Source organism: Microbacterium sp. Ag1, assembly GCF_001005635.1.
Classification (GTDB): domain Bacteria; phylum Actinomycetota; class Actinomycetes; order Actinomycetales; family Microbacteriaceae; genus Microbacterium; species Microbacterium oxydans.
The window spans coordinates 1-113,419 of record NZ_LBCR01000025.1 but is presented as its reverse complement, the minus strand read 5'-3'; the positions used below and the strand labels follow the sequence as shown (position 1 = coordinate 113,419).

Genomic DNA, 113,419 nt, shown 5'->3' with positions numbered 1-113,419 from the left:
GAACGACGGACGCGGGAAGGATCGTCCCGTTCTGGTGATCGGCCGGGAATCCGTCGATCGCGTGTACGCGGTCCGGATGACCAGCAAACCCCACGACGGCGAGCGGGACTACCTCTCGATCGGCACGGGTACGTGGGACTCTCAGGGTCGAGAGTCCTGGGTCGACGTCGAGCAGCTGTACAGCGTGCACGAGAGAGGACTGCGGCGGGAGGCCGCCGTCCTCGATCGAGGCCGTTACGACCGGGTCGTGGCTGCTCTCACGCGGCGTTACGGCTGGTCCGTCGCGGGCTGAGCGTCGGGAACGACTGCAGCACCATCTCGACGAGCTCGCTCAGCGGCCGGGTCAGCGGATCCGTGGCGGGGAGTCCGGTGTCGAGTTCGATCTCGTCGATGACTGTGGCGAGCTGCTGTGCCGTGAGGTTCTCGTGGTTCACGGTGACGCCGATGACCTTCGTGTCTGCGAAAGCCTCGATCAGCGTGATCTCACTCGTGACCGTCGGCATCGCGACCATCGGGAAGTCACCCAGGACCGCACGACCCGGGGCATGCTGCACGATGACGCCTGCGGGTTGGCTTCCGCGGAGGATGTGAGCGGAGGTGATGTACGCGGGGTGGCTGAGCGCACCCTGACCCTCCACGATGATCACGTCGGGGTCTTCGCCCTCGAACGCCGCGACCACCTGGTTCTCGACCTCCCCCGAGCAGAACTGCGGCACGAGGGCGTCGAGCGCGACTCCGTATCTCCCGCCCTGGATGATCGTGGTCTGACCGGTGCCGACCAATACGGCATGGATGCCCTGCTCGTTGAGCGCACGGACGAGGATCGTCGCTGTCGTGCGCTTGCCGATCGCTCCATCCGTACCGAGGATCGCGATACGCGGGCAGGTCACGTCGAAGATGCGTCCGGAGAACAGGTGGAGATCCTTCTTGTCCTTCGGGCGGCGGATGTCGGTGATCGTGACCTGGGCGAGCAGCGCGGCCGCGACGAACTCGGCATCGTCTGTGAGGAACTCGTGCAGGCCGTTGATGATGTGCATCCCGCGGGCGATGCCGTCCAGGAGCACTGTCCGCTGGTCGGCGGAGAGCAGTCCGTCGGCGGGGGCGACGCCGCAGATCAGGTAGTCCGGGACATGGCCGGCGTGCGCGATAGCCGTGGGAAGACCCTCGAGGATCGGGATGTCGTTCGCGCGCCCGTCCAGGAGCATTCCGGCATCCGCGCCAGCGTGAGTGCTGTCGATGACGCTGAGGACCTCGTACTTCTCGGAGTGGCGGACCAGGCCGTTCGCGGTCTTGCCGTCCTGCTCGCCGAACTGGCCTTCGCAGTAGACGATCGCCGTCGTCCCCGCGGGGAGGGCGATGGGCGCGGCCCACGCGTGCGCGGGGTCGATGAAGGACGGGATTGACGGGGTGGGCATGACGCTCCTCGGGCTCACACAGAGGAGGCGACGGAGAACGAAATGACCGATGAGGCCCGTTGGTCGACGAGAAGTCTTCCCTGATGCCGACAAGATGCCGACATCTCCACCGTAGCAGTGCTGTCTGGGACCGGGCCGCGAGGAAGTGCAGGGCCGGTCTGGTGCCGGACCGGCCGGAACACCCGATGTCCGGTCGACGCATGAAGGAGGGCAATCCGATCCGACGTGGGCTTCGAACCATCGGTGAGTCGCGAAAAGCGGCGCCACCCAAGGAGGAATCATGCGTTTCATCCCGACCAAGGTCCACGGAGTCCTCGACTACATCGTCGGCCTCGCGCTCATCGCCGCCCCCTGGCTGTTCGGCTTCGCGAGCGTCGGCGGAGCAGCGGTCATCATCCCGATCGTGCTCGGCGTCGGTCTGATCGTCTACAGCCTCTTCACGAAGTACGAGTGGGGCCCCTTCGGCTTCATACCGATGCCCGTCCACCTCGTGTTCGACATCGTCGCCAGCCTCTTCCTGGCGCTCTCGCCGTGGATCTTCGGATTCGCCGGTGAGGCGCTCAACGTCTGGCTCCCGCACGTCGTCGTCGGAGTCGCCGTGATCGTCGTGGTGCTGTTCTCCCAGCCGCAGCCCGCGACCGCCCGGGGACGCGCCGCAACGGCCTGACCCCACCCCCCCCGGACGCGGTGCCGGGCGACTGGACTTCCCGAAGCAGTCGCCCGGCACCGTCATGTCTGGGCTAGTACTGCGCAATCTCCACCCCGCGGAGCGCCTCGCTCAACCAGCGGCCGTAGAGCCCCCAGGGCTCGCCCTCCCGCTGGAGCGCGGCGACGTGGGTGCGGAGCTCATCGGTGAAGGTGAACCATTCGCCACCTTCACGGATGCCGGCGAAGTCCCTGTGGCGCTGCTGCTCTACAGCTCGGCCTCCGCGCTCGAAGGCGAGAAGCTCTTCATGCCGGATGCTCGCCAATCTCTGCCGCGGACGGCGGCTCGTGCCGATCTTCACGCGGCGGTCGAACCGGATGTAGTAGACGACATCGACCCGGGGGAGAGGCAGGTCGGTATCGGGAGCGTCACCGTATCGCCAGCCGCAGGAGATGCAGCACAGGGCGCCGTCTCGGCGGACACCTCGCGCGTTCCCGCAGAGGGCGCACGGACCCGGCAGCGTGAGTTCGGACGACACCGTGGCAGGCTACGCGCCCCCTCGGACACACGCGCTCTTCTCCCTGGGGCGCGTCGTGCGTAGGGTCGAGTCCGTCGGAGGAGGCAACGACGATGGTGGCGGCGCTGCGGATGATGAAGGCGTCGCTCGCGCTATGGCTTGGCGCGATCGCACTCGTCGCGTGCGCGCCGCGCGCCACCACGACGACGACCCCCGCGCCACCGGTTCCGACGCGCCCTGCGGAGTCCGGAGACATCTCACCGGGAGAGGTCACGACGGTCGCGGAGGGCCTGGCGGCTCCCTGGTCCATCGCCTTCTCCGGAGACGTTGCGTTGATCAGTGAACGCGACACCGCCCGCATCGTCGAGGTCTCGGACGAGGGGGCGCTGCATGAGCTCGGAGTGGTTCCCGGAGTCGAGCCGCGCGGCGAGGGCGGGCTCCTCGATCGTTCCCGTAGGCCGCCGCGGTGTCGATGAGTCGGTATCCGACCTCCAGAGCGGAAGCGACGGCGTCCGCCGTCTCGGCGGGGGAGTCTGGAAGACGCCGAAACCCAGTGCGGGCATCGCGACCCCGTTGTTCAGGGTGAGGTGGGTGGTCATGACTCGACGCCATGCCTGCTCGTCCGAGGGTAGGAGGTACGGTCAGTACCCGGTAGACCCCGCACAGACGGTTCGTCTATGCCTGCGCGGGGTCTTCGGTCGTCAGATGATGTCGCGTCCTTCGCGCTTGGCCTCCCTGGCGTCCTTCACGAAAGCGCGGATCACGACGGCGAGCACGCCGACGACGATGATCGGCCACACCAGCACGTAAGCGGTCAACAGCAGGGTCTCCATCAGGCGTCCTTCCCGGCGAGCGCGTTGTCGCCCTTCACATCGGCTGTTCGAGCGACCTCCGCGGTGTCGAAGCGGCCGGTGCGTTCCTTGATCAGATCGAAGTCGAATCTCCTCGTCCTGTTCATCAGCGTGAGGCCGACGCAGACGAGCGTGCTCACCGCGTAGGCCACCAGCGAGCCCGACAGCACCGGATACTCGTGGAGGAAGCCGATCGCGAACGGAGCCGATATGACGGTGGCGAGCCCACCGACGATCAGTGCCACCCGCAGGCCGAAGAAGCCGAACGACATCAGAGCGAGGACCACCCCGATCCCGATGACCGACAGGATGTCACTCACGAGCCCCCAGCCGCCGGACAGGGAGATCCACTCGAAACGCACCGGCAGGAATGCGGCGAGGGCGGCGATCACGGAGATGCTGAATGCGGAGTTCGTGACGCGATCCCAGTAGAAGCCCGCGATGACGGGGAAGACGAGTGCTCCCCACATCGCGCCGACGAAGACCAGCAGGTCGAGGATGTTGAACTGCATCGACGCGAAGCCGAGCGCTGCGGCCGTCGCGCCGATCATCGTGAGTCTGCCGACGAGCAGCATCGTCTTCGGGTTCGCGTTCTTCTTCCCCGCGATGTTCTGGCCGTAGACGTCGGCCATCATGATCGACGAAAGCGCTGTCATGTCGGCATCCGCGGTGGAGGACAGCGATCCGATGATCATGACGAAGAACACGCAGATCAGGATCGGCGGCAGATAGGTCGACGCCATCTGCGGGATCAGGTTGTTCACGTCGCCGTCCATGGGCTGGACTCCCGCGTACAGGGCGAGCACGCCCAGCATGCCGATACCGATGATCGATGCGCCGTAGCCGAAGGTCGCAGTGACGAAGGTCTTCTTGATCAGGTCCTCGCGGACCGCGAAGAGTCGCTGCGCAATGGTCTGGTTCCCGATGGCATAGGCCAGCACGGCCGCGATGTAGGGCGCTCCCTGGTTGAAGAACGCATCCGAGGAGAAGAAGTCCCGCTGCTGCGGAGTGAGGTTCGACGCGCCCGTGACGAACAATTCAGGTCCCCCCGCGGCGAAGAAGATCACCGGGACGATGATCGCGACCGCTCCCAGCATGGCGATGACCTGCGCGAAGTCGGTCAGCACGGAAGCCCGGAACCCTGACCACAGCGTGTAGGCCAGAACACCGATCGCGATGGCGACGATGCCCTGCGTGAACGTGAACGGCGACAGCATCGCGACCAGTGCTCCGCCGGCGATCAGGTTGGACGTGAGGCTGATGAGGCTTCCGAGCACGTTGGAGCCGGCGAGCATGAGCTGACTCGAGCGTCCGTGGCGAGCGAACATCACTTCGGCGATGGTGTGCGCGTGGGGCGCGACCTTGCGGATGCGTCGGCCGAAGGGGTAGATGAGCAGGATCATCAGCGCGCCCCACAGGCCGTAGTGGATCGGGCCGGAGATGCCGTAGGTGTATCCGGATGTCGCAGAGGCGTACATTGAGGATGCCCAGATCCAGGTGGCCGTCATCGACGCGGCTGATATGCCGAAGCCGATCTTCCCGCCGCCGGTCATGTATCCGTCGGCGTTTTCCCTTCTCCGGGAGATGCGGATGGACATGTAGAGGCTGCCGCCGAAGAACAGCAGCATGAGCAGGACCACGATCGGGCCTGACAGTGTGGTGAATTCTTCCACCGGGTACTCGCTTTCTCGTCGTGATGCGGCGTCGCCGCGTGTCGATGGAGAACGAGTCCCGCTAGGTGGGGGAGTACTGCGTCGTCTGATGTTGGGGGTTGCGGGGGCTGCGGTGAGCGGTCGACATGGCGAGAACGAACCTGGACCACTGAGGCGCATCGCAGCACACAGACGAGTGGCCCGGGGTGCGGCTCCTTTCGGGACGGCCGTTTCCGGGCGCACCGAACAGCAGTGCATCCTCGAACGGGATTCGTGGATCGCGTCGGTGAGCGTTCGGGCATCTGACGCGTGAGATCACGGTGGACCGGTGATCGTCGCTCGGGGGATGAGCGTCTCTCGACCATAGCAAGTTCTCAGGAAACTCGCGGGGCACGTGATGAGAGAACAAAAAAGCCCCCGGACAGACCGGGGGCTGGATGGTGGGCGATACCGGACTCGAACCGATGACCTCTTCCGTGTGAAGGAAGCGCGCTACCAACTGCGCCAATCGCCCATACCTGTGGGGTACGTCAACCGATACTACCGGACGCTTCGGGGCGGTGAAGACCACTCAGCGAGACACGCGCGAGATTCGCTGCCGGTTTGGCGGAGTGCGGATCTTCGGCTAATGTTTCATGAGTGCCCGGGACAACCGGGAACGAAATGCGGATGTAGCGCAGTTGGTAGCGCACAACCTTGCCAAGGTTGGGGTCGCGAGTTCGAGTCTCGTCATCCGCTCGAGTGCAGCAGGTCTTCTCAGGAAGGCGTGCAGCACGTGGGGTCAATCCACACGGTGGCGTGGCCGAGCGGCTAGGCACCGGCCTGCAAAGCCGTTTACACGGGTTCGAATCCCGTCGCCACCTCACGGGAAAACTGAATAGCCCCAACGGGCGCGATTGGCGCAGCGGTAGCGCGCTTCCCTGACACGGAAGAGGTCACTGGTTCGATCCCAGTATCGCGCACAGATAAAAACCCCGGTTCAGCCGGGGTTTTTGCATTTCCGGGTTGAGTGGGAGCCCTGTCCGTGCAACCTACGTGCGACATGCGTGAGCTTCCAATCGCCTAACTGGGGTTTGGACGCCGCTAGGCTCCAGGCGTGGAACCATTCAGACCGTGGGATGCGACTGACGACGAATACGCCGATCTACTCGTGATTCGTGAACCGATCCCGGACACGTTGGAAGACACGATCAGAGAGTGGCTGTACGAGTTCTTCCACGCTCGTTCCTCCTACGGAGAAGTCGACCGCAGTGTCATCAACGTCATCCAGGCGGCGCTTCGTACGACGTTGCAGGTGCGGCCCAACTGCAGTCCAGCTGACCTCACAGACGCGATCCGAAGTGAGGGCGACAAGTACACCCTGAGAGTCATTGACTTTCTCTTGTCGCAGACGCGTAGAACCGATCCGATGCGTGATCCAGATGACGTCGCTTACCTTCGGTCGCAGATGGCGTTGAGCGCGTCGGCTGTCGATATTGTGCGGGAGGGCGCGACCTATCGGATAGCACGCCGCATGCCTGAGGGTATAGAAGAGTCTGCCCAACGGGCCATCGGTGACGCGAATGCCACCGCGGGACGGCACCTCGCGAGCGCGTGGCGCGAGATGCAGTCGATTACTCCGAAGGCGAGCATGGTTCTTCGCGAGGCGATCCAGGCTGTCGAGGCGGCCGGAGGGGCAGTCGTAATTCCCAAGGAGAAGAAGCCGCAACTCTCCAAGATCGTCGGCGCGATTCGTGATCAGAAGGGGTGGGGGCTGGTGCTCGCTCAGCGAGACGACGGGCATCCCGACCACAAAACCGTTCTGATCGGCATGCTGGAGACGCTTGCGTTCGCGGAGCAACATAGGCATTCCGGGCACGGCTACTCGGATACTGAGGCGGTCGGGCACGTGCAACTCGCCGCGACGCTGGTGGGCTGGTTTTCGGCTGGCGTAGTGGTGCGCGCCGACCAGTGACATTCGGACGGCGGTCGCCGCGGCTACTCGCTCTTGATCCAGCCGCTGTCGAGTATCCGCCCGTTGGCGAGTTCGACAGTCACCCAGTACCCAGGCTTGCCATAGGCAGGATGATCCGGCTCGAACTCCTCGTAGAACTCCAGGCTTGCTTGGGGCTCCAGCCGAAACGGAAGAAGCTCTTTCCCGTCGTCTTCGCCAAGCAGGATCTGCGATGCAGTGGCTGACGTTGGTGTCCCCTCTTCGTAGAGCAGGACTTCTGTGATGGTGACCGCGGTGCGGCCTTTATTGCGGATCACCACGTTGACCCATTGCATCCACTCACTGCCGACAGCCGAGGTTTCCAGCGTGACGCGCGCGCCACTCTGCCTCCACGTCCACACGTTCCAGCCAAGCGCCGCGAGGGCGGCGACGGCGGCGATGATCGAGATGATGAACGCGGGGAGAGCGAACGGGTCGGAGGCGTGAGAGGCGGCGAGGAGCACATGCCGAGACTAACGGCAGGGCGCGCGATGAAGAGGAACTGCGGGCGGAGAGAGATGCCCCTATCGGCCCCGGAGACGCACGCCGCCGAACGTCCCGGCGAGGCCGGATGCGCGTCCGTAGTTGCCGCATGCTTCGCGGACGGCGAGCGGGCAGGCCGCGCACGTGCTCGAGCGGACGGTCGCGGGGTCGAGGCCCTCACACGGGACACGCTCGCCGCGTTCGGTGGCGCGGAGGAGGGCGACGCCGAGCGTCCGCGCTTCGTCGTTTCCGCGATACGTCGAGAGGCGCGGCTCGCTCGGGTCGCCCACGGGCTCAGTAGTTCGCGCGTTCGAGGAGAGAGCGCAGGCCGTCGAGGTCGAGATGCGCCCACGGTTCCGTGTTCGGGTGTTCTCGGCCTGAGACAGCCCAGCCGTGCACGCCATCGAGGTCAGGCTCGTACGGGACGCGGCGACGCATCGCCCGGTCGGCGTCGATGAGGTCGAGCACCGCGGAGGCCATTGAGTCGCCGAACTCGCGGGCGCGTTCGCATGTCGGGCAGAGGTGCGCGTGGATCGGGCGTCCGACGCCGCCGAGGCTCGCCGGGTACAGGTCGTGCGGCGTCCACGGCTTCGCGGTGCGCTTTGCCAGGACAGTGCCGAGGCCGCACCACGCACAGCCGCCCGTCGGGCAGGCTACGGGGCGAGGCGGCATGCGGTCGGCGAGGTGGTCACCATACTCGTGGCGCATGTCCGCGAAGAGGTCCGGGCTCACATGCAGCCATGGCTCGGCGGCGGCTGTCCGGCGGCGTGCGTCCTCCTCCCGAACGGGCGCGAACCGCCGGTGCCAGGATGCCGCGGCTCCGCGCGAGGAGAGCCGGTCGAGGAGCGACAGGAGGCCGTCGGCGCTGTACGTCGCGGCGGGCTTCACGCCGATCACGGCGAGTGCTCGGAAAGCCGAGGCGATGCGGTGCTGTCCGATGCTCGGTGAGCCGATCATGCGGCGAATGCTCGGGTGCGCGTCCAGAGTGCGGGCGGCGCGCGCGTCGAGGTCGGCACACACGGGGCACTGTCCGAACGTCACTTCGGACAGTCCCTCGATCAGCCGCCCGTGGTGGTCCATCCGCCCGGTGACGGTGAACGTCGTTCGGGGCGCGTCGGGGCCGCACGGGGTCCCGCAGTCCTTGCACGCGATGTGTTCGGCGTCGGGCAGGTGGCGGATGCCGAGGGGGAGGGCGTCGGGCTTGGTGGTCGTGGTCATGGTGTGGGCTCTCTCAGAATCGGCGGAGTTCGTCGGGGGTTAGGTCTTGCCAGCCGAGGGCGCGGGGCGCTTTTGCCTCGGGCCGCGTCTCGGCGCGTTTCGGTGCGGGGGGCGGCGTAGGTGCGGCGGCGCGTCGGCGGGCGGCGCGGGCTCGCTTGGCTTCGGCTTCACGCGCCGCGCGCTCTTGCTCGGCGCGGCGCTCCGCGGAGGCGGCGAGTTCGGCGCGGAGGAGCGCATGCGACCAGGATTCGCCGCGGTATCGACGCTCAGGCATGGCGGGGCCGTCGGTCGAGGCGGTCGCCGCACACGGCGTGCGCGCCGCGGAAGCAGTACGCGCCAGGGGCGGCAGCGTGCTCGGCGCACGAGATGGTGAGGGCGGCGGGCATGACCGCGCTTCGGCCGAGTTCGCTCGCGAGCCTCGCCACAGCGGCGGCGTCCGGCGTGCGGTCGTGTCCGAGGTCGAGGGCCGCGAGGCTTCGGCTCTTACCCTGGTATCGGCCTGACACGATTTCGCGGTACGCCGTTTCGGTCTTGTCGCGGAGGTCGTCGGAGATGTGGCCGGGGTGCCGGGCGAGGTGGATGCGCTCGCGGTCGTTGTCGGCGGTGCGGTGGCTCATGGTTGGCTCCAGTCGTAGGCGGTGTGGTTCTCGGGGATCGTGGCGAGGGCGTCGGCATGCGCTTCGGCGGCGAGGAGTTCGGCGGCGGCGGTGAGGCCGGGCACGGTGCGCTCGCCGGTCGCGCGAGCGTCGAGCGTCGGCGTTGTCGGTGGTCGGGTGTACACGTCCGTGCCGGTGATCGGTCGGGCGGCACGGCGGGCCTCGGCGAGTGCCAGGCGTTCGCGAACGTCGGCGACGTGAGCCGCACGGGCGGCGGCACGGTCGGCGGCGACGCGCTCCGCGGTCACGGCACGCGCCCGTGCCTCGCGCTCGGCGAGGGTCGGCGGTGTGCGATGGGTCATCGCCATGACAGTCCCCATGACGACACGGGCCGGTGAGCGCGCACGAGTTCTTCGAGCGCGGCCTGAGCGAGGGCGCGGCGTTCCTCGGGCGTGGCATCGGGTGGGTACGGCGATGGCCTGTCGATGCCCAGCCTCGCGCGCTTTGCTTTCAGGGCGGCGAGCGCGGTTAGGGCTTCTTCGACGCTCCCGTGAGGGCGCGTCGGGATGCCGAGGGCGGCGCGGATGCGTTCGGGGTCCATGCTGGGTCGGATCATCAGACGCCCAGCCGTTCGCGCTCGGGTGTGCTCAGTAGGCCGATGCCGCCCGCCCTAACCGCGGTAATGATCGCCGCCGCCGAACGGGGTGTGAGGCCGAGGCCGTCACGGAGCCGTTCTGCGGTGCGCTCCGCGGCAGTATGCGCCGCGAGCAGGGACGCGCGCGGCTGTCCACGGTCTGTGAACGGCGACGCGGCGTCGATTCGTTCGCGGATGAGTTGTGCCACGGCCTCGGCGGTTGCCCAGGATGTCAGCGCCACGGCGAACCGGTCTAGCGCGAGTTCGGGAGCGGCGTCGACGGCACGCTGTGCGAGGTCGCGGGCGAGCGTGGCGACGGCACCAGATTGCACCGGGGATCGTTCGGGGCTGACTCGGGTTCGGGCTTCGGGCGCGAGCGACGCGCCGCCGAGTCACACTCGCGGCATCCGTGCCGCCCGCGCTTCGTGACGTACACGGCATCGTCGGGGTGACCGCACGGCGTAGCGCTCATCGGGCACCGCCTCGCGCGGGCGTGTGTACGCGAGCGTGCGCGCGCATGATGCGCGCAGGCGTGCGAGCGGGCACGGCGAGGACGCCGAGAGGGGGCGGCACGGGGTGGGGCGTGTGGGTCATGGCATCTCCCAGTGGGTCGGGTCGGTCGGGTCGAGGGTGAATAGGGCGGGCGGCTCGGGCACGGGTGCCGTCAGCGGGGGAGCGGGTGCGCGGCGGCGCTTCGGGATCGGGGAGAGTGTGAGATGTGCGACGGCTCGGCGGGCTTCGGCGTGCTCGCGGTCATCGAGTGCGGCGCATCGGCTACAGGCGGGCCGGTAAGCGTCGGGGTCGAGTGAGTACCACGCGGGAGCGCCGGAGCCGGAGACGCCGCGGATGCGGTCGCCGGGCGGAGCGATGCATGACCACACGCGAGCCCGCCGGCCACAGCGCCAGCAGGCGCGTGCAGAGGCCGGCCCGCGCTGGCGGCGGATGCGGGCGTGCAGGGCGAGGTATCCGGGCTGAGCGAGGCTGTAGCGCGTCGCGAGGGTGACCACGCCGAGGAATGCCGCCGGATTAAGGCGCGGCGGGGCCGTCTGCGAGCGAACGGAGCCGGGGTGCGGTAGTTGGCCGTCTGAGGAGTTCAAGCCGTCAGAGAGTCGTACAGCGCTTCGAGGCTCGGCGGGCGCGAGGGCTCGCGACGCTCGCACTGTTGCACGGGCGTTGCATGCATCGGCCTCGGCGAGCGCCACGCTGCCGACGGATGCGGAATCACGCGGCAGAATCGGCCCGCCGTCGCTGGTATCAAGCCAGTAGCGCGCGCTCATTATGCCGCCTCGGAGGTGAGCGCGGCGCGGGCCTCGGCGCAGACTTCGCCGCACACGTCCACGATGAGCCGGTAGGCGTCCTCTTGCACGTCGTCGGAGCGCCGCCACGGGTTCGGCACGGGGCGCGGCATCACGAGTGCATCCGTGCCCTTGAACACGAGGCGCACGATGCCCGCCGCGAACGGGTCGAGCGGCACGACGCAATCGGCGTTGCGGTCGTCCATCGTCAGGCGGCGGGCGAAGTGCGCGGAGCCGTCGAGGCCGTGCCGCTCCGCTGTGGCGAGCGTGCCGGGGTCCATCGGGTCGCCGTGCATCGCTGAGACGCCCACGGAAGCCGCTTCGACGTTCAGGCCGTGCTCAGCCGCCATGTCGCGCAACACGAGTTCGGCCAGCGGCGAGCGGCAGATGTTCCCGACGCACACGAACAGCACTCGCCAGGGACGCCCGACGACCGGCGGCGTGTGCAGGCGCTCCGCGCCCTCGGGCACATCCACGATGTACTCACCGCCGGGCGAGAACGGCCCAGCAGGGACGCGCCCGAGCATCCATCCCGGCTCGGCGTCGACCACGTAGAGGCGCGCCCGGTCCCGGTCGTACCGCGCGCCAAAGAATCGGGCGTCGTTCGGCGCGGTCGTCCAACTCAGCCCGCGGCTGTACTCGGGCACCGCGCCGCGGTAGAGCGTCAGCGTCTCGGTCGGGATCGCCTCGGGGGAACATGCGCCGCCGTAGAGGTATCCGACTTCGCGGAACAGCCGCACCCATTCGTCGCGGGGGAGTTCGCGCAGGGGCCAGCCGTCCGGCCCGGCGCCCTTCGCCCACGACACGCTGAGGATGGCGGCGAGCACGTCGAGCGAGATGCCAGTGCGGTGCCGGTCGGCGAACAGGCCGGGCAGGTCGGCGGGCGGGTGCGGGTTTCGCCCTTCCTCCCGCATGAGCATCATCCAGTCGTACGGATTCATCGTCGGCTCCAGAGTCCAGCGGCGTGCGCGGCGAGCCCTCGGCGCTCCAGCGAGCGGAGCACGCCCGCCGCGGTGCCGGGGTTCCATCCGGCGAGGTCCGCGACTTCCTCGCGCGTTCGCGGTCGAGCGCTGAGCACCACGAGCGCGGCGCGCTGAGGGCCGCTGAGGCCGGGCAGGGGCTCGGCGAGGGGTTCGGGCGCGTCACAGTCGGCGCATCCGGTCGTCGTCGCGCTGTAGCCGTCGATCAGGTGGAGCACGTCATACGCGCCGGACCCGCCGTAGGCGTCAATGTAGGCCATGACGGCGGTAGCCATCTCCGCCCAATCGGCGTAGCGGTTCATCGTTCCCACCTCGCGAGTTCGTCGGCGAGGTCATCGCGGCCCGCGAGCATGCGGAGCCCAAGGGCCAGGTTCTCGGGCATCTCTCGCTCGGCGGCGGCGCGGATCGCCTCGGCGCTGTAGCGTCCGCCGAATCGGTCGGCCACGGCTTGCACCGCGGCGGGGTCGAGCATCCGCCGCTCAGCGGCCCGTCGAGCACGTGCGGCGTCAGCTTCGGCGGCATCGAAAGCCTCGGCGGCGCGCCGAGCGTCGCCGCAAGTGCGGCAGGGCTCGGAGGCGTTGCCGTCGGGATGCTTCGGGCAGATCAGGGGGAGGGGCGCGCTCGCGCGCGCCTCGTTCCCCTGACTCTTGTTCTCTTGGTTCTCGTTCCGTGTCGCTTTCTGAGACGGGGGTGAGGCGCTTTCTGAGATGGGGGTGAGTCGCTTTGTGCGACTCACTGGAGCATCCGCGGGCAACTTATCCACAGGTGCGGCCAGCCCCTCGGGCGGCGTCGCCGTGTCCATCGCCACGGTGTATCGGTTGCTCGCTTGCCCGGCGGCATCGTGTCGCTTCGTGCGCGTGACGACGCCCAGCGCTTCGAGAGCGTCGAGAGCGCGGGCGACGGTCGCGCGGCTCACGCTCGCACGCTCAGCGATGGCCGCGAGGGACGGCCAGCATTCGCCGGTCTGGAGGTCGGCGAACGTCAGCAGGGCGACGTACACGGCGAGCATCGGCGGTGTCACGCTCGGGTGCAGAATCCACGTCGGCACGGTCGCGAACGGCAGACGGCGGGCGTAGGTCGTGATGTCCGCCACGGTGAACGCGCGGCGGCGAGCGGCGTGGGCGACGAATGCCTGTTCGCCGGTCACGGCTCAGCCCGCGCTCTCGGTGCTCTCAGCGCCGTTGCGCACGGGCCGTGCCCAGCGGTCGAGGTCCACGACACGCACGCGCAGGTCGCCGCGTGCGCCGAGACGCACGGCGGGGAGTTCGCCGCGGTCGATGGCGCGGCGGATCGTCTTGCGGTCAACGTCAAATCGGACGGCGGCGGATGTCAGCGACAGGTACACGGGTGCCGGAGGTGAAACGGGCATGAGCGACGCTCCGAGGTAGGCGGTATCGGGGTCGCGTTCACGGGACTAGAGCCCGCTCCGTTGCGTCCGGTGTAGCCGGGTCACGCGCTACGCGGGGCCGTCGCGCCCGCTCGGGCTCGATGCCCGCCTACAGGTCAAGTTACACCACATCGGGACAGATAGAAAGTCCAGTTCAGAGCGCTTTAACTATAGGGATCAGTCCTAGTTTCTAGCGGTGCAAGCGAAAGCGGCTCGCTAGTGTGACGGGCATGGACTGGTCGCCGTGGTTCCCACTCATTACCGCCCTGATCGGTGCCGCTGTCAGCCTTGGCACCGTCTTGCTGACGCAGGGCCTCGCAGAGCGGCGCGAGTCTCGCCGCGAGAAGCAGAAGCGCGAAGACGATGCGGTCGCTGATCTGCGTACAGAGGCGCGGCGCGTGGCAGACCTGTTCCTTGCCGAAACTATCGAATACGAACGCATCGCAACGGCGACAGCTGAAAACGACGAGTTCGACGCCCGATACGGGGAACATCTCTACGCCGAAAGCCTGTATCGACTAGGCCAAGCCATCAACATGCTCCCCAACGCCGAGGCGCGGGCGCAACTGCGGATGATCGTCGGCAATCTTCCGGATCGCCAGTCCTTTCCGTCCATCTTGATTGGCACGCCAAGTTGGATTCTGACCGTCCCGCTTCTGCTGAACGCCGCGCTCGACATCGCCAGCGCATACGCGCGCGGTGAGTCACCGGACCTAGACGAGGGGAAATGGTTTCGACGTATCGAGGCGGCATCATCGCAACTCAGCGATGAAATCGCCAGGGCAAAGGCGATGCACCCGGCGTACATCATGCAGGCCGTGAAGGCTCAGGAAGAAGCCGCCCGCGGCGACGGGTGAGGATCGAGGGAAGCGCGGGGGCGCCGGGTCCAACGCGTTGCGGTTACGCCGTGAGGGCGGCGGCGTCGAGAGCTTCGACTAGAGCCGCCTCGCGGCCTGTGCCGTGCGTGTACCGGAGTGCAATGCCCTCCGATGCTTGCCCGAGCCGGTCGGCCACCTCACGCGACGTAGCGCCCGCGGCGCTGTAGTGGCTCGCGGCGTAGTGGCGGAGCCCGTGCAACGGCAGATCGGGCCGCTTCGCCGCCTCGCGGGCGTTCTTCCAGTGCCGGGCGAACGTCGATTGCCGTAGGTGCGCAACGCCGTCAGCCGCAGGCCACAGCAGGGCGTCGGGGTTCAGCGGCACGCGCTCGGCCATGTGCGACAGCAGGGGCCGGTAGGCGACGGCGGGGAGCGGGACGACGCGCACGCCCGCGCCCGTCTTGGGCGCGCCGACGATGGCACCGCCGCCGGTCGTGTGCGTCACGCCTCGGGAGACGCGGAGAGCGACGCTGACGACCGCGCCCGCCTCGCGCGTCACGACGACATCGCCGCGCCGGAGTTCCCGCATCTCGCCGGAGCGCAGGCCGGACCACGCCGCGACGATGACGAACGACCGCAGGCGCTCGGGCATCGCGTCGATGATCGCGGCCAGTTGCTCGGGAGTCGGCGGCTTGACCGGCTTTCCGGTCGTCGCGGATGCCGCGCCGCGGATCGGCTCGGGGGCCTCGGCTAGCAGGCCGCGCGACACGGCGGAGCGGAGCACGGATGACAGTAGGGCGTAGGCGCGGGCCGTCTGCGTGACTTTGCCCGTCGCGAGCGCGGCGGCGTGCCAGTCCTCAACGGCGGCGCGGTCGATGGCCGACACCGGCGTGTCAGCCAGGGGAGCGAGTGGGTCATCGAGTAGACGACGGTACTCGGCTCGCGTCGTCTCGCGGATCGGCTTTCCGCTCGCGCTGTAGCGCTTGCTCAGCCAGTCGGTTGCGAACGCGGAGAACGGCAGGGTGCGGCGTTCGGCGTCACGTTCGGCGGCGGCACGTTCGGCGGCGGCGGCTTGACGGGCGGCGGCGGCGTCCTCCTTGCTCAGCCAGGTACCCGCGGCTATCTCGGCCTGAGTGCGCGAGAGATAGGCGCGGGCGGCACCCTTCGTCTCAAACGTCGTGGGGCCGGTGTGCCGCACGCCGTCAACGATGAACGATGCTTGCCAGCGCTTCGACGGCAGGCGGCGGAGAGCGCCCCACGCCTCACGGCTCATCGGTCGGCCTTTCGGGCGTCGGTAATGTCGTGCATGGGTCGATCCTTCCTATCGGCCTCTGACGGCCTCGCGGTGGCATCCGCGGGGCCGTCGCTCTGTTCCCGCCGTGCAATAACGTGCAACAGCGGTAGTCCCCGTTTGGGTTCGTTAGGGACAGTGTAGCGTGCCAGTAACGCCCAGAATGGGCGGATTAACGCGGGTTCGGTCCCCTCTATTACGCGCGCGCGCACGAGTGCGCGCTACTGGTTCGATCCCAGTATCGCGCACAGACAGAAACCCCCGGTTCTCCCGGGGGTTTTTTTGTGTTCCACGCTGCCCCTCAGGCCGGAGTGCGAGGATGTCGGACCGATGAACGGATGTCGGGCCCGAACCAGGCTTCAGGCTCTGCATCCGTTCGTCGACCCGACATCCGCCGCCGGCTCACGCGAGAAGCGTCTCCCCGATGTACCCGCCCTCCGTACATCCGGGCGGGATGGCGAACACCGCGGACCCGATCGGGACCGTCCATTCGTTGAGCAGGTCGAGCTCGTCCAGTCGACGCTGCATGGGGATGAACTGCCGCTCGATGTCGGCCTGGAATGAGATGAAGATCAGCCCGGACTCGGAGACTTCGGAGCCGACCGGACGTTCGTCGTAGTTGTACGCGCGGCGGAAGATCCTCTCGCTGCCATCGCCGCGCGCGCGCCGGATGTGCGCGAACTGCGGGATCACGGGGAACCCGATCGATGTCTTGGCCTCGAAGTCCGGTTCGTCGAACTCCTCCGTCCCGGTCAGTGGTGCCCCGTTGGCGAGGGTCCTCCCCACGGAGGCATCCCGACCGCCGCGGTCCAGCCGGTCCCACTTGTCAAGGTCCATCCGGATGCGGCGGAGCACAATGCCCGTGCCGCCCGCCAGCCACCCGTCCGCGCTCCACACGACCCCGTCGAAGTCCGCCGTTCCCGGTTCGGGGTTGGTGGTGCCGTCGACCTGCCCGAAGAGGTTGCGCATCGTCGTCCCTGGGCGCTCTGTACCGTAGGCGCGACGGAAGCCCTGCTGGGTCCATCGGATGCTCGCGAACCCACGGGCATCCTTCAACAACATCCTCGTCGCGTGCGCGACCGTCAGCGGGTCGTCACCGGCGATCTGGATCAGAAGGTCGCCGTCCGAGAACTCCGGCCGCAGCTGATCCACACCGAACGCCGGCAGAGGCGCGAGCCACGTCGGGCTCGTTCTGCCTGTGCGGGCGACCAGGCCGGGGCCGAAGCCGAAGGTGATGGTCAGCCGTGCCGGGGCGAGGGCCAGCTCCGGCTCGGAATCGGCGAGGGCGGGGACCCCCTGTGTGAGCCGGGCCGCATCGTCCGTCAGGATCCGCATCAGGCGGACGAGCCCTTCGCGGTCCACGTCATCATGGAGGTCGAGGCCCACGAAAACACCGTGAGCTTGTGCCGCGGTGTCGACACCGGCCTGGTGCGTGCCGAAGAAGGGCACCGTCTGGTCGCCGTTCATCGGAGCGGCGACCGGCTTCGCGTCGTCCTTCTGGTCGTTCAGGGCGAGATCCACTCCGACCGCCGCGACCGCGCCGACGCCGGCGACAGCTCCTCCGAGGAGGAACTGTCGCCGGGTCGACCCGGTGCGACGGGAGCGGGCGCCCTCAGCGGGCGCCGACATCACTGCCCCGAGCCGTCTTGCATGTCGCCGCCCTCGTAGTTCTCGTTTGCACCGGAGTAATCCTTGACAGGTGCGGTGAACTCGAATGTCGAGTCATCGGAGAAGGTCAGGGTGAAGGTGACGTCACTGCCTGCGGTGAGGGGACCCGTCAGATCCATCATCATGATGTGGTTGGCGCCGGGTTCCAGAGGGAGGCTCCCACCGGCGGGAATAATGAAGCCGCCGTCCTTCTCGCGCATCACCATCTCTCCGGCCTCGTTCTCGACAGTCTCGTGCAGCTCGAGCATGTTCGACGCCTCGGACGCGACGGAGACGACGGTCACATCGTCGTCTCCGCTGTTGACGAGTGTGCCGAATCCTGCCGACATGCCCTCGTCGGCCGACTTGACCCAGGCATCCTCGATGGTGACGGTCTCGCCGGCCGGGCGGGGCGCCGATTCGGTCGGAGTGCTCTCCGGAGTGCACCCCGTGAGTGCGAGGAGGGAGACAGCGATCACAGCTGCCAGACGGGGAAGGTTCTTCGTGGTGTTCATGATGGTGTCTTTCACAGGTCATCTGCCGCGGAACCGCCGGCTTCCGGCGGTGCGGCTGCCGTCCGAGGACGGCGAAGGAATCGAATGGCGACGAAGACGAGGACGGCGATCGTCGCCCCGCCTGCGCCGATGAGCAGCACCCTGGGGATGCCGCCGGAATCTGCTGCGGTCTGATCCGACTGTCCTGCGGATGCCGGAGGGTTCTCTGTCGAGCCGCCGGCCGTCGGGGCCCGCATCGGCTCGGCATCGCCGACCGTGAAGGGGATGACGCCCGCGATCGGGTGGCCGTCCTCCGACACGACCTGCCAGCGCACCTGGTAGCCCGCGACAGGCATCTCGGGAGCGAGCGGGGCCGTGACGGTGCGCCCGGCGACGGTGACGTCGCCGGCGACCCAGTCCTTTCCCGAGGCGTCGACGACCAGGACGACGGCCCCGGTCAGCGATTCGTCGAGGATCAGGAGCTCGCCGGAGAACGTCATCGTGATGCTTCCGGGGGCGGATGCCAACTGCTCATCGGCGGCCGGAGTGCTGGATACCAGCTGGTCGTGGGCAGACGCGGGTGTGGCGATCGCGAGGGTCGCGACCGTCGCCAACGCCAGCCCGGCCGCAATCCTGCGGACAGGGGACATGGGAATGGCCTCTCATCAGACGTCGCGTGCGCGACGTTCATGCATGCGTTCAGAACCCGCGCGCATCGAGCGCGCGGCGGTGACGCACCACGGGGCCGGTGGGCCCAGGGCGCGGATCAGATCGCAGCGGCGAGAGGGGGTGCACGACCTCTGAGAGTCGCGAGAAGTATGAGGCTGGTGGCCTCATCGACGTCGAACCGCCCGGGAAACGCATCGACGACGTCGATACCGGGGAGCACGAGGACGTGATCGACACGCCGACGCACCCACCGGATGAGCTGAGCGGCGAGATCCCGCACGGCGATGAGCAGGCGCTCACCGCGGTACAGCGCCGCGATCGTCAGCACGGCGGCGAGAGCGTGTCCGACCCACATGGACGCGTCAGCGCTCACCTCCGCCGGAATGCCCGTCGTCGGGGGAATCACCAGAGGGCCGCCGTGCACGTGTGGTGTCGAGACGCCGGACGGCGTGACCGTGCCGAGTATGAAGAGCGTGTGGAAGAGGAACTGGCTCATCGCCACGGACAGCCCGAGGCGGATCAGCGAGAGCGACCGCCCGGCGAGGAGCACGCAGATCATGAATGAGAACACCCACGGCACGAGGATGCCGAGCGGCCCCGGCATCTGCCCTCCGCCGGTGACGTGACCGGCGAGGGCGACGAAGATCGCCAGGGAGGAAGCAGCGAAGCCGCGGATGACGGCTGGCTTCCTGGACTCGGTCACGGCACCAGTCTGGCATGGACGGCGCGGACACCTCATCGCATGCCGCAGCGCCGCGTCCGCTCTCAGCTCATTCGCGCGGTGACTTCGGCGCTCTCTTCACGACGTCGTATGCGGAGAGCGCAGCCTTCCGCGTCTCGCCGAGGTCGACGATCGGCTCTGTGGGAGCGTCGGCTGCCCAACGGGAGATGTAGAGGTTCTGGGGGTCGAACTTCTTCGCCTGGAGCTCGGGGTTGAACACGCGGAAGTACGGCGCCGCATCGGCGCCCGAGCCTGCGACCCACTGCCAGTTGAACGGGTTGTTCGCCTCGTCGGCGTCGACCAGCGTGTCCCAGAACCACTCCTCTCCGCGGCGCCAGTCGATGAGCAGGTTCTTCACCAGGAAAGAGGCGACGACCATCCGCACCCGGTTGTGCATGTAGCCGGTGTGCCAGAGTTCGCGCATCCCGGCATCCACGAGCGGTACACCTGTCTCGCCGTGCTGCCAGGCGTCCAGGTGCGCGGGGTCCAGCGGCGGCCAGGGGAAGGCGTCGAACTCCGGACGGAGGTTCTCGGTGGCGAGATCGGGGGAGTGGTACAGCGTGTGCCAGGCGAACTCGCGCCACCCCAGCTCGGAGAGGAACCCGCCCGCCCCCTCGACGCCGACAGCCTCTTGCCATACCGTGAAGGGACTGATCTCCCCCCAGCGGAGGTGCGGAGACAGCAGCGACGTGGCTCCGGCGGCAGGTTCGTCCCGCGCCCGGTCGTAGTCCCGGAGGTCCTCGTCGAGGAACCGACGCAGACGTCGTCGCGCCGCGGGCTCGCCGGGTTCCCAGGCCTCGCGAAGTCCGCCTGCCCAGTCGGGCCGGGTGGGCAGCAGACCCCAGTCGTCGAGGTCATCGGATGCGGGTGCATCGCCCACGCCCGGAATCGAGCGGGGCTCCGGAAAGGGAGCGCGGGGGGCGGGAAGAGAGAGGCACGCGCGCCAGAACGGCGTGTAGACGGAGTAGTGCGTTCCGCTGCCCGTCGTCACAGTCCACGGCTCGTGCAGCAGGGAGCCCGCGAACGAGACGGTCTCGATCCCATCCGCCCGCAGGGCGGTCTTCAGAGACGAATCGATCTCGCGCTCGGCGCCGCCGTACCGTCGGTTCCAGAACACGGCTTTCGCGTCGATCTCCGAAACCAGCTCGCGCACGACACGCTCGGCGGCGCCGCGGCGCAGCACGAGATCACCGCCACGCTCGCGCAGGCGCTCCCCGAGCGACGCGAGCGAATGGTGGAGCCACCAGCGGGCCGCACCGCCGAGAGGTCGGACACCGGGGGATTCCTCGTCGAGCACGTAGAGCGCGAGCACCGGTTCCCCTCGGTCGATGGCAGCCCGAAGCGCCGGGTTGTCTGCGAGCCGGAGATCATCTCGGAACCATACGAGCGAGGGGGACGTCATGATGTCATTCTCCTGGAGTGCGCGATCTCGGGTCACGCGCGACGCCGGCGGCTGCGTCGGCCGCGTGGGGTCGAGTCGCTTGTGGACCACAGCGCCCACAGGACCAGGAGCGGCTGCAGGAAGAGCCTGCCGAGACGTCGTGCATCCGTGTCGAGTCCCGGCGTCGACCGCTTGGTCCGCCACTGGTGGACGTTGCCCGGCATCACTGCGACGAAGAACGCGGCGGTCGCCCAGCCGATGCGGCGGCGTCCCTTCGGGAGCACGAGCAGTCCTGCGGCGAGCGCGATCTCGGCGGCGCCCGAGGCGATCACGATCGTGTCCTTGTCGAGTCGAGTCAGGCGGGTGGCCCAATCGGGCACGACCACACGGAATCCGCGGGTGCTGAGGAAGTGGCCGACCCCGATCGCGCCGAGCGCGACCGCCAGGATCCATCGTGCGACTGCTCTGTCCATCCGTTCACGTTACGTGATGCTCCCCGGTGCGCGGATGACGTCCGCTGTGAGTTCCGCCTCACTCCACGAGGGACGGCCTCTCGCGCTCCCAGGAGCGGAACGCATCGACGATCTGCGGAGTGTGGGTGTGATGGAGGTAGTGCCCGCCGTCGAGCGGCACGACGGTGCCATCCGCGACGGTTGCGGCCTGCTCCTCGTGCACCTGCAGCCACGTGGGCACGGTCGGATTGTCGGAGACGACGAACAGCAGCAGGGGAAGGTCTTCGGGGAACGTCGTTCCGAGTGCGTCTCGGAAGTTCACGGGGAGCAGTGACATCGCGTTCAGGTAGGTCGGGCTCAGCGTGTTCCGATCGGTGAGCAGGGCGATCTGCGCGCGTGCTTCTTCGGAGTAGACGGCCTCGTCGTACCCCGTGCCGCGAATCGAGGCGACGAGACGAGCGAGTCCGAGGTTCTTCGCAGCGCCGAACAGCCCGACCGGCAGCTCCGTGTCGGAGCCCGGCTGGCCGGGGACGCTGCTATCGATCCCCACGAACGCCCGCACCTCGTCGGGATAGCGATTCGCGAACTGGATGCCGTAGAGGCCCGCGATGGAATGCCCCATCAGCACGTACTCGTCGACCCCGAGCTGCTGCAGGGCGGAGTGGGTCTCGCTCACGATGTTCTCGGTGGTGCGCGGCTGATCCGTACCGTCGCTCAGCCCATAGCCGAAGGGCTCCACCACGATCACGCGATGGTCCTGCGCGAGCTCGGCGACGAGCGGCTCGAAGTCGAGGACGGGCGATGCGGTGCCGAAGCCGGGAAGAAGCACCACGTCCTCCGCGCCCTCGCCGACGATCAGCACGTTCATCTCCCGACCGTCCACAGCGACCTTCTGCCCGTAGGGTTCGATGCGATCCTGTTCGACCGCGGTCGCGACCACGTTTCCCACGGTGGTCGTCGCAAGGCCCAGCGCGACCACCCCGATGACGGAGGCGACCGCGATGAGCGTTCTCTTGACGTGCTTGTTCATGCAGACCTCTCCGAGTGCACTCCGTGTGCAGCCTCCCTTCCAGCTTTCCGATGCGCGTGCGCTACCGCATCGTCGTGCCGTGGGCATTCGTGTACCGCGATCGCGGTATCCCGTCTCATCCCGCCGGGGGATCCCCGGCGCGACGGTGCGCGGAATACTGGTGTGATGTCGGCAGCTCGTCCTCCACGAATCGCGTCGCTGTTCGGCAACGTGCTCGCCGTGCTCGTCGTGACGCTGTTCGCCGTGTCGCCGTTCCCCGACGACGGCTTCCGCGCGGACGGATGGCTGATGGTGGTCGCGCTCCTGCCGGCGGCCGCGATGCTGCTCCGTCGCCGTTTCCCGCTCTTCACGCTCGGCGTCAGCCTGGCATGCGCCGTGTTCCTGGCGTTCGCCGGAGTGGTGTCACCGAGTGCGCTCATCGCTGTGGCGATCAGTGCATTCGCCACCGTGGATCGGCGCGGGCGTCTCGTGGGGGTCACTGCCGTCGGCGCGGCGACGGCGATCGTGTTCTTCGTCAGTGCGATCCCGCTCGGCGGCGATCTCTGGGACGCCCGCGCGCTGCAGTTCGTGTTCATCGTCGCTCTCGCCGGCGCGCTGGGCGACGCCACCCGGTCTCGCAGGGAATTCGTCATCGCGATGACCGAACGCACGGAACGTGCGGAGCAGGGACGCGAGGAGGAAGCGCGACGTCGGGTCGCCGAGGAGCGGGTGCGCATCGCTCGCGACCTGCATGACGTGGTGGCGCACCAGATCTCGGTCATCAGTCTGAACGCCGGCGTCGCCTCATCCGCGTTGGACCTCCGGCCGGAGCGGGCGCGGGAGGCGCTGAGCACGATCCGTCGTTCCTCGCGCACGGTTCTCGCCGACATCGGGGGACTGATGGCACTTCTTCGGTCCGACGATTCTGAGGACGTCCGTGATCTGCGCCCGCAGCGGGGACTCGCCGACCTCGACGCTCTGGTCGCGCAGTTCCGCGAGGCGGGGCTCCGTATCGAGCTGCAGGACGACCCGGATCGACCGCAGCTGTCGCCGGCAAGCGACCACGTCGCGTTCCTCGTGATCCTCGAAGGTCTGACGAACGCCCACAAGCACGGGGCAGGTGACGCGGCGCTCGTCCGGATCCGCACTGAGCAGGACTCGCTCCGACTCACCATCGTCAATCCCGCGGTAGATGAGGCGGGGGCTCCTGCCGCGTCAGGGGGTCACGGGCTACGAGGGCTTCGCGAGCGCGTCGTCGCCGTTCGCGGCGACGTGCATACCGGCAGGGTCGGCGAGGAGTTCCGACTGGATGTGCGGATTCCGCTGGAAGGAGGTCAGCGATGATCCGTGTGCTCGTGGTCGATGACCAGCCGCTGGTTCGCCAGGCCGTTCGCGACATCCTGATCGACGGCGGCGTCGAGGTGATCGGCGAAGCGGCGAACGGGCGAGACGCCGTCGCGCAGGTGCGCCGGTCGAGCCCCGATGTCGTCGTGATGGACATCAGGATGCCTGAGCTCGATGGGATCGCGGCCACCGCCCAGATCACGGGTTCGTCCCCGTCCTCGGCGACCCGCGTGCTCATCCTGACGACTTTCGAGGAGGACGACTATGTCGTGGCAGCCCTTCGAGCCGGCGCCAGCGGCTTCGTGGGCAAGGGAGCGGAGCCGGAGGAGATCGTCGACGCCGTGCGGGTCGTGCACCGGGGGGATGCGCTCCTCTCCTCGGCGGCGACTCGTTCGCTGATCGAGCGTTCGGTGCTGCCGCAGCTCCCGCGTGCTGAAGCATGGCACGATGAGCCGTTGCGACAGCTCACCGACCGCGAGCGTGAGGTGCTGCTCCTCGTGGCGCGGGGCGATTCGAACCAGGACATCGCCGAAGCACTCGTGATCTCACCCCACACCGCGAAGACCCATGTGAATCGCATCATGTCCAAGCTGCAGGCGCGCGATCGGGCCCAACTGGTGATCCGTGCCTACGAGTCGGGAGTCGTGATCCCCGGGGCGTGAACGGCCTCCCGTGAGACGACGGGGCCGGACATGCTCGTGGCGGTCAGGACGACGGGATCATGCGAGTAACCTGGGTATCGACCCAGATGGAGAGAGTTTCTGTGCCTGAAAACGCCCGGCCGAATGACGGCTTCGCCCTGTTCACTGACCGAAACGTCGTCGCGATGCGCGTCAACGGCGAGCTCAAGGACCTCGCCACGACCGTGACCGAGACCGACGAGGTCGAGGCGGTCACGATCGACAGCACGGACGGATTGAACATCCTCCGTCACTCGGCTGCCCACGTGCTGGCGCAGGCGGTGCAGCGCATCAACCCGCAGGCGAACCTCGGGATCGGCCCGCCCATCACCGACGGCTTCTACTACGACTTCGGCGTGGAGACCCCGTTCACGCCGGAGGACATAAAGGCCATCACCAAGGAGATGCAGCGCATCGTCCGCGAGGGCCAGCGGTTCGTCCGCCGTGTCGTGACCGACGAGGAGGCCCGCGCCGAGCTCGCGAACGAGCCGTTCAAGCTCGAGCTCATCGGGCTCAAGGGCCCGGGCAAGGAGGTCGCCGAAGGCGCCTCTGTCGAGGTCGGCGAGGGCGAGCTGACGATCTACGACAACACCACCCGTGACGGCGAGGTCGTCTGGAAGGACCTCTGCCGCGGACCGCACCTGCCCAATACGCGCATGATCGGCAACGGATGGGACCTCACCCGCATCGCTGCCGCGTATTGGCGCGGCAGTGAGAAGAACCCGCAGCTGCAGCGCATCTACGGCACCGCGTGGCCGACCAAGGACGAGCTCCGCGCGTATCAGCACCGACTCGAGGAAGCAGCCAAGCGCGATCACCGCCGCCTCGGCAAGGAACTCGATCTGTTCTCGTTCCCCGAGGAGATCGGGTCGGGCCTGTCCGTGTGGCACCCGCGCGGCGGCGTGATCCGCGGTGAGATGGAGCAGCACGCGCGCAAGCGCCACATCGAGGGCGGATACACCTACGTGTACACCCCGCACATCTCGAAGGAAGACCTCTTCCTCACCTCGAACCACCTCGTCACGTACAAGGAGGGCATGTTCCCGCCGATCGTGATGGACGAGGAGCGCGACGACGAGGGCAACATCACCAAGCAGGGCCAGGACTACTACCTGAAGCCCATGAACTGCCCGATGCACATCCTCATCTACAAGGAGCGCGCCCGGAGCTACCGCGACCTCCCGCTGCGCTTCGCGGAGAACGGCACGGTCTACCGCAACGAGCTCTCCGGCGCACTGCACGGTCTCACGCGCGTGCGAGGCTTCACCCAGGACGACTCGCACCTGTTCGTCACGCCCGACCAGCTCGAGGCCGAGGTCGCCAAGGTCCTCGACTTCATCCTCTCGATGCTCCGCGATTTCGGTCTGACCGACTTCGAACTCGAGCTGTCGATGAAGGACGACGAGAAGTCCAAGTGGATCGGCTCGGACGAGTTCTGGGAGTCGTCGACCGACGCGCTGCGCCGTGTCGCGGTGGCGTCAGGGCTCAAGCTCACAGAGGTCCCCGGTGAGGCCGCGTTCTACGGCCCGAAGATCGACCTCAAGACGCGTGATGCGATCGGTCGCACCTGGCAGCTCTCGACTGTGCAGGTCGACCCGAACCTGCCGGAGCGCTTCGACCTCGAGTTCATGGACAAGGACGGGCAGAAGAAGCGCCCGATCATGATCCACCGCGCGCTGTTCGGCTCGATCGAGCGGTTCTTCGCGATCCTGCTCGAGCACTACGCGGGTGACTTCCCGGTGTGGCTGTCTCCCGTGCAGGTCGTGGGCATCCCGGTGGCGGACGACTTCGCCGACTACTTGGGCGACGTGATCGACACACTGCGCTCTCAGGGCGTGCGTGCCGAGCTCGACACGTCCGACGATCGCATGCAGAAGAAGATCCGGACGCACACGACCGGCAAGGTGCCGCTGCTGCTGATCGCGGGGGAGAAGGACCGCGACGCTGGCACCGTCTCTTTCCGCTACCGCGACGGGGCGCAGGAGAACGGTGTACCGATCGCGGACGCCGTAGCGCGCATCCGCGCGGCCATCGACTCCCACGCCCTCGTGCAGACAGCAGGGGACCTGGCGTGACCGACGGGGAGCAGCCGCTGGAGGATGCCGGACGCCTCGCCGGGGTGCCGGACGAGTTCCAGCGACTGTGGACCCCGCACCGGATGGCGTACATCCAGGCGGGACCGGAGCCTCTGCGCGAAGAGTGCCCGTTCTGCGAGGCACCGAAGTTCCCGGATGCCGAGCGGCTGGTCGTCGCACGCGGCGAGACGGCGTACGTGTTGCTGAACCTCTTCCCGTACAACTCCGGCCATCTCCTGGTCTGCCCCTACCGTCACATCGCCACCTACGACCAGGCGACGCCGGAGGAGGTCGCCGAGATCGGCGCGCTCACCCAGACGGCGATGCGCGTGCTGCGCGAGGTCTCGCGCTGCGACGGCTTCAACCTGGGCATGAATCAAGGCGCCGTGGCGGGGGCCGGCGTCGACGCCCACCTGCACCAGCACGTGGTGCCGCGGTGGACGTCGGACGCGAACTTCTTCCCGATCATCGCGAAGACCAAGGCGCTCCCGCAGCTGCTGGGCGAGGTGCGCGAAGCCGTGGCTGACGCCTGGCCTCGCCCGAACGCGTGACTCGCGGTGTGCTGAACCCGATGGCTCTCCGGCATCGCATCGCCGCAGCAGCGATCGTCCTCGGCGTCGCCTCATCCATGGCCGCCTGTGCACCGCAGCCCGATCCCCAGCGGACGGCGACACCGACGGCGGCACCGACGGCGGCACCGACGAGCGTAGAGGACGAGGGGCGCGCCTTCTACCTCGCCCAGGGGTTCGCGGAGAACGAGGGACGCCTCTCTCCGAAGACCCCGGCACAGCAGGCGCTGGTCGACGACGTGATCGAGAGCGGAGTCTGGGCAGGCATACCCGATGAGGACGTCGCCTGGATGAGCCTCGAGCTCACGATCGACGTCTGCCTCGTCGCGATCGAGTCCGAGCACAGGGTCGATGCGGGCAAGGTCGGTGACCACATCGATTCCTCCGAGATCATCGGCTCCTGGTCGAATGCGTTCGAAGAGAGCGACCCCGGTCTGCCTTTCATGCTCGGAGGCCTGGCGATCTCAGGCATGAAGTATCTCTGCCCCGATGACCACCCCGGTTGGCTCGCCGCGTATCGCGAGCTGCCCATCCCCACCGGATGACGGACGCCCGGCTCAGCGCACCTGTCGCGCCGTGAACTGCAGCCGCGGGTTCGCGTAGAACTCCTGGGCCTCGACGAGCTGCAGCTCGCGCTCTCCGGACTCGAGCGTCGCCTTGAGCAGGTCGTACACGCTGGACGCCGTGCGCTCGAGCGCGACCTTGGCGCTGCCGGTCTCGACGTAGTGCGCAGTGAAGAGCGCGGCGGTCACGTCCCCGGAACCATTCGCCTTCATGGGCAGGTGCGGGGTCTGCACGAGCCAGGCACCCTTCTCATCGGCGGCGAGCATCTCGATCGTCCCCTCTTCGCGATCGGGGCGCTCGACACTGGTGACGAGCACGGTGCGCGGACCCATCGCGTGCGCGAGATCGACCGACGCGAGAGTGGACTCCAGCGTGTCAGGCTCCGTGTCGGTGAGGAAGCCGAGCTCGAACTGGTTCGGGGTGATGATGTCGGCGACGGGAACCACGCGCTCACGCAGCAGCACCGGGATCGCGGGGGCGACGAAACATCCCGAATTCGCGTTGCCCATGACCGGGTCGCAGGCGTACACCGCGTTCGGGTTCGACGCCTTCACTCGTGCGACGGCGTCGATGATCACGTCCCCGATGCCCTCTCCACCCTGGTAGCCGCTGAGAACGGCGTCGATCTGGCCGAAGACACCGCGTTCCTCGATGCCGGTGATGACCTCGCGGACGTCACCCGGGGCGATCAGGGGACCGCGCCAGGCGCCGTAGCCGGTGTGGTTGGAGAAGTTCACGGTGTAGACGGGCAGCACCTCGACGCCGATGCGCTGCAGCGGGAACACGGCGGCCGAGTTCCCCACATGCCCGTAGGCAACGGCTGACTGGATGGAGAGGATCTTCATTCTCCGACTCTTTCGTTCAGGGCGGGCCGGTGCCCGCGAGGTGTGGTCATCGCCCGGCGGCGACGAGGTCTGCGACCAGCGACTCTGCTTCATCGCCGGACAGGTCATGCACGGTGAGACGCAGATGATGAGAGGGCTCCGCCTTCTCATCGAGCGCGAAGTCGTCGCCGGTGCGGGCGAGCCATCCGCGGCGCATGAGGCGGTCGGCGATGGTCCGAGCCGGCTGGGAGAACTCGACCCACAGGCTCATGCCGTCGGACACCGTGGCCTCGATACCGCTCGCTCGGAGTCGTTCGGCGAAGGCGGCGTTGCGCTGCGCGTAGTGCTCCGCAGCCGCTGCCACCTCCGACATCGCCGTCTCGTCGGTCAGCTGTGTAAGGGCGAGACGCTGCAGCAGGTGGCTCACCCATGTCGTTCCGGGGCTCAGCCGCATCGCGAGGCGCTCGGCGGTCTCCGCGTCCGTCGCTGCGATCGCGAGGCACATGTCCGGACCAAGGAACTTCGAGACAGAGCGTACGAGGGCGAACCGGCGATGCTCGGGTCCGATGAGCGACTCGTACGGTCGCTGCGAGAGCATCGAGAAGTGGTCGTCCTCGATGATCAGCACATACGGGTGGTCGGCGAGCACGGCACGGAGTTCGGCGGCCCGGGAAGCGGTGAGGCTCGCGCCGGTCGGATTCTGCGCCCGCGGCGTGCAGATGATGGCACGGACGCCCGCCTCCAGCGCGGTTCGCAGACCGTCGACGGTCATGCCCTCGGCGTCGACGGGGACGGGAACCGCGCGATAGCCGCCCAGCCGCACCGTGTGGATGCTCGCGAGGAAACAGGGATCCTCCAGGGCGACGGCGTCATCGCGCATCAGCGCCTGGGCGAGCAGCCGCTCGACGGCGTCGACCGCTCCACTGGTCACGGTGATACGGAAGTCGACGCCGTCGAGGTCGCGCGAGATCCAGCGCGTCGACCACTCCTCGAGTCCGCGATCGATCACGGGCTCGCCGTAGAGCACAGGGCGGGAGGCGATGGTCATCAGGGCCGGTGCAGGATCGGGGATCAGGCGGGGGTCGGGGTTCCCTGTGCCGATGTCGCGGAGGACGGTGTCGGGGGCATAGCCTTCCTGCGCCACTGCCTCCAAGCCGGCGACGATGGTCCCTGCTCGTCCGCGAGACAGCACGAGCCCCGCCTGGGCGAGCTGACGATACGCGGCGACGGCGGTGTTCCGGTTGACGCCGAGCGTGGCGGCGAGCTCCCGCACCGGGGGGAGGACGCTGCCGGGGCGGAGGATTCCGCGGTCGCGCAGGGAGCGCACGCTGTCGGCGATGTCCGCTGCGGTGGTGCCTGTGATCTGGTCGCTCATGGTCCTCCTCAGCGATTCTAGGTCGAATCGGACAGTGCTATGTTTGATCTAGATCAAACCCGACTTCGGTGCATCCGACAGGAGTTCCCATGGCAGACCAGACAACCACCGGATCGCCGCGCGTCAAGCGCGGTCTCGCCGAGATGCTGAAGGGCGGCGTCATCATGGACGTCGTCACGGCGGATCAGGCGAAGATCGCCGAAGACGCCGGAGCCGTCGCCGTCATGGCGCTCGAGCGCGTCCCGGCCGACATCCGCGCGCAGGGTGGTGTCTCCCGCATGAGCGACCCCGACATGATCGACAGCATCATCGATGCGGTGTCCATCCCCGTGATGGCCAAGGCGCGCATCGGTCACTTCGTCGAGGCGCAGGTGCTGCAGGAACTCGGCGTGGACTACATCGACGAGTCGGAGGTCCTCTCGCCTGCCGATTACGTGAACCACATCGACAAGTACGGCTTCACGGTTCCGTTCGTCTGCGGCGCGACCAATCTCGGTGAGGCGCTCCGCCGCATCAACGAGGGCGCAGCCATGATCCGGTCCAAGGGTGAGGCGGGAACCGGCGACGTTTCCGAGGCGATGAAGCACATCCGCAAGATCCGCGGCGAGATCGCGGCTCTCACGTCCCTGCCCAAGGACGAGCTGTTCGTGGCGGCCAAGGAACTGCAGGCACCGTACGAGCTGGTCGCCGAGATCGCCGAGACCGGCAAGCTTCCCGTCGTGCTGTTCGTGGCCGGTGGTGTCGCGACGCCTGCGGACGCAGCCATGATGATGCAGCTCGGCGCCGACGGCGTGTTCGTCGGATCGGGGATCTTCAAGTCGGGCAACCCTGCGGAGCGGGCGAAGGCGATCGTCAAGGCGACGACCTTCTTCGATGACCCGAAGGTCATCGCCGAGGTCTCGCGTGGATTGGGTGAGGCCATGGTGGGCATCAACGTCAGCGACCTTCCCGCGCCGCACCGTCTCGCCGAGCGTGGCTGGTAACACCAGGGTCGGTGTGCTCGCGCTGCAGGGCGACGTGCGCGAGCACGCCGCCCTGCTCTCGAGTCTCGGTGCCGACGTGGCGTTGGTGCGACGCCCCGACGACCTCGCATCGGTCGACGGGCTCGTCATCCCGGGCGGCGAGTCGAGCGTGATCGACAAGCTGTCGCGCGTCTTCGGGATGCAGCAGCCCATCCGCGAGGCCATCGCGGCAGGCATGCCGGTCCTCGGCACGTGCGCGGGACTGATCATGCTCGCCGACGAGATCGTCGACGCCATCGAGGGACAGGAGTCGTTCGGAGGGCTGGATGTCGTCGTGCGCCGGAACGCCTTCGGCCGTCAGGTCGAATCCTTCGAAGCGCGACTCGACGTTCCCGCACTCGGCGCGGATCCGGTGTCCGCAGCGTTCATCCGCGGACCGGTTGTCGAGTCGGTCGGTCCGAGGGCCGACGTGCTGGCGTCCCTGCCCGATGGACGCGTGGTCGCCGTGGAGCAGGGCGACCTGCTCGGTCTGAGCTTCCACCCGGAGATCACGGGAGAGACGAGGTTCCACGAGCGCTTTCTCGCTCGCGCAGACGCACGTCGCCGCGCTGCGGCGCGGTAGATCGTCGGCTCAGATCAGGCCCGAGAGCCACCGCAGAGCCGGCATCGCCTGCGCGCGCTGGAACTCCCGCAGGCCGGGGAGCTGCGGGATATCGGGTTGCGCCTGCTGGAACCAGAGGAACGATGCGAAGGCGGAGATCACGGCGAGCAGCTCAGCTTGAGGTGGTGCGCCGTGCTCTTCGAACACAGCCCACGCCTCCTCGCAGGCGGGGCCTCCGGATGCCTCGATGCTGGGGAGCAGACAGGGGAGGTCGATCCACGCGGCGCCCCTGCGCGCGTGCGGCCAGTCCAGCAGGTGTGCCCGTCCAGCGCTGATCAGGATGTTGTCTGCGCGCACATCGTCGTGCACGATGACGTCGCCGTGTACCGCGCTGCGGAAGCTCTCCTCGAGGCGCAGCAACGCCGGCATCCGCGCGGGGAGGCCATGGGGGAGCGCCTCGCGCATTCCCCGATCCGCAGCGATCTCCGTCCACCTGGTGAAACCGGGGATCATGACAGCCTCTGCTCGAGGCATATGCGAAGGCGCAGGGGTGGTCGACAGCACGCGCAGGGCCTTGGCTACGGCGTGCAGGTCCGCCGTCGTCCACGGCTGGCCGGGGTGGCGGCCGTCGATCGCCTCGATCACGAGCGCCGTACCCGTCGGGTCGTCGATGGCTCCGAGGAGTCGTGGGGCAATGGCGGTCGGCAGATGCGAGAGCGTGCGCATCTCCTCGCTGAGGAAGTGCAGCGAGTCCGCGTGCCAATCCGCACCGCAGGCCTTGACGAATGCGCGCCCCGTCGTGGTCGTGACGACGCCGGCGTAGGAGGCGCTGAAGCCGCCATGGGCTGGGGCCTCCTGCATGAGATCACCCCCGATCGCGGAGATGATCCGAGATCGAAGTGGCTTCGGGAGCGTATGCCAGTCGGGCCGGAGCCGATCTGCTCCCGTCGTCATCGTGCTGTCTTCTCGACGCCGGGTCCGTCGCGTTCGACTCCGCGCCGATGGGAGAGCATCCACTCATAGAGTTCGGGGTTCTCGTACGTCTCGGTCCATGAGTCGTGACCGACGCCCGCGTACCGGGTGAAACGCACGTCAGCGTCGAGGGCCCGCAGCTCGTCGACGATCTGCTCTGTCGCGGCGATCGGCACGACGTCGTCCGCGTCGCCGTGGAACGCCCAGGAGGGGATCGCGCGGATCGGAGCGGCGCTCTGCATCCACAGGCCACCGCAGATCGGTGCGATGGCCGCGAATCGATCGGGGTAGCGCACCGCGAGCGACCAGGTGCCGAAACCGCCCATGCTGAGTCCTGTCACCGAAACGCGCTCCTCGTCGACCCTGTGTGTGGAGCTCACCTCATCGATCAGTGCGGCCAGCGTCGAGAGCTCGGCGACCCATTGACTCGCCGAGGCGCACTGGGGTGTGACGAGGATGAAGGGGAACTCCTGCCCGTCGTCCGCCAGCCTGGGCGGACCGTGGACGGCGGCGAGATCGAGGTCGGAACCCCGTTCGCCTGCACCGTGCAGGAAGAGCACGAGCGGCCAGAGCCGGTGCGGATCATCGTCGTAGCCATCAGGGAGGTGGAGCAGGTACCGCAGGGTGTCGGCGGGCGCCGGTGCGCCGTCAGGAACCTCTGCCGAGCGGAGGGCGGGAGAGATGTGTCGTGATCTGCGCATGCTCCCATCCTGCGCCACCCGAGGCGTTCGTTAGAATGGACGATGCGCTGAGCGCGAGCTCATGCGGATACGACGAGCGGAGACTTATGTCCGGGCATTCCAAGTGGGCGACCACGAAGCACAAGAAGGCCATCATCGACTCCAGGCGCGCGAAGTCCTGGGCCAAGCTCATCAAGAACATCGAGGTCGCCGCCAAGCTCGGCGGACCGGACCTGGCGGGCAACCCCACCCTCTTCGACGCGGTGCAGAAGGCCAAGAAGACCTCGGTCCCCAAGGACAACATCGACCGCGCGGTGAAGCGCGGTGCCGGTATCGGCGGCGAGGCCGTCGAGTACCTCTCGATCATGTACGAGGGATACGGCCCCAACGGCGTCGCGCTCATGATCGAGTGTCTGACCGACAACAAGAACCGGGCGGCCGCTGAGGTTCGCACGGCTCTCAGCCGCAACGGCGGCACGCTCGCAGACCCCGGCAGCGTGGCCTACAACTTCAGCCGCAAGGGCGTCATCGTCGTCGGCTCCGAGGGCACCACCGAGGATGACGTGATGATGGCTGCGCTCGAGGCCGGTGCGGAGGAGATCGAACCGCACGCCGAGGGCTTCGAGGTGATCACGGAGGCGACCGACCTGGTGGCTGTGCGCAGCGCGCTCCAGGAGGCCGGCATCGACTACGAGTCCGCCGACGTCGAGTTCGTCCCGAACCTCAAGGTCGAGATCGACGCCGACACCGCGCGCAAGATCTTCCGCCTGATCGATGCCCTGGAAGACAGTGAAGACGTGCAGAACGTGTTCACCAACTTCGATCTGAGTCCCGAGGTCCAGGCGGAGCTGGAGAACGACGACGCCTAGGCGCGCCGGGCGACCAGTGTCGGATCGGCGGCCTAGCCTGGGGGAGTGACCTCCTCTCTGCGTGTGCTCGGCATCGACCCCGGTCTCACCCGCTGCGGTGTGGGGGTCGTGGATGTCGACGGATCGCGCCGCGGAACGCTCGTGCACGTCGGGGTGATCCGTTCCTCGCCGGAAGCGGAGATCGGGGAGCGTCTCTCGATCGTGGCCGCCGGTATCCGCGCCGTGATCGCCGAGCATCGACCTGATGCCGTCGCCGTCGAGCGGGTCTTCGCGCAGCAGAACACGCACTCGGTGATGGGCACCGCACAGGCCAGTGGCGTCGCGTTGCTGATCGCCTCCGAGTCGGGGCTCCCCGCAGCCACGCATACGCCGAGTGAGGTCAAGGCCGCCGTCACCGGATACGGTGCTGCCGACAAGCGGCAGGTGCAGACGATGATCGCCCGCATCCTGCGCCTCGACGCACTGCCGCAACCGGCCGATGCCGCCGACGCACTGGCCATCGCCCTCTGCCACGCCTGGCGCCGCGGGGGAGCAGCGGCGACCGCCCCCGGGGCCCTGACTCCCGCTCAGCGTGCCTGGGCCGAGGCCGAGAAGCGTGTCGGTCGAACATACCTACGAGCGACGCCGTAGGCTGAGGGGATGATCTCCTCTCTGCACGGCGTCGTCCTGCATGCGGCATCCGATCAGGTCGTCATCGATGTGGGCGGGGTCGGATTCGCGGTCGCGGTGCCCGCCGATGTCGCGCACACCGCGACGGTGGGAGAGAAGCTGCTGCTGCACACCAGCCTCATCGTCCGTGAGGACTCGCTGTCGCTGTTCGGCTTCGCCGACCGTGGTGAGCTCGAGATCTTCGGACTGCTGATCAGCGTGACCGGCGTCGGTCCGAAGTCGGCACTCGGCGTGCTCTCGCACCTCACGAGCGATCAGATCGCCGAGGCCGTCACCGCGGAGGATGACGCCCCCTTCCGACGCGTTTCCGGCATCGGCCCCAAGACGGCGAAGCTCATCGTACTGCAGCTCGCCGGCAAGGTGCAGGCGTTCGCGGCTCCGGCGAAGCCCGCCGCGGGCGGCGGCGCCGATGTCGTCACGCAGGTGGCCGCGGCACTCGTGGGGCTCGGCTGGTCGGAGAAGGTCGCCGCAGACGCCGCCGCCCAGACGGCAGCGGATGCCACGGAGGCGGAGAGCGCATCCGTGGCTTCGCTGCTTCGTCGTACGCTCGCCCTGCTCGGCCCGGCGCAGGGAGGCCAGGCGCGTGTCTGATCCCCTCGACGCCGGCGAGCCCTCCGACGAGACCGAACTCGCCATCGAAGGCGCCCTGCGGCCGACGAGCCTCGGAGAGTTCGTGGGCCAGCAGAAGGTGCGCGGTCAGCTGCAGCTGCTCCTCGAGGCCGCCCGCATCCAGAGTCGTCCCGCCGATCACATCCTCTTGGCGGGACCTCCCGGCCTGGGGAAGACGACGCTCGCGATGATCGTCGCACACGAGAGCGAACGTCCGCTCCGGCTGTCCAGCGGCCCGGCGATCCAGCACGCCGGTGATCTCGCGGCCCTGCTCTCGAGCCTGGTCCCCGGTGAAGTGCTCTTCATCGACGAGATCCACCGCATGGCGCGCTCCGCCGAGGAGATGCTCTATCTCGCGATGGAGGACTACCGCATCGACATCATGGTCGGGAAGGGCGCGGGAGCGACGAGCATCCCGCTCGAACTCTCGCCGTTCACCCTGGTCGGCGCGACGACTCGCTCCGGGCTGCTGCCCAACCCGCTCCGCGACCGCTTCGGGTTCACCGGTCACCTCGAGTTCTACGAGGTGGGCGAGCTGGAGCAGGTGATCGCACGATCCGCGGCCGTGCTCGGCGTCGACCTCCCGACCGACTCGCTCGCCGAGATCGCCCGACGCTCCCGTGGCACCCCGCGCATCGCGAACCGCCTCCTTCGCCGGGTGCGCGATTATGCGCTGGTGCACACGGGGGGAGTTGCGACCATCCGCGAGGTCCGTGCGGCCCTGGATCTGTACGACGTCGATCCGATCGGTCTCGACCGCCTGGACCGTGCCGTGCTCGAAGCGCTCGTCCGGCGGTTCCGCGGTGGCCCGGTCGGCCTCAGCACGCTCGCTGTCGCCGTCGGTGAGGAAGCCGAGACCGTGGAGAGCGTGGTCGAGCCGTACCTCGTGCGCATCGGGTTCCTCGGGCGCACGCCCCGCGGCCGTGTGGCGATGCCGGAGGCGTACGCGCACCTGGGTGTCGCGCATCCGGACGGGATGCTTAAGTTGGATGACCTATAATCACTGAAGACTTCCCGGATACCTTCGCGCGCCCAAAGGCTGGAGCGTGCACCTGAGAAAGGCGCTTCCCCCATGCCCATGGAATTCCTGCTCTTCGGCCTCCTCGCCGTTCTCCTCGTCTTCATGATCTTCAACACGCGTAAGCGCACGAAGCAGATGAAGGCCGAGCAGGAGGAGAAGGCCACCAAGACCGTTCCGGGCGCCAAGGTGCTCCTCCAGGGCGGTATCTACGGGACGATCGTCGCGTACGACCCCGACGACCTCGACACCCCCGCGCTCGTCGAGATCGCTCCCGGCACCATCATCGACGTGCACAGCCAGGCGATCCTGCGCGTGGTCGAGCCCAAGGATGCCGCCGTCGACGCACCGTCGGACGACATCGTCGAGGAGCGTGTCGTCGAGGAGCCGGTCGCCGATGAGCCGGTCGCTCCCGCTGTCGAGACCCCCGAGGAGACCCGCGCTCGCCTCGAGCGCGACGCCGACGACAAGTAACGCCGAGGCCGACGCGGCCCCTCGGATCTCCGTCCTTCCAGAAAGCTGAACACACGTGGCTTCATCCTCTCCCGTCCGTCACGCCTGGCGGGTCCTTCTCGGCCTGCTCCTCGTGACGGGCGTGCTCTTCGGCATCAACGCACTGGGTGTGTACGTCTTCAAGGACAGCAACGGGGAGGCCGCGAGCTCGTGGACACCTGAGCTCGCCCTCGATCTGCAGGGCGGCACACAGATCGTGCTGAGTGCGGAGACCGAGGACGGAGCGGCTCCGTCGTCCGAGCAGCTCGACCAGGCCGCGGCGATCATCCGGCAGCGTGTCGATGCGTCCGGCGTCGCCGAGGCCGACATCACGACCGAGGGCGGACAGAACATCGTCGTCCAGATCCCCGGTGAGGCCGACGCGCAGACGCGGGAGCGGATCCAGTCCAGTGCTCAGCTGGAGTTCCGTCCCGTGCTCTACACGACGGCGGCGACCAACGAGTTCGTGGGCGAGGACGGCAACTCGACGCCGTATCCCAGCCCGGATCCGGGTCTGAACTCGACGCCGACGGCCGAGCCGACCGACGCGAGCGACCTCTCCTGGGTCACCGACAAGCTGGCCGCGGAGTTCCAGGCATACGACTGCGCGAACCCGGAGAACGACGCCTCCAAGGCGCCGAAGGACCAGCCGCTCATCGCCTGCTCGGCGGACGGGAGCGCCAAGTACATCCTCGGACCGGCAGAGCTCGACGGCACCGCCATCACCGACGCCTCGGCCGGTCGCGACCCGAAGTCGGGTGCCTGGCTGGTGCAGCTCACGATGAACGGCGACGGGGCCGATGCGTTCGGCAAGGTCAGCACCCGCCTGAACCAGAACCGCATCGACGGGCTCACGCCGCGGGATCAGTTCGCCTTCGTGCTGGACGGCAACGTGATCAGCGCTCCGCGGATGAACGGGCAGATCCTCGATGGTCGCCCCAGCATCTCCGGAAGCTTCACGCAGGAGTCCGCGACCACTCTCGCCGATCAGCTCAAGTTCGGCGCCCTTCCGCTGAGCTTCACGGTGCAGAGCTCCGACACGATCTCGGCGACGCTGGGTACGCAGCAGCTGCAGATCGGTCTCATCGCGGGCCTCATCGGGCTCGCGCTGGTGGCGATCTACTCGCTGATCGTCTATCGAGCGCTCGGGTCGGTGATCATCGCGTCGATCGCGGTGATGGCGGTGCTCACCTACATCATCATCTGCATCCTGGCGTGGCGAATCGGGTTCCGCCTCTCGCTCGCCGGTGTCGCCGGTCTCATCGTGTCCATCGGCTTCACCGCCGACTCGTTCATCGTGTACTTCGAACGAATACGAGACGAGCTCCGTGACGGGAAGTCGATCACCGCGGCGGTCGAGGACGGCTGGGGTCGTGCGAAGCGCACGATCTACATCTCCAAGTCGATCAACATCCTCGCGGCGGTCGTCCTCTACATCCTGGCCGATGCCACGGTGAAGGGCTTCGCCTTCACGCTCGGACTCACGACGCTCATCGATGTGTTCATCTTCGTGATCTTCACGCACCCGGTGATGCAACTTCTCGCGCGCACCCGCTTCTTCGGCGGCGGCCACAAGCTGTCCGGACTCGATCCCGAAGCTCTCGGGGCCGTGTACCGCAGCCGCTCGCAGTACCGAGAGGTCACCACGGCGTCGGTCGGGCGGGGCGCGAAGAACGCGCGGTCCCGCGGCGAGGCCGACCGCAGACAGACGATCGCCGAACGCAAGCGCGCCGAGGCCCTCACGGGCGAGAGATCCACCAAAGCCGGAAGTGAGGGAGACGCCTGATGCCTTCCATGAATGAGTTCGGCAACAACCTCTACTCCGGGAAGACCTCCTTCCCGTTCGTCGGCAAGCGCCGTCTGTGGTTCATCATCGCGATCATCCTGGTCGTCGGCTCGGCGTTGGTGCCGCTCATCCGTCCTATCCAGTTCTCGATCGAGTTCACGGGTGGATCGCAGTTCACCGTGCAGGCGCCGGACAGCCTCGATCAGGAGACGGCGACCACAGCCGTGCAATCGGTCGTCCCCGGCGCTGCGACCAAGGTCGTCGTCGTCAGCGGCAAGGACGTCCGCGTCCAGACCGACCAGATGAGCGCTGCCGAGACCCAGCAGGTCGGCGAGGCACTGGCGAAGGCATACGGCGTCGATCCGTCCGACGTCACTTCCTCCTTCATCGGACCCGCGTGGGGTGAGAACGTCACCAAGCAGTCGCTGTGGGGTCTCGCGATCTTCCTGGCCCTGACCTTCCTGATCCTGGCGATCTACTTCCGCACCTGGAAGATGTCGGCTGCGGCCATCATCGGTCTCCTCGACGTGCTCGTGATCACGGTGGGCATCTACGCGCTGGCCGGCTTCGAGATCTCGCCGGCGGCCGTGATCGGCTTCCTCACGATCCTCGCGTACTCGCTGTACGACACCACGGTCGTGTTCGACAAGATCCGCGAGAACACGACCGAAGACGGGGAGAAGTCCGCCCGCTTGTTCGGCGAGTCGGTCAACCTCGCGGTGAACCAGACACTCGTGCGCTCCATCAACACGTCCGTCGTCGCTGCTCTGCCGGTCGGCGCGGTGCTCTTCATCGGCGCGTTCTGGCTGGGCGCGGAGTCGCTCACCGACATCTCGCTCTCGATCTTCGTCGGCATTCTCGTGGCCACCTACTCGACGCTCTTCGTGGCTGCTCCGCTCTACTCGCTGTTCCGCGAGAACGAGCCGCAGCTGAAGGCACGGGATGCCCGCATCCGAGAGGCTCGCAGCAGGGCGGCCGTCGAGGTCTGATCGGTTCCTCAGCGGGGCCGGTGCCGCACAGCACGCGTAGGATTGATCGATCAGGAGGTGAGTAGATGGCGGAACCGCAGACGTCATCGCAGGGCTCGAGTCTGCGACGGCTGGTTCCCCGCATCTTCTCCCGCGCGTCGAGGATCAATGACCTCGACAATCTGATCCGCACAGTCCGGGCGAACCACCCCAAGGGCGACTTCTCGGTGATCGAGAGGGCCTACGCGGTCGCCAAGGAGAAGCACGAGGGGCAGAAGCGCCAGAGCGGTGAGCCGTACATCACCCACCCGCTCGCGGTCGCCCAGATCCTCGCCGAACTCGGTCTCGGGCCGCGGGCGATCGCCGCAGCGCTGCTGCACGACACCGTCGAGGACACCGGGTACGCGCTGACCGATCTCACCGCCGAGTTCGGCGACGAGGTCGCGATGCTCGTCGACGGCGTCACCAAGCTCGACAAGGTGAAGTACGGCGAGAGCGCGCAGGCCGAGACCGTCCGCAAGATGATCGTCGCGATGTCCAAGGACATCCGAGTGCTGCTGATCAAGCTCGCCGACCGCCTCCACAACGCGCGCACCTGGGGTTTCGTTCCGCCGGAGAAGGCGGCGAAGAAGGCCAAGGAGACCCTGGAGATCTACGCTCCGTTGGCGAATCGCCTCGGAATCCAGGCGATCAAGTCGGAGCTCGAGGACCTCTCCTTCGCGGTGCTGCACCCGAAGATCTACAACGAGATCCACAGCCTCATCGCGCAGCGCACCCCGCAGCGCGAGAAGTACCTGAACCAGGTCGTCGAGGAGATCGACGAAGACCTGCGAGATCTCCGCATCCGTGGCAAGGTCGTCGGGCGTCCCAAGCAGCTCTACTCGGTGTACCAGAAGATGGTCATCCGCGGCCGTGAGTTCGACGACATCTACGACCTGATCGGCATCCGGGTGCTGGTGTCCTCCGTGCGCGACTGCTACGCGGTGCTCGGCGCCATCCACGCACGCTGGACTCCGCTGCCTGGTCGTTTCAAGGACTACATCGCCACACCCAAGTTCAACCTCTACCAGTCACTGCACACCACGGTGATCGGCCCCGCCGGCCGCACGGTCGAGATCCAGATCCGCACCCATGAGATGCACCAGCAGGCCGAGTACGGCGTCGCTGCGCACTGGATGTACAAGGAGCGGATGAACGGCGGCGGCAAGACCGAGGTCCGCGCGTCCGACACCGACATGGCCTGGCTCGCGCACATCTCCGACTGGCAGGCCGAGACCGCCGATCCTGGAGAGTTCCTGGAATCCCTCCGGTTCGAGATCGGCGCGAAGGAGGTCTACGTCTTCACGCCGAAGGGCCGGGTGATCGGGCTGCCCTCTGGCGCGACCCCGGTGGACTTCGCCTACGCCGTGCACACCGAGATCGGCCACCGCACGATGGGCGCCAAGGTCAACGGTCGCCTGGTGCCTCTGGAGTCCGAGCTCAAGAGCGGTGACGTCGTCGAGGTGTTTACCTCGAAGAACCCCGACGCGGGACCCAGCCAGGACTGGCTCGGGTTCGTTGCGAGCACGCGCGCCCGCAACAAGATCCGCGGGTGGTTCACGAAGGAGCGCCGCGAGGAGGCGATCGAGCAGGGCAAGGAGGCCATCGCGAGGGCGATGCGTCGACAGAACCTGCCGCTGCAGCGACTCATGAGCCATGACTCCTTCACGGAAGTGGCACGGGGCATGCACTACGAGGACGTCTCCGCGCTCTATGCGGCCGTCGGCGAGGGGCACGTCTCGACCCAATCCGTGCTGGAGAAGGTCACCGCACTCGTCGCGGCGAACGATCCAGCGACGGGGGCCATCGACCTTCCCGGCAGCGTGCAGACGCGTGAGCCGCGGTCGGGTGACTCCGGCGTGCTGGTGCGCGGCGCCAATGACATCCTCGTCAAGCTCGCGAAATGCTGCACCCCGGTTCCGGGCGACCAGATCGTCGGGTTCGTGACCCGTGGCAGCGGCGTCTCGGTCCACCGTGCGGACTGCGTCAACGTGAAGGCGCTGGGTGCCGAACAGGACCGATTCGTCGAGGTCTCCTGGGCTCCCACCACCAAGAGCGTCTTCAGGGTGCAGATCCAGGTCGAGGCTCTCGACCGTTCGGGGCTTCTCTCCGATGTCACCCGCGTGTTGAGCGAGCACCATGTCAACATCCTCTCGGCGACGGTCACCACGACGGACGAGCGACTCGCTCTGAGCCGATTCGTCTTCGAGATGGGTGATGCCGTGCACCTTGATCGCGTGCTCAACGCGGTGCGCAGGATCGACGCCGTGTACGACGTCTATCGCGTCACCTCTTCTTGACCGCGAGCCTGTCCAGCACGGCCCGTCCCGCGCGGCTTCCAGGAACGCGCGACATTCGGCGCAGCATGGCGGACGCCTCCTCCGGCACGTCGGGCGACACGAGCGCGAGTCTGTCCATCCAGGTCAGCACGCGTGGATCGCGGTGCACCGTCGTGGCGAGATCGAGCATGGTCCGTACCGGCGTTGTGACGAGGATTCCGCCGATCGACTCCAGATCGGAAGTGGCGACGACGGTGTCGTGGAAGACGAGTCGTGAGTTCGTCGTCGCACGGATCCGTCGTTCGACGCACCGTCGCACATGATGCACGCCCGGTGGACCATCGCCGGCGCCATGGATCCACGCAGCCGTCGGCCCTGACGCCGCGGTTCCTGCGCGCACCAGCGATGCGACAGCGCTCGCCCTGACATCCGATCCCTCGATCAGGTCCGCCGGGACGTAGGCGTCCCCGACCTCGACCACATGCCCGTCGATCCGTGCCGCGCTGAGCTCCGCCTCACTCAGCCGAACGCCGGGCAGGTACAGAAGGGCGGGGTGCATCACGTCAGTCTGACGCAGTGCACCCCGCCTCGTCCGTCGTCGTGCGGGACCTGTGGAGAACGGGTCAGCTTCCGAGTGCGCTCAGCCAGGCTCGGCGTGCTTCCAGAGCATCCGCTGCGGCCTTGGCAGCCTTCTTGTCGCCGGCCTTCTCCGCCGCGGCGACCTCGGCCTCGAGCTTCTCGATGGCTTCCAGCAGTTGGGAGCTCATGTCGTTCGCGCGCGCCTTGGTCTCGGGGTTGTTCTTCTTCCAGTCCACATCTTCCCGGGCCTTGAGACCCTGTTCGATGGCGCGGAGCTTGTCGTCGAGCGCCCGCTCCTTGTCCCGGGGGAAGATGCGTCCGATCTCGTCCCACTGCCGCTGGATGCGGGTCAGGAGCGCGCGAGCTCGCTTGATGTTGTGCTCGTCTGCGACACCCTTCGCCTCTTCGAGGAGTGCTTCGCGTGCCTCTATCTTCGGAGCGGAATCCGCTTCTTCAGCGGCAGCCTGCTCGGCACGGGCGGCATAGAGGGCGTCGCCCGCGGCCTTGAAGCGCGCCCACAGCGCGTCATCGGCCTTTCGTCCGGCGCGGCCGGACGCCTTCCACTCGTCGAGGAGGTTGCGGTAGGCGGGGATGCCGTCGGTACCGCGGGGGGCGAGGGCTTCCGCACGCTCCACGAGACGGGTCTTCGCGTCGCGGGCGACCTTGTGAGCGTCGTCGAGCTCGGAGTAGAAGGCGCGGCGCTGCTTGTCCACGACGGCCCGCGCGTCCCGGAAACGCTTCCAGAGCTGCTGGGAGATCCCCTTCGACAGGCGCGGCCCGTTCTGCTGCTGCGCCTGCCAGGCGTCGAACAGCTCTCCGAGCTCAGCCGTCACCTGCTTCCACTGCACCTTGCTGAGGTCACGTGCGGCGATCGCCTCGGCGCGCTCGACGAGTTCGGTTCGCTCGGCGATCGCCTTGTCGACGAGTTCCTTCGCCTGCTTCGCCTCCTGTTCCGTCGCCTCCGAGAGAGACGAGGTCAGAGCGTTGAGTCGATCGCGAAGACCGGCAAGGTCACCGACCGCGGCGGCATCGGTGGCTTCGTCGATCAGGTGCTTCGCCTGCTTGGCGAGGTCGCTCGCGGATGCGCCGCCGGTCTGATGGCGCTGTTCGAGTGCATGCACCTTGAAGGCGATGTCGTCGAACTTGCGGACGAAGTAGGCGAGGGCCTCATCGGGCGTACCGTCCGGGTACTGGCCGACGACGCGCCAGGCGTCGCCCTCCTTGACCTCGACGGTTCCGTCCTCGGTGACGCGCCCCCATTCCGCCGACGTCGATGATGCGGCGGGCACCGGTGCGGCAGGCGCGACGGCGGCCGGCGTCGGTGCCTTGCGGGGCATCGGCACGGAGGGGGGTCCGGGGATGGGGGGAGTCGGCTTCGTGGGCTCGTTGGCAGACACGTGATTCTCCTTGCGCGGTCGGGCCGCGGGAGGCGGAAAGGACGAGGCTCAGCCTAGTACGCCGAAGCGCCGCGGGTGAGGCCCGGGCGTCACGCGGGATCGTTACCGTTCTGTGATGAGATCTTTCGACGGAGGACACACAGCTCGTCATCTCCGGGAAACACGACCCTCTTAGGGTCGCCAGGACGACAGTCATCCGGTCGACAGGAGCAGTATGAAGGACACCACATCCCTACCGGGCGAGATCGTCGTCGTCGGAGCGGGGATGGCGGCGCATCGATTCGTCGAGCGGCTGCTCCGCGACCCGGGAACGGCCGCGCGGGTCACCGTCATCGGAGACGAGGGGTACGGTCCGTACGACAGGTCCGAGGTGGCGGGGCTCCTCACCGGCGACGATCCCGCAGAGCTCCAACTGGACCGCTCCGTCTTCCGTGACGACCGCGTCCGGCTGGTGCGTGATGACCGCGTGCTGCGCATCGATCGCACGGCCCGCACCGTGCGAACGCGCTCCCGGCGCACATACTCCTACGACACGCTGGTGCTCGCCACCGGTTCGTTCGCTTCGCAGGTTGCCGTATCGGGAGCTCGGCTTCCCGGGTGCTTCGTGCTGCACTCGATCGAGGACGCGGAAGCGATCCGGACCTTCGTCGAGGCGCGATCCGGCGTCCTGGGGCGCCCGCTGCGCGGCGTCGTGATCGGGGGAGGTCGACGCGGGCTCGAAGCGGCGGTCGCTCTGGACGCGGCGGGGGTCGCAACCACGATCGTGCAGTATGCGGATCGCTTGCTGCCCGACCGGTTGGATGAGGTGGGTGCCGGCGTGCTGCAGTCCGCTCTCGCAGATCGAGGCATCGCGGTGCGCACGCGTACGAGGACGACGCGGCTCGACGCGGACGACTCGGGTGCGGTCACTGCTCTCGAGTTCCAGGACGGGACCTTCCAACGGGCGGATGTCGTGCTGTTCACGGTCGGCGTGCGTCCGCGTGACGAACTCGCCCGCAACGCGGGGCTCGGTGTGCACGCGCAGGGCGGGGTCATCATCGACGATCGGTGCGTCACTTCGGATCCACACATCGTCGCGATCGGCGAAGCGGCCCGCTTCGACGACCGTGCCGTCGATTCCGCCGCGGGCGCGCACTCCACGGCGGAGGTCGCAGCGGAGCGGGCGTGCGGGGGAGCGACGCGGTTCACGGGGCATGAAGCCTATCTCCACCGCACCATCGCCGGGGTCGACATCGTGAGCTTCGGCGAGCCGTGGGCGGCTTCTCCGGGTGCGGTCGACGTCGTCACGCTCTCCCGTCGCGGCGGTATCTACCGCAAGCTGGTCCTGAGCGACGATGCGCAGACTCTCCTCGGGGGCATCCTCGTGGGCGATACGAGCGGACATGTCGCCTTTCGGCGGGCCGTCGGCGAACGGCTACGGGGCGAGGTCGCCGAGGAACTGGGGCGTACGGCTCCGGACGAAGGTGGGACGATCCCGGCCTGCGTCCACATCGGGATGTCGTCGCGCGAACTCCGGGAAGTGATCCGCACAGAAGGATTGACCACATTCACCGAGTTCGGGGTGCGTCTTGGAAGGGAGCCCGACTGTGCGCGCTGCAGTCTGGCTGTGGCTCGCGCGCTCTTGGAGCTGGCTGACGAGCGGTTGCCGCAGAAAGGGGAAGACGCCTCCAGCGAGCGGGCACGTCGTGTGGTCGGGTCGGCGTCTGCCGGCAGTCGCGTGAGCCTCTCCGCAGCGGGGGGAGGGGAGTTCGGCCCGCAGCAGCTCGTCGACATCGGCTGCATCGCGCTGGACCTCGGCCTGTCGCTGCAGGTCGTCGACTCGCGGATCGAGCTGCGGGGAGTCCGTCGGGGGCAGCGTTCGGCGTTGCGGGAACGGCTGGGCGCGGTCGGGATCCTGTGCGAAGAGTCCCCGCTGCGCACGGGCTCGGGCGATGCCCAGGAGCAGTCGCTCCCCAGTGGCGAGTCTGTGTCACCGCATCCGAGGCCGTCAAGCGATGCTGCACGGAACGCTGTCAGAGCGATGGACGCAGGCTGGGCCGATCGAGGTCACTCGATGGGTCGGCACCTCGCCTCGCCGCTGCGCGCGGAGAACCCCGCATGACGACCGGGCGTTCGGGGGCACGCCCGGTGCTCGCAGGATGCAGGATCATCGTGTCAGACGAGGCGCGATCCGCCGGAGGTCCCTCCGCCGGGAGGGGCGTGTCGAACGACGACGGCTGGCGTCGCGTCCTGGAACGAGCGGGGGCGGAGCTGCTGCGTGTCGTCACGCCTCGAGTGACGACACCGGCTCCGGTCGCCCTGTGTCGCGCCGTCCACCGCGCAGGTGCCGGCGGCGCTGACGCTGTGCTGTTCACGGCGTCGACGGCGGCGTGGGTCGACGCGGCGGAGAGTTCCGGCGCCCTCGACGCCAACCGGCGGCGGACGGAGGCGGAAAGGCTGCTCCTCATCGCCGTCGAGGAACGGGAGGCCACCCGACTGCGGGCGATCGGGCTGCGTGCTCGACACGTCGAGCCGTCGACGCAGGCCGGGCTGGCGGAGAGCGTCCTCGCGCACTATCGGAGCGGGGCAGGATCCGCTCTCACGGTGGCTGGACGCCTCGAGGTTCGCAGCGGAGGCGTCATTCTCGACGACGGCTTCGTTCCCCTGTCGGGTGGAGCGGTGGCACTGATCGAAGCGCTGTTCCTCGCCCGCGGCCGCGTGCTCTCGCGCGCGGAGCTCGGTCAGGTGCTTCCCGGCGGCCATCGCAGCGATCGAGCGGTCGAAGTCGCCGTCGGGCGATTGCGCGACTCCCTGGGGCGTGGCGATCTCATCCAGACGGTCGTCAAGCGGGGCTATCGCCTGGCGGTGGCCGAGCCCCGATGAGGGCGCTCGTCAGGAGAGCGTGTGCAGGCTACTCGGTGGGCGCCGGTTCCTCGCTGGGAACGGGCTCCTCGGTGGGAGCCGGTGTCTCGCTGGGGGCCGGTGTCCCGGTCGGAGCGACCGTGGGTGTGGGCGTGGGTTCGGGGGCAGTGACCTGCGCGTGCACGACCTGGCTCGCGATCGCCGCCGACACGATCACGACGCCGACGATGATCCCGATCGCGTTGTCTCGGGTGCGGCGCCGGATCAGTCCTTCATGCACGGCGTTGCGGGCCGCATGGATGCGGGCGCGTTCCGCTTGCGTGCGCTGCTGTGCATTCTTGGACCCGCGTGCTGCCATCTGCCCTGTTTCCCCTCACTGTGTCGCTGTGCGACCTCGCCTCAGAGCCTAGCGTCGTCGGCCCGTCGCACCGATGCGCTGCGTTCGGCCGTTCGGCACGGTTCAACGGCGAACGCTCGTCATTCCGTGATGGACCGACTACTTTTAGGCTATTGATCGCCTCAGTCCGAAAAGGAGAACGCTCATGCGGTGGACCCGAAACCTCGTCGCGGCCCTCGTCGTCAGCGCGACTGCCGTACTCGGCGTCGTGCCGCCGGTGAGCGCGGCGGAGATCCCACCGCCGAACGCGGATGTCGCACGGATCCTCGCGGATACGAACGCCGCGCGGGCCGCCAACGGACTGGCGCCGCTGGTGCTGGACGGGGATGTGACGACGGTCGCGCAGAACTGGTCGGCGACCCAGTCCCGCGAAGGCCGGATGTACCACAACCCGCAGTACTCGAGCCAGATCCCCGGGGGTTGGAGCAGGGCAGCCGAGAACGTCGCATCCGGCTATTCGTCGGCGACCGTCGTCGCCGCATGGATGAACTCGCCGGGGCACCGTGCGAACATCCTCGGCGACTACACGACGATCGGCATCGGTCTCGTCAACGGCTACGCCACGCAGGTGTTCGCCAAGTATCCGGTATCGACGCCCACTCCGACGGTCTCGCGGCAGGACGCCTCCGTGCGCAGCCACGTCGCTCAGCGGGGATGGATCGCCGGAGGCGGCACCACGGGGCAGGGGCTGGGTCTCGAAGCCGTCGCGGTGCGGCAGCAGACCGGCAAGGTCATCTGCCTTCAGGCCCATGTGCAGAACATCGGGTGGATGACACCCGTCTGCACGCAGGGTGCCGGTACCGAGGTGACGGCGGGGACGACCGGTCGAGGGCTTCGAATGGAGGCTCTCCGGGTGTGGAGTCCGGGCAACACGGTGTCCGGACGAGGACACGTGTCGAGCATCGGGTGGCAACCGCGCGTGGTCTCCTCGGCGCCGGGCAACCAGATCTCCCTCGGCACGACCGGGCAGGCGAGGCAGCTCGAGTTCGTCGACCTCTTCCAGTGACGGCGACTTCCTGAGACGGCGATGTCGCTCGCCCCGAGTAGCCTTGGCGGGTGACCCCTTCCGCGCCGCTGCTCTCCGGGCAGACGCCCCTCGCCGTGCGCATGCGCCCAACCTCCCTCGCCGAGGTCGCCGGGCAGCGTCACCTGCTCCGGGCCGGTTCGCCGATCGTCGCCCTCGCTGATCCGAAGGCGGCAGCGCCGGGAGCCGTATCGATCATCCTGTGGGGGCCGCCGGGCACCGGCAAGACCACGCTGGCACAGGCCATCGCGCGTTCGTCGGGGCGACGCTTCGTCGAGTTGTCCGCCATCACCGCCGGCGTCAAGGACGTGCGCGAAGTCATGCAGGAGGCGGTGAACCAACGCGATCTCTACGGTCAGACCACCATCCTCTTCCTCGACGAGATCCACCGCTTCACGAAGGCGCAGCAGGACGCTCTGCTCCCCGGGGTCGAGAACGGGTGGGTGATCCTCATCGCCGCGACCACGGAGAATCCGTCCTTCTCGGTGATCTCACCATTGCTCTCGCGCTCTCTGCTGCTGACCCTGCAGCCACTGACCGACGAGGACATCGGCGTGCTCGTCGACCGTGCGGTGACCGATGCCAGGGGACTCAACGGAGCCGTCACGCTCAGCGACGAAGCTCGATCCGCCCTCCTGAGACTCGCATCGGGGGATGCTCGGCGCGCCCTCACGGGGTTGGAGGCCGGTGCGGCCGTGGCCCTGTCGCACGCCACGACAGGAGAGCCCGGTGACGGTGCTGGTGGCGAGGAGGACGCGAGTGCGGGGCCGCCCGAGGTCTCTGCCGATGACATCGCCCAGGCGGTCGACAAGGCGCTGCTGCGGTACGACCGTCAGGGAGATGAGCACTACGACGTCATCAGTGCGTTCATCAAGTCGATCAGGGGATCCGACCCCGATGCGGCGCTGCACTACTTGGCCCGCATGATCGAGGCGGGGGAGGATCCGCGGTTCATCGCCAGGCGCCTCGTCATCTCCGCGTCGGAGGACGTGGGCCTCGCCGACCCGCAGGCGATGGTCATAGCCGTCGCCGCTGCCGATGCCGTGGCGTTCATCGGTATGCCGGAGGGGCGCATCCCACTCGCGGAGGCGACCGTGTACCTGGCGACCACAGCCAAGTCGAACGCCGCCTATGTGGGCATCGACGCCGCGATCGCCGACATCCGTGCGGGAGGTTTCGGCAGGGTGCCGCTTCATCTGCGCGACGCTCACTATCCGGGCGCGAAGCGACTCGGGCACGGCCGCGGGTACGTCTACTCCCACGACAGCGAGTTCGGGATCGTGCCCCAGCAGTACCTGCCGGATGAGCTGGACGGCCGACGCTATTACCAGCCGAAGAACCTCGGTGCGGAGCGTGACATCGGCTCCCGGCTCGAGCGCATCCGTCGCATCCTCGGCGATCGCTGACCCGCAGATCCGGTCGAGAGACACGATCTGTTAGACTTGAGCGGCTCGAAACCGAGTTTTCGGGCATCTCCTCGTTCACACCACACCTTGCTGGCGCCCCGGCGTGCGCTCCAAGGCAGAACGCGGACGATACGTCCGCGAGTCGCGAAAGCCGCGACCGCGTCATCGGAAGGAACGCTTCGTGACCACGAAGTCCCAGGACCGCCGCAAGGTGCGTCTCAGCCGCGCCCTCGGCGTCGCACTCACCCCGAAGGCCGCCCGCTACCTCGAGAAGCGCCCGTACGCTCCGGGTGAGCACGGCCGCACCAAGCGCAAGGCAGACAGCGACTACGCCGTCCGTCTGCGTGAGAAGCAGCGCCTGCGTGAGCAGTACGGCATCCGCGAGAAGCAGATGCGCAACACGTTCAACGAGGCTCGTCGTCAGGACGGCCTGACCGGTGAGAACCTGGTCGAGCTTCTCGAGATGCGTCTCGACGCCCTCGTCGTGCGTTCGGGCTTCGCCCGCACCACCGCACAGGCTCGCCAGCTCGTCGTGCACCGTCACATCCTGGTCGACGGCCAGCTCGTCGACCGCCCGTCGTTCCGCGTGAAGCCGGGTCAGCTCATCCACGTCAAGCCCAAGAGCGAGGGCACCGAGCCCTTCCAGGTGGCAGCAGCCGGCGGTCACGCCGAGGTCCTGCCCCCCGTTCCCGGCTACCTCGAGGTCGAGCTCGACAAGCTCCAGGCACGTCTGGTCCGTCGCCCGAAGCGCGCTGAGGTCCCCGTGACCTGCGAAGTGCAGCTCGTCGTCGAGTACTACGCGGCTCGCTGATACACCGCATACACGAGAGGCGTCGGGGAAACCCGACGCCTCTCGTCGTTTTTGCATACGATGGGATCACCGCGCCTTCGCGGCTCAGAGGCAAGGATGGCGTCATGAAGAAGTTGCAGTGGTTCCTGATCGGAGTGATCGGCGGCTTCGTCGCGGCCCATTTCATGAACAAGGACCCGCGGGGTCGTGACATCCTCGCCGAGGTCGATGCCCGCATCAACGGCTTCACCTCCCTGATCGGCGACGCCTACCGCGCCGAAGACGCTCGGCTCGCAGAGCCGGAACAGAACTGACACCTCCCGCGCGCCTCGCGCAGCATCGCTCAACGCGACCATCCCTCCACGCGACCTAGGACACCTGGCACCCCTATGAAAACTGCGGAAATCGCGCAGCGTTACCTCGACTTCTTCGAGAAGAACGACCATCTCATCGTCCCCTCCGCCTCTCTGGTCAGCGACGACCCTTCCCTGCTGTTCACCGTCGCCGGAATGGTGCCGATGATCCCGTATCTCACCGGGGTCGTGCCCGCTCCGCACCCGCGCATCGCGGACGTGCAGAAGTGCATCCGCACCAACGACATCGAAGAGGTGGGCCGCACCGCCCGTCACGGCACGTTCTTCCAGATGCTGGGCAACTGGTCCTTCGGCGACTACTTCAAGGAAGGCGCGATCCGTTACGCCTGGGAGCTGCTGACCAGCGCGGAGTCCGACGGCGGTCTCGGCTTCGACGAGAAGGACCTCTGGGTCACGGTCTACGAGACCGATGACGAGGCCGAAGCGATCTGGCGCGACATCATCGGGCTCAAGCCCGAGCGCATCCAGCGTCTCGGCCGCGCGGACAACTACTGGAACACCGGTCAGCCGGGCCCGGGTGGCCCCGACTCGGAGATCTTCTTCGATCGTGGCCCCGCTTACGGCAAGGACGGCGGCCCCGCCGTCGACGACTCGCGGTTCCTGGAGATCTGGAACCTCGTGTTCATGCAGGACTTCATCGAGAACATCCGCGGCAAGACCGAGTTCGACATCGTCGGTGAGCTCCCGATGAAGAACATCGACACCGGGATGGGCCTCGAGCGCGTCGCCTTCCTCAAGCAGGGCGTCGACAACATGTACGAGTCCGACCAGGTGCGGCCCGTGCTCGATCGTGCCGTCGAACTCTCCGGACGGCCCTATGGCGTGCAGCATGAGGACGACGTGCGGTTCCGCGTCGTCGCCGACCACGTCCGGTCCTCGCTCATGCTCCTCTCCGACGGAGTCCGCCCCTCCAACGAGGGGCGCGGATACATCCTCCGCCGTCTGATGCGCCGCACGGTCCGTTCGATGCGGCTGCTCGGCGTCGACGAGCCGGTCTTCCCCGAGCTCTTCGCCGCGTCGCGCGACGTGATGAAGACCACCTACCCCGAGCTCGAGAAGGACTGGCCGGTGCTCTCGGCGTCGGCGTTCGCCGAGGAGGAGACGTTCCGTCGCACCCTCGTCGCCGGCTCCACGATCCTCGACCTCGCGCTCGACGAGACCAGGAAGGGCGGCGGGAAGACGCTGAGCGGGCCGGAGGCGTTCCTTCTGCACGACACCTACGGTTTCCCCATCGACCTCACGCTCGAGGTCGCCGAGGAGGCGGGGCTGGACGTCGACCGTGCCGCCTTCGACAATCTCATGCAGGAGCAGCGTCAGCGCGCCAAGGACGACGCCCGCAACCGCAAGCGGCAGCTCGCCGATGTGTCGGTCTACCGTGAACTGCGCGCCCTGGGCGAGACCGGATTCGACGGGTACACGGCGCTCGAGGTCGAGTCGCGTGTGCTCGGACTCCTCGTCGACGGCGTTCCGGTGCGCAGCGCCGCCGAGGGTCAGATCGCCGAGGTCGTGCTGGCCGAGACGACGCTGTATGCAGAGTCCGGCGGCCAGGTCGCTGACAAGGGCACGATCGTTGGCCCGGGCTACGTCCTCGAAGTGCTGGATGTGCAGAAGCCGGTTCCCGGTCTGATCAGCCACACCGTCGAGGTCACGCGCGGAAGCGTCGCCGTCGACGACATCGCGACCACGGTCGTCGATGCCGCGAACCGCCGTGCCGCCCGCCAGGCGCACTCGGCGACGCACCTCGTGCATGCCGCGCTCCGCGACACGCTCGGTCCGACGGCGACGCAGGCAGGATCGTTGAACCGCGCCGGCTACATGCGCTTCGACTTCGCGTGGTCGCAGGCGCTCTCGGTAGACACCCGAAGCGAGATCGAGGAGATCACGAACCGCGCGGTGCAGGACTCGCTCGAAGTGACCACGCGCATCGTCTCGCTCGACGAGGCCAAGGAAGCCGGGGCCATGGCCCTGTTCGGCGAGAAGTACGGCGACGTGGTGCGCATGGTCGACATCGGCGGCCCGTGGTCCCGCGAGCTGTGCGCGGGTACGCACGTGAGCACGAGTGCCGAGATCGGACTCGTGAGCCTGGTCGGCGAGTCGTCGGTCGGGGCATCGAACCGCCGTATCGAGGCGCTCGTCGGCGCCGATGCCTTCCGCGAGCTCGCCGCTGAGCGTGCCATCGTGTCGCAGCTCACCAGTTCGTTGAAGACTCCTCGCGAGCAGCTGCCCGAGCGTATCGCCGATCTGACCGCGAGCCTCAAGGCGGCGGAGAAGCGCATCGCGCAGTTCGAGGCGAAGGAGCGGGCGGGTCAGGTCCCGTCGATCGTCGAGGCTGCGACGCGCGTCGGAGAGTTCCGCCTGGCTGCGCAGAACCTCGGTGACGTGGCTTCTGCAGATGACGTGCGCGATCTCGTCAACGGTGTCCGTGATCGGCTCGGTTCTGAGGCGGCTGTCGTGGCACTGGGCGCCGTGGTCAACGGACGCCCGGTCGTGGTCGTCGCCACCAACGAGGCGGCGCGGTCGGCCGGCGCGAAGGCCGGTGCGCTGGCGAAGCGCGCAGCCGGCGTGCTCGGCGGCGGCGGCGGCGGACGAGACGACGTCGCACAGGGCGGTGGAGCGGATGTCGCCGCACTCCCCGCGGCGCTCGACGCCATCTCCCAGGAGCTGCACAGCGCGTGAGCGGGTTCCGTCGCGGAGTGCGTCTCGGCATCGACGTGGGAAGAGCGAGGGTCGGTGTCGCGCGCTCCGATCCCGACGGGATGCTCGCGGTGCCGGTGGAGACCGTGCCGCGAGATGACGCCTCGATCGACCGCATCGTCCAGATCGCACAGGAGTACGACCTGTTGGAGTTCGTCGTCGGATTGCCAGTGAACATGCAGGGAACGGACACCCCCTCGACGACGGATGCTCGCGAGTTCGCGGCCGCGCTCCAGGTGCGCAGTGGGCTCCCGGTGCGGCTCGTGGACGAACGGCTGAGCACCGTGACCGCCCACGCGGCATTGCGCAGTTCCGGGAGATCTCAGAAGAAGTCTCGTAGCATTGTGGATCAGGTCGCCGCCGTGGTGCTTCTGCAGCAGGCGATCGACATGGAGAAGAGCACCGGAAACCCGGCCGGTGCCACCATCTCGCCTGACGAGGAGCACGCCTGACGATGTCTGAACGTGACAGCGCCACACCCGAGCCCGACACCGATGCCCGGCTGGGGGACCTGTTCGAGAATCTGCCCGAACCGACGAGACAGATTCCGACCGTAGACGACAGCGCGCCTGCTCCCGGATCGCGACGTGCCGCGAGGGAAGCGGCCTCGGGGGAGGGGACGGCCACACCGGCCCGCGGCACCGCCGGCCCGGCGGCGCAGCCTTCGAGCGCGCCGGTGCGAGCCTCTGCCGATGACGCCGTCGGCGCGGACGCGTCGGCACCGTCTCCGATTCCGGTGCGGGCCTCTGCTGACGCGGCTGACGCGACGACACGGGCACAAGCCGAGGCCGTCCCGGCGTCGGCTCCCGTCGCCGATGCAGCGGGGCCCGCGATCGGCGGTGGCCTCGACGCCCTCTTCGTCCCCCACGATGAGAACGTCGACGCGAAGCCCAAGAAGAAGAAGCGGCGGAAGGGCTGCTTGATCGCGCTCGTGATCGTTCTCGCGATCTTCGGCGGGATCGCCGCCGGCGGCGCGTGGGTGTGGAACACCTACGGCGACAAGATCAGTGATGCGATGGGGTGGGGCGAGTCGAAGGATTGGGAGCCCGGGCTGGCCAACGGCGAAGCCCTCGTCACCATCAAGCAGGGGGACACCGGGGGTCCCGTGTCCACCGCCCTCTATGAAGCCGGTGTGACGAAGACCGAAGACGTCTTCTACGACTACATCGTCGACGAGAACCTCGCCGTGACCTTCTATCCGGGCGTGTACCGCCTACAGAAGAAGATGACGGCAGAAGCCGCCCTTGCGGCGCTGAAGGACGATGGCAACAAGATGGCCAACGCCGTCTCCGTCTCCGAGGGCGGGACGATCGTCTCGTCGCTCCCCGGTATGGCTGAGACGCTCGGTCTTCCGCTGGCCGACTTCGAAGCGGCGGTTCAGGATCCTTCGGCGTACGGAGTGGACGCACCGAGTCTGGAAGGCTGGCTGTTCCCCGCGGTGTACGAGTTCGACCCGGGAGTCACGGCGCCGCAGGTGATCCAGCGCATGGTGGACCGCACGCGGGAATCGCTCGACGCGGCAGGCGTGCCCGCCGCCGATGCGGAGCGGATCCTCACGATCGCGTCGATCATCCAGCGCGAAGGCCGGCTCGACGACTTCGCGAAGGTGTCGAGGGTCATCCAGAACCGTCTCGACATCGACATGAAGCTGCAGATGGACTCGACGGCGCAGTACGGGTACGGCTCGCTGCATGAGGGGGTCGTCTCGAGCTCCAAGGAAGCTCTGGAGGACGACAACGACTGGAACACCTATGTGCGCACCGGTCTGCCGCTCACGCCCATCGCCAGCCCGAGCGATGCCGCCATCAAGGCCGCGATGGCGCCCGCCGACGGCCCGTGGCTGTACTTCGTCACGATCAACCTGGCGACGGGGGAGACGCAGTTCTCCGAGACGATGGCCGAGCACGAGCAGGGCATCGAGAAATGGCGCGAGTGGTGCCGGGCGAACCCCGACGCCGGTTGTTGAGCCGGTGACGCGGTCTCGTCTGGCGGTTTGGGGCGATCCCATCGGGCATTCCAAGTCGCCTGCGCTCCATGCCGCTGCATATCGCGTGCTCGGACTCGACTGGGTCTATGGCCGGCGTCAAGTCGCCGCTGAGGAGTTCGAGCCGGCACTCGCGGGGCTGGACGACACGTGGCGCGGCCTCTCGCTGACCATGCCCCTGAAGGAGGCGGCGTTCCGTGCGGCGGTGACGGTCGATCGTCACGCAGAGCTGACAGGAGCGGTGAACACGCTCCTGTTGGGGGAGCATCTCGCCGGTTTCAACACCGATGTGGGTGGCATCGTCGACGCTCTCACCGAGGCCGACGTGCCCGAGGCGGGGCAGGTGCGCATCCTCGGCGCGGGAGCCACGGCGTCGTCCGCACTCGTCGCCGCCTCCGAGCTCGGCGCCGTGCGTGTCGACGTCCGAGCGCGGCGCCCCGAAGCCGCTGCCGCACTCGTGGAACTCGGTGAACGGCTCGGAGTGATCGTCGACGTCGACTCCTTCGACGCGCCGCTGACTGACGTGGACCTCACCGTGGCGACGCTGCCCGGAGGCGCTGAGCTCTCCGCGGATGTCGCCGCAGCACTGGCCGCGTCAGGCGGAGTCCTCTTCGATGTGGCGTACGCACCCTGGCCATCTGCCCTCGCCGCGCTGTGGGGCGGAGACCGTGCCGTCTCCGGACTCGGCATGCTGCTGCACCAGGCCGTGCGCCAGATCCGCATCTTCCGGAACGGAGATCCGGCGATCGCGCTGCAGGACGAGGACTCGGTGATCGCCGCCATGCGGGCCGCTCTCTGAGACGGTCGGCGCGGACGACGAAACGCGGCGCGGGGCAGGTCGAACCCGTGGGAGACTGGAGCAATGCTCCGCGTGCTCACGGCCGGCGAATCGCACGGCCCAGAACTCATCGCCGTCATGGAGGGACTGCCCTCCGGCGTCCCTGTGTCCTCCGAGGCCATCCAGGCCGATCTGGCTCGGCGCAAGCTGGGCTACGGTCGCGGTTCACGGATGAAGTTCGAGCAGGACGAGCTGACGATCTCGGGCGGCGTGCGACACGGGAAGAGCCTCGGCAGTCCGATCGCGCTCCGGATCGGCAACACCGAGTGGCCGAAGTGGATCGAGGTCATGAACCCCGAGCCGGTGGAGCTCACGGACAAGTCCCGTGGCCGCAGCGCACCCCTCACGCGTCCACGTCCTGGTCACGCCGACCTCGTCGGCATGCAGAAGTACGACTTCGACGAGGCCCGTCCGATCCTCGAGAGGGCGAGCGCCAGGGAGACCGCCGCACGCGTCGCACTCGGTGCGATCGCCCGGTCATTCCTCGGCGAGCTCGGTATCCGGCTCGTCAGCCACACGTTGTCGATCGGTCCGGTCCGCGTGCCGGAGGGATCTTCGCTGCCCACACCGGACGACGTGGACACGCTGGACGCGGATCCGCTCCGGTGCTTCGACCCGGCGACGTCCGCGCTGATGGTCGCCGAAGTGGACGACGCCAAGAAGGACGGCGACACCCTCGGTGGCATCGTCGAGGTCCTCGCGTACGGGCTGCCGCCCGGACTGGGCTCCCATGTGCACTGGGACCGTCGCCTGGACGCGCGCCTCGCGCAAGCGCTCATGAGCATCCAGGCCATCAAGGGCGTCGAGGTCGGCGACGGCTTCGAGACCACTCGTCGGCGGGGGTCCGCCGCGCACGACGAGCTGTTCGCCACCGCCGAGGGCATCACCCGCGGTTCCGATCGGGCCGGTGGCACCGAGGGCGGCATGTCTACGGGGACCGTTCTCCGCGTGCGCGCAGGGATGAAGCCGATCGCCACCGTGCCGCATGCGCTGCGGACGATCGACATCTCCACCGGAGACGATGCCACCGCCCACCACCAGCGATCCGACGTGTGCGCCGTGCCTGCGGCGGGCGTCGTCGCCGAGGCCATGGTCGCGGTCGAGCTCGCGAACGCCGTGCTGGAGAAGTTCGGCGGAGACAGCATCCGCGAGACCCGTCGCAACCTCGACGGATACCTGGCTGGCATCCCCGAAGAGCTGCGCACGACCCCCGCGTCCGAGGCGGCGCTCATCGCGCATGACGAGCGCGGCTGATGCGCTGACGCTGGTGCTGGTCGGTCCGATGGCCGCCGGCAAGACCAGTGTCGGTCGGCGGGTGGCGCGTCGGCTCGGAGTCGACTTCATCGACACCGACAAGCGGATCGTCGCCGCTCACGGTCCGATCTCGGTGATCTTCGAGCAGCACGGCGAAGAGCACTTCCGCGACCTCGAGCGGGCGGCCGTGGCCGAGGCGCTCTCCGAAGGGGGAGTGATATCGCTCGGCGGAGGCGCGGTGACGAAGGCCGCGACGCGGGATCTGCTCGTCGAGCATCCGGTGGTGTTCCTGACCGTGAGTCCCGAGGCCGTCGCCGATCGGCTGCGCGGCAGCAGCCGTCCGCTGCTGGCGGGGGAGGACCCATTGGAGCGCTGGAAGAAGATCTTCGAGGAGCGTCGAGGGTGGTACGACGAGGTCTCCTCGGCCACCTTCGACACCTCACGTCGTCCGATGCAGAAGATCGCGGACGACATCGTGGCATGGAGGAGAGAGCAGCGATGAGCACGACGACCATCAGCGTCACCGGAGACGACGCCTACGACATCACGCTCGGACGGGGGATCCTCGATCAGGTCTCGGCCGCGCTCGCGCCGGGGGTGCGCAAGGTGCTCGTCGTGCACCCGCCGACGCTCGCGGCCCGCGCTGCCGAACTGCGCGACCGCCTCCTCGCCGATGCTGCCGATGGGCCGCGCGAGGTGCTCCTCGCCGAGATCCCCGATGCCGAGCAGGGCAAGCGGATCGAGGTCGCCGCCTTCTGCTGGCAGGTCATGGGCCAGGCCGACTTCACGCGTTCCGATGCCGTGATCGGCTACGGCGGGGGCTCCGTCACCGACCTCGCCGGCTTCGTCGCCGCGACCTGGCTCCGCGGCGTGCAGCTCATCCAGGTGCCGACGACCGTTCTCGGACTGGTGGACGCGGCTGTCGGCGGCAAGACAGGTGTCAACACGGCCGAGGGCAAGAACCTCGTCGGAGCGTTCTGGGCACCGACGGCTGTGGTCGGCGACCTCGACGAACTCGCCAGCCTGAGCCCGAACGAGGCGACGGCGGGCTTCGCGGAGGTCGTGAAGGCCGGCTTCATCTGGGCGCCCGAGATCCTCGACATCGTCGAAGCAGATCCCGCACGCGCCGTGGACCCGACGACCGAGGAGTTCCGTCGTGCCGTCGAGCTCGCGATCCGGATGAAGGCCGAGGTCGTGTCGGACGACTTCCGCGAGGCCGGACTGCGGGAGATCCTCAACTACGGCCACACCCTCGGCCACGCGATCGAGCACGCGGAGCGCTACCGGTGGCGTCACGGCGCCGCGATCTCGGTCGGCATGCTGTACGCGGCCGAGCTCTCGCGTCTCGCGGGACGGCTGTCGGACACGGCAGCCGAGCGCCACCGCACCATCCTGGAATCGCTGGGACTTCCGACGTCGTACCGTGCCGGTGCCTGGCCGCAGCTGCTCGCCACGATGCAGCGCGACAAGAAGAGCCGCGGAGGCATGCTGCGGTTCATCCTGCTCGACGACATCGCGAAGCCGACGGTGCTGCAGGCCCCGGACGAATCGCTGATGTTCGCCGCCTACCAGGAGGTGGGCGCGTGACCCGACGCATCCTCCTCGTCAACGGGCCGAACCTGAATCTGCTCGGCTCGCGCGAACCGGAGATCTACGGCACCGCGACGCTCGCCGACGTCGAGCGCCTCACTGCCGATGCCGCGGCGGACGTGGGCTTCGAGGTGCGCGCAGTGCAGAGCAATCACGAGGGGGTGCTGATCGACGCGATCCACGCGGCACGTGAAGACTGCGTGGCCATCGTGATCAATCCGGGCGGACTCACGCACACGTCCGTGGTCCTTCGCGACGCGCTCACCGGAGTGTCCCTGCCCTTCGCCGAGGTGCACATCTCCGACGTCTACGCTCGAGAGGCGTTCCGGCACCACTCGTACCTCGACGACGTCGCCGCCGTGCGCGTCGTCGGGCGCGGAGTGGACGGCTACGCGGACGCCGTGCGGCAGCTCGCAGCACTCATCCCTTAGAATCGACTGTCGGCTCCGCCCGACCCCGCAGACTCACGAACGGAACTCGCAGCGCATGGCATCTACCGCAGACATCAAGAACGGCGTCGTCCTCAGCATCGACGGGCAGCTCTGGAGCGTCATCGAGTTCCAGCACGTCAAGCCCGGCAAGGGCGGTGCGTTCGTGCGCACCAAGCTCAAGAACGTCGTCTCCGGCAAGGTCGTTGACCGCACCTACAACGCCGGCGCGAAGATCGAGATCGAGAACGTCGACCGCCGCGACTACACGTACCTGTACACGGACGGCGACGGCTACGTCTTCATGGATCAGACCGACTTCGACCAGATCACGGTCGGCGCCGCCACGGTCGGCGACGCGAAGAACTTCCTCCTCGAGAACCAGAACGTCACGATCGCCCTGAACAACGGCAACCCGCTGTACATCGACCTGCCGGCGTCGGTGGTCCTCGAGATCACCTACACCGAGCCTGGCCTGCAGGGCGATCGTTCCTCGGCCGGGACCAAGCCCGCCACGCTCGAGACCGGCTACGAGATCCAGGTGCCGCTGTTCGTCGAGAGCGGCACGAAGGTCAAGGTCGACACTCGCACGGGTGACTACCTCGGCCGCGAGAAGTAAGGCGTGAGCGCCCGGACGAAGGCGCGCAAGCGCGCTCTCGACATCCTGTTCTCCTCCGACGTGCGCGGAGACGACCTCGCGGTGACGCTGGCTGCCGAGGCGAAACGCGCGGCGAGCGAGCCCGCCCGTGAGGCCTCGTGGCTGTACGCCCGTGAGATCGTCGACGGCATCATCGACTCGCGCGACGAGATCGACGAGCAGATCACGACCCACAGCAGGGACTGGAAGCTCGAGCGGATGCCCGCTGTCGACCGCGCCCTGCTGCGCATCGCCGTGTGGGAGATCCTCCACAACGACGAGGTTCCCACTGCCGTCGCCATCGACGAGGCGGTGGAGCTCGCGAAGGAGTTCTCGACCGACGACTCCGGGGCCTTCGTACACGGCGTCCTCGCGCGGGTGGCCCGAGCCGCCTGATCCGTCGTACACGGCAGCCCTGTCGGTGGCGGCACTGTCGGTGACTGCACTGTCGGCGGTGTCGGAGAGGATGGCTGCATGTCCCTCGCTTCTGACCCGACTCGTCCGGAAGACGCATCGTCGGCGAACTGGAGGAGCATCCTCGGTCCGGCGCGCGTCGACGCCGATACGCCGCTCGCACTCGGCATCGAGCTCAGAGTGCGCGACGGCCGCGGGGCGAATCCGTGGGCATCCCGTCCCCAACGGACCGCGACCGCCCGCGACGTCGCGACACGCACAGGCGAGATCCTGCTCGGGATCCGGCCGCTCGAGCAGAGCCCCTCGACCGGGTCCTGGGTGCAGGGGACTGCGACCTGGGACGCGGTACGACGCTCGCCGACGCAGTACGGACGTGATCGCTCACGGTGGTTCGCCGACCTGCTCAGCATCGCGCGTGACACGCTCCTGTCCGGCACGGCCGGCGACTGGCTCGTCGCCGATCTGATCGAGTCAGGGCTCCTCTGGGGACATCTTCGCGCCGCCTCGGATGTCGGGATCCCTCTCGTCGCCATGCAGAAGAGCACGACCGTCGTGCTCGCCGATCGTGCCGAGATCCGCGCGACCGTCGGACGCGGCGACGACGGAGGTCTCACCGTGCACCCTCACATCGTGATCGACGGGCACGATGCGGAACCCTCCTCGGTGCAGACCATCGGACACAGCGGTGTCTACGAGATCTCCCAGCGGGGGAGTGAGATCAGGGTAACGCTCGCCGAGGTGCCACTCAGCGAGCCGGTGCACGCCCTGCTCGGTGCGAGGACAGGTCTCGAGGTTCCCCCGGGAGACGAGGGCGCGTTCTTCCGTGACGCCTACCCGCTGCTGGCACGTCGGATCGAGGTGCGCCCGACCGGTCGTGTCGAGCTCCCCGCACTGCCCGCCCCGCGCCCGGTGCTCGCGCTGTCATTCCTTAGAGGCGACACCGTCAAGTACATGTTCGAGTGGGAGTATCGCGGCTTCGGAAGGGTTCCGTTCGCGCAGGACGGGGATGCCGTGCGCGACACCGGCGCCGAAGATGTGCTCCGCGAGACTCTGCGTGCGGTGTGGGCCGATCACCTCGGAGAAGAGCTCGCCTCGACAGGCTCGTTCCATGATGTCGCGGCCGCCGAGTTCGTCACACGCCTCGTGCCCGCTCTCGAGGCCGAGGGCGTCGTGGTCGTGGTCTCGGGGCGTCGGAAGACTTATCACGAGCTCACGGGAGAGCCCGAGATCACGGTGTCGACAGTGGAGAGCAGCGACCGGGACTGGTTCGATCTCGGAGTCCTGGTCAAGATCGACGGACGCACCATCCCGTTCGAACCGCTGTTCACGGCGCTCAGCAAGGGCCGGAAGAAGCTCCTCCTCGTCGACGGCAGCTACTTCTCGCTGAATCATCGTGCCCTCGATCGGCTGCGCGAGCTGATCGACGAGGCAGGGGAGCTCGAGGAATGGGAGACCGGCCCGCGGATCAGCCGCTACCAGACGGATCTCTGGGAGGAGTTCGAAGACCTCGCGGATGAAGCTCTGCCCGCCGTCACCTGGCGCGCGACCGCCGAGGGCCTGCGCACCGCCGCCTCGGTGCCTGTCGTCGCCGTGCCGTCGGGTATCACTGCCGACCTCCGTCCGTACCAGCGTGAAGGGCTGGACTGGCTCGTCTTCCTGTGGAGCCATCGCCTCGGTGGCATCCTCGCCGACGACATGGGTCTCGGCAAGACGCTCCAACTGCTGGCACTCATCGTGCACGCGCGGGAAGCGGGGGAGCGGCGGCCCTTCCTCGTGGTGGTTCCCACCTCGGTGCTCGCCACCTGGCGCAACGAGGCGGCGCGGTTCGCCCCGACCTTGCGGGTGCTACTGCGGGGGTCCACACAGGGCCCGTCCCTCGACGAGGGCATCCGTGGGGCCGACGTCGTCATCACGACCTATTCTGTCGCCCGTCTCGACGAGGTCGAGTACGCGGGCATCGACTGGGCGGGTCTGATCCTCGACGAAGCACAGTTCGTGAAGAACCCGGAGACCAAGCTGCACCGGGCCGTCGCCTCCTTCCGAGCGGATGTGACGTTCGCCGTCACCGGAACACCGATGGAGAACAGCCTCAGCGAGCTCTGGGCTCTGCTGAAGCTCACCGCTCCCGGACTCTTCGCCTCTGCACGGAAGTTCCGCGAGCAGTACATCCAGCCGATCGAGCAGGGCAAGGTGCCGGAGAACGAGGAGGGCGGAGCCTATCGCCAGCGTCGTCTCGAGCAGCTGCGTCGGCGCATCCGACCACTCCTGCTCCGGCGTACGAAGGAGATCGTGGCGCCGGACCTGCCGGCGAAGCAGGAGCAGATCCTCGAGGTCGAACTCAGTGCCTCCCACCGCGCCCTCTACGACGTGGTCCTGCAGCGCGAACGCCAGAAGGTCCTCGGGCTGCTGGAAGACCTCGATCGCAACCGATTCATCGTGTTCCGCTCGCTCACCCTGATGCGCATGCTCAGCCTCGCACCGGCGCTGATCGATCCCGAAGACGCGAAGATCGGCTCCCGCAAGCTCGACGTGCTGATCGAGCGGGTGATCGAGCTGCAGGCGGAAGGCCACCGTGCGCTCGTGTTCAGCCAGTTCACGTCGTTCCTCGACCTGGCCGCGGCCCGCCTCGACGCCGCAGGCATCCCGTACGCGCACCTGGACGGTTCGACGCGGCATCGCCAGCAGGTGGTCGACGGGTTCACGTCCGGCGAGCAGCCCGTGTTCCTGATCAGCCTGAAGGCCGGAGGATTCGGTCTCACCCTGACCGAGGCCGACTACGTGTTCCTGCTCGACCCGTGGTGGAATCCGGCCGCCGAAGCGCAGGCGGTCGACCGCACGCACCGCATCGGCCAGGACAGCCAGGTGTTCGTCTATCGGATGATCGCCACCGGCACGATCGAGGAGAAGGTGCTCGACCTGCAGCGCCGCAAGGCACGGCTGTTCACCGCGGTACTGGACGACGAGGCGCTGTTCGCGCAGTCGCTCTCCGCCGACGATATCCGCGGGCTGTTCGACGGCTGACCGGAATACTCACGGCGGTGCCGACCGGTCGCACAGGGACCCCTCGGTACAATCGAACGGTTCACTTTCGGGAGGAATGCAATGCGGATCACGGGACTCGGCCACGCCGGGATGTTCATCGAGACGGTCGGCGGGAACATCATCTGCGACCCGGTCCTCGGACCGTCGTTCTACGGATCATGGTTCCCGTTCCCCGACAACCGCGGCCTGGACTGGGAGCGCTACGGCCGCGACGCCGACTTCCTCTGGATCTCGCACCGCCACCGCGACCACTTCGACCCGCGCCTCCTCGAGCGGTACATCCGCAAGGACATCGAGGTGCTGCTGCCCGAGTACCCGACGGATGATCTCGAGAAGGACATCCGCGCGCTCGGCTACACGAACATCACCTACGCCCCGGCCGGACAGGTGATCCAGCGGGGCGAGCTGAAGATGATGGTCACGCCGCTCCGAGCACCCAGCGACGGGCCGATCGGCGACTCCTCGCTGAGCGTCGACGACGGCACCGGCTCGATGCTGAACCAGAACGACTCGCACCCGCTCGACCTCGAGAAGCTCCTCGACTTCGGCAAGCCCGACGCATACTTCACCCAGGTGTCCGGCGCGATCTGGTGGCCCATGGTCTACGACCTGCCGCTCGACGCCAAGCAGAACTTCGCCCGACTCAAGCGCGAGGCGCAGAACAAGCGCGCCATGTACTACATCGAGAAGGTCGACGCCCCGCATGTCTTCCCGATGGCAGGGCCGCCCATGTTCCTCCGCGACGACCTGTTCGACTTCAACGGACTCGGAAAGAACGGCGAGTCGATCTTCACGGACCAGAAGCAGTTCCTCGCGCATATGAAGGAGCTCGCTCCGCAGTACGACGGACAGCTCTTCATCCCCGGCACCGTCGTCACGGTCGAGGGTGGAGAGGTGACGAGCGAGCAGACCCTGTACACCGAAGCGGAGATCGCCCACATCTTCGACGAGAAGTGGGAGTATCTCGAAGAGCAGCGCGCATCCCGTCAGCAGGAGATCCGCGACGAGGAGGCCTCCCGCGCCGAGATCATCCCGCCGGCCGAGATGCTGGCTGCGATCAAGGAGTGGTGGGAGCCGCTGCTGAAGAAGTCCCGCACGATCCGACTCGGCGTCGGCGGATGCGTCCGCTTCCGCATCGGCGAGCTGGACATGGTGGTCGACTTCCCCCGCGCCAAGGTCCGCGAGTACGCGGGCGAGGAGTGCATCTACTGGTACACGATCCCCGCCGATCTGGTCTCGACGAACATCGTCGACCACGAGATCGACTGGTCGAACTCGATCTTCCTCTCGATGCAGTTCTCGGTGGGCCGCAGCGGCAAGTTCAACGAGTTCCTCACCACGTTCCTCAAGTGCCTCTCGGTCGACCGGATCGAGTACGTCGAGAACTGGTACCAGGAGCAGACCGACCAGACGGAGGACGCCGAGATCGGCGACTGGGTCGTGCAGCGCCGCTGCCCCCATCTGCGCGCCGACCTCACCAAGACCGGCAAGGTCGATGAGGACGGCATCCTCACGTGCAGCATGCACGACTGGAAGTGGGACCTGAAGACGGGACGCTGCCTGTCCACGGCCGGGCACCCGATCCGTTCCTCGAAGATCGACGAAGTCACCGATCCCGTGCTGCAGGAGGCGAGCTGATCAGCGGAGGCCTGAGCGCTCCGATAGACTGACATCACAAGCAACCTTTAACACCGTCCTGTGAGGCGGAGAAGGGAGCGGCCGATGAGCATGCGCACTGTGCTGCACGAAGCCGACATCTCACGAGCGCTGACCCGGATCGCGCACGAGATCCTCGAATCCAATCGAGGCGCCGAGAACCTCGTCCTGCTGGGGATACCGACCCGCGGCGTCACTCTCGCCCATCGCCTCGGCCTGCTGATCAGCGAGATCGCGCAGCAGTCCGTCCCGGTCGGCTCCCTCGATGTGACGCTGTTCCGCGACGACCTCGCGAAGCACCCGACCCGCTCGCCGCAGCCGACGGAGATCCCCGTCGGGGGTATCGACGGCAAGACCGTGGTGCTCGTGGACGACGTGCTGTTCTCGGGCCGCAGCATCCGCGCGGCGCTGGACGCGATCCAGTCGATCGGACGTCCCTCCGTCGTGCGCCTGGCGATCCTCGTCGACCGCGGGCACCGGGAGCTCCCGATCCGCCCCGACTTCGTCGGCAAGAACATCCCCTCGGCCCGCACGGAGCGGGTCAACGTGCGCCTCTTCGAGAACGACGGGGCGGAGGAGGTGACGATCGGCGAATGAGACACCTCCTCGACACCCGCACCCTCGACAGGACCACCGCGCTTCGCATCCTCGACGTCGCCGAGGACATGTCCGACACGCAGTCGCGCGAGGTCAAGAAACTCCCGACGCTACGGGGCAAGACCGTGGTGAACCTCTTCTTCGAGGACTCCACCCGTACGCGCATCTCGTTCGAGGCCGCTGCCAAGCGCCTTTCCGCCGACGTGATCAACTTCGCCGCCAAGGGATCCAGCGTCTCCAAGGGCGAGAGCCTCAAGGACACCGCCCAGACGCTCGAGGCCATCGGCGCCGATGCGGTCGTGGTCCGGCACCCGGGTTCCGGCGCCCCGCAGACCCTCGCCACCAGCGGCTGGATATCGGCCGGTGTGGTGAACGCCGGAGACGGCACCCACGAGCACCCCACGCAGGCGCTGCTCGACGCCTTCACGATCCGCAAGCGCCGTTTCGGTGCCGAAAGCCGCGGACGGGATCTCAGCGGACTGCGTGTGGTGATCGTCGGCGATGTGCTGCACTCGCGGGTCGCACGGTCCAACGTCTGGCTGCTCACCACGCTCGGCGCGGACGTCACCCTGGTCGCGCCGCCGACGCTGGTTCCGCAGAACGTGTCGCTCTGGCCGGTCCGGGTCGTCTACGACCTCGACGAGGCGCTGGCGGACGAGCCGGATGCCGTCATGATGCTCCGCATTCAGCTGGAACGCATGAATGCCGCGTATTTCCCGACTGAGCGGGAGTATTCCCGCCGCTGGGGTCTTGACGCACGGCGTGTGGCCGCGCTTCCGGGCGGTAGCATTGTGATGCACCCCGGACCCATGAACCGGGGACTGGAGATCTCCTCCGAAGCTGCTGATTCCGCCCGTTCGACGGTGCTGGAACAGGTCACCAACGGAGTATCCGTCCGCATGGCGGTGCTGTACCTGCTGCTCGCAGGAGAACGAGACGACGAACGAGGGGGAGACCTGTGAACGAGACCCTCGTCATCACCGGTGCGCAGCTGCTCGGTGCCGAGAGCGCCGACATCATCATCGAGGACGGGCGGATCGCCGAGATCGGGACGGGTCTCACCCGCACCGGTGCGCGCGTGATCGACGCTGCGGGCCTGGTCGCGCTGCCGGGGCTCGTCGACCTGCACACCCACCTGCGCGAACCCGGCTACGAGGCGTCGGAGACGATCCTCACCGGTACCAGGGCAGCCGCCGCCGGCGGGTTCACCGCCGTGTTCGCGATGCCGAACACCTCGCCCGTGGCCGACACGGCGGGGGTGGTCGAGCAGGAACTCGCCCTCGGCGAGGCGGCCGGCTACGCGACGGTGCAGCCCATCGGGGCCGTCACCGTGGGGCAGAAGGGCGAGCGTCTCGCCGAGCTCGGCGCCATGGCCACCTCGCGCGCCCAGGTGCGCGTCTTCAGCGACGACGGCTTCTGCGTCTTCGACCCGCTCATCATGCGTCGGGCTCTGGAGTATGTGAAGTCCTTCGACGGCGTCATCGCGCAGCACGCCCAGGATCCCCGCCTCACTGAGGGGGCGCAGATGAACGAGGGAACGGTGTCCGCCGAGCTGGGCCTCGCCGGCTGGCCCGCGGTCGCGGAGGAGTCGATCATCGCGCGCGACGTGCTGCTGGCAGAGCACGTCGGCTCGCGGCTGCACGTCTGCCACCTGTCGACGGCGGGCTCCGTCGACATCATCCGGTGGGCCAAGAAGCGCGGCATCAGCGTCACCGCTGAGGTGACGCCGCATCACCTGCTGCTGACGGACGAGCTCGTGCGGGGATACGACGCGCGCTACAAGGTCAACCCGCCCCTGCGCCGGGAAGAGGATGTCCTCGCCGTGCGCGAGGGCCTCGCCGACGGTACGATCGACATCGTCGCGACCGACCACGCGCCGCACCCCAGCGAGCACAAGGCGTGCGAGTGGCAGGCTGCGGCGAACGGAATGGTGGGTCTCGAGAGCGCGCTGCGCGTCGTGCACCAGTCGATGGTGCACACCGGGCTGCTCGAGTGGGCGGACATCGCGCGCGTGATGAGTGCGGCACCGGCGCGGATCGGACGCCTCTCCGGCCACGGCACACCGCTCGAGGTCGGGCAGCCGGCGCAGCTCACGCTCTACGACGCGTCGGTGGACGGCGTCTTCACCGAGGCAGACCTGCACGGTCGCAGCGTGAACTCGCCCTATCTCGGCCGTGCTCTTCCCGGGCGGGTGGAGTACACGGTGCACGGCGGCGTCCTCACGGTCGACGGGGGCAGCGTCGTCGAGGAGCTCGGCGCATGAGCGCTCGGGATCTCGCCGTCGCGATCACCATCGCGGTCGCCCTCCTGGTGCTGCTGGTGATGCTGCGCGCCTGGCGACGACGAATCCGCCGCGATTCCGTGTTCTCGGCCCCGCTGGGTGTGCCCGAGCATGCGGAGGTCGCCCGCCGCGACGAGGTGCTGTACGTGTCGACGACACGGCACGGACAGCCGCTCGAGCGTCTCGCGGTGTCGCCTCTCGCATACCGGGCCCGCGGTGAGGTAGCCGTCACGGATCGCGGCATCGCCCTCTGCCTCGACGGCACGCCGACGGTCTTCCTGGCGAAAGACCGTCTCGTCGCCGTCGACCGCGCCACGGTCACGATCGACCGTGTCGTCGAGCCGGGTGGTCTCGTGCGCATCGCATGGAACATCGACGACGACACTGTGGTCGACAGCTACCTGCGCGTCGCCACCGGCGAACCTCAGAACCTCATCTCCGACCTGCAGCGGCTCGTCCCCGCCGCCCCCGACACAGGAGCAACGTCATGACACTCTCCACCACCCCCGAGCAGGCCTCAGCGGCCCGGCTCCCCGACCCTGCCGTCCTCGTCCTGGAAGACGGCACCCGCCACATCGGCCGCGCCTACGGCGCCCGTGGGCGCACTCTGGGCGAGGTGGTCTTCTCGACCGGCATGTCCGGCTACCAGGAGACGATCACCGACCCGTCCTACGCGGGGCAGATCGTGCTGCAGACGGCACCGCACATCGGCAACACCGGCATGAACGACGAAGACGCGGAATCGCGTCGCATCTGGGTCGCCGGCTACATCGTCCGCGACCCCTCGAGGGTGGTGTCGAACTGGCGTGCGAACGCCTCGCTCGATGACGTCCTCGTGGAGGACGGCATCGTGGGCATCAGCGGTATCGACACCCGATCGGTCACCCGACACATCCGCTCGGCGGGTTCAATGCGCGGTGGCATCTTCTCCGGTCCGGATGCCGCGCTCGACCCGGAGGAGCAGGTGCGCATCGTCCGCGAGGCCCCCGAGATGGCCGGCCGCAACCTGTCGGCGGAGGTCTCGGTCGACGTCGCCACCGTGACCACGGCACTGGGGGAGCGGATCGGCAACCTCGCCGTGCTCGACCTCGGCGTCAAGCAGGCGACGATCGACAACCTGGCCGCTCGCGGGTTCGAGGTGCACGTGCTTCCGCAGAACGTGACGATCGACGAGATCCGCGCCGTCGATCCCGTCGCCGTCTTCTACTCGAACGGGCCCGGCGACCCCGCGGCATCGGGTGACCACGTCGAGCTGCTGCGCTCGGTGCTCGACGAAGGACTCCCGTTCTTCGGCATCTGCTTCGGCAACCAGCTGCTCGGTCGGGCTCTCGGCCTCGGCACCTACAAGCTGCCGTTCGGACACCGTGGCATCAACCAGCCGGTGCTCGACAAGCAGACGGGCAAGGTCGAGATCACCGCCCACAACCACGGCTTCGCCGTCGAGGCGCCGATCGAGGGCACGTTCGACAGCCCCCACGGCTACGGCAAGGTGGAAGTCAGCCATGTCGGCCTCAACGACAACGTCGTGGAGGGACTCCGCGCCCTCGACATCCCGGCCTTCTCGGTGCAGTACCACCCCGAGGCGGCTGCGGGCCCCCACGATGCCAACTACCTCTTCGACAGGTTCCGCGACCTGGTCATCGCCAGCCAGAAGGACTCCAAGTAATGCCCAAGCGCGACGACATCAACTCCGTCCTCGTCATCGGCTCCGGCCCGATCGTCATCGGTCAGGCCTGCGAGTTCGACTACTCCGGCACCCAGGCGTGCCGCGTGCTGCGCGAGGAGGGCGTCAGGGTCATCCTGGTCAACTCCAACCCGGCCACCATCATGACCGATCCCGACTTCGCCGATGCGACGTACATCGAACCGATCACCCCTGAGGTCATCGAGACGATCATCGCCAAGGAGAAGCCGGATGCCATCCTCCCGACACTCGGTGGGCAGACCGCTCTGAACGCGGCCATGGCGCTCGATGAGCGCGGCATCCTCGCGAAGTACGGCGTCGAGCTCATCGGCGCCAAGGTCGATGCGATCAAGAAGGGCGAGGACCGCCAGGTCTTCAAGGAGCTCGTGCTCGAAGCGGGCGCCGACGTCGCGAAGAGCGTCATCGCCCACACCATGGATGACCTCCTCGCCGGTGCCGAGAAGCTCGGCTACCCGCTCGTGGTGCGCCCGTCGTTCACGATGGGCGGCCTCGGTTCCGGCTTCGCCTACGACGAGGAGGACCTGCGTCGTATCGGAGGCGCCGGTCTGCGTGACTCCCCGACGACCGAGGTGCTCCTGGAGGAGTCGATCCTCGGCTGGAAGGAGTACGAGCTCGAGCTCATGCGCGACACGGCCGACAACACGGTCGTCGTCTGCTCGATCGAGAACGTCGACCCGGTCGGCGTGCACACGGGTGACTCGATCACGGTGGCCCCGGCGCTGACCCTCACCGACCGCGAGTACCAGAAGATGCGCGACATCGGCATCGACATCATCCGCGCCGTCGGCGTCGACACCGGCGGTTGCAACATTCAGTTCGCGGTCGACCCGGCGAACGGGCGCATCATCGTGATCGAGATGAACCCGCGCGTCTCGCGCTCGAGCGCCCTCGCCTCGAAGGCCACCGGCTTCCCGATCGCGAAGCTCGCCGCGAAGCTCGCCCTCGGCTACCGCCTCGACGAGATCCCGAACGACATCACCGGGGTCACGCCGGCGAGCTTCGAGCCGACGCTCGACTACGTCGTCGTCAAGGTGCCTCGCTTCGCGTTCGAGAAGTTCCCTGCGGCGGACGCCACGCTCACCACGACCATGAAGTCGGTCGGCGAGGCCATGGCCATCGGCCGCAACTACGCCACCGCGCTGCAGAAGGCGCTGCGCTCGCTCGAGAAGCGCGGCTCCAGCTTCCACTGGGGCGAGGAGACCCGTTCGGTGGAAGAGCTCCTGGAGGTCGCCAAGACGCCGACCGACGGCCGGATCGTCACGCTGCAGCAGGCGCTGCGCAAGGGCGCGACGGTCGAGCAGGCCTTCGAGTCGACGGCAATGGATCCGTGGTTCCTCGACCAGATCGTGCTGATCAACGAGGTCGCGGAGATCGTGCGGACGGCTCCCGAGCTGGACGCCGCGACTCTCCGTTACGCCAAGGAGCACGGTTTCTCCGACGCGCAGCTCGCTGAGCTCCGCGGCACGTCCGAGACCGAGGTCCGCGGCGTCCGCCATGGCCTCGGCATCCGTCCGGTGTACAAGACCGTCGACACGTGCGCCGGCGAGTTCCCCGCTCTCACGCCCTACCACTACTCGAGCTACGACTTCGAGACCGAGGTCGCTCCGTCCGAGCGCACCAAGGTGGTCATCATCGGCTCTGGGCCGAACCGCATCGGTCAGGGCGTCGAGTTCGACTACTCGTGCGTGCACGCGTCGTTCGCGCTCTCCGATGCCGGGTTCGAGACCATCATGGTCAACTGCAACCCGGAGACGGTCTCGACCGACTACGACACCTCCGATCGCCTTTACTTCGAGCCGCTGACGCTCGAGGACGTGCTCGAGGTGCTCGACGCGGAGGCGGCGAGCGGCACCATCCTCGGCGTCGTGTGCCAGCTGGGCGGCCAGACGCCGCTGGGACTCGCGAAGGGCATCGAAGCGGCCGGCTACACGGTCCTCGGCACGAGTCCGGAGGCGATCGACCTCGCCGAGGAGCGCGAGCTGTTCTCCCGTCTGCTCGACGAGGCGGGTCTCGTCGCACCGCGCAACGGCACGGCGATCGACGTCGACGGAGCGGTGAGCATCGCCGAGGAGATCGGTTACCCGGTGCTCGTGCGTCCGAGCTTCGTGCTCGGCGGGCGAGGCATGGAGATCGTCTACGACACGGCGTCGCTGCGCGACTACTTCGTGCGCACCGCAGGCGAGGTCGTCATCGAGGAGGGCAAGCCGCTGCTGGTGGACCGATTCCTCGACGATGCGATCGAGCTGGACGTGGACGCCCTCTACGACGGCACCGAGCTGTACATCGGCGGCGTCATGGAGCACCTGGAGGAGGCCGGTATCCATTCCGGCGACTCCAGCTGCACGTTGCCTCCCGTCTCGCTGGGTCGCACGGACGTCGACCGCGTGCGCGAGGCCACCCTCGCCATCGCGAAGGGCGTGGGCGTGCGCGGACTGCTCAACGTGCAGTTCGCCATCAGCGCCGGCGTGCTCTACGTGATCGAGGCGAACCCGCGCGCCAGCCGCACGGTGCCGTTCGTCTCCAAGGCGCTGGGCATCCCGATGGCGAAGGCCGCGAGCCGCATCATGACCGGTTCCACCGTCGCCGAGCTGCGCGCCGAGGGCATGCTGCCGGAGCAGGACGGCTCGCGTGTCCCGCTGGACGCTCCGGTCTCGGTCAAGGAGGCTGTGCTGCCCTTCAAACGGTTCCGCACCGCCGACGGCAAGACGGTCGATTCCGTGCTCGGACCGGAGATGCGCTCCACCGGCGAGGTCATGGGCATCGACCGTGACTTCCCGACGGCGTTCGCCAAGAGCCAGGCTGCCGCCTACGGGGGCATGCCCACGTCCGGCACCGTGTTCATCTCGGTGGCCGACTCGGACAAGCGTGCGGTCATCCTTCCCGCGCACCGCCTGCAGCAGCTCGGCTTCACGATCGTCGCGACCGAGGGCACCGCGGAGATCCTCTCGCGCAACGGCATCGCCGTGACGGTCGTCGAGAAGTACAGCGAGACGCAGGAGTCGGGCGCCCGGAACATCGTCGACCTCATCAACGACGGGGAGATCGACATCGTCGTGAACACTCCGTCGGGTGGCGCCGCTCGCGCCGACGGCTACGAGATCCGCGCTGCGGCCGTCGCCGCCGACAAGGCGCTGTTCACCACGATCGCCGTGCTCGGCGCAGCGGTGAGCGGAATGGACGCCGCCCATGAGGGCTTCCAGGTGAAGAGCCTCCAGGAGTACGCGCTGGACCGGAAGGCGGCACTGTGAGCCGACGCTTCGGCGAACGCGTACGGGCAGCGCTGCACGCGCACGGCCCTCTCTGCGTCGGAATCGACCCCCACGCGGCCCTGCTCGCCGCGTGGGGGCTCCCCGACGACGCGCGCGGTGTGCGGGACTTCGGTCTGCGCACGGTCGAGGCGGCCGCGGGGCGAGTGGCTCTCGTGAAGCCCCAGGTGTCGTTCTTCGAGCGCTTCGGCTCGCGGGGCGTCGCCGCGATGGAAGACGTGCTCGCGGCCGCACGGGCGGCCGATCTGCTCGTGATCGCCGATGCCAAGCGCGGGGACATCGGATCGACCATGGGCGACTACGCGCGCGCATGGCTCACACCCGGCTCGCCCTTGGAAGCCGACGCGTTCACCGTCAGCCCCTTCCTCGGCGTGGGCGCCCTCGACGGGGCGTTCGCCCTCGCCGAGGAGCACGGCAAGGGAGTCTTCGTCCTCGCCGCGACCAGCAACCCCGAGGCCGAGGGGCTGCAGCGCGCAGTCACCTCGACAGGTGAGACCGTCTCCGGATCGGTGATCGGCGAGGTCTCCGCCCGCAACGCCGCGCTGGCAGACGCGGGGGAGTGGGGCAGCTTCGGCTTCGTGATCGGTGCGACCGTGGATTGGGACCTCGCGGGAATCCACCCGTTCGGACCCGTGGCTCCCATCCTCGCTCCCGGCTTCGGCGCGCAGGGCGCAACGCCTGCCGACCTCCGGGTGCGCTTCGGGCCCATGTCGGATGCGGTGATCGCGAGCGAGAGCCGCAGCATCCTCGGCGCCGGACCCGATCATTTGGTTGCCACGATCACCGCTCGCGCGGCCGAGTACTTGGAGGTGGCGCGTGCCTGACGCGCAGCGTACGGTTCCCGAGGTCGACAGGGCGGCCGCCGCACGCCGTGCCGTGGAGCGTCGACGCGCGAGAGCGTCGGTGAAACGCGACCTCACGATGCGCGTGGTGACGCCGCAGACGGTACTGCACCGCGCGACGGCGGACGCCGACTCGGTTGAGGGATCGATGCGCATCACCGACTTCCTGCTGGCGCTCCCCGCGATCGGTGCGGGCAAGCGCGACCGCGTGCTGGAAGAGCTGCACATCTCGCCGGTCAAGCGTCTCGGAGGGCTCGGCACTCGGCAGCGTCGGGTGCTGGAGGCCTGGCTGGACTCCCGGTTCCCGCCCGCGGCTCCCCGCGGCGCACGCAGTCGGCTCTTGGTTCTCGCGGGTCCCACCGCCGTGGGAAAGGGCACGGTCGCCGCGCACATCCGCGAGCACAACCCGGAGATCCACCTCTCGGTCTCGGCCACGACCCGGCCCCCGCGTCCCGGCGAGATCGACGGGGTGCACTACTACTTCGTGGACGACGACGAGTTCGACCGGTTGATCGCCGACGGGGAGCTGCTCGAGTACGCCGTGGTGCACAACCGCTCGCGGTACGGCACGCCGCGGGCGCCGATCGACGCCGCTCTCGCCGAAGGCAAGACGGTACTGCTCGAGATCGACCTGCAGGGCGCGCGCCAGGTGCGTGCCGCCGAACCGGCTGCGACGCTGATCTTCCTGCTGCCTCCGAGCTGGGACGAACTGGTGCATCGACTGGTCGGCAGGGGCACGGAAGACGCCGAGGAAAGGGCCAGGAGGCTGCGTACCGCGAAGGTCGAACTCGCCGCTCAGAACGAGTTCGATCACCTCATCGTGAACGAGGACGTCGCCACTGCGGCCCGCGAGGTCGTAGAATTGTCTACAAGCTCTGCGCGCTGAGCGTCTTCGCGCGCCTTTCGCACCGTCTTCGCGACGATCCCGTCGCCTGATCAGGAGGTCTCACCATGGCCGGACACAACAACGGCATCATCGATCCCCCCATCGACAACCTGCTCGACCGCGTCGACTCGAAGTACGAGCTCGTCATCTACGCCGCGAAGCGCGCGCGTCAGATCAACGACTACTACTCCGACCTGCACGAGGGAAACCTCTTCGACAACGTCGGCCCGCTCGTGGACTCGTCCGTCGAGGACAAGCCGCTCACGATCGCGCTGCACGAGATCAACGAGGACAAGCTCCGCCTTCGTCACGCAGAGTGATATTCCAGGCCGCGCCTCCGTTCTGTCGGAGGCGCGGTCCAGAATGGGTGCAACACCCTCTCTCTGTCCGTCCCGTTCTGGAGTATCGATGAGCGCCCTGCGTCTGTTCACGTCCGAGTCCGTCACCGAGGGACATCCGGACAAGATCTGCGATCAGATCTCCGACAGCATCCTCGACGGGCTCATCGCGAAGGACAAGGGCTCCCGCGTCGCTGTCGAGACACTCGTCACGACCGGGCTCGTCCACGTGGCCGGCGAGATCCGCACCGAGGCCTACGTCGACATCCCCACGATCGTCCGCCAGGTCGTGAACGGCATCGGCTACACCTCCAGCGACACCGGCTTCGACGGCTCCTCCTGCGGTGTCAGCGTCTCGGTGGGCGAACAGTCGACCGACATCGCCCACGGCGTCGACAGCGCCCAGGAGCACCGCGACGGGTCTTCGATCGATCCGCTGGACGGGCTCGGTGCCGGCGACCAGGGCATCATGTTCGGCTTCGCCACGAACGAGACGCCGCAGCTGATGCCGATGGCCGCCTGGACGGCACACCGCCTCGCCGAGCGGCTCACCGAGGTGCGTCGCAACGGCCAGCTGCCGTTCCTGCGCCCCGACGGCAAGACACAGGTCACGCTCGGCTACGACGGCTTCACGCCGAAGACCGTCGATGCGGTCGTCGTCTCGACCCAGCACCACCCCGACATCTCGCAGGATGACGTCAAGGCCCAGGTCCGGGAACACGTGATCGATCCCGTGCTCGCGACCACAGGCCTCGACCTCGACGACGTCACCCTGTACATCAACCCCGCCGGGCCCTTCGTCACGGGCGGCCCCAAGGGGGACGCGGGTCTGACCGGTCGCAAGATCATCATCGACACCTACGGCGGAGCCTCGCGTCACGGGGGAGGTGCCTTCAGCGGCAAGGACCCGTCGAAGGTCGACCGGTCCGGCGCGTACGCAACGCGGTGGGTCGCCAAGAACGCCGTCGCCGCGGGGCTGGCCGACCGTCTCGAGGTGCAGGTGGCCTACGCCATCGGCGTCGCACGCCCGGTCGGTCTGTACGTGGAATCGTTCGGCACGGGCAAGGTGTCGGACGAGATCATCACCCGCGCGATCAACGAGGTGTTCGATCTCCGCCCGCAGGCGATCATCGAGCAGCTCGAACTGCTGCGCCCGATCTACGCGCAGACCGCGGCCTACGGGCACTTCGGCCGTGAGCTCCCGGACTTCACCTGGGAGCGCACCGACCGCGTCGAAGAGCTGCGCCGCGCCGCCGGTCTCTGATGGGACCGCGGTCCTGATGCCTGCGGAGAGCCGGCGCATCGCGCGCGTGCTCCTCGATTCCCCTCTTCCGCAACTCGATCGGCTCTTCGACTACGCCCTTCCCCCTGAGCTGGGGGATGTGCCCCTGGGAGTTCGCGTTCGCGTGCCCCTGCGCACCGCCGGACGCGTGATCGACGGCTACGTCGTCGACATCGACGCGGAGGACGATGCCGACCGGGCGCTCTCGGAGGTCGAGAGCGTCGTGTCTCCGGTGCCCGTGCTTCCCACGCGTCTGCACGCTCTCGCTCGTCGCGTCGCCGACCGGGCAGCGGGCTCGGCCTCCGACGTGTTGCGCCTGGTGATCCCCAAACGTCAGGTACGCGTCGAGAAGGCGTGGACGGCCGATACGCCCGCCGAGGTCCCCGACGCCGATGCTCTGGCCGTGGCGGAGAGCACGGTCGATCTGTACGAGGGGCTCGGCGCCGTTCTCGACTCCGGTGGTCGCGCCGCGGTCGAGGCGATTCCCCAGCTCGTCGACGGCGTGCAGGGCTGGGCCCGTCTGCTTGCGGCATCGGCAGCGCGGATGCTCGCCGCGGGGCGATCATCGATCATCGTCGTCCCGGACAGTCGCGATCTCGATCGACTCCTCGCGGCTCTGGAGGCGCTCGTCCCCGCCGCCGCAGTGGTCCGTCACGACTCCCGGCAGACGAACCCCGACCGTTATCGTGGCTTCCTCCGCACGCTCGAAGACGCCCCGTGCATCGTGGTGGGCAACCGCTCGGCCGTGTACTCACCCGTCGTCGCGGGCCTGGTCGCGATCTGGGACGACGGCGACCCGCTTCTCGGGGAACCGCTGGCCCCGTATGTGAATGCACGGGACGCGGCACTGCTGCGTCAAGAGCTGGAGGGGTCGGCGCTGCTCTTCGCCGGCCACACGCGCACGACGGATGTCGAACGGCTGGTCGTCCTCGGCTGGCTGCAGGACGTCAGAGCAGCACGTCGAGTGCTGCCGCGAGTCGTCCTCAGCACGCCCCAGGAGATGGAGCAGCCGACGGCTCAGCGGATGCCGTCGTCCGCGTTCCTCGCCGCACGCACCGCGGCGGCGGAGGGCCCGGTGCTCGTGCAGGTCTCGCGCCCCGGATTCTCTCCCTCACTGGTGTGCGCGGACTGTCGAGCGCCCGCCCGGTGCGCCCACTGCGGCGGTCCACTCGGTGCGAAGCATCGCGGTGCCGTGCCGGTGTGCGGATGGTGCGGACGCGGTGCCAGTGCCTGGACGTGTCCTGCCTGCTCGTCGACGAAGCTTCGCCTGGCTTCGTCCGGCAGCGAGCGCACGGCCGACGAGCTGGGGCGCGCGTTCCCCGGTGTGCGGGTGATCGTCGCGGACGGCGCTCATCCGGTGGAGCGGGTTCCGGCGAAGCCCGCACTCGTCGTCGCGACCCGTGGTGCCGAGCCGATCGCCGATGGGGGATACCGTGCCGTCGTGCTGCTCGACGGGCCGAGGATGCTCCAGGCCCCCGACCTGCGGGTCGCCGAGTCCTGTCTGCGGTGGTGGTCGAACGCGGCCGCGCTGGCGGCTCCCGGCGCGCCCGTGCATCTCGTGGGCGTCAACGGGGCGGCCGCGAAGGCGCTGGCCACCTGGAACCAGGCCGGCCATGCCCGATCGGAGCTGGAGAGCAGAGCACCTCTGCACATGCCTCCGACGACGCGCGTGGCGCTCGTGCAGGGATCGGTCCCCGCCGTCGCCGATGCCCTCGCCGCACTCAGCGATCTCGCCCTGCCCTCGGACGCGGTGCTCGGGCCCGTCCCGGTCGAGACCGACGACGTGCCCCCACGGGTGCGTGCGCTCGTGCGCTTCGACTACGGTGCCGGAGCGCGGGTGGCGACGGCCCTGCGCGCGGCGGTCGTCGCCGAAGCCGTGAGCGGTCGTCGCCGAAAGGGGCGCGCCACCAAGAGCACCCTCTCCGTCCGCCTCGATATCCTCGAACCAGAGCTCTGACCCTTCCGGAGAACATTCATGCGCCTCGTCTTCGCCGGCACACCGGCCGCCGCCGTCCCCAGCCTCCAGCGACTCGCGGAGTCCCACGACATCGCTGCGGTCATCACACGTCCCGACGCCCCTCTGGGGCGTCGTCGCACCCTGACCCCGTCTCCGGTGGCGCAATCGGCGGTCGGACTGGGTCTTCCCGTGATCAAGACGGCGCGCCTGGACGACGCGGCGACATCGGAGATCTCCGCGATCGAGGCGGACCTCGGGGTGATCGTGGCGTACGGCGGGCTCGTGCGCGAGCCTCTGCTGTCCGCGCCCCGCGCGGGGTGGATCAATCTGCACTTCTCGCTGCTGCCGGCCTGGCGCGGAGCCGCTCCTGTCCAGCGCGCGCTGATCGCCGGGGATCAGGTGCTCGGCGCGAGCGTCTTCCAGCTGGTCGCGGAACTCGATGCCGGCGATGTCTTCGCCATGCGTGAGGTCGATATTCCCCCTACGACCACCGCAGGGGAGGCACTCGAGCTCCTCGCCGCCGACGGCGCGCAGCTCCTCGCCGAGGTGGTCTCCGCGATCGCCGAGGGTACGGCGTCGTCGATACCGCAGCAGGGAGAGCCCACCTTCGCGGCCAAGCTCACGCTCGCGGACGGATTGCTCGATTGGAGTCGGCCGCTCGACACCGTGTTCGCTCATTTCCGCGGTGTGACCCCGGAACCGGGTGCGCACACCACGGTCGCAGGTCAACCCCTCAAGGTGCTCGAAGCCACGCCGGCCCCGGATGCCGATCCCCTCGCGCCGGGGCGGCTCCGCGGCACCAAGACGGCTCTCCACATCGGCACCGGTACCGGTGCACTCGCGGTGACCAGGGTCCAGCCGGCAGGCAAGGGCGCGATGAACGCTGTCGACTGGTGGCGCGGTCTGCGTGGAGGCGACGAACTGGTGGCCGGTTCATGAGCGAAGAACGACGGAACCGTAGGACGGAACCGAAGAACGCCGGTCCGCGTGGCGCGCAGCGATCGGGAGACGCGCATCGCGGGGGGCAGCGCGGTCCCGCCCGCACCGTGCAGCCCGCGAGACGAGTCGCGTACGGCGTGCTGCGTGCGGTCTCCGAGACCGATGCCTATGCGAACCTCGTGCTGCCCTCCGCGATCGCCGAAGCGCAACTCAGCCCCCAGGACGCTGCTCTCGCGACCGAGCTGACGTACGGCACGCTGCGCCGGCTCGGCACCTACGACGCGATCATCGCCGCGGCGGCGGATCGTTCTCCCGACAGCATCGATCCCGCCGTCCTCGACGCTCTGCGCCTCGCCGTGCATCAGCTGCTGGCGACGCGGGTGGCTTCGCACGCCGCGGTGAACGAGTCGGTGAACCTGGTCGCGACGGAGTCAGGGCGTGGAGCATCGAGCTTCGCGAACGCCGTGCTCCGTCGCATCGCCCGGGAATCAGGCGACGAGTGGCAGGAACGCATCGAGAGCAGCGCACGCTCCGACGACGAACGACTCGCCCTGCGTTCCGCGCACCCGGTGTGGGTGATCCGCGCTCTGCGTCGTGCTCTGATCGCCGAGGGGCGTGGCGAGGAGCTGGAGGCGCTTCTCGAGGCCGACAACGCCTCACCCGATGTCACGCTCGTCGCGCTCCCCGGGCTCGCCGAGCCGGGGGAGCCTCGTCTGCCGTACGCGCCCACGGCCTTCGCCTCGGCCGGCGGCGACCCCCGGCATGCCGTCGAGGCGTCCAGTGGGACCGTGCGCGTGCAGGACGAGGGATCCCAGCTCGTGGCACTGGCCTTGGCCGGCGCCGCGCCCATCACCGCCGGTGAGCGCTGGCTCGACCTGTGCGCGGGGCCAGGTGGCAAGACGGCGCTCCTCGCTGCTGTCGCCCGTGAGCATGACGTCACTCTGGAGGCGAACGAGGTCGTCCCGGTGAGGGCCCGATTGGTGCGCAAGGCATTGCGGGCCGTCCCCGGTGAGATCGAGGTGCACGAGCAGGACGGGCGGACTCTGGGCGCATCCCGGCCGGGGGAGTTCGACCGCATCCTCGTCGATGCCCCCTGCACGGGTCTGGGGGCGCTGCGGCGGCGCCCTGAAGCGAGGTGGCGGAAGTCCCCGGCCGACGTCGCCGAGCTCGTGCCGCTCCAGGTCGAGCTGCTCTCTGCCGCGCTCGATGCCCTCGCCCCTGGCGGGATCGTCGCGTATGTCACGTGCTCTCCTCATCTCGCGGAGACCACGGGCGTGGTGAAGGAGGTGCTCCGCGACCGTGCAGATGTGCGCGAGCTCGATGCGCGGGCCGTCATCGCGGATGTCGCCATGGCCCCGATCGATCTCGCGGACGACGGCAGGGTCGGTTCCGGCAGCGCACAGCTCTGGCCGCATCGTCACGGGACGGATGCGATGTTCCTCGCGCTCCTGCAGCGCTCATCGATCGACGACACCTCATCCGGGAAGGAAGACTAGGACTGTGGAACTCCCTCGCGCCCCGCGCATCAACCCGAGTATCCTCGCCGCCGACTTCGTGAACATGCAGGCGGATCTCGCCAAGATCGCGACCGCCGACTTCGCGCACGTCGACGTGATGGACAACCACTTCGTGCCCAACCTGACGTTCGGGCCGCAGATGGTGGAGCGCATCCAGGCCACCAGCCCGATCCCGCTCGACGTGCACCTGATGATCACGGACCCCGAGCGGTGGGCGCCCGAGTATGCCGAGATCGGCGCCGCGAGCGTGACTTTCCACCTCGAGGCCGCCGATGAGCCCGTCGCCCTCGCCCGTCGTCTTCGTGATATCGGTTCTCGAGCCGGGGTCGCGGTGAAGCCGGCGACACCTGTCGAATCGCTCTTCGAGGTCCTCGACGAGTTCGACCAGATCCTCGTGATGACCGTGGAGCCCGGCTTCGGCGGGCAGAGCTTCATGCCGGAGACGATGCCGAAGCTGCGCGCTCTCGCGGAAGAAGCCCGTCGGCGCGGCTCCCGTGTCTGGCTCCAGGTCGACGGCGGCATCTCGGACCGCACGATCGAGATCGCCTCCTCCGCGGGCGCCGATACATTCGTCGCGGGCTCGGCCGTCTACGGGGCTGACGACATCGAGGCGGCCGTCACCCGGCTGAGAGACCTCGCCCGAGCCGCTAGCCTGGAAGCGTGAAGACTTTCGACGAGCTGTTCGCCGAGCTCAGCGTCAAGGCCGAGACCCGCCCTGCCGGATCGGGCACCGTCGCCGAGCTCGACGGCGGCGTGCACACGATCGGCAAGAAGATCGTGGAAGAGGCCGCCGAGGTGTGGATGGCGTCGGAGTACGAGTCCGACGAGGCCGCCGCCGAGGAGATCTCCCAGCTGCTGTACCACGTCCAGGTGATGATGCTCGCGAAGGGGCTCAGCCTGCAGGACGTCTATCGACATCTGTGATGCGCTCCGTTCCGATCCCCTCGAACTGAAAGCCATCCATGCTGCGCATCGCCGTTCCCAACAAGGGCTCGCTCTCCGAGACCGCCGCCGACATGCTCGCCGAGGCGGGCTACGCCGGCCGACGAGACCCCAAGACCCTGCACGTCATCGACGCCGACAACGACGTCGAGTTCTTCTTCCTCCGTCCCAAGGACATCGCCACCTATGTCGGCTCCGGCGCGATCGACGTCGGCATCACCGGTCGTGACCTGCTGCTCGATGCACGCATGCCCGGTGCGCGCGAGATCGAAGCTCTCGGCTTCGCCGGCTCGACGTTCCGCTTCGCCGCGCCGACCGGACGCTACACCGATGTGAGCGAGCTCGACGGGCTCCGCATCGCGACGTCGTACCCCGGCCTCGTCGACGCGTTCCTCGACGAGCGTGACATCGCCGTCGACCTGGTGCCCCTCGACGGCGCCGTGGAGTCCGCGGTCCGCCTCGGTGTCGCCGACGCCGTCGCCGATGTCGTCGAGACCGGTACGACGCTGCGTCAGGCCGGGCTCGAGGTGTTCGGCCCCGTGATCCTGGAGTCGGAGGCGGTGCTCATCGCCGGACCCGTCGACGCCGAGGGCGCGGACACGCTGCTTCGCCGCCTGCGCGGTGTGATGGTCGCTCGACGCTTCGTCATGATCGATTACGACCTTCCGGTCGCCCTCCTCGATGACGCCGTGAAGATCGCCGGGGGCGTGGAGTCGCCGACGGTCTCGCCGCTGCGTGACCCCGAGTGGGTGGCCGTGCGCGTCATGGTGGCTCGTTCCCGGGTCAACCCCGTCATGGACGCTCTCTACGCGCTGGGTGCACGGGCCATCCTCGTCACCGCGATCCACAACGCGAGGCTCTGATGACGCTCGCGAGCCGTGTCATCCCGTGTCTCGACGTCGCCGATGGGCGCGTCGTCAAGGGCGTGAACTTCGAGAACCTGCGCGACATGGGCGACCCCGTCGAGCTCGCCAGGCACTACGCGGCGCAAGGTGCGGACGAGATCACCTTCCTCGATGTCACCGCGACCGTCGACGCCCGCGCCACGACGTATGACGTCGTGCAGCGGACGGCGGAGCAGGTGTTCGTGCCGCTCACCGTCGGCGGGGGAGTGCGCAGCGTCGACGACGTGGCGCGCCTGCTGTCGGTCGGCGCGGACAAGGTCGGCGTGAACTCGGCGGCCATCGCGCGCCCGGAGCTCATCGGCGAGATCGCCGACCGCTTCGGTGCGCAGGTGCTCGTGCTCTCGCTCGACGTGAAGCGCGCACCCACGACTCACTCGGGCTTCGTCGTCACCACGCACGGCGGCCGCACGCAGACCACTCTCGACGCCCTCGACTGGGCTCGGGAGGCGGCGGAGCGCGGAGCGGGCGAGCTTCTCGTCAACTCGATCGATGCGGACGGCACCAGAGACGGCTTCGACCTGGAGCTCGTGCGCCTGATGCGGGAGGCGGCGTCCGTGCCCGTCATCGCGTCGGGCGGTGCCGGACAGGCATCGGACTTCGCGCCCGCCATCAAAGCCGGTGCCGACGCCGTGCTCGCGGCCAGCGTGTTCCACACCGGCGCGCTCACGGTCGGCGACGTCAAGGACGCGCTTCGCGCGGAGGGGGTTCTCGTCCGATGAGCGACGCGGAAGCACAGACGACATCCGTCGACGAGCGCATCGCGCAGGTCGCCTTCAACGCCGACGGGCTCGCGCCGGTCATCGTGCAGCAGTGGGACACGCGCGAGGTGCTGATGCTCGCCTGGGTCGACGCCGAGGCGCTGCGACGCACCCTGACCTCCGGACGGGCGACCTACTGGTCCCGGTCCCGCCGGGAGTACTGGCGCAAGGGCGACACGTCCGGACACATCCAGGTCGTGCACGAGGCGCGTCTGGACTGCGACGGCGATGCGATCCTGCTCCTCGTGGCCCAGACCGGCCCCGCCTGCCACACCGGCACGCGCACCTGCTTCGACACGAACGACCTCGAGGCCGTCACCGGAACGGATCGGTCATGAGCCTCGCGAAACGCGGTCGCGCGCTGTCCGTCTCCGGCTTCCTTCTCGCCGGGGCGATCGGCATCATCTCGTCGACTCAGACCTGGCTGACCGTGGAGCGCGCCGACGCGGGCGAGGCGATCCTGGTCCCCGGGGCGTCCGCCCTGGTGCTTCTCGCCCCGCTCAGCCTGGCTGTGCTCGCTCTCGGCGCCGCGCTGTCGATCGCGGGCACGCCGGTGCGCCTCGTGTTCGGCGTGCTCGCGGCGGCGACAGCCGTGTTCCTCGGTTGGTCGACTCTCCAGCTGCTGCTCTCCGAACCCTTCGACGCCGTCGGGGCCACCGTGACCGAGGTGACCGGATTGGCGGGAGGTATGGCGGTCCATGAGGTGGTCGCGAGCATCGTGCCTTCGGCCTGGCCGTACATCGCGCTCGTGGGCTGGGCGATCCTGCTGGCGGCCTCGGTCGTGGTCCTCACGACGTGGCGCGGGTGGAAGGCCGGTGGACGCCGATACCGCACCGACCGCGTCGATGTCCCGCACGACGGGCCCGTCGATGCCGTCGATTCCTGGGACGAGCTGTCCCGGGGAACCGATCCGACACGCTGACCCCGATAGACTGAATCCGAACCGCACGTCGTCCCCCGGAGGAGAACATGACCAACCCGATCGCCGATCCCGGCCACGGACACTCGCCTGCCGCTTGGACCGCTGTGGTCATCATGCTGGTCGGCTTCGCCGCCGCCACGGTCGCGTTCTGCTTCGAGCAGCCCGTCCTCGTCATCGCCTCGGTGGCCCTCGTCCCGATCGGCGCGATCGTCGGCTGGGCGCTGGCAAAGGCCGGTTACGGCGTGAAGGGTCCGAAGTACGCTCCGAAGGCGCACTAATGGTGCTCGCCGACCTGACGGCCGGCGCTGTCGCAGACGCCGAGCGTCGCGCCCTGTCGCGACCGCTGGCCGCCCTCGAGCGAGACGCTCTCGCCCGTCCCGCAGCGAAGGACGCACTCTCGTTCCTCGCCCCTGCGGATCGCGTGAAGATCATCGCCGAGGTCAAGCGTGCGAGTCCCTCGAGAGGCGCACTCGCCGACATCCCCGACCCGGCTCTTCAGGCATCGCTGTATGAGACGGGCGGTGCGTCCGCGATCAGCGTGCTCACGGAGGAGCGTCGTTTCGGTGGCAGCCTCGCCGACCTCGAGGCGGTCACGGCGCGGGTCTCGCTCCCCGTGCTGCGCAAGGACTTCATCGCGTCCCGCTACCAGGTGCTCGAGGCACGTGCAGCCGGCGCCGATCTCGTCCTGCTCATCGTCGCCGGCCTCGAGCCCGACGTGCTGCGCGATCTCTTCGGCTTCATCGGCGAGCTGGGCATGACGCCGCTCGTCGAGACGCATTCCGCTGACGAGCTCGAAGCCGCGGTCGACCTCGGCGCCCCCCTGATCGGCGTCAACGCGCGGGACCTGAAGACCCTCGAACTCGATCGTGACCTGTTCGGGCGCCTGGTCGAGCGCATCCCCGACACGGCGGTCAAGATCGCGGAGTCGGCGGTGCTCACTCCCGCTGACGTCGTGCACTACCGTTCCGCGGGCGCCGACGTCGTGCTGATCGGCGAGGCGCTCGTGACCGGCGACCCCGTCGCCACCCTCAAGAGTTTCCTGGAGGCATGATGAGCCTGCGCGACCAGCACGGCCCCTTCTTCGGCGAGTTCGGCGGGCGGTACATGCCCGAGTCGCTCATCGCGGCGATCGATGAGCTCACGGTGGCCTACGAGGCCGCGATCGTCGACCCGTCGTTCCGCGACGAGCTCGCGCATCTGCTCAGCTCCTATGCCGGGCGCCCCTCCGCGATCACCGAGGTCCCGAGATTCGCCGAACATGCCGGCGGTGCGCGCATCTTCCTCAAGCGCGAAGACCTCAACCACACCGGGTCCCACAAGATCAACAACGTGCTCGGCCAGGCTCTGCTCACCAAGCGCCTCGGCAAGACCCGCGTGATCGCGGAGACCGGTGCCGGACAGCACGGCGTGGCGACGGCGACGGCGGCAGCGCTGTTCGGTCTGGACTGCACCATCTACATGGGCGAGGTCGACACCGAACGGCAGGCGCTCAACGTGGCTCGCATGCGCCTCCTCGGCGCCGAGGTGGTCCCGGTGACCTCCGGCTCGCGCACGCTCAAGGACGCGATCAACGACGCCTATCGTGACTGGGTCGCTTCGGTGGAGACCACCAACTACATCTTCGGCACGGCGGCGGGTCCGCACCCGTTCCCGGCGATGGTCCGCGACTTCCAGAAGATCATCGGCGAAGAGGCCCGCGCGCAGCTGCTCGACGAAGTGGGACGGCTTCCCGATGCGGTCATGGCGTGCGTCGGCGGCGGCTCCAACGCGATCGGCATGTTCGACGCGTTCCTCGATGACGAGGGTGTCCGACTCTACGGGGTCGAGGCCGCCGGCGACGGCGTCGACACCGAGAAGCACGCGGCATCGATCGAGCGCGGCCGCCCTGGCGTGCTCCACGGTGCGAAGACCTACGTCCTCCAGGATGCCGACGGCCAGACGATCGAGTCCCACTCCATCTCGGCCGGTCTCGACTACCCCGGTGTCGGCCCCGAGCACTCCTGGCTCGCCGACATCGGTCGCGCCGAGTACATCCCGGCGACCGACGACGAGGCGATGCAGGCGTTGCGTCTGCTCAGCCGGACCGAGGGGATCATCCCCGCCATCGAATCGGCACACGCCCTCGCCGGGGCACTGCGCATCGGTCGCGAGCTCGGTCCCGACGGCTTGATCGCCGTCTGCCTGTCCGGTCGCGGCGACAAGGACATGGACACCGCGGCCCGCTACTTCCAGCTCTACGACGAGGCCGCTCTGGCCCACGACGTCGAGCAGGAGAGCGAAGAGGAAGAACGCATCGCGAAGGGGGAACCGCAGCTGTGAGCCGCGTCGAACAAGCCATCCAGCGTGCGCAGGACGCCGGCCGCAGCGCCTTCGTCGGGTACCTGCCCGTCGGCTTCCCCGATCTCGAGACGAGCATCCAGGCAGCCATCGCCCTGGCCGAGAACGGCGTCGACATCATCGAGCTGGGACCGCCGTACAGCGACCCGGTGATGGACGGCGCGATCATCCAGGAGGCGACCACCAAGGCTCTGGCTGCGGGTTTCCGGATGGCCGACCTCTTCACGGCGATCCGCGCCATCACGGCGGCCACCGATGTCCCCGTGCTCGTGATGACCTACTGGAACCCTGTTCTGCAGTACGGCATCGATCGCTACGCGGATGACCTGCTCGCCGCGGGCGGTGCCGGGCTTATCACGCCGGACATCACGCCGGACGCGGCAGGGGAGTGGATCGCAGCCAGCGAGCGGACCGGCCTCGACCGGGTGTTCCTGGCGGCGCCGACCTCCTCCGATGAACGACTCGACCTGGTGGTGAAGTCCTCCACGGGGTTCGTGTACACGGTCTCGACGATGGGCATCACGGGGGAGCGCGCCGAACTCGACCGCGCTGCCCGTACCCTCGTCGGACGCCTGCGGGCGCACGGAGCTCACCGCGCCTGCGTCGGAATCGGCATCTCCACCGCCGAGCAGATCGCCGGAGTCTCCGAGTACGCCGACGGCGCCATCGTCGGCACGGCGCTCGTCCGCGCTCTGCGTGATGGCGGAGTACCGGCCCTCGCAGAAGTCACCCGAAACCTGGCCTCCGGCACTTCGTCGGCACGCCCCGATCACGAGAACTAGAATCGCACTCATGTCACTCGCGCTCCACAGCACCTTCACGAACGTGCTCGCCAGCATCCCGAGCCCCACGGTCTCGTATTTCGACCTCGGGCCGATCCGGATCCACTTCTACGCGCTGTGCATCATCGCCGGCATCATCGCCGCGACGTTCCTGACCAACCACCGCCTCACCAAGCGTGGAGCGGAGCCGTGGGTCGTGATCGACATCTCGATCCTCGCAGTGCCGCTGGCGATCATCGGCGCGCGCATCTTCCACGTGCTCACCCACCCGAACGACTACTTCGGCGAGGGTATCAACACCTGGAACCCGTTCCAGCCAGGCTCCGTCTGGGCCATCTGGGAGGGCGGCATCGCGATCTTCGGCGCGCTCATCGGCGGTGCCATCGGCGCGTACCTCGGGTGCCGCTGGACAGGCATCCGCTTCTGGACGTTCGCCGACGCGCTGGCACCCGGTCTGCTGCTGGCACAGGCCATGGGTCGCTTCGGCAACTGGTTCAACAACGAACTCTTCGGGCTTCCCACCGATCTGCCCTGGGGTCTGGAGATCCCGTCCACCAACTCGGCCTTCCCCCCTGGACTTCCCGAGGGCACGCTGTTCCACCCCACCTTCCTGTACGAGGTGATCTGGAACGGTCTCGGCGTCATCGTCCTGCTGTGGCTCGGTCGCAAGCTCTTCTTCCAGTGGGGTCGCCTCTTCGCGATCTACCTGATCTGGTACAGCGCCGGTCGCATCCTCTGGGAGTCGATCCGCATCGATCCGAGCGAGATCATCCTGGGCCTGCGCAGCAACGTCCTCGCGGCCATCATCGGCGTGCTCATCGGTGTCGCGATCCTCATCGTGCAGACGCGTCGTCACCCCGGACTGGAGCCGTCGCCGTACCAGCCCGGTCGCGAACGGACCGACCCGGACGCTGTTGTACAATCGCAGGACAATACCTCTGACTTCGTAGACGTGAGCGAGCCTCCGGCCGAAGAAGTCACCGCAGGAGCCACCGCCACAAGCACTGCTCCCACGAGCGAGGACGGCTCTCGATAACGCCGCCTCGTAGCGGGAGAACCATTGCACTGAACGAGCGGGCCGACGTCGTCCCCGGGTTTCACTCGAAGATCTGAGGACGGTAACTGGTGTACTTCCAGCCCCCTTACGGCGCCTCCGGCGCATACCCCCCGAAGCAGGGCATGTACAACCCGGCGTTCGAGAAGGACGCCTGCGGCCTCGCCATGGTCGCGACCCTGCGCGGCGAAGCCGGGCATGACATCATCGCGTTGGCCCTCGAGGCCCTGCGCAACCTGGAGCACCGCGGAGCCATCGGCTCGGATGCGGGCACCGGGGACGGCGCCGGCATCCTGACGCAGATGCCCGATGCGTTCCTCCGCGCCGTGGTCGGGTTCGAACTGCCGCCGGTGGGGGAGTACGCCGCAGGACTGGCGTTCCTGCCTCGCGATTCCAGCGAGCGCCGCCAGCAGAAGGCCGGCATCGAGAAGATCGCCCGTTCCGAGGGGCTTCGCGTCCTCGGCTGGCGTGAGGTGCCCACGGCCAACGAGAACCTCGGCAAGCTCGCCGATGAGGCGCGTCCCGCGTTCGAGCAGCTCTTCGTCAGCGCGGGCGGAGCGACGCACTCCGATGCGCCCCTCACGGGGATCGCGCTCGACCGCGTCGCCTACCGTCTGCGCAAGCGCGCCGGTCACGAACTCGGTGCCTACTTCGTCTCGCTCTCCGCCCGCACCCTCGGGTACAAGGGCATGGTCACCACCCTGCAGCTCGAGCCGTTCTATCCCGACCTGCAGGACGAGCGCTTCGCCTCGGAGCTCGCCGTGGTGCACTCCCGCTACTCCACGAACACCTTCCCGTCGTGGCCGCTCGCGCAGCCGCTGCGCATGCTCGCCCACAACGGCGAGATCAACACCGTCGGCGGCAACCGCAACTGGATGCGCGCCCGCCAATCGCAGCTGGAATCCGAGCTCCTCGGCGACATCACGCCGCTGCTTCCCATCTGCACCGACGGCGCCAGCGACTCCGCCTCGTTCGACGAGGTGCTCGAGCTGCTCACGCTGACCGGGCGCAGCCTGCCGCACGCGATCATGATGATGGTGCCGGAGGCCTACGAGAAGCAGGCCGACATCTCTCCGGAGCTGCGCTCGTTCTACGAGTACCACTCCAACCAGATGGAGCCGTGGGACGGACCGGCCGCTCTCATCTTCACGGACGGGACCCTCGTCGGCGCGACGCTCGACCGCAACGGACTGCGTCCTGGACGCTGGACGGAGACGACCGACGGACTGGTCGTCATCGGATCCGAGACCGGCGTTCTCCAGTTCGAACCGGAGCGCATCAAGCGTCGCGGCCGCCTGCAGCCGGGCAAGATGTTCCTGGTCGACACGTCGCAGCGTCGGATCATCGAGGACAGCGAGCTCAAGCACGATCTCGCCACGATGCACCCGTGGCAGGAGTGGCTCGACGCCGGAGCCGTGCGTCTTGCCGAGCTTCCCGAGCGTGAGCACATCGTGCACCCGCCGGCGTCGATCACCCGTCGTCAGCGGACCTTCGGCTACACCGAGGAAGAGGTCCGCATCCTCCTCACGCCGATGGGTCAGACCGGTGTCGAGCCGCTCGGCGCGATGGGCTCTGACACGCCGATCGCCGTGCTCAGCAAGCGTCCGCGGTTGCTGTTCGACTACTTCACCCAGCAGTTCGCCCAGGTGACCAACCCGCCGCTCGACTCGATCCGCGAAGAGGTCGTCACGAGCCTCAAGCTGGGCCTCGGGCCGGAGAGCAACCTGCTCACCTGGGGGCCGGAGCACACGCGTACGGTGTCTCTGGACTTCCCGGTGATCGACAACGACGAGCTCGCGAAGATCCGCCACATCGACAAGGCCATGCCCGGTCGATCGAGCGCGACGATCCGCGGCCTCTACCACTTCGACGCCGGCCCTCAGACGCTCGCCGACCGGCTCACCGAGATGTGCGCCGAGGTGGACGAGGCCATCGAGAACGGTGCCGAGTTCATCATCCTGTCGGACCGTGACTCGAACAAGGATCTGACACCGATCCCGTCACTGCTCATGGTCTCGGCGATCCACCACCACCTCATCCGGCGCGAGAACCGCATGAAGGTCGGTCTCATCGTCGAAGCCGGAGACGTCCGCGAAGTGCATCATGTCGCGACCCTGATCGGCTACGGTGCCTCCGCCGTCAACCCGTACCTCGCGATGGAGACGGTAGAGCACCTCGTGCGCACCGGCTACATCACGGGCATCACGACCGAGAAGGCCGTCAAGAACCTGATCTACGCGCTCGGCAAGGGCGTGTTGAAGATCATGTCGAAGATGGGCATCTCCACCGTGTCGTCCTATGCCGGTGCTCAGGTGTTCGAGGCGGTCGGCCTCAGCCAGGAGTTCATCGACGCGTACTTCACGCGTACCGAGTCGAAGCTCGGCGGCATCGGCATCGAGGAGATCTTCGCCGAGAACCAGGCGCGCCACGACTACGCCTATCCGGAGGATGCGGCAGCACGTGCGCACGAGAGGCTCTGGACGGGCGGCGAGTACCAGTGGCGCCGCGACGGCTCTCCGCACCTTTTCAATCCGGAGACGGTGTTCAAGCTGCAGCACTCGACGCGGACACGACGTTACGACATCTTCCGCGAGTACACGAAGCTCGTCGATGAGCAGGCCGCCGAGCTGAAGACCCTGCGCGGACTGTTCACGCTGCGCACCGGCACTCGCAAGCCCGTGCCGCTGGACGAGGTGGAGCCCGTCTCCGCCATCGTCAAGCGCTTCTCCACGGGGGCGATGAGCTACGGCTCCATCTCCAAGGAGGCGCACGAGACGCTCGCCGTCGCGATGAACAGCATCGGCGCGAAGTCGAACACCGGCGAGGGCGGCGAGGACCCGGACCGCCTGGTCGACCCCGAGCGTCGCAGCTCGATCAAGCAGGTCGCGTCGGGGCGGTTCGGGGTGACGAGCCTGTACCTCACCGAGGCGGACGACATCCAGATCAAGCTCGCCCAGGGTGCCAAGCCCGGCGAGGGAGGCCAGCTGCCGCCGACCAAGGTGTACCCCTGGGTTGCGCGTACCCGTCACGCCACGGCCGGTGTGGGACTGATCTCCCCGCCGCCGCATCACGACATCTACTCGATCGAAGACCTGAAGCAGCTGATCTTCGACCTGAAGAGGGCGAACCCCGAGGCCCGCATCCACACCAAGCTGGTGAGCCAGTCGGGCATCGGCGCGGTGTCCGCCGGTGTCGCGAAGGCGCTGAGCGACGTGATCCTGGTCTCGGGTCACGACGGCGGAACAGGTGCGAGCCCGTTGAACTCGCTGAAGCACGCGGGCACACCGTGGGAGCTCGGCCTCGCGGAGACGCAGCAGACGCTCATGCTCAACGGCATGCGGGATCGCGTCGTGGTGCAGGTCGACGGCCAGCTCAAGACCGGCCGCGACGTCATCATCGGTGCGCTGCTGGGCGCGGAGGAGTTCGGCTTCGCCACCGCTCCGCTCGTCGTCAGCGGCTGCATCATGATGCGCGTCTGCCACCTGGACACGTGCCCCGTCGGTGTCGCCACGCAGAATCCGGTTCTGCGCGAGCGGTTTACGGGCAAGCCCGAGTTCGTCGTGAACTTCATGGAGTTCATCGCCGAAGAGGTGCGCGAGCTCCTCGCCGAACTCGGCTACCGCTCGATCGACGAGATCGTCGGCCGTGCCGACCTCATCGAGGTCAACGCCGCGGTCGAGCACTGGAAGGCCGAGGGGCTCGACCTCACTCCGGTGCTGGAAGGCCCGGTGTTCCCGGCTGGCGAACCGCGTCGCAGCGCACGCACCCAGGACCACGAGCTCGAGAAGCACTTCGACGTGAAGCTGATCGACATCGCGAAGGGCGCTCTGCTCAACGGCGAGCCCGTCGTGGTCGAGCTGCCCATCGCCAACACCGAACGTGCCGTCGGAACCATGCTCGGTCATCAGGTGACGTCACGGCACGGAGCAGCCGGTCTGCCGCAGGGCACCATCGACGTGACTCTGCACGGCACCGCCGGTCAGTCGCTCGGGGCGTTCCTGCCGCCGGGTATCGTCCTGCGGCTCGAGGGCGATGCCAACGACTACGTCGGCAAGGGACTCTCGGGCGGCGACATCACGATCCGTCCGCCGCGAGGCTCCAAGATCGCGCCGCACGAGAACGTGATCGCCGGCAACGTGATCGGCTACGGCGCGACCTCGGGGACGATGTTCATCTCGGGCGTCGTCGGCGAGCGTTTCCTCGTCCGCAACTCGGGTGCGACCGCCGTGGTCGAGGGCGTGGGCGACCACGCTCTGGAGTACATGACCGGTGGGCTCGCGGTGATCCTCGGCTCGACCGGGCGGAACTTCGGCGCGGGGATGTCCGGGGGAGTGGCCTACGTGCACGCCCTCGACACCAGCAAGGTGAACGCGCAGTCGCTCGGGAGCGGCGAGCTGCTCCTCGAGTCGCTCGACCGCGCGGATCTCGAAGTGCTGCGGAGCCTGCTGGTCGCGCACGTCGAGCGCACCGCGTCGCCGCGGGCCGCGGGTCTTCTCGAGAACTTCGAGGCGGCAGCCGCAGAGTTCGTGAAGGTGCTCCCTCGTGACTTCGCCGCCGTGCGGAGCATGCGCGAGGAGGCGCTGGCCGAGGGGATCGACCCCGACGGCGACATCGTGTGGAACCGCATCCTGGAGGTGACCGGTGGCTGACCCCAAAGGCTTTCTGAAGGTGACCGAGCGGGAGCTTCCCGCGCGTCGCCCCGTTCCCGTGCGCATCATGGACTGGAAAGAGGTCTATGAGCCCGGCGACAAGCAGGTCCTGCGCCGTCAGGCAGGGCGCTGCATGGACTGCGGCGTGCCGTTCTGCCATCAAGGGTGCCCGCTCGGCAACCTGATCCCGGAGTGGAACGACTTGACGTGGCGAGGCGAGGGTCGCGCGGCGATCGAGCGCCTGCACGCGACGAACAACTTCCCGGAGTTCACGGGGCGGCTCTGCCCTGCGCCGTGCGAGAGCTCGTGCGTGCTCGGTATCAACCAGCCGGCTGTGACGATCAAGCAGATCGAGGTTTCGATCATCGACGAGGCCTTCTCGAAGGGCTGGGTCGAGCCGGAGCCGCCGGAGCGGCTCACAGGCAAGACGGTCGCGGTGGTCGGTTCCGGTCCTGCGGGGCTTGCCGCTGCCCAGCAGCTCACCCGTGCCGGGCACACCGTCGCGGTCTTCGAGCGTGACGACCGCATCGGCGGACTGCTGCGTTACGGCATCCCCGACTTCAAGATGGAGAAGACGCAGCTCGAGTCCCGCCTTCGCCAGATGCAGGAGGAGGGCACCCGCTTCCGCGCCGGCGTCGAGATCGGCAAGGACATCTCCTGGCCGGACCTGCGCGCCCGGTACGACGCGGTGGTGATCGCCACAGGCTCCACGGTTCCGCGTGACCTCGCGATCCCCGGCCGCGACCTCGACGGCGTCCATTTCGCCATGGAGTACCTCGTCGAGTCGAACCATGCGGTGGCGGGCGACAAGGTCACGGATCAGATCAGCGCCGAGGGCAAGCACGTCATCGTGATCGGCGGTGGCGACACGGGTGCGGACTGCATCGGAACCGCGCACCGGCAGGGCGCACTCAGCGTCACCAACCTCGCGATCGGCAAGCAGCCGGGAGACACCCGTCCCGACCACCAGCCGTGGCCGATGATGCCGACCCTGTTCGAGGTCTCCTCCGCTCACGAAGAGGGCGGAGAGCGCGTGTTCCTCGCCTCCACCGTCGAGTTCCTCGGCAACGACGTCGGCGAGGTCCGTGCACTGCGCGTGGCGGAGACGGAGTTCGTCGACGGTCGGCGTGTGCCCAAGAGCGGCACCGAGCGGGAGATCCCGGCCGATCTCATCCTGATCGCCATGGGCTTCACCGGACCGGAGCAGGACGGCTACACCGAGGAGACGCTTCCCCAGGTGACCGATCGGGGTGCGTTCCGGCGCGACTCCTCCTACGAGTCGACGGTGCCGGGCGTGTTCGTCGCCGGCGACGCCGGTCGTGGACAGTCGCTCATCGTGTGGGCCATCGCCGAGGGGCGTGCAGCCGCGGCCAACGTCGACCGGTTCCTGATGGGCACCACCGTGCTCCCGGAGCCGGTGCGTCCGAGCGATGTCGCGATCGGACTCCAGCCCGCGTAGGCTGAGGCCGGCACCGTCGCCTGATTCACCATCCCCCACTTCTACCCTGGAGCAATCTTTGAGACGCGCGAAAATCGTCGCCACCCTGGGCCCCGCCACCTCCACCTATGAGACGGTGCGCGCACTGATCGATGCGGGCGTGGACGTCGCCCGACTGAACCTCAGCCACGGTGACTACTCCGTGCACGAGAACAACTACGCCAACGTGCGCCGTGCCGCTGAGGACGCTGGTCGCCCCGTCGCGATCCTCGTCGACCTGCAGGGTCCGAAGATCCGTCTCGGCAAGTTCGAGGGCGGACCCTACGAACTCGCCAAGGGCGACATCTTCAAGATCACCACCGAGGACATCATCGGCAACAAGGAGATCTCCGGAACGACGTTCAAGGGACTCCCGCAGGACGTCAAGCCCGGTGACTTCCTCCTCATCGACGACGGCAAGGTCCGCGTCGAGGTCGTCGAGACCGACGGTGTGACGGTCACCACCAAGGTCATCGTCGCCGGGGCGGTCTCGAACAACAAGGGCATCAACCTGCCCGGCGTCGCCGTGAATGTGCCCGCGCTGAGCGAGAAGGACGAGGAGGACCTCCGTTGGGGTCTGCGCATCGGCGCCGACCTGATCGCGCTGTCCTTCGTGCGCAACGCCGCGGATGTCATCCGCGTCCACGAGATCATGGCGGAGGAGGGCGTCCGCGTCCCCGTCATCGCCAAGGTCGAGAAGCCGCAGGCGGTCGACGCGCTCGAGGAGATCATCGACGCGTTCGACTCGATCATGGTGGCCCGCGGCGACCTGGGTGTCGAGCTGCCGCTCGAGGCAGTCCCGATCGTGCAGAAGCGCGCCGTCGAGATCGCCCGCCGCATGGCGAAGCCGGTCATCGTCGCGACGCAGATGCTCGAGTCGATGATCAACAGCCCTGTGCCGACTCGCGCCGAGACGTCTGACGTCGCGAATGCCGTGCTCGACGGCGCCGACGCTGTGATGCTCTCGGGCGAGACCAGCGTGGGAGACTACCCGGTCGTCGTGGTCGAGACCATGGCGCGCATCATCGAGTCGACTGAGGAGCACGGCCTGGAGCGCATCGCGCCGCTCACGACCAAGCCCCGCACGCAGGGTGGTGCGATCACCCTCGCCGCGCTCGAGGTCGCCGAGTTCGTCGACGCGAAGTTCCTCTGCGTCTTCACGCAGTCCGGTGACTCCGCCCGTCGTCTGTCGCGTCTGCGCTCGCGCATCCCGATGATCGCCTTCACCCCGGAGCCCGGCATCCGTCGCCGCATGGCGCTGACGTGGGGTATCCGCTCGACGCTGGTCGACATGGTCCAGCACACCGACCTGATGTACCACCAGGTCGATGAGTACCTGCTCGGCAACGGTCTGGCAGAAGAAGGGGACAAGGTCGTCGTGATCTCCGGTTCCCCTCCCGGAATCGTCGGATCCACGAACGACCTTCGCGTGCACAAGGTCGGCGATGCGATCCACGGTGCCGCGCCGATCTACAAGGCCGGCGTCTGACGTACGTCATCCAGAGGGGGTGGGACTTCGGTCCTGCCCCCTCTGTCGTCCGCTTCGGGTAGCTTTCAGGCATGGATACGCATCGCCGTCGAAGGAGGCCGTCATCGGCGTGCTGAGGAACGCGCGATGGTGGATAGCCGATTACGCGTACGCGGGGTACTGGCAGGTCCGTGCGGCATTCGACCGCACCGATCCGTCGTCTTTCGTCTCCGGGGATGCTGCACACATCGTCGTGCTCCCCGGCGTCTACGAGACCTGGCGGTTCCTGCAGCCGCTCGTCGTCGCGATGCATGAACGTGGTCATCCGGTGCACATCGTCGACGCGCTCCACCGGAATGAGCGTCCTGTGGCCGAGATGGCTGCGGTCGTGGCGGCGTTCCTCGAGGAGCGCGGGCTCGAAGACGTGATCCTCGTCGCGCACAGCAAGGGCGGCCTTGCGGGGAAGACCGTGATGACCGGTCCGGCGGGCACGCGCGTGCGGTCGATGCTCGCGATCGCCGCACCGTTCGGCGGGTCGCGCTATGCGCGGTTGATGCTCTCCAGAACGCTCCGTGCGTTCTCACCGGGCGACCCGTCGATCGTGGATCTGGCGCAGCAGGTGACGGTGAACGAGCGGATCGTCTCTGTGTACGCGGCGTTCGACCCTCACATCCCCGAAGGCAGCGAACTGGCCGGCGCCAAGAACGTGCGCCTCGATACGGGCGGGCACTTCCGGATCCTCGCGCATCCACGCGTTCTGGCGGAGCTCGCGATGCTCGCGGAATAGCCGGTCAGTCGCCCGCGCCAGAATTCGCGCGTTCGTTCGATCGATGTTGGGTGCCGGCGGTGGGACTCGAACCCACACGCCCTTTCGGACAAAGCATTTTGAGTGCTCCGCGTCTGCCATTCCGCCACGCCGGCTCGTGTGTCGCGTCTACGACTTTAGCGCAGAGCAGGAGGCACGACCGTCCGCGCCGAGCGCCTGAGGCCTGCAGACAGGGGCACTCCACTAGGATGGGTGTGTGACAGAGCAAGAAGAGCAGGCTGAGCAGCCCACGTCATCCGCACCCCGACGCGTCGTCGTCGCCGAAGATGAGTCGCTGATCCGTCTCGACATCGTCGAGATCCTCCGCGACAACGGCTTCGATGTGGTCGGCGAGGCCGGTGACGGGGAGACCGCGGTCGCTCTGGCCACTGAGCTCCGCCCCGACCTGGTCATCATGGATGTCAAGATGCCTCAGCTCGACGGCATCAGCGCGGCCGAGAAGCTGCACAAGGGGAACATCGCCCCGGTCGTGCTCCTGACGGCGTTCAGCCAGAAGGAGCTCGTCGAGCGTGCCAGCGAGGCCGGTGCCCTCGCCTACGTCGTGAAGCCGTTCACGCCGAACGACCTTCTTCCGGCGATCGAGATCGCGCTGGCCCGCCACGAGCAGATCATCACGCTCGAGGCAGAGGTCGCCGACATGGTCGAGCGCTTCGAGACCCGCAAGCTCGTCGACCGGGCCAAGGGTCTGCTCAACGAGAAGATGGGGCTGAGCGAGCCCGAGGCCTTCCGCTGGATCCAGAAGGCCTCCATGGACCGTCGTCTCACGATGCAGGACGTCGCGAAGGCGATCATCGAGCAGCTCGCTCCCAAGAAGTAGCGGTGAGCGCCGGATCCTTCCGGCTCGATTCCGAGCACATCCTCAGGCCGGTGCGCCTGGGCGACGGGGCCGCCCTTTCGCGTGCCTATCTGGCGAACCGCGAGCATCTCGCGCCGTGGGAGCCGACGCGCTCGGAGGCGTTCTTCACCGTCGCCTCGCAGGAGGCGCATGCACAGCACTGTGTGGACGACGCATCGGCCGGACGCGGCATCCGCTTCGTGATCGAGTCCGACGATGGTGAGATCCGCGGACGGATGAACCTCAACAACATCGTCCGCGGGGCGTTCTGGAGCGCAGACCTCGGTTACTGGGTGGATGCGACGCGCGTGCACCGTGGGCTCGCGAGCCGCGCGGTCGCGAGGGTGATCGAGCACTCCCGCACCGAGCTGCGGCTGCACCGACTCCAGGCGGCCACGTTGCTGCACAACCTCGGCTCGCAGCGGGTGCTGCTCGGAAACGGATTCGAGCGCATCGGGATGGCACCGAAGTACCTCCTGATCGCGGGGGAGTGGCAGGATCATCTGCTGTTCCAGCGCCTGCTGGAGGAACCGCTCAGCGCCCGGCGGGAAGGTCCTTGATCATGTTGGTGATGCGGATGGTCGAGCAACGACGACCCTGATCGTCAGTCACCACGATCTCGTGCACCGTGATGCTCCGTCCCAGGTGCACGGGCGTGCAGACGCCGGTGACCAGGCCCGAGGTCGCCGATCGCGTGTGCGTCGCATTGATGTCCACCCCGACAGCGAGCCTTCCGGCACCGGCGTGCAGATTGGCAGCCATCGAGCCGAGTGACTCTCCGAGCACGACGTAGGCCCCGCCGTGCATGAGTCCGACGGGCTGGGTGTTGCCCTCGACCGGCATCGTCGCGACGCAGCGCTCGACGCTGAACTCGACGAACTCCATGCCCATCTTCTCGGCGAGGGCGCCCATTCCCCGGGCCGTCGCCCAGTCGAGTCCCTCGCTCATCGCGACATCGCCCATGCATCCTCCTCAGCGGGTGTCCGTCGTCCTCGTTAGGCTGACAGGGTGACGGACTCCGCAAAGCCTACCCTCATGGTCGTCGACGGCCACTCGCTCGCCTACCGCGCCTTCTTCGCGCTCCCGGTCGACAACTTCACGACCAAGGACAAGCAGCACACGAACGGCATCTACGGGTTCCTGTCGATGCTGGTCAACCTCATCAAGGCGGAGAAGCCGACGCATCTCGCGATCGCCTTCGACACCTCGCGGCACTCCTTCCGCACCGATGAGTACCCCGAGTACAAGGCCACACGGTCCGAGTCGCCGCAGGAGTTCAAGGGGCAGATCCCGCTGCTGCAGGACTGCCTCGCCGCCATGTCCATCCCGGTCCTGACGAAGGAGGGGATCGAGGCGGACGACATCCTCGCCACCCTCGCGTCCCAAGGTGCCGAACAGGGCTTCGAAGTGCTCGTCGTCTCGGGAGACCGCGACACCATCCAGCTCGTCAACGAAGACGTCACGCTGCTGTATCCGTCGGTGCAGGGGGTCTCCCAACTCAAGCGCTACGACCCGGCGACCGTTCAGGAGCGCTACGGGGTGCGACCCGAGCAGTACCCGGATATCGCCGCGCTCGTGGGCGAGACCAGCGACAATCTGCCCGGCGTGCCGAAGGTCGGCGAGAAGACGGCGGTCAAATGGCTCACGCAGTTCGGCTCGCTCGATGAACTGATCGCCCGCGCCGACGAGATCAAGGGCGTCGTCGGAGGCAACCTCCGCGACCACATCGAAGACGTCCGTCGCAACCGCAAGCTCAACCGTCTGCTCACCGACGTCGAGCTTCCGGTGGGCCCGGCTGACCTCGCCGTCGCACCGATCGATGCGCAGGCCGTGCGCGACATCTTCGCCCGTCTCGAGTTCCGCACCCTGCTGCCGCGGGTGTTCGAGGCCGTCGGTGCCGGCGACGTCGCTGACGACCCTGCCTCCGTCGTGGTGCTCCCGGTGCCCGTCGAGGTGCCTGCGGCCGACCTCGCGAGTTGGGCTGCGGCGCAGGAAGGCGATGTCGCGCTCCGCGTCACGACCCAGGGCGGTGTCCCCGTACGCATCGGTGTTGCCACGCTGACCGAAGTACGTGAAGCCGATTGGTCGGATGAGGCCGCGGGCGCTCTGCGCGGATGGTTGGAGTCCGACGCACCGAAGGTGCTCCACGACGCGAAGCCGCAGGTGAAGGCGCTGATCCGCCAGGGCATCCGCCTTCGCGGGCTCGCATACGACACGAGTCTGGCCGGCTGGCTGCTGCGACCGAGCTTCCCCGACAAGACCCTCTCCGACCTCGTCGAGCGCTACCTGGGGGAGAAGCTCCCCGAGGCCGATCCTTCCCAGCTCGTCCCCGAGACCGAGGGTGCGACGCCGTCTCAGGAGGCGTGGTTCGCTCTGCGAGTTGCCGATGCTCTCCGCGAGGACATCCCGGAGTCGGTCGCGAAGGTCCTCGACGACATCGAGCTGCCCACGCTGCTCACCCTCGCCGACATGGAGGTCGCGGGTGTCGCCGTGTCGCACGACGTGCTGTCGACCTTCTCGGGTGAGCTCGCGGCCCGAGCGGAGGGCCTCGCACAGGAGGCGTTCTCCGTCGTCGGCCGCGAGTTCAACCTCGGCTCGCCCAAGCAGCTGCAGGAGGTGCTGTTCGAAGACCTGCAGCTGCCGAAGACCCGCAAGACCAAGACCGGCTACTCGACCGACGCTGCGGTGCTCGCCGATCTGCAGGAGAGCAACCCGCATCCGTTCCTGAGCCTGCTGCTGCAGCACCGTGAGGCCACGAAGCTGCGCCAGATCATCGAGTCGCTCGATTCGGCGATCGGAGACGACCACCGTGTGCACACCACGTACGTGCAGACGGGAAGCCAGACCGGACGGCTCTCGAGCACCGACCCGAACCTGCAGAACATCCCGGTGCGCACCGAGGAGTCACGCCGCATCCGCAGTGCTTTCGAGGTGGGCCAAGGGTATGAGGCTCTGCTCACCGCTGACTACTCCCAGATCGAGATGCGCATCATGGCGCACCTCTCCGGCGACGAGGGGCTGATCGAGGCCTTCAACAGCGGGGAAGACCTGCACCGTTTCGTCGGAGCGCGCGTGTTCGGTGTCGAGCCGAGCGATGTCACGGCGGCGATGCGCACCAAGGTCAAGGCGATGTCCTACGGTCTGGTCTATGGGCTCTCCGCGTTCGGCCTCTCCAAGCAGCTGCGCATCGAGCAGTCCGAAGCCAAGCAGCTCATGATCGAGTACTTCGCGCGGTTCGGCGCCGTGCGCGACTACCTGCGTGCATCCGTGATGAAGGCGAAGGAGGTTGGCTACACCGAGACCATCTTCGGCCGCCGTCGACCGTTCCCCGACCTCGCGAGTCCGAACCGCGTGCTCCGCGAGAACGCCGAGCGGGCCGCCCTCAACGCTCCGATCCAGGGCAGTGCCGCCGACATCATGAAGATCGCGCTGCTGCACATCCACGACGACCTCCGGTCCGAGAACCTCTCCTCGCGGGTGCTGTTGCAGATCCACGACGAACTCGTGGTCGAGGTCGCGCCGGGGGAGTGGGACGCCACGGAGCGGATCGTCCGCGCGCGGATGGGCGATGCTGCCGAGCTGTCCGTGCCGCTCGATGTGCAGGTCGGTCGGGGTCGCGATTGGAACGAAGCCGCGCACTGACCTCCGGCGGTGGGAGGGGGCCGGGGATTAGGCTGAAAGGTATGACTTCAGCTCCTCGCACCCCCTCTGCCATCGACGCCGTCGCCGATGAATGGGTCGACACGATCGCGGTACTGGCTCCCACACTCGGGACGTACATCGGCCGCGACGAGGTGAACGACCGCTTCGGCGACCTGAGCCCGCAGGGGCACGAAGAGATCGCTGCAGCCACCCGCGCGACACTCGACCGTCTCTCGGCACTCGAGCCCGTCGACGCGATCGACGAGGTGACGAAGACCGATCTCAGCGCCGAGCTCCGCCTCGATCTCGAACTCCACGATGCCAAGTGGCACCTTCGTGACCTCAACGTCATCGCCTCGGCGGCGCAGGACGTGCGCGCCGCCTTCGACCTGATGCCCACTGCGACCGTGGAGGACTGGGACGTGATCGCGACCCGTCTCGCCGCGGTTCCGGATGCGCTCCGCGGATACGTCGAGACGCTCCGCACCGGGATCGCTGAGGGAGTGACGCCGGCGCGTCGTCAGGTGGTCGAGGTCGCGACACAGATCGACCGCTACACGGCCGACGACGGGTTCTTCGCCGCCTTCGTCGCCGAGGCCGACCCGGAGGAGGGCCAGCTCCCGGCCTCCCTCGCACGCACGCTCGCGGACAACTCGGCAGCTGCACGCGTCGCCTACGACGAACTCCGCCGCTTCCTCGCCGAGGAGCTCGCCCCCGTCGCGGGCGAGGTCGACGCCGTCGGCCGCGAGCTGTACGCCCTCAACTCCCGCCGTTTCCTCGGCGCGACGATCGACCTCGACGAGACGTACGAATGGGGTCGTGAAGAGCTCGCCCGCATGGTGGCGGAGCAGACCGCCATCGCGAACGAGATCCTCCCTGGTGCGTCGGTCGAGGAGGCCGTCGCCCATCTCGAGGCCGATCCCGCACGCAAGCTCGTCGGCACCGACGCATTGCAGAAGTGGATGCAGGAGACGAGCGACAGGGCCGTCGCTGAACTGGGCGCCTCGCACTTCGACATTCCCGAGGCGATCCGCACACTCGAGTGCATGATCGCTCCCACCCAGGAGGGCGGCATCTACTACACGGGGCCCACGGACGATTTCTCGCGTCCCGGTCGCATGTGGTGGTCAGTCCCCGAAGGCGTCACCGAGTTCGACACCTGGCGCGAGCTCACCACGGTGTTCCACGAGGGCGTCCCCGGACATCACCTGCAGATCGCGCAGGCCGTCTACAACCGGGCAGAGCTCAACTCCTGGCGCCGTCTGCTCGCAGGCACGTCCGGCCATGCAGAAGGCTGGGCGCTCTACGCCGAGCGCCTCATGGAGCAGCTCGGCTACCTCGACGACCCCGCCGATCGACTCGGCATGCTCGACGGTCAGCGCATGCGGGCGGCCCGTGTGGTGCTCGACATCGGCGTGCACCTCGGCAAGCCCCGTCTCGACGGCACAGGTGTGTGGGACGCGGAGTACGCGCTGGACTTCATGCGCGCGAACGTGAACATGTCGGACCAGTTCGTGCAGTTCGAGGTGAACCGCTACCTGGGTTGGCCGGGACAGGCGCCGTCGTACAAGGTGGGCCAGCGCATCTGGGAGCAGGTCCGCGATGGTGTTCGCGCGGCGGAAGGTGATGCCTTCTCGTTCAAGGACTTCCACAAGCGGGCGCTCGATATGGGCGGCGTCGGGCTCGACACGTTGCGCACCGCTCTGCTCCCGCGCTGACGGGAATGCGGCCGGACGGTCACGTGTTCATTCATCTGAATAGGAAGGGATGACATGGGCATCGAATTCGGACTGGACACGTTCGGCGACATCACGCGAGACGCGGACGGGGAGCTCCTCACGGGGGCGCAGACGATCCGCAACATCGTGCAGCAGGCGGAACTCGCAGACTCCGTGGGCGTGGACTTCTTCGGGGTCGGGGAGCATCACCGCACCGAGTTCGCCGTGTCCGCCCCGGAGATGGTGCTGGCGGCGATCGCCGCGCGCACGGAGAACATCCGGCTGGGCACGGCGGTCACGGTGCTGTCCTCCGACGACCCCGTACGCGTGTTCGAGCGCTTCTCGACGCTGGACGCGCTCTCGAACGGCCGGGCCGAGGTGGTGCTCGGGCGTGGCTCCTTCATCGAGTCCTTCCCCCTGTTCGGCTATGACCTGCGAGACTACGACGCGCTCTTCGAGCAGAAGCTCGAACTGTTCGTGGAGCTCCTGAAGGAGGAGCCGGTGACCTGGTCGGGAACGATGCGTCCGTCGTTGGAGAACGCGAACGTGTTCCCGAAGACCGAGAAGGGTCTGCGTACCTGGGTCGGTGTGGGCGGAAGCCCGGAGTCGGTCGTCCGTGTCGCTCGCCACGGTCTCGGCCTCATGCTCGCGATCATCGGGGGGCCGGCGGTGCGGTTCAAGCCGTTCGTCGATCTGTACCATCGCTCGGTCGCATCGTTCGGTACCACGTCGCATCCCGTCTCGGTGCACTCGCCTGGCCACATCGCCGCGACAGACGCGGAAGCCTGGGATGCCGCTTACTCCGGATTCAAGGCGATGAACAACACCATCGGCCGAGAGCGCGGGTGGCCGGCGTACAGCCGTGCACGTTTCCAGAACGACGTGGGACCTGAGGGGGCGATCTACGCAGGGTCGCCGGACCGGGTCGCTGCGAAGATCGCCGACACCATCACGACGCTCGGCCTCGGGCGTTTCGACCTCAAGTACGCCACGGGCACCCTGTCGCACGAGTCGATGATGCGCAGCATCGAGCTGTATGGCACCGAGGTGATCCCACGCGTGAAGCGGATCCTCGCCTCGCAGGACTGACGTCATCGAGCGCAGGACGCCCGGCGCTCGGCTTTACGATGAGAAGCATGGCCAACACCGCCTTGCCGAGCCGCTCATCGTTGGCTGAGCGCCTGGACGTCCTGCCTTTCACGCGTCGGCATCTCCGCTTGCTCACGGGTTCCGGTCTCGGCTGGGCGCTGGACGCGATGGACGTGGGTCTGATCTCCTTCATCCTCGCGGCCCTCACGCAGCAGTGGGGGCTGTCCAAGGGCGAGGCGGGCTGGATCGCCTCCGTCGGGTTCATCGGCATGGCCATCGGTGCGACGCTCGGCGGTCTCCTGGCGGACCGCTACGGACGACGGCAGGTGTTCGCTCTGACGTTGCTCGTGTATGGCCTCGCCACCGGAGCCAGCGCGCTCGTGGGCGGGCTTGCGGCGCTTCTGGTTCTCCGATTCCTCGTCGGCCTCGGGCTCGGCGCCGAGCTTCCTGTGGCATCGACCTACGTGAGCGAGTTCGCCCCCGCCCGGATCCGCGGTCGCCTGATCGTCGTACTGGAGGCGTTCTGGGCACTCGGGTGGACGGCAGCTGCTCTCATCGGGTTCCTGGTCATACCCGCTTCGGAGGATGGCTGGCGCTGGGCGTTCGCCCTCGGGGCCATCCCGGCGGTGTACGCACTCTTCGTGCGGTGGCGGATGCCCGAGTCGCCTCGCTGGCTCGCGTCGCGGGGACGGATCGCAGAGGCCGACCGCATCGTCTCCGCGTTCGAGGCGGAGGCGCGGGTGGAGGCGACTCCGGCCATCAGGAAGGAGCCGGCATTACGAGCGATCGCCGTCACCGCCCGCGCACGGTTGGCGACACTCTGGAATCGGGAGTTCCGACTGCGCACACTATGTCTCTGGCTGGTGTGGCTCGGTGTGAACTTCGCCTATTACGGAGCGTTCATCTGGATCCCGAGCATCCTCGTCGATGCCGGGTTCGATCTGGTGCGGTCTTTCGGGTTCACGCTCATCATCACGTTGGCTCAGCTCCCCGGCTACGCGGTGGCCGCGTGGCTCATCGAGGTCTGGGGCCGTCGACTGACGCTCTCCGTCTTCCTCCTCGGCTCGGCGGTCTCTGCCGTGGTCTTCGGCACGGCGACGACGGAGGGCACCATCATCGCCGCCGGCATGGCGCTGTCGTTCTTCAACCTCGGCGCCTGGGGTGCCCTGTACGCGGTGACCCCGGAGATCTATCCGACCTCGTTGCGGGGCACGGGCGCGGGCTGGGCCGCTGGAGTGGGGCGCATCGCATCGATCGTCGCACCGCTCTCTGTCCCGATCCTCCTGGTCGGCGGCGGCGCGCCGCTCCTGTTCGCGGTCTTCGGGGTCTGTTTCCTCGGTGCTGCGGCTGCGGCGTGGGGACTCGTCGATCGCGGCGGCCAGGCTCTCGACGACCGCTGAGGCGGGGGCGACCCATCCGGTCCCGGCGCCGTGCGTCGTCGTCCCGCAATAGGCTGGGATGATGGCAGATGTGCGGTTCGTGGCGATCGGCGACTCGTTTACCGAGGGTGTGGGTGATGTCCTCCCGGACGGACGGGAGCGCGGCTGGGCCGACCTGGCGGCTCAAGGGTGGGCCGACGCCGCCGGGCACCCCATCCAGTACGCGAATCTCGCGATCAGGGGCAAGCTCGCCTGGCCGATCGTGGAAGAGCAGCTCGAACCCGCGCTCGCCCTGCGTCCCACGCATCTCTCGTTCAACGGCGGTGGCAACGACATGCTGCGCCCGCGTACCGACGTCGAGCACATCGCCGACGCCTTCAGCCGGGTGCTGCGCCGATGCGACGAGGAGGGGGTGACGATGATCCTGCTCTCCGGCGCGAACCCGAGTGGTCAGCTCCCGATGGGCTCTCTCGTGCAGCGGCGGGGTGATCTGCTGTCCGAGGCCGTGCTGCGTCGCGTCGAAGATCGTCCCGACGTGATCCGTGCGCTCAACTGGCCCGACCGTGAGCTCTCCCGCGGCGCGTACTGGGCGGAGGACAGGCTGCACATGAATGCATCGGGTCACCACCGTGTGGCCGCCCGCGTGCTGCACGCTCTCGGCTACGAGCCTCCGGAGACGTGGTGGGCGCCGAGCGATCGGCTCGGTACGGGCCCCTCCGGCCTCGCCTATTACCGCGAGTTCGTCGGGCCCTGGGTGCGGCGGCGTGTGACCAGGACGTCGTCGGGAGACGGCCGCGCGGCGAAGTACCCGTCGTGGGTAGAACGGGTTCCCGCATGACGTCGTCCGACAGTTGCCGAATCCGGTGAGTGACTTCGAGCTCGCGGCCATCAGTGCCGGCACCGTGTCGCTGCATGATGCTCGCAGGCAGGAGAGGCGCGATGTCGCTCTCGAACCATTCGAGATCGGTGTGTACCCGGTGACGGAGGAACAGCTCGCCGAGGTGCTCGGCTTTCCCGCACGGCATCCCCGCCGCCCCGCCGCGGATCTCAGCTGGTTGCGAGCGGTGCATTTCTGCAATGCCGCGTCGGAGTGGGAGGGGCTGGAACGGAGCTACTCGTTCGACGGCGAGGTCGTCACGTGGGATACGACCGCGGACGGATACCGGCTGCCCACAGAGGCGGAGTGGGAGTTCGCCTGTCGTGCCGGCGCGACGGGCCCTCACTATGCGCCGCTCGCGGATGCGGCTTGGACGGCGGCGGACGGGGTGGCCTCGCCACAGGACGTGGGCGGGAAGCTCCCGAATCTCAACGGGCTCTTCGACACGCTCGGCAACGTCTGGGAGTGGTGCTGGGACCTGCTCGACCCCGCCCGCTACGACGACTACCGGGTGTTCCGCGGAGGCGGCTTCGCCGACGACGCCTGGAGCGTTCGGGCATCCGTTCGTCGAGGGGGAGCGCCGCGTATGCATCACGACGACGTGGGGTTGAGGCTCGCTCGAGGCGCCTTCGACACCACGGATCAGGCACAGGGCTGGTCGGCGCGAAGCGATCGAGAGCGCGCTTTCCAGGATGGCCCGCTTCCATCGGGATGGACTCCTCGCCGCGGCTGAGGCGCCCCGATTCTTCATCGGCGACATATGCGCGAGGAGCGCATTTGTCCCGCTGGCTGTGCTGATGCCAGGCTGGGGGACATGGCATCCTCCTATTCGCTCATCGTCTCCCAGGGCCGGGTGGCCGACCGTACCGACGGCGCCTTGATCGGCGCGCGCAGAGTGGGCGAGGCGGTGTCGTCCCTGATGTCGATCGAAGCACAGACCATCGGCACTCCGACCCCGAGTGTCGTCGATGACTGGACGAAGGCGTTGCCGGAGGCGGAGCAGACGCTCCAGGGGATCCGGGCGGCGCTGCAGGACGCCCTTGCCGCTGGGACGACACCCCTGCTGATCACCAACACCTGCGCTGTGAGCCTCGGCACGCTCCCCACGGTCGCGGAGCATCACCCGGATGCGGTGGTGCTGTGGATCGACGCGCACGGCGACTTCAACACCCCGGAGACGACGGAGTCAGGGTACCTCGGCGGCATGGTGCTCGCCGCGGCGTGCGGCCTCTGGGACAGCGGCCACGGTTCCGGCATCGACCCGAAGCAGGTGATCGTCGTCGGTGGCCGGGACATCGACCCCGCCGAGGGGGACCTTCTGGCGGAGGCAGGGGTCACCGTACTTCGGCCGGCAGAGAGCACGCCTGAACGCATCGTCGACATCATCGCCGGACGACCGGTATGGATACACGTCGACTGGGACGTGCTCGAGCCCGGTTACATCCCTGCGGCCTATCGCATCGGGGGCGGGCTGCTGCCGCATCAGATCGCCGGGATCTTCGCCGCACTGCCCGTAGGTGCCGTGCAGGGCGTGGAGCTCGCAGAGTTCGAGGCGGGAGACGCGGAAGTCCCTGAGCATCTCAGCGTGGAGCTCGTGATCGAGACTTTGCAGCACCTCCTGCGCTGATTTTGTGAACGCTGTCCGGGTGCCGCGTCAGCGACCGCGCTCGGGGTCGAGCCCCATGCGGACACGCGTACGTTTGCGCTCGACGAGGATGAAGACGGTGCCGATGATCCAGAGCGGGATCGGCATGAGAAATGCGATCCGGAAGGCTTCCAGCGAGTAGGTCTCCGGCGTGCCGGCGCCCTGCAGATCGAGCGCGAGACCGATGAGGAAGATGGCGATGAGCGCGGCGATGAAACCTCCGGCGTTCGTGACGCCGGTGGCGGTGCTGAGGCGGTGCGTCGGGTTGTGCGTTCTGGCGTGGTCGAAGGCGATCATCGAGGCGGGACCACCGGTCCCGAGAGCGATCGCCAGGAGGTAGAGGAGCCAGAGCGGTGCGGTGTCGGGGAGGGCGATGACAGAGATCCACGCTGCCATCTGAACCCCCACGGCCGGAAGCACGAGGGCGAGAGAGCGATGGTTCGGCAGTCGACGCGACAGGTCGCCGATGATGGGACCGAGAAGCATTCCGGCAACGACATATACGGAGATGATGCCTGCGGCGTGTGCAGCATCCAGGCCCTCCGCCGCTGTGAGGAACGGCATACCCCAGAGGAGCACGAACGCGGTTCCCGCGAACGGCGTGGTGAAGTGCGACCAGAAGGCGAGGCGGGTCCCTGGGTGCGCCCAGGCGGCGCGTATGCCGACGCCGGTATCTATCGCTGAGGTGACGACGCGCACGACTCCCGTGTCGGTGTTCACCGTGACATCGGCGCCGCGCTCGACCGGGTGGTTGCGGATGACGAGCGCCACGAGGATCGTGAACAGCACCCCGAGCCCGGCGATGCTGCCGAAGGTGATCGTCCAGGTGGTGGCGTGCAGCAGCGCGGCGACGGGGACGAGCGCGATGAGTTGCCCTGCCTGGCCGATGATGCCGGTGAACTGCACCATGAGGGGTCCTCGCTGCGCGGGGAACCAGGTGGCAACCAGGCGCAGCACGGCGGGGAAGATGGCGGCATCTCCGGCGCCGAGCAGAACGCGTGCGACGATCGCGATGCCGATGCTGGGGGAGAGAGCCATGGTCAACTGGCCGGCGGCCATGAGCAGCATCCCGATCGTCATGATCGGCCGGGATCCGAAACGGTCGAGCAGGATTCCCACGGGGATCTGCATCCCGCCGTACACCGCGAGTTGGACCACGGCGAACAGGGCCAGCGTGGAAGCGTCGGCCTGGAACCGGTCGGCCGCTTCGACGCCGACAGCCCCGAGCGAGGTGCGGTTGGTGATCGCGAGCACATAGGCGGCGACGCCGACCGACCAGATCAGCCAGGCCCGCCACCCCGGTGTGGAGACGGGGGAGTGGGAGACCTGCGGCACCCCTCAACGCTACTCCTCTGCGACATCGCAGATGAGATCTGTGATGTCGCAGGTGGGAGCTACCCTGGCGCCATGACCAGCACACCTCTGCATCACTCACTCGATTACGTCGAGCTCGTCGTCACCGACCTCGATGTCTCGAAGCGCTTCTTCGCCGATGCGTTCGGCTGGCACTTCAACGACTACGGCCCGGGCTATGCGGGGATCGTGTCTCCGCGCGCCGACGGGAACGAGGCCGGTGGTCTGCTGCTCGCCGACGAGGTGCGTCCCGCCGGCGGCCCTCTGGTGCTGCTCTACTCCGAGGACCTCGACGCCACGAAGGAGGCCATCGTGGCGGCCGGGGGCAAGATCCTGCAGGAGCCGTATGAGTTCCCGGGTGGGCGTCGGCTGCACTTCGCGGATCCGTCTGGCACCGAGCTCGGGGTGTGGTCCGCGCACTAGCGCCCGGTTCGCGGCGTCGGACCTTTCGAGCGTGCGACGATTGCCCGTATGACGGACATCACCGCGGGTACTACCGACGACATCGCGAGATGTGTCGATCTCTGGGTGCAGGCTCTTCGACACCGCGATGGAGAGGTCGACGCGGCCGCAGTCGCCGCCCGCATGCGCAAGCTGTTCGACGGGCCTCTCCTGCGGTTCGCGTTGGCAGGGGAGCCTCTCGCTGGGTTCGCTCTGACGGCACCGAAATCCGGTGACGAGACCATGGCATTGCTGGAGCGGATCGCTGTGCTCCCTGCTTCCTCCGGCAAGGGGATGGGAAGAGCTCTGTTGAAGGACGCGATACGGGCGTCGAAGGACGCCGGGTACTCCACGGTCGAGCTCGCTGTGCGGCGAGGAAACCCCGCCGTCCGGCTCTATGAGCTGCAGGGATTCCGGCCTGTTTCCGGTCCGGTCCCTCATCCGCTCGGCGGCGAGCCCATGATCACGTTCAGTGTCGGCCTCTGAGGGGAGAGGCGGGTGATGGCGGAATCGACAGGGTTGATCGTCCCACGGATATCTGCTCGTGGCATCGTCCTTCGTCCGTTCGCGGCCGGTGATGCCGATGCTGTGCGGGAGGCGTCATCGGATCCAGCGATCACGGATGTCACCACCGTTCCCACCGCGGCCAATCCCGGCCTCGCTGAGGAGTGGCTGGAGCGACAGCACGAACGTGCCGCTACCGGCGTCGGGTACTCCTTCGCGATCGAGGTCGACGGAGAATGCGTGGGCCAGATCGGGCTGTGGCTTCGCGAGCGGGACCAGGGTCGGGCGACGATCGGCTACTGGATCAGACCGTCGCGCCGCCGCCGGGGGCACGCGCTGAGCGCACTGCAGACCCTCACGGAGTGGGCATGGAGTGTGCCGGAGATCCACCGGCTGCAGCTGCACATCGATCCGGTCAACGATGGCTCGCTTCGGACGGCGGAACGCGCGGGATACACCCGGGAAGGGCTGCTTCGCTCCTGGCAGAGGATCGGCCACGAGCGCAGGGATATGTTCGTGTACAGCCGTCTTCGCGGCGAGCCTATGACGGCCCAGGGGAGGGGAGTGCCGGGCCCCTGAGATCCTCCACGATGATCGATACCAGCTCATCGGTACCGATCTCGGGGCCGATCCGTCGTTCATCGAACCAGGGGAGTGGCTGCCACCCATCGTGCCATTCGCGGATCTTGTCCTCCCCGAATTCCTGGGCAAGTTGCCGGCCCGCGTGGCGGCGGATCGTCTCCTCGAGGCCGACATCGAACTGGTAGATGCGTGTGGACCCGAGGTGGTCTCGGTACAACCGTTCGAACGCCTCCGAGTAGTCGCGCAGATTGAACACGCCGTCGAGGATCACGTCATACCCGAGGTCGAGCGCCTGGCGGGCGGTGGAGACGAGGAGGACACTGGCGTCGCGGGAGAGCTTCCGCCGATCCGGCGCATGGAGGAGCTCGCGGCGGAAGTGATCCTGAGAGATCAGAGCGACGCGTGCGCCCAGCGCTGTGCGCAACGACGTTGCCGTGGTCGTCTTCCCCGATGCCGCATCGCCGCGGAGGATGACGAGACGAGTGGAGCCGCTGCCTGTGGGAGCCATCGGGCCATTCTCGCAATGCTCTCGGGTCTGACGGGCGTCAGGTGAGCTGGAACGGCATGCCCAGGGCTGTCCTGAGCCTGGTCGCGAAGGCTTGGCGGTGAGCCGGATCGACCCATTCGGCGTCATCATGCCGCTGGTACAGACGGTCGTCCGGGTGGCGGGGAAAAACGTGAACGTGAAGGTGCCAGACGTCCTGGCCACCGGCGGGTTCGTTGTGCTGACGGATCGAGGTGCCCTCACACCCGTACGAGGAGCGGATGCCGATGGCGACTCTCTGGGTGAGGTCCCACACCGCCGCGCTGTCCGACGGCGAAAGGTCGTAGATGTTCTCCACATGCGTCCGAGCGATGACAAGCACCGCGCCCGGGTTCCCAGGCCACCACTTCGGAGCGATCCGGGCGTAAGCGCGTTCAGTGACAGCGACCACGTCTGTGGGCAGGTTGTGATCGTCATGCGTGCCCTCGAGGAAAGCGCAGAACGGGCAGACGTAGCCCGCGGGCGCATGCATAGGGGGGGACTCACGCCCCGATCATCGCACGGTGAGCGGCTGGATGGCTCGTGGAACAATGAAGACATGCTTGCTCGGGTCGTCGCGGTCCATTCCAGTGCTTCTCACACGTTCAGCAAGGAGACACGGGGATCCATCTCGCTGCTAGAGGGTCTGGGCGTCGACGGCGATGCGCACTGTGGAGCGACGGTCAAGCACCGATCGCGGGTGGCCGCCGATCCGTCCCAACCGAATCTCCGGCAGGTGCACCTGATCCACGGCGAGCTCTTCGAGACCCTGAAGGAGGGTGGCCATCTCGTGGCTCCAGGGGACCTCGGCGAGAACATCACGACGCAGGGCATCGATCTGCTCGCGGTGCCTGTCGGATCACGACTGCGAATCGGAGAGACTGTGGTGACGGTCACGGGGCTTCGCAATCCGTGCCAGCAGATCAACGGATTCCAGTCGGGGCTGCTCAAGCAGGTGGTGCGGAACGCCGGTGACGGCAAGGTCGTCCGCCTCGCCGGCGTGATGGGCATCGTGTCGCGGGGTGGGCGCGTGGCTGCGGGAGATCCGATCGATGTCGAGTTGCCACCGCACCCGCATCTCCCGCTCACGCGAGTCTGAGGGGGACGGGCTGCTTTCGGCTAGCTGGATAGTTCCCTTATCACTTCTGGACCTATCCAGCTGGCTCCAGCCAGCAAGAGGCGCAGCGTGCGTGCGATGTAGTCTCCGTGACAGGTCGGATTGAGGCGATCCATCCGTCCCAGGGTGCCTTGTGTCGGACGGAATCCGCTGGTCCTGGCGTCGACGGTCGGATTCTCCGACGCTCCAGGTCCTCGAGGATTACCGACCGACGGTCATGTCTTCAAGGATCTGCGGCGGTATCGCCCGTCGCGGGGAACCAACATCTGCTTCCGCAAGCTGGAGTCGCCTAGTTACTATCAGCGAGCTTCTCACAGCTGTGCACTTCTTCTTGGATCATGCCGTTGTCTGACGAATGCGTCGAGCGAGTTGGGCGTCTTCGTTATGCGTCAGGGTCGCGCAGAAGCGATAGAGTTCGCAATGATGTGGAACAAACTCTCGCCACGATTCAAGGTGGTCCTGTTAGCTGGCGGCATACCTCTGCTAGCCTTCATCCTCCTATGCATATCCGCAGCCATCTGGGGGGCGTGGTGGCGATTCGAAAGCATGCCGACTGCGGACGAGTGGCAGGCCTTATTCGGCGCTACCGTACTCGTCGCCCTAGCATTCGCATGGTTCCAGATTCGTCAGGTGGAGTCGTCTAATAGACAGCTGATACGAGCGAACGACCTGGCGCGTGACGCGAACCTTGAACTCAGCAGGCCCCGCGTTCTCGTTTTCCTCGATGCGGACCGGCAAGTGCGCAAGGAACGATCCGCGGACACAGAAGGCGTAATGCACATCGCGGTGAAGAACATCGGAAGTAGTCCGGCGTTGAATGTCCGACTGAGTGTCGACGTGCCGTTCCAGTCCATGGAGGAGTTTTTCATCACGGGGATGATGGACCAGCACCTCGATGGGATCAACGCTATCTTCGACGGCAGTGTGAGCTTTCCATCTCTCAGGCCGAACAGCAACAGCTATGTTTGGTTCTTAGGTCGGCTTCCACAGTTGTTCGATGCACCGGCGAACGTTGCGCGCAGGTATGAGGTCACCGCGACTTACGACTCGACGGCAGGTCAGACGTACACCGAGACGATGATCCTCGACATTGACATCGAAAGGCGGATCGAGTTCCCGGCGGAAAGTGTCAAGGCGGG

General features: G+C 67.9%; 114 protein-coding genes, 5 tRNA genes and 1 pseudogene (1 of these 120 cut by a window edge). 82 read left to right on the top strand and 38 right to left on the bottom strand.

Going from position 1 to position 113,419, the window contains the following annotated elements:
• Window positions 1-292 carry the 3' portion of a type II toxin-antitoxin system PemK/MazF family toxin gene (locus AAY78_RS04765; protein ID WP_046747194.1) on the top strand. The gene continues 293 nt to the left of window position 1, outside the view, so the window shows 292 of its 585 coding nt (coding positions 294-585); its start codon lies off the left edge, out of view; it ends in the stop codon at window positions 290-292.
• Here the strand turns inward: AAY78_RS04765 and AAY78_RS04760 are convergent.
• Window positions 258-1,415, bottom strand: a complete 1,158-nt coding sequence (locus AAY78_RS04760; protein ID WP_197077671.1) for a DUF1611 domain-containing protein — start codon at window positions 1,413-1,415, stop codon at window positions 258-260. The genes AAY78_RS04765 and AAY78_RS04760 overlap by 35 nt on opposite strands.
• A gap of 280 nt (window positions 1,416-1,695) precedes the next feature.
• Between AAY78_RS04760 and AAY78_RS04755 the strand changes: the two genes are divergently transcribed.
• Entirely contained in the window at window positions 1,696-2,082 is a 387-nt protein-coding gene (locus tag AAY78_RS04755) for an SPW repeat domain-containing protein (protein WP_046747193.1), read from the top strand.
• 73 nt (window positions 2,083-2,155) lie between these two features.
• On the opposite strand, the gene AAY78_RS04750 is transcribed toward AAY78_RS04755, so the two are convergent.
• The 5 genes and pseudogenes from AAY78_RS04750 to AAY78_RS04730 form a co-directional block, all read right to left on the bottom strand.
• Window positions 2,156-2,599 carry a GIY-YIG nuclease family protein gene (locus AAY78_RS04750; protein ID WP_082108572.1) on the bottom strand — a complete coding sequence of 148 codons (444 nt, stop codon included), beginning with the start codon at window positions 2,597-2,599 and terminating at the stop codon, window positions 2,156-2,158.
• Between the two features lie 420 nt (window positions 2,600-3,019).
• Window positions 3,020-3,177: pseudogene (locus tag AAY78_RS19485) on the bottom strand (aldo/keto reductase); the annotation flags it as partial.
• Window positions 3,178-3,279: 102 nt separating this feature from the next.
• Window positions 3,280-3,411 (bottom strand): putative transporter small subunit, encoded by a 132-nt coding sequence (locus AAY78_RS20045; protein ID WP_046747191.1) that lies wholly within the window; start codon window positions 3,409-3,411, stop codon window positions 3,280-3,282.
• Window positions 3,411-5,057 (bottom strand): sodium:solute symporter family protein, encoded by a 1,647-nt coding sequence (locus AAY78_RS04735; RefSeq protein WP_046747242.1) that lies wholly within the window; start codon window positions 5,055-5,057, stop codon window positions 3,411-3,413. Before AAY78_RS04735 ends, AAY78_RS20045 begins: the two co-directional genes overlap by 1 nt.
• A gap of 462 nt (window positions 5,058-5,519) precedes the next feature.
• Window positions 5,520-5,595: transfer RNA gene (locus AAY78_RS04730), tRNA-Val, on the bottom strand.
• Between the two features lie 151 nt (window positions 5,596-5,746).
• Here AAY78_RS04730 and AAY78_RS04725 point away from each other — a divergent pair.
• The 4 genes from AAY78_RS04725 to AAY78_RS04710 all read left to right on the top strand — a co-directional run bounded on the left by AAY78_RS04725 (window position 5,747) and on the right by AAY78_RS04710 (window position 7,035).
• Window positions 5,747-5,819 (top strand) — tRNA-Gly (locus tag AAY78_RS04725).
• 54 nt (window positions 5,820-5,873) lie between these two features.
• A tRNA-Cys gene (locus AAY78_RS04720) sits at window positions 5,874-5,944 on the top strand.
• 27 nt (window positions 5,945-5,971) lie between these two features.
• Window positions 5,972-6,043 (top strand) — tRNA-Val (locus AAY78_RS04715).
• 134 nt (window positions 6,044-6,177) lie between these two features.
• On the top strand, window positions 6,178-7,035 hold the full coding sequence (locus AAY78_RS04710) for a hypothetical protein (RefSeq protein ID WP_156172615.1): 858 nt from the start codon (window positions 6,178-6,180) through the stop codon (window positions 7,033-7,035).
• 23 nt (window positions 7,036-7,058) lie between these two features.
• On the opposite strand, the gene AAY78_RS04705 is transcribed toward AAY78_RS04710, so the two are convergent.
• The 12 genes from AAY78_RS04705 to AAY78_RS04655 form a co-directional block, all read right to left on the bottom strand.
• Entirely contained in the window at window positions 7,059-7,517 is a 459-nt protein-coding gene (locus tag AAY78_RS04705; RefSeq protein ID WP_046747189.1) for a hypothetical protein, read from the bottom strand.
• Between the two features lie 60 nt (window positions 7,518-7,577).
• The gene (locus tag AAY78_RS04700; RefSeq protein WP_046747188.1) at window positions 7,578-7,826 is read right to left on the bottom strand and encodes a hypothetical protein; all 249 of its coding nucleotides are present in this window, start codon (window positions 7,824-7,826) and stop codon (window positions 7,578-7,580) included.
• 4 nt (window positions 7,827-7,830) lie between these two features.
• A complete protein-coding gene (locus tag AAY78_RS04695; RefSeq protein WP_046747187.1) occupies window positions 7,831-8,754 on the bottom strand; it encodes a hypothetical protein in 924 nt (307 codons plus the stop codon).
• A 266-nt stretch (window positions 8,755-9,020) separates the two neighbouring features.
• Window positions 9,021-9,371 carry a hypothetical protein gene (locus AAY78_RS04690; RefSeq protein ID WP_046747186.1) on the bottom strand — a complete coding sequence of 117 codons (351 nt, stop codon included), beginning with the start codon at window positions 9,369-9,371 and terminating at the stop codon, window positions 9,021-9,023.
• Window positions 9,368-9,718, bottom strand: a complete 351-nt coding sequence (locus AAY78_RS04685; protein WP_156172614.1) for a hypothetical protein — start codon at window positions 9,716-9,718, stop codon at window positions 9,368-9,370. Before AAY78_RS04685 ends, AAY78_RS04690 begins: the two co-directional genes overlap by 4 nt.
• On the bottom strand, window positions 9,709-9,966 hold the full coding sequence (locus tag AAY78_RS19680) for a hypothetical protein (RefSeq protein WP_156172613.1): 258 nt from the start codon (window positions 9,964-9,966) through the stop codon (window positions 9,709-9,711). The genes AAY78_RS04685 and AAY78_RS19680 overlap by 10 nt, the downstream gene beginning before the upstream one ends.
• Entirely contained in the window at window positions 9,966-10,316 is a 351-nt protein-coding gene (locus AAY78_RS04680; RefSeq protein ID WP_046747184.1) for a hypothetical protein, read from the bottom strand. The genes AAY78_RS19680 and AAY78_RS04680 overlap by 1 nt, the downstream gene beginning before the upstream one ends.
• A gap of 258 nt (window positions 10,317-10,574) precedes the next feature.
• A complete protein-coding gene (locus tag AAY78_RS19675; protein ID WP_156172612.1) occupies window positions 10,575-11,081 on the bottom strand; it encodes a hypothetical protein in 507 nt (168 codons plus the stop codon).
• A 179-nt stretch (window positions 11,082-11,260) separates the two neighbouring features.
• Window positions 11,261-12,220, bottom strand: a complete 960-nt coding sequence (locus AAY78_RS19175; protein ID WP_052748651.1) for an arsenate reductase/protein-tyrosine-phosphatase family protein — start codon at window positions 12,218-12,220, stop codon at window positions 11,261-11,263.
• Window positions 12,217-12,561: a MarR family winged helix-turn-helix transcriptional regulator gene (locus AAY78_RS04665; protein ID WP_046747182.1), complete on the bottom strand. Its 345-nt coding sequence runs from the start codon at window positions 12,559-12,561 to the stop codon at window positions 12,217-12,219. The genes AAY78_RS19175 and AAY78_RS04665 overlap by 4 nt, the downstream gene beginning before the upstream one ends.
• A complete protein-coding gene (locus AAY78_RS19170) occupies window positions 12,558-13,406 on the bottom strand; it encodes a helix-turn-helix domain-containing protein (protein ID WP_052748650.1) in 849 nt (282 codons plus the stop codon). The genes AAY78_RS04665 and AAY78_RS19170 overlap by 4 nt, the downstream gene beginning before the upstream one ends.
• Before the next feature lie 3 nt (window positions 13,407-13,409).
• Window positions 13,410-13,628, bottom strand: a complete 219-nt coding sequence (locus AAY78_RS04655; RefSeq protein WP_046747181.1) for a helix-turn-helix domain-containing protein — start codon at window positions 13,626-13,628, stop codon at window positions 13,410-13,412.
• Window positions 13,629-13,876: 248 nt separating this feature from the next.
• Between AAY78_RS04655 and AAY78_RS04650 the strand changes: the two genes are divergently transcribed.
• Window positions 13,877-14,503 (top strand): hypothetical protein, encoded by a 627-nt coding sequence (locus AAY78_RS04650; protein WP_046747180.1) that lies wholly within the window; start codon window positions 13,877-13,879, stop codon window positions 14,501-14,503.
• 43 nt (window positions 14,504-14,546) lie between these two features.
• Here AAY78_RS04650 and AAY78_RS04645 read toward each other — a convergent pair whose 3' ends face one another.
• The 8 genes from AAY78_RS04645 to AAY78_RS04610 form a co-directional block, all read right to left on the bottom strand.
• The gene (locus AAY78_RS04645; RefSeq protein ID WP_046747179.1) at window positions 14,547-15,734 is read right to left on the bottom strand and encodes a tyrosine-type recombinase/integrase; all 1,188 of its coding nucleotides are present in this window, start codon (window positions 15,732-15,734) and stop codon (window positions 14,547-14,549) included.
• Between the two features lie 420 nt (window positions 15,735-16,154).
• Window positions 16,155-17,381 carry a Dyp-type peroxidase gene (locus tag AAY78_RS04640; protein WP_046747178.1) on the bottom strand — a complete coding sequence of 409 codons (1,227 nt, stop codon included), beginning with the start codon at window positions 17,379-17,381 and terminating at the stop codon, window positions 16,155-16,157.
• Window positions 17,381-17,914, bottom strand: coding sequence for a copper chaperone PCu(A)C (locus AAY78_RS04635; RefSeq protein ID WP_046747239.1), 534 nt, complete (start codon window positions 17,912-17,914; stop codon window positions 17,381-17,383). The genes AAY78_RS04640 and AAY78_RS04635 overlap by 1 nt, the downstream gene beginning before the upstream one ends.
• A gap of 11 nt (window positions 17,915-17,925) precedes the next feature.
• Window positions 17,926-18,543: a copper resistance CopC family protein gene (locus AAY78_RS04630; protein ID WP_046747177.1), complete on the bottom strand. Its 618-nt coding sequence runs from the start codon at window positions 18,541-18,543 to the stop codon at window positions 17,926-17,928.
• A 116-nt stretch (window positions 18,544-18,659) separates the two neighbouring features.
• Entirely contained in the window at window positions 18,660-19,265 is a 606-nt protein-coding gene (locus tag AAY78_RS04625; RefSeq protein WP_052748648.1) for a hypothetical protein, read from the bottom strand.
• A 67-nt stretch (window positions 19,266-19,332) separates the two neighbouring features.
• Complete coding sequence (locus tag AAY78_RS04620; RefSeq protein ID WP_046747176.1) at window positions 19,333-20,685, bottom strand: cryptochrome/photolyase family protein; 1,353 nt, start codon at window positions 20,683-20,685, stop codon at window positions 19,333-19,335.
• A 32-nt stretch (window positions 20,686-20,717) separates the two neighbouring features.
• The gene (locus tag AAY78_RS04615) at window positions 20,718-21,137 is read right to left on the bottom strand and encodes a DoxX family protein (RefSeq protein ID WP_046747175.1); all 420 of its coding nucleotides are present in this window, start codon (window positions 21,135-21,137) and stop codon (window positions 20,718-20,720) included.
• A 58-nt stretch (window positions 21,138-21,195) separates the two neighbouring features.
• Window positions 21,196-22,146, bottom strand: coding sequence for an alpha/beta fold hydrolase (locus AAY78_RS04610; RefSeq protein WP_046747174.1), 951 nt, complete (start codon window positions 22,144-22,146; stop codon window positions 21,196-21,198).
• A gap of 165 nt (window positions 22,147-22,311) precedes the next feature.
• Here AAY78_RS04610 and AAY78_RS04605 point away from each other — a divergent pair, with 165 nt between their 5' ends.
• From AAY78_RS04605 to AAY78_RS04585, 5 genes are all read left to right on the top strand, one after another.
• The gene (locus tag AAY78_RS04605; protein WP_046747173.1) at window positions 22,312-23,469 is read left to right on the top strand and encodes a histidine kinase; all 1,158 of its coding nucleotides are present in this window, start codon (window positions 22,312-22,314) and stop codon (window positions 23,467-23,469) included.
• Window positions 23,466-24,131: a response regulator transcription factor gene (locus tag AAY78_RS04600; protein ID WP_046747172.1), complete on the top strand. Its 666-nt coding sequence runs from the start codon at window positions 23,466-23,468 to the stop codon at window positions 24,129-24,131. Before AAY78_RS04605 ends, AAY78_RS04600 begins: the two co-directional genes overlap by 4 nt.
• 164 nt (window positions 24,132-24,295) lie before the next feature.
• A complete protein-coding gene (gene thrS / locus AAY78_RS04595) occupies window positions 24,296-26,224 on the top strand; it encodes a threonine--tRNA ligase (RefSeq protein WP_231589656.1) in 1,929 nt (642 codons plus the stop codon).
• Window positions 26,221-26,775: an HIT family protein gene (locus AAY78_RS04590; protein WP_046747170.1), complete on the top strand. Its 555-nt coding sequence runs from the start codon at window positions 26,221-26,223 to the stop codon at window positions 26,773-26,775. The genes thrS and AAY78_RS04590 overlap by 4 nt, the downstream gene beginning before the upstream one ends.
• Window positions 26,776-26,795: 20 nt before the next feature.
• Entirely contained in the window at window positions 26,796-27,338 is a 543-nt protein-coding gene (locus AAY78_RS04585; protein ID WP_156172611.1) for a hypothetical protein, read from the top strand.
• Between the two features lie 12 nt (window positions 27,339-27,350).
• On the opposite strand, the gene pdxY is transcribed toward AAY78_RS04585, so the two are convergent.
• Together pdxY and AAY78_RS04575 are read right to left on the bottom strand one after the other, a co-directional pair.
• Window positions 27,351-28,202 carry a pyridoxal kinase PdxY gene (gene pdxY / locus AAY78_RS04580; protein WP_046747168.1) on the bottom strand — a complete coding sequence of 284 codons (852 nt, stop codon included), beginning with the start codon at window positions 28,200-28,202 and terminating at the stop codon, window positions 27,351-27,353.
• A gap of 46 nt (window positions 28,203-28,248) precedes the next feature.
• Window positions 28,249-29,556 carry an aminotransferase class I/II-fold pyridoxal phosphate-dependent enzyme gene (locus AAY78_RS04575; protein ID WP_046747167.1) on the bottom strand — a complete coding sequence of 436 codons (1,308 nt, stop codon included), beginning with the start codon at window positions 29,554-29,556 and terminating at the stop codon, window positions 28,249-28,251.
• 89 nt (window positions 29,557-29,645) lie between these two features.
• Here AAY78_RS04575 and pdxS point away from each other — a divergent pair, with 89 nt between their 5' ends.
• On the top strand, window positions 29,646-30,539 hold the full coding sequence (pdxS, locus tag AAY78_RS04570) for a pyridoxal 5'-phosphate synthase lyase subunit PdxS (RefSeq protein WP_046747166.1): 894 nt from the start codon (window positions 29,646-29,648) through the stop codon (window positions 30,537-30,539).
• A complete protein-coding gene (pdxT, locus tag AAY78_RS04565; protein WP_046747165.1) occupies window positions 30,529-31,140 on the top strand; it encodes a pyridoxal 5'-phosphate synthase glutaminase subunit PdxT in 612 nt (203 codons plus the stop codon). The genes pdxS and pdxT overlap by 11 nt, the downstream gene beginning before the upstream one ends.
• A gap of 9 nt (window positions 31,141-31,149) precedes the next feature.
• On the opposite strand, the gene AAY78_RS04560 is transcribed toward pdxT, so the two are convergent.
• A complete protein-coding gene (locus AAY78_RS04560; RefSeq protein WP_231589653.1) occupies window positions 31,150-31,980 on the bottom strand; it encodes a phosphotransferase in 831 nt (276 codons plus the stop codon).
• Between the two features lie 89 nt (window positions 31,981-32,069).
• Complete coding sequence (locus tag AAY78_RS04555) at window positions 32,070-32,792, bottom strand: dienelactone hydrolase family protein (protein WP_082108569.1); 723 nt, start codon at window positions 32,790-32,792, stop codon at window positions 32,070-32,072.
• 86 nt (window positions 32,793-32,878) lie between these two features.
• On the opposite strand from AAY78_RS04555, the gene AAY78_RS04550 reads away from it, so the two are divergent.
• From AAY78_RS04550 to AAY78_RS04515, 8 genes are all read left to right on the top strand, one after another.
• The gene (locus AAY78_RS04550) at window positions 32,879-33,640 is read left to right on the top strand and encodes a YebC/PmpR family DNA-binding transcriptional regulator (protein ID WP_046747163.1); all 762 of its coding nucleotides are present in this window, start codon (window positions 32,879-32,881) and stop codon (window positions 33,638-33,640) included.
• 45 nt (window positions 33,641-33,685) lie between these two features.
• Window positions 33,686-34,270, top strand: a complete 585-nt coding sequence (gene ruvC / locus AAY78_RS04545; protein WP_046747162.1) for a crossover junction endodeoxyribonuclease RuvC — start codon at window positions 33,686-33,688, stop codon at window positions 34,268-34,270.
• 9 nt (window positions 34,271-34,279) lie between these two features.
• The gene (ruvA, locus tag AAY78_RS04540; protein ID WP_046747161.1) at window positions 34,280-34,900 is read left to right on the top strand and encodes a Holliday junction branch migration protein RuvA; all 621 of its coding nucleotides are present in this window, start codon (window positions 34,280-34,282) and stop codon (window positions 34,898-34,900) included.
• A complete protein-coding gene (ruvB, locus tag AAY78_RS04535; RefSeq protein WP_046747160.1) occupies window positions 34,893-35,918 on the top strand; it encodes a Holliday junction branch migration DNA helicase RuvB in 1,026 nt (341 codons plus the stop codon). Before ruvA ends, ruvB begins: the two co-directional genes overlap by 8 nt.
• 72 nt (window positions 35,919-35,990) lie before the next feature.
• Window positions 35,991-36,410: a preprotein translocase subunit YajC gene (locus tag AAY78_RS04530; protein ID WP_375140915.1), complete on the top strand. Its 420-nt coding sequence runs from the start codon at window positions 35,991-35,993 to the stop codon at window positions 36,408-36,410.
• Window positions 36,411-36,465: 55 nt separating this feature from the next.
• A complete protein-coding gene (gene secD / locus AAY78_RS04525; RefSeq protein ID WP_046747158.1) occupies window positions 36,466-38,214 on the top strand; it encodes a protein translocase subunit SecD in 1,749 nt (582 codons plus the stop codon).
• On the top strand, window positions 38,214-39,203 hold the full coding sequence (secF, locus tag AAY78_RS04520) for a protein translocase subunit SecF (RefSeq protein WP_046747157.1): 990 nt from the start codon (window positions 38,214-38,216) through the stop codon (window positions 39,201-39,203). Before secD ends, secF begins: the two co-directional genes overlap by 1 nt.
• A 65-nt stretch (window positions 39,204-39,268) precedes the next feature.
• Window positions 39,269-41,521, top strand: a complete 2,253-nt coding sequence (locus tag AAY78_RS04515; RefSeq protein WP_046747156.1) for a RelA/SpoT family protein — start codon at window positions 39,269-39,271, stop codon at window positions 41,519-41,521.
• On the opposite strand, the gene AAY78_RS04510 is transcribed toward AAY78_RS04515, so the two are convergent.
• Entirely contained in the window at window positions 41,508-42,059 is a 552-nt protein-coding gene (locus tag AAY78_RS04510) for a type IV toxin-antitoxin system AbiEi family antitoxin (RefSeq protein WP_052748647.1), read from the bottom strand. The genes AAY78_RS04515 and AAY78_RS04510 overlap by 14 nt on opposite strands.
• Window positions 42,060-42,123: 64 nt before the next feature.
• Window positions 42,124-43,476, bottom strand: a complete 1,353-nt coding sequence (locus tag AAY78_RS04505; protein WP_197077670.1) for a DUF349 domain-containing protein — start codon at window positions 43,474-43,476, stop codon at window positions 42,124-42,126.
• A gap of 214 nt (window positions 43,477-43,690) precedes the next feature.
• On the opposite strand from AAY78_RS04505, the gene AAY78_RS04500 reads away from it, so the two are divergent.
• The gene (locus AAY78_RS04500; RefSeq protein WP_052748646.1) at window positions 43,691-45,577 is read left to right on the top strand and encodes an NAD(P)/FAD-dependent oxidoreductase; all 1,887 of its coding nucleotides are present in this window, start codon (window positions 43,691-43,693) and stop codon (window positions 45,575-45,577) included.
• A 98-nt stretch (window positions 45,578-45,675) separates the two neighbouring features.
• Entirely contained in the window at window positions 45,676-46,338 is a 663-nt protein-coding gene (locus tag AAY78_RS04495) for a winged helix-turn-helix domain-containing protein (protein WP_197077669.1), read from the top strand.
• Between the two features lie 28 nt (window positions 46,339-46,366).
• On the opposite strand, the gene AAY78_RS04490 is transcribed toward AAY78_RS04495, so the two are convergent.
• On the bottom strand, window positions 46,367-46,675 hold the full coding sequence (locus AAY78_RS04490) for a hypothetical protein (protein WP_046747155.1): 309 nt from the start codon (window positions 46,673-46,675) through the stop codon (window positions 46,367-46,369).
• Between the two features lie 184 nt (window positions 46,676-46,859).
• Between AAY78_RS04490 and AAY78_RS19165 the strand changes: the two genes are divergently transcribed.
• From AAY78_RS19165 to AAY78_RS04270, 44 genes are all read left to right on the top strand, one after another.
• Window positions 46,860-47,720, top strand: coding sequence for a CAP domain-containing protein (locus tag AAY78_RS19165; protein ID WP_052748644.1), 861 nt, complete (start codon window positions 46,860-46,862; stop codon window positions 47,718-47,720).
• 50 nt (window positions 47,721-47,770) lie between these two features.
• Complete coding sequence (locus tag AAY78_RS04480) at window positions 47,771-49,144, top strand: replication-associated recombination protein A (protein ID WP_082108568.1); 1,374 nt, start codon at window positions 47,771-47,773, stop codon at window positions 49,142-49,144.
• Window positions 49,145-49,325: 181 nt separating this feature from the next.
• On the top strand, window positions 49,326-49,955 hold the full coding sequence (rpsD, locus tag AAY78_RS04475; RefSeq protein WP_052748643.1) for a 30S ribosomal protein S4: 630 nt from the start codon (window positions 49,326-49,328) through the stop codon (window positions 49,953-49,955).
• A 104-nt stretch (window positions 49,956-50,059) separates the two neighbouring features.
• A complete protein-coding gene (locus tag AAY78_RS04470) occupies window positions 50,060-50,248 on the top strand; it encodes a hypothetical protein (RefSeq protein WP_046747154.1) in 189 nt (62 codons plus the stop codon).
• Between the two features lie 75 nt (window positions 50,249-50,323).
• Complete coding sequence (alaS, locus tag AAY78_RS04465; RefSeq protein ID WP_046747153.1) at window positions 50,324-52,984, top strand: alanine--tRNA ligase; 2,661 nt, start codon at window positions 50,324-50,326, stop codon at window positions 52,982-52,984.
• Window positions 52,981-53,454, top strand: a complete 474-nt coding sequence (ruvX, locus tag AAY78_RS04460) for a Holliday junction resolvase RuvX (RefSeq protein WP_046747152.1) — start codon at window positions 52,981-52,983, stop codon at window positions 53,452-53,454. The genes alaS and ruvX overlap by 4 nt, the downstream gene beginning before the upstream one ends.
• Before the next feature lie 2 nt (window positions 53,455-53,456).
• Window positions 53,457-54,968 (top strand): endolytic transglycosylase MltG, encoded by a 1,512-nt coding sequence (gene mltG, locus AAY78_RS04455; RefSeq protein ID WP_046747151.1) that lies wholly within the window; start codon window positions 53,457-53,459, stop codon window positions 54,966-54,968.
• A 4-nt stretch (window positions 54,969-54,972) separates the two neighbouring features.
• On the top strand, window positions 54,973-55,785 hold the full coding sequence (locus AAY78_RS04450; RefSeq protein ID WP_046747150.1) for a shikimate dehydrogenase family protein: 813 nt from the start codon (window positions 54,973-54,975) through the stop codon (window positions 55,783-55,785).
• A 63-nt stretch (window positions 55,786-55,848) separates the two neighbouring features.
• Window positions 55,849-57,078: a chorismate synthase gene (gene aroC / locus AAY78_RS04445; RefSeq protein WP_046747149.1), complete on the top strand. Its 1,230-nt coding sequence runs from the start codon at window positions 55,849-55,851 to the stop codon at window positions 57,076-57,078.
• Window positions 57,062-57,580: a shikimate kinase gene (locus AAY78_RS04440; protein WP_046747148.1), complete on the top strand. Its 519-nt coding sequence runs from the start codon at window positions 57,062-57,064 to the stop codon at window positions 57,578-57,580. Before aroC ends, AAY78_RS04440 begins: the two co-directional genes overlap by 17 nt.
• Window positions 57,577-58,665, top strand: coding sequence for a 3-dehydroquinate synthase (gene aroB, locus AAY78_RS04435; protein ID WP_046747147.1), 1,089 nt, complete (start codon window positions 57,577-57,579; stop codon window positions 58,663-58,665). Before AAY78_RS04440 ends, aroB begins: the two co-directional genes overlap by 4 nt.
• Window positions 58,662-59,099, top strand: coding sequence for a type II 3-dehydroquinate dehydratase (locus AAY78_RS04430; RefSeq protein ID WP_046747146.1), 438 nt, complete (start codon window positions 58,662-58,664; stop codon window positions 59,097-59,099). Before aroB ends, AAY78_RS04430 begins: the two co-directional genes overlap by 4 nt.
• 55 nt (window positions 59,100-59,154) lie before the next feature.
• Complete coding sequence (efp, locus tag AAY78_RS04425) at window positions 59,155-59,715, top strand: elongation factor P (RefSeq protein WP_046747145.1); 561 nt, start codon at window positions 59,155-59,157, stop codon at window positions 59,713-59,715.
• Window positions 59,716-59,718: 3 nt separating this feature from the next.
• Window positions 59,719-60,129, top strand: coding sequence for a transcription antitermination factor NusB (nusB, locus tag AAY78_RS04420; protein WP_045265339.1), 411 nt, complete (start codon window positions 59,719-59,721; stop codon window positions 60,127-60,129).
• Between the two features lie 78 nt (window positions 60,130-60,207).
• Entirely contained in the window at window positions 60,208-63,168 is a 2,961-nt protein-coding gene (locus AAY78_RS04415) for a DEAD/DEAH box helicase (RefSeq protein WP_046747144.1), read from the top strand.
• A gap of 81 nt (window positions 63,169-63,249) precedes the next feature.
• Window positions 63,250-64,827 (top strand): Rieske 2Fe-2S domain-containing protein, encoded by a 1,578-nt coding sequence (locus tag AAY78_RS04410; RefSeq protein WP_046747143.1) that lies wholly within the window; start codon window positions 63,250-63,252, stop codon window positions 64,825-64,827.
• Window positions 64,828-64,911: 84 nt separating this feature from the next.
• On the top strand, window positions 64,912-65,442 hold the full coding sequence (gene pyrR / locus AAY78_RS04405; protein WP_046747142.1) for a bifunctional pyr operon transcriptional regulator/uracil phosphoribosyltransferase PyrR: 531 nt from the start codon (window positions 64,912-64,914) through the stop codon (window positions 65,440-65,442).
• Window positions 65,439-66,404 (top strand): aspartate carbamoyltransferase catalytic subunit, encoded by a 966-nt coding sequence (locus AAY78_RS04400; protein ID WP_046747141.1) that lies wholly within the window; start codon window positions 65,439-65,441, stop codon window positions 66,402-66,404. Before pyrR ends, AAY78_RS04400 begins: the two co-directional genes overlap by 4 nt.
• Window positions 66,401-67,705, top strand: a complete 1,305-nt coding sequence (locus AAY78_RS04395; RefSeq protein ID WP_046747140.1) for a dihydroorotase — start codon at window positions 66,401-66,403, stop codon at window positions 67,703-67,705. Before AAY78_RS04400 ends, AAY78_RS04395 begins: the two co-directional genes overlap by 4 nt.
• Window positions 67,702-68,214 carry a PH-like domain-containing protein gene (locus tag AAY78_RS04390; RefSeq protein ID WP_046747139.1) on the top strand — a complete coding sequence of 171 codons (513 nt, stop codon included), beginning with the start codon at window positions 67,702-67,704 and terminating at the stop codon, window positions 68,212-68,214. Before AAY78_RS04395 ends, AAY78_RS04390 begins: the two co-directional genes overlap by 4 nt.
• Window positions 68,211-69,389, top strand: a complete 1,179-nt coding sequence (gene carA, locus AAY78_RS04385; RefSeq protein WP_046747138.1) for a glutamine-hydrolyzing carbamoyl-phosphate synthase small subunit — start codon at window positions 68,211-68,213, stop codon at window positions 69,387-69,389. Before AAY78_RS04390 ends, carA begins: the two co-directional genes overlap by 4 nt.
• The gene (gene carB / locus AAY78_RS04380) at window positions 69,389-72,676 is read left to right on the top strand and encodes a carbamoyl-phosphate synthase large subunit (RefSeq protein ID WP_046747137.1); all 3,288 of its coding nucleotides are present in this window, start codon (window positions 69,389-69,391) and stop codon (window positions 72,674-72,676) included. Before carA ends, carB begins: the two co-directional genes overlap by 1 nt.
• Window positions 72,673-73,518 carry an orotidine-5'-phosphate decarboxylase gene (pyrF, locus tag AAY78_RS04375; RefSeq protein WP_046747136.1) on the top strand — a complete coding sequence of 282 codons (846 nt, stop codon included), beginning with the start codon at window positions 72,673-72,675 and terminating at the stop codon, window positions 73,516-73,518. The genes carB and pyrF overlap by 4 nt, the downstream gene beginning before the upstream one ends.
• The gene (gmk, locus tag AAY78_RS04370) at window positions 73,511-74,422 is read left to right on the top strand and encodes a guanylate kinase (RefSeq protein ID WP_046747135.1); all 912 of its coding nucleotides are present in this window, start codon (window positions 73,511-73,513) and stop codon (window positions 74,420-74,422) included. Before pyrF ends, gmk begins: the two co-directional genes overlap by 8 nt.
• A gap of 65 nt (window positions 74,423-74,487) precedes the next feature.
• A complete protein-coding gene (gene rpoZ, locus AAY78_RS04365) occupies window positions 74,488-74,742 on the top strand; it encodes a DNA-directed RNA polymerase subunit omega (protein ID WP_017204385.1) in 255 nt (84 codons plus the stop codon).
• Window positions 74,743-74,830: 88 nt separating this feature from the next.
• Complete coding sequence (gene metK, locus AAY78_RS04360) at window positions 74,831-76,024, top strand: methionine adenosyltransferase (RefSeq protein WP_046747134.1); 1,194 nt, start codon at window positions 74,831-74,833, stop codon at window positions 76,022-76,024.
• Between the two features lie 16 nt (window positions 76,025-76,040).
• On the top strand, window positions 76,041-77,999 hold the full coding sequence (locus AAY78_RS04355) for a hypothetical protein (RefSeq protein WP_046747133.1): 1,959 nt from the start codon (window positions 76,041-76,043) through the stop codon (window positions 77,997-77,999).
• Window positions 78,000-78,017: 18 nt separating this feature from the next.
• Window positions 78,018-78,938 carry a methionyl-tRNA formyltransferase gene (gene fmt, locus AAY78_RS04350; RefSeq protein ID WP_046747132.1) on the top strand — a complete coding sequence of 307 codons (921 nt, stop codon included), beginning with the start codon at window positions 78,018-78,020 and terminating at the stop codon, window positions 78,936-78,938.
• Window positions 78,935-80,434, top strand: coding sequence for an RsmB/NOP family class I SAM-dependent RNA methyltransferase (locus AAY78_RS04345; RefSeq protein WP_231589652.1), 1,500 nt, complete (start codon window positions 78,935-78,937; stop codon window positions 80,432-80,434). The genes fmt and AAY78_RS04345 overlap by 4 nt, the downstream gene beginning before the upstream one ends.
• A 4-nt stretch (window positions 80,435-80,438) precedes the next feature.
• The gene (rpe, locus tag AAY78_RS04340) at window positions 80,439-81,119 is read left to right on the top strand and encodes a ribulose-phosphate 3-epimerase (protein WP_046747131.1); all 681 of its coding nucleotides are present in this window, start codon (window positions 80,439-80,441) and stop codon (window positions 81,117-81,119) included.
• Window positions 81,116-81,379 carry a phosphoribosyl-ATP diphosphatase gene (locus AAY78_RS04335; protein WP_045265324.1) on the top strand — a complete coding sequence of 88 codons (264 nt, stop codon included), beginning with the start codon at window positions 81,116-81,118 and terminating at the stop codon, window positions 81,377-81,379. The genes rpe and AAY78_RS04335 overlap by 4 nt, the downstream gene beginning before the upstream one ends.
• A gap of 38 nt (window positions 81,380-81,417) precedes the next feature.
• Window positions 81,418-82,260, top strand: a complete 843-nt coding sequence (hisG, locus tag AAY78_RS04330; protein WP_046747130.1) for an ATP phosphoribosyltransferase — start codon at window positions 81,418-81,420, stop codon at window positions 82,258-82,260.
• Window positions 82,260-83,021, top strand: a complete 762-nt coding sequence (gene hisF / locus AAY78_RS04325) for an imidazole glycerol phosphate synthase subunit HisF (protein WP_046747129.1) — start codon at window positions 82,260-82,262, stop codon at window positions 83,019-83,021. The genes hisG and hisF overlap by 1 nt, the downstream gene beginning before the upstream one ends.
• Complete coding sequence (hisI, locus tag AAY78_RS04320; RefSeq protein WP_046747128.1) at window positions 83,018-83,398, top strand: phosphoribosyl-AMP cyclohydrolase; 381 nt, start codon at window positions 83,018-83,020, stop codon at window positions 83,396-83,398. The genes hisF and hisI overlap by 4 nt, the downstream gene beginning before the upstream one ends.
• Window positions 83,395-83,982, top strand: a complete 588-nt coding sequence (locus tag AAY78_RS04315; protein ID WP_046747127.1) for a Trp biosynthesis-associated membrane protein — start codon at window positions 83,395-83,397, stop codon at window positions 83,980-83,982. Before hisI ends, AAY78_RS04315 begins: the two co-directional genes overlap by 4 nt.
• Before the next feature lie 47 nt (window positions 83,983-84,029).
• Window positions 84,030-84,260 (top strand): HGxxPAAW family protein, encoded by a 231-nt coding sequence (locus tag AAY78_RS04310; RefSeq protein ID WP_046747126.1) that lies wholly within the window; start codon window positions 84,030-84,032, stop codon window positions 84,258-84,260.
• A 2-nt stretch (window positions 84,261-84,262) separates the two neighbouring features.
• On the top strand, window positions 84,263-85,033 hold the full coding sequence (gene trpC, locus AAY78_RS04305) for an indole-3-glycerol phosphate synthase TrpC (RefSeq protein WP_171010952.1): 771 nt from the start codon (window positions 84,263-84,265) through the stop codon (window positions 85,031-85,033).
• Window positions 85,033-86,301, top strand: coding sequence for a tryptophan synthase subunit beta (gene trpB, locus AAY78_RS04300; RefSeq protein ID WP_046747124.1), 1,269 nt, complete (start codon window positions 85,033-85,035; stop codon window positions 86,299-86,301). The genes trpC and trpB overlap by 1 nt, the downstream gene beginning before the upstream one ends.
• Window positions 86,298-87,101: a tryptophan synthase subunit alpha gene (gene trpA / locus AAY78_RS04295; protein WP_046747123.1), complete on the top strand. Its 804-nt coding sequence runs from the start codon at window positions 86,298-86,300 to the stop codon at window positions 87,099-87,101. Before trpB ends, trpA begins: the two co-directional genes overlap by 4 nt.
• A 10-nt stretch (window positions 87,102-87,111) precedes the next feature.
• Window positions 87,112-88,137 carry a prolipoprotein diacylglyceryl transferase gene (gene lgt / locus AAY78_RS04290; protein ID WP_046747122.1) on the top strand — a complete coding sequence of 342 codons (1,026 nt, stop codon included), beginning with the start codon at window positions 87,112-87,114 and terminating at the stop codon, window positions 88,135-88,137.
• 143 nt (window positions 88,138-88,280) lie between these two features.
• Window positions 88,281-92,804: a glutamate synthase large subunit gene (gene gltB, locus AAY78_RS04285; protein WP_127012969.1), complete on the top strand. Its 4,524-nt coding sequence runs from the start codon at window positions 88,281-88,283 to the stop codon at window positions 92,802-92,804.
• Window positions 92,797-94,263 carry a glutamate synthase subunit beta gene (locus AAY78_RS04280; protein WP_046747120.1) on the top strand — a complete coding sequence of 489 codons (1,467 nt, stop codon included), beginning with the start codon at window positions 92,797-92,799 and terminating at the stop codon, window positions 94,261-94,263. Before gltB ends, AAY78_RS04280 begins: the two co-directional genes overlap by 8 nt.
• Window positions 94,264-94,321: 58 nt before the next feature.
• Window positions 94,322-95,770, top strand: coding sequence for a pyruvate kinase (pyk, locus tag AAY78_RS04275; protein WP_046747119.1), 1,449 nt, complete (start codon window positions 94,322-94,324; stop codon window positions 95,768-95,770).
• 109 nt (window positions 95,771-95,879) lie between these two features.
• Window positions 95,880-96,536, top strand: coding sequence for an alpha/beta hydrolase (locus tag AAY78_RS04270; RefSeq protein ID WP_231589651.1), 657 nt, complete (start codon window positions 95,880-95,882; stop codon window positions 96,534-96,536).
• 51 nt (window positions 96,537-96,587) lie between these two features.
• On the opposite strand, the gene AAY78_RS04265 is transcribed toward AAY78_RS04270, so the two are convergent.
• Window positions 96,588-96,670 (bottom strand) — tRNA-Leu (locus AAY78_RS04265).
• A 101-nt stretch (window positions 96,671-96,771) separates the two neighbouring features.
• On the opposite strand from AAY78_RS04265, the gene AAY78_RS04260 reads away from it, so the two are divergent.
• Window positions 96,772-97,392, top strand: coding sequence for an ANTAR domain-containing response regulator (locus tag AAY78_RS04260; protein WP_017830602.1), 621 nt, complete (start codon window positions 96,772-96,774; stop codon window positions 97,390-97,392).
• A 2-nt stretch (window positions 97,393-97,394) separates the two neighbouring features.
• Window positions 97,395-97,970, top strand: coding sequence for a GNAT family N-acetyltransferase (locus AAY78_RS04255; protein WP_046747118.1), 576 nt, complete (start codon window positions 97,395-97,397; stop codon window positions 97,968-97,970).
• Here the strand turns inward: AAY78_RS04255 and AAY78_RS04250 are convergent.
• Entirely contained in the window at window positions 97,945-98,373 is a 429-nt protein-coding gene (locus AAY78_RS04250) for a hotdog fold thioesterase (RefSeq protein ID WP_046747117.1), read from the bottom strand. The genes AAY78_RS04255 and AAY78_RS04250 overlap by 26 nt on opposite strands.
• 45 nt (window positions 98,374-98,418) lie before the next feature.
• Between AAY78_RS04250 and polA the strand changes: the two genes are divergently transcribed.
• The 7 genes from polA (at window position 98,419) to AAY78_RS04215 (ending at window position 107,742) form a co-directional block, all read left to right on the top strand.
• Window positions 98,419-101,052, top strand: coding sequence for a DNA polymerase I (gene polA, locus AAY78_RS04245; protein WP_046747116.1), 2,634 nt, complete (start codon window positions 98,419-98,421; stop codon window positions 101,050-101,052).
• Between the two features lie 41 nt (window positions 101,053-101,093).
• Window positions 101,094-102,770 (top strand): DUF885 domain-containing protein, encoded by a 1,677-nt coding sequence (locus tag AAY78_RS04240; protein WP_046747115.1) that lies wholly within the window; start codon window positions 101,094-101,096, stop codon window positions 102,768-102,770.
• Between the two features lie 54 nt (window positions 102,771-102,824).
• On the top strand, window positions 102,825-103,859 hold the full coding sequence (locus tag AAY78_RS04235) for an LLM class flavin-dependent oxidoreductase (RefSeq protein ID WP_046747114.1): 1,035 nt from the start codon (window positions 102,825-102,827) through the stop codon (window positions 103,857-103,859).
• 47 nt (window positions 103,860-103,906) lie between these two features.
• A complete protein-coding gene (locus AAY78_RS04230) occupies window positions 103,907-105,259 on the top strand; it encodes an MFS transporter (protein ID WP_046747113.1) in 1,353 nt (450 codons plus the stop codon).
• A 61-nt stretch (window positions 105,260-105,320) separates the two neighbouring features.
• Window positions 105,321-106,076: an SGNH/GDSL hydrolase family protein gene (locus tag AAY78_RS04225; RefSeq protein WP_174799774.1), complete on the top strand. Its 756-nt coding sequence runs from the start codon at window positions 105,321-105,323 to the stop codon at window positions 106,074-106,076.
• 25 nt (window positions 106,077-106,101) lie between these two features.
• On the top strand, window positions 106,102-106,848 hold the full coding sequence (locus AAY78_RS04220; RefSeq protein ID WP_046747111.1) for a formylglycine-generating enzyme family protein: 747 nt from the start codon (window positions 106,102-106,104) through the stop codon (window positions 106,846-106,848).
• 81 nt (window positions 106,849-106,929) lie between these two features.
• The gene (locus AAY78_RS04215) at window positions 106,930-107,742 is read left to right on the top strand and encodes an arginase family protein (protein ID WP_046747110.1); all 813 of its coding nucleotides are present in this window, start codon (window positions 106,930-106,932) and stop codon (window positions 107,740-107,742) included.
• Window positions 107,743-107,769: 27 nt separating this feature from the next.
• Here AAY78_RS04215 and AAY78_RS04210 read toward each other — a convergent pair whose 3' ends face one another.
• Window positions 107,770-109,095 carry an MFS transporter gene (locus tag AAY78_RS04210; RefSeq protein ID WP_046747109.1) on the bottom strand — a complete coding sequence of 442 codons (1,326 nt, stop codon included), beginning with the start codon at window positions 109,093-109,095 and terminating at the stop codon, window positions 107,770-107,772.
• Window positions 109,096-109,167: 72 nt separating this feature from the next.
• Here AAY78_RS04210 and AAY78_RS04205 point away from each other — a divergent pair, with 72 nt between their 5' ends.
• From AAY78_RS04205 to AAY78_RS04195, 3 genes are read left to right on the top strand one after another with little or no spacing between them, the layout of a single operon-like run.
• The gene (locus AAY78_RS04205) at window positions 109,168-109,536 is read left to right on the top strand and encodes a VOC family protein (protein WP_046747108.1); all 369 of its coding nucleotides are present in this window, start codon (window positions 109,168-109,170) and stop codon (window positions 109,534-109,536) included.
• A gap of 48 nt (window positions 109,537-109,584) precedes the next feature.
• On the top strand, window positions 109,585-110,040 hold the full coding sequence (locus AAY78_RS19160) for a GNAT family N-acetyltransferase (RefSeq protein WP_052748642.1): 456 nt from the start codon (window positions 109,585-109,587) through the stop codon (window positions 110,038-110,040).
• Between the two features lie 15 nt (window positions 110,041-110,055).
• On the top strand, window positions 110,056-110,637 hold the full coding sequence (locus AAY78_RS04195; protein ID WP_046747107.1) for a GNAT family N-acetyltransferase: 582 nt from the start codon (window positions 110,056-110,058) through the stop codon (window positions 110,635-110,637).
• Here the strand turns inward: AAY78_RS04195 and AAY78_RS04190 are convergent.
• Complete coding sequence (locus tag AAY78_RS04190) at window positions 110,600-111,148, bottom strand: AAA family ATPase (protein WP_046747106.1); 549 nt, start codon at window positions 111,146-111,148, stop codon at window positions 110,600-110,602. The genes AAY78_RS04195 and AAY78_RS04190 overlap by 38 nt on opposite strands.
• Window positions 111,149-111,185: 37 nt before the next feature.
• Window positions 111,186-111,656 carry an HIT family protein gene (locus tag AAY78_RS04185; RefSeq protein ID WP_046747105.1) on the bottom strand — a complete coding sequence of 157 codons (471 nt, stop codon included), beginning with the start codon at window positions 111,654-111,656 and terminating at the stop codon, window positions 111,186-111,188.
• Between the two features lie 66 nt (window positions 111,657-111,722).
• Here AAY78_RS04185 and AAY78_RS04180 point away from each other — a divergent pair, with 66 nt between their 5' ends.
• The gene (locus AAY78_RS04180; RefSeq protein WP_046747104.1) at window positions 111,723-112,262 is read left to right on the top strand and encodes an MOSC domain-containing protein; all 540 of its coding nucleotides are present in this window, start codon (window positions 111,723-111,725) and stop codon (window positions 112,260-112,262) included.
• 438 nt (window positions 112,263-112,700) lie between these two features.
• Window positions 112,701-113,419: hypothetical protein (locus AAY78_RS04175; RefSeq protein WP_156172610.1), on the top strand; the 719-nt coding region annotated here is incomplete at its 3' end.

What these genes read in the sequence shown, in the direction of transcription:
- AAY78_RS04695 (WP_046747187.1), bottom strand. Translation starts at nt 8,754, where the DNA reads ATGACCACGACCACCAAGCCCGACGCCCTCCCCCTCGGCATCCGCCAC.
- AAY78_RS04510 (WP_052748647.1), bottom strand. Translation starts at nt 42,059, where the DNA reads ATGCACCCCGCCCTTCTGTACCTGCCCGGCGTTCGGCTGAGTGAGGCG.
- AAY78_RS04640 (WP_046747178.1), bottom strand. Translation starts at nt 17,381, where the DNA reads ATGTCGGCGCCCGCTGAGGGCGCCCGCTCCCGTCGCACCGGGTCGACC.
- AAY78_RS04230 (WP_046747113.1), top strand. Translation starts at nt 103,907, where the DNA reads ATGGCCAACACCGCCTTGCCGAGCCGCTCATCGTTGGCTGAGCGCCTG.
- AAY78_RS04310 (WP_046747126.1), top strand. Translation starts at nt 84,030, where the DNA reads ATGACCAACCCGATCGCCGATCCCGGCCACGGACACTCGCCTGCCGCT.
- AAY78_RS04215 (WP_046747110.1), top strand. Translation starts at nt 106,930, where the DNA reads ATGGCATCCTCCTATTCGCTCATCGTCTCCCAGGGCCGGGTGGCCGAC.
- AAY78_RS19165 (WP_052748644.1), top strand. Translation starts at nt 46,860, where the DNA reads ATGCGGTGGACCCGAAACCTCGTCGCGGCCCTCGTCGTCAGCGCGACT.
- AAY78_RS04610 (WP_046747174.1), bottom strand. Translation starts at nt 22,146, where the DNA reads ATGAACAAGCACGTCAAGAGAACGCTCATCGCGGTCGCCTCCGTCATC.
- AAY78_RS04225 (WP_174799774.1), top strand. Translation starts at nt 105,321, where the DNA reads ATGGCAGATGTGCGGTTCGTGGCGATCGGCGACTCGTTTACCGAGGGT.
- secF (WP_046747157.1), top strand. Translation starts at nt 38,214, where the DNA reads ATGCCTTCCATGAATGAGTTCGGCAACAACCTCTACTCCGGGAAGACC.
- AAY78_RS20045 (WP_046747191.1), bottom strand. Translation starts at nt 3,411, where the DNA reads ATGGAGACCCTGCTGTTGACCGCTTACGTGCTGGTGTGGCCGATCATC.
- AAY78_RS04240 (WP_046747115.1), top strand. Translation starts at nt 101,094, where the DNA reads ATGACTTCAGCTCCTCGCACCCCCTCTGCCATCGACGCCGTCGCCGAT.
- AAY78_RS19175 (WP_052748651.1), bottom strand. Translation starts at nt 12,220, where the DNA reads ATGAATCCGTACGACTGGATGATGCTCATGCGGGAGGAAGGGCGAAAC.
- aroC (WP_046747149.1), top strand. Translation starts at nt 55,849, where the DNA reads ATGCTCCGCGTGCTCACGGCCGGCGAATCGCACGGCCCAGAACTCATC.
- AAY78_RS04615 (WP_046747175.1), bottom strand. Translation starts at nt 21,137, where the DNA reads ATGGACAGAGCAGTCGCACGATGGATCCTGGCGGTCGCGCTCGGCGCG.
- lgt (WP_046747122.1), top strand. Translation starts at nt 87,112, where the DNA reads ATGTCACTCGCGCTCCACAGCACCTTCACGAACGTGCTCGCCAGCATC.
- AAY78_RS04250 (WP_046747117.1), bottom strand. Translation starts at nt 98,373, where the DNA reads ATGGGCGATGTCGCGATGAGCGAGGGACTCGACTGGGCGACGGCCCGG.
- AAY78_RS04555 (WP_082108569.1), bottom strand. Translation starts at nt 32,792, where the DNA reads ATGCGCAGATCACGACACATCTCTCCCGCCCTCCGCTCGGCAGAGGTT.
- AAY78_RS04620 (WP_046747176.1), bottom strand. Translation starts at nt 20,685, where the DNA reads ATGACGTCCCCCTCGCTCGTATGGTTCCGAGATGATCTCCGGCTCGCA.
- AAY78_RS04635 (WP_046747239.1), bottom strand. Translation starts at nt 17,914, where the DNA reads ATGAACACCACGAAGAACCTTCCCCGTCTGGCAGCTGTGATCGCTGTC.
- AAY78_RS19160 (WP_052748642.1), top strand. Translation starts at nt 109,585, where the DNA reads ATGACGGACATCACCGCGGGTACTACCGACGACATCGCGAGATGTGTC.
- AAY78_RS04185 (WP_046747105.1), bottom strand. Translation starts at nt 111,656, where the DNA reads ATGCATGCGCCCGCGGGCTACGTCTGCCCGTTCTGCGCTTTCCTCGAG.
- AAY78_RS04355 (WP_046747133.1), top strand. Translation starts at nt 76,041, where the DNA reads ATGCCTGCGGAGAGCCGGCGCATCGCGCGCGTGCTCCTCGATTCCCCT.
- hisI (WP_046747128.1), top strand. Translation starts at nt 83,018, where the DNA reads ATGAGCGACGCGGAAGCACAGACGACATCCGTCGACGAGCGCATCGCG.
- mltG (WP_046747151.1), top strand. Translation starts at nt 53,457, where the DNA reads ATGTCTGAACGTGACAGCGCCACACCCGAGCCCGACACCGATGCCCGG.
- AAY78_RS04235 (WP_046747114.1), top strand. Translation starts at nt 102,825, where the DNA reads ATGGGCATCGAATTCGGACTGGACACGTTCGGCGACATCACGCGAGAC.
- AAY78_RS04530 (WP_375140915.1), top strand. Translation starts at nt 35,991, where the DNA reads ATGCCCATGGAATTCCTGCTCTTCGGCCTCCTCGCCGTTCTCCTCGTC.
- AAY78_RS04560 (WP_231589653.1), bottom strand. Translation starts at nt 31,980, where the DNA reads ATGCAGGAGGCCCCAGCCCATGGCGGCTTCAGCGCCTCCTACGCCGGC.
- pdxY (WP_046747168.1), bottom strand. Translation starts at nt 28,202, where the DNA reads ATGAAGATCCTCTCCATCCAGTCAGCCGTTGCCTACGGGCATGTGGGG.
- ruvA (WP_046747161.1), top strand. Translation starts at nt 34,280, where the DNA reads ATGATCTCCTCTCTGCACGGCGTCGTCCTGCATGCGGCATCCGATCAG.
- AAY78_RS04600 (WP_046747172.1), top strand. Translation starts at nt 23,466, where the DNA reads ATGATCCGTGTGCTCGTGGTCGATGACCAGCCGCTGGTTCGCCAGGCC.
- metK (WP_046747134.1), top strand. Translation starts at nt 74,831, where the DNA reads ATGAGCGCCCTGCGTCTGTTCACGTCCGAGTCCGTCACCGAGGGACAT.
- AAY78_RS04585 (WP_156172611.1), top strand. Translation starts at nt 26,796, where the DNA reads ATGGCTCTCCGGCATCGCATCGCCGCAGCAGCGATCGTCCTCGGCGTC.
- AAY78_RS04440 (WP_046747148.1), top strand. Translation starts at nt 57,062, where the DNA reads ATGACGAGCGCGGCTGATGCGCTGACGCTGGTGCTGGTCGGTCCGATG.
- hisF (WP_046747129.1), top strand. Translation starts at nt 82,260, where the DNA reads ATGACGCTCGCGAGCCGTGTCATCCCGTGTCTCGACGTCGCCGATGGG.
- carA (WP_046747138.1), top strand. Translation starts at nt 68,211, where the DNA reads ATGACACTCTCCACCACCCCCGAGCAGGCCTCAGCGGCCCGGCTCCCC.
- AAY78_RS04500 (WP_052748646.1), top strand. Translation starts at nt 43,691, where the DNA reads ATGAAGGACACCACATCCCTACCGGGCGAGATCGTCGTCGTCGGAGCG.
- trpB (WP_046747124.1), top strand. Translation starts at nt 85,033, where the DNA reads ATGAGCCTGCGCGACCAGCACGGCCCCTTCTTCGGCGAGTTCGGCGGG.
- AAY78_RS19680 (WP_156172613.1), bottom strand. Translation starts at nt 9,966, where the DNA reads ATGATCCGACCCAGCATGGACCCCGAACGCATCCGCGCCGCCCTCGGC.
- AAY78_RS04490 (WP_046747155.1), bottom strand. Translation starts at nt 46,675, where the DNA reads ATGGCAGCACGCGGGTCCAAGAATGCACAGCAGCGCACGCAAGCGGAA.
- fmt (WP_046747132.1), top strand. Translation starts at nt 78,018, where the DNA reads ATGCGCCTCGTCTTCGCCGGCACACCGGCCGCCGCCGTCCCCAGCCTC.
- AAY78_RS04735 (WP_046747242.1), bottom strand. Translation starts at nt 5,057, where the DNA reads ATGCTGCTGTTCTTCGGCGGCAGCCTCTACATGTCCATCCGCATCTCC.
- pyrR (WP_046747142.1), top strand. Translation starts at nt 64,912, where the DNA reads ATGAGCATGCGCACTGTGCTGCACGAAGCCGACATCTCACGAGCGCTG.
- AAY78_RS04650 (WP_046747180.1), top strand. Translation starts at nt 13,877, where the DNA reads ATGGACTGGTCGCCGTGGTTCCCACTCATTACCGCCCTGATCGGTGCC.
- AAY78_RS04180 (WP_046747104.1), top strand. Translation starts at nt 111,723, where the DNA reads ATGCTTGCTCGGGTCGTCGCGGTCCATTCCAGTGCTTCTCACACGTTC.
- efp (WP_046747145.1), top strand. Translation starts at nt 59,155, where the DNA reads ATGGCATCTACCGCAGACATCAAGAACGGCGTCGTCCTCAGCATCGAC.
- AAY78_RS04415 (WP_046747144.1), top strand. Translation starts at nt 60,208, where the DNA reads ATGTCCCTCGCTTCTGACCCGACTCGTCCGGAAGACGCATCGTCGGCG.
- AAY78_RS04645 (WP_046747179.1), bottom strand. Translation starts at nt 15,734, where the DNA reads ATGAGCCGTGAGGCGTGGGGCGCTCTCCGCCGCCTGCCGTCGAAGCGC.
- AAY78_RS04205 (WP_046747108.1), top strand. Translation starts at nt 109,168, where the DNA reads ATGACCAGCACACCTCTGCATCACTCACTCGATTACGTCGAGCTCGTC.
- gltB (WP_127012969.1), top strand. Translation starts at nt 88,281, where the DNA reads ATGTACAACCCGGCGTTCGAGAAGGACGCCTGCGGCCTCGCCATGGTC.
- rpoZ (WP_017204385.1), top strand. Translation starts at nt 74,488, where the DNA reads ATGGCCGGACACAACAACGGCATCATCGATCCCCCCATCGACAACCTG.
- AAY78_RS04655 (WP_046747181.1), bottom strand. Translation starts at nt 13,628, where the DNA reads ATGCCCGTTTCACCTCCGGCACCCGTGTACCTGTCGCTGACATCCGCC.
- AAY78_RS04690 (WP_046747186.1), bottom strand. Translation starts at nt 9,371, where the DNA reads ATGAGCCACCGCACCGCCGACAACGACCGCGAGCGCATCCACCTCGCC.
- thrS (WP_231589656.1), top strand. Translation starts at nt 24,296, where the DNA reads ATGCGCGTCAACGGCGAGCTCAAGGACCTCGCCACGACCGTGACCGAG.
- AAY78_RS04550 (WP_046747163.1), top strand. Translation starts at nt 32,879, where the DNA reads ATGTCCGGGCATTCCAAGTGGGCGACCACGAAGCACAAGAAGGCCATC.
- carB (WP_046747137.1), top strand. Translation starts at nt 69,389, where the DNA reads ATGCCCAAGCGCGACGACATCAACTCCGTCCTCGTCATCGGCTCCGGC.
- AAY78_RS04390 (WP_046747139.1), top strand. Translation starts at nt 67,702, where the DNA reads ATGAGCGCTCGGGATCTCGCCGTCGCGATCACCATCGCGGTCGCCCTC.
- AAY78_RS04605 (WP_046747173.1), top strand. Translation starts at nt 22,312, where the DNA reads ATGTCGGCAGCTCGTCCTCCACGAATCGCGTCGCTGTTCGGCAACGTG.
- AAY78_RS04410 (WP_046747143.1), top strand. Translation starts at nt 63,250, where the DNA reads ATGCGGATCACGGGACTCGGCCACGCCGGGATGTTCATCGAGACGGTC.
- aroB (WP_046747147.1), top strand. Translation starts at nt 57,577, where the DNA reads ATGAGCACGACGACCATCAGCGTCACCGGAGACGACGCCTACGACATC.
- hisG (WP_046747130.1), top strand. Translation starts at nt 81,418, where the DNA reads ATGCTGCGCATCGCCGTTCCCAACAAGGGCTCGCTCTCCGAGACCGCC.
- AAY78_RS04630 (WP_046747177.1), bottom strand. Translation starts at nt 18,543, where the DNA reads ATGTCCCCTGTCCGCAGGATTGCGGCCGGGCTGGCGTTGGCGACGGTC.
- AAY78_RS04190 (WP_046747106.1), bottom strand. Translation starts at nt 111,148, where the DNA reads ATGGCTCCCACAGGCAGCGGCTCCACTCGTCTCGTCATCCTCCGCGGC.
- AAY78_RS04400 (WP_046747141.1), top strand. Translation starts at nt 65,439, where the DNA reads ATGAGACACCTCCTCGACACCCGCACCCTCGACAGGACCACCGCGCTT.
- pdxS (WP_046747166.1), top strand. Translation starts at nt 29,646, where the DNA reads ATGGCAGACCAGACAACCACCGGATCGCCGCGCGTCAAGCGCGGTCTC.
- AAY78_RS04345 (WP_231589652.1), top strand. Translation starts at nt 78,935, where the DNA reads ATGAGCGAAGAACGACGGAACCGTAGGACGGAACCGAAGAACGCCGGT.
- AAY78_RS04665 (WP_046747182.1), bottom strand. Translation starts at nt 12,561, where the DNA reads ATGAACCGCTACGCCGATTGGGCGGAGATGGCTACCGCCGTCATGGCC.
- AAY78_RS04470 (WP_046747154.1), top strand. Translation starts at nt 50,060, where the DNA reads ATGAAGAAGTTGCAGTGGTTCCTGATCGGAGTGATCGGCGGCTTCGTC.
- AAY78_RS04575 (WP_046747167.1), bottom strand. Translation starts at nt 29,556, where the DNA reads ATGAGCGACCAGATCACAGGCACCACCGCAGCGGACATCGCCGACAGC.
- AAY78_RS04315 (WP_046747127.1), top strand. Translation starts at nt 83,395, where the DNA reads ATGAGCCTCGCGAAACGCGGTCGCGCGCTGTCCGTCTCCGGCTTCCTT.
- AAY78_RS04685 (WP_156172614.1), bottom strand. Translation starts at nt 9,718, where the DNA reads ATGGCGATGACCCATCGCACACCGCCGACCCTCGCCGAGCGCGAGGCA.
- alaS (WP_046747153.1), top strand. Translation starts at nt 50,324, where the DNA reads ATGAAAACTGCGGAAATCGCGCAGCGTTACCTCGACTTCTTCGAGAAG.
- AAY78_RS04755 (WP_046747193.1), top strand. Translation starts at nt 1,696, where the DNA reads ATGCGTTTCATCCCGACCAAGGTCCACGGAGTCCTCGACTACATCGTC.
- AAY78_RS04195 (WP_046747107.1), top strand. Translation starts at nt 110,056, where the DNA reads ATGGCGGAATCGACAGGGTTGATCGTCCCACGGATATCTGCTCGTGGC.
- AAY78_RS04760 (WP_197077671.1), bottom strand. Translation starts at nt 1,415, where the DNA reads ATGCCCACCCCGTCAATCCCGTCCTTCATCGACCCCGCGCACGCGTGG.
- AAY78_RS04515 (WP_046747156.1), top strand. Translation starts at nt 39,269, where the DNA reads ATGGCGGAACCGCAGACGTCATCGCAGGGCTCGAGTCTGCGACGGCTG.